Origin of the sequence: Leifsonia sp. LS1, assembly GCF_020521355.1 — a bacterium.
Classification (GTDB): Bacteria; Actinomycetota; Actinomycetes; order Actinomycetales; family Microbacteriaceae; genus Leifsonia.
In genome coordinates, this window is record NZ_BPER01000007.1 from 115,344 (window position 1) to 226,097 (window position 110,754).

Below are 110,754 nucleotides of genomic sequence, written 5' to 3' on the forward strand. Positions count from 1 at the left end.
GGAGAGGGGGCTCGCCATGAGTGACTGGGTGGGAATCCTCTGGCTGGTGATCCTGCTGCTGGTCAACGCCTTCTTCGTCGGCGCCGAGTTCGCCGTCATCTCCGCGCGCCGCTCGCAGATCGAGCCGCTGGCCGAGCGCGGAAAGCGCAGTGCCAAGACCGCGCTCTACGCCATGGAGCACGCGACGCTCATGCTCGCGACCACACAGCTCGGCATCACGGTCTGCTCGCTGCTCATCCTGAACGTGTCCGAGCCGGCCATCCACCACCTACTGGAGGTGCCCCTCCACGCGACCGGATGGTCGGAGGAGGTCATCGGCACGGTCGCGTTCATCGTGACGCTGGTGCTGGTGTCGTTCCTGCACGTGGTGTTCGGCGAGATGGTGCCGAAGAACATCTCGTTCTCGATGCCCGATCGCGCCGCGCTGCTCCTCGCCCCTCCGCTGGTCGCCGTCGGCCGGGCCGTGCGCCCGATCATCGTCGCCCTGAACGCGACCGCGAACGGCGTGCTGCGCCTCTTCCGCGTGGAGCCCAAGGACGAGGCGGCGAGCACGTTCACGCTGGACGAGGTCGCGACGATCGTGAGCCAGTCGACGCGCGAGGGCGTCCTGATGGACCGCACAGGCGCGCTCACCGCGGCGTTCGAGTTCACCGAGAAGAAGGTGCGCGACGTCATGGTCCTGCCGGAGACGCTGGTCTCCCTGCCCGCGTCGCCCACGCCGGCGGACGTCGAGCGCGCTGTGACCAAGCACGGCTTCTCGCGCTACGTGGTCCCGGACGCCGACGGCGAGCCCACCGGCTACCTGCACCTCAAGGATGTGCTCGACCTCGAGGAGACCGGCTTCGAGCTCCCCGTGCCCGCCAAGCGGGTACGCCGGCTCGTCACGGTCTTCGTGGACAGCGACCTGGAGGACGCCCTCGCGACGATGCGCCGCTCGGGCAGCCACCTGGCCCGCGTCGTCGACGCCGAGGGCGAGACGGCCGGCGTGCTGTTCCTCGAGGACATCATCGAGGAGCTCGTCGGCGAGGTGCAGGACGCGACCCGGCGGTCGTAGTCCTCAGCGCCGCCACTGCGCGCGCAGGTACTGCGCGGGCCAGTAGTCCACCTCGACACCCAGTTCGTGCGCGGCCCGCAGGGGGAAGTGCGGGTCGCGCAGGATCTCGCGGGCGAGCATCACGGCGTCCGCGGCGCCGCTCTCGACGATGTCGGCCGCCTCCTGCGGCGTCGTGATGAGGCCGACCGCGCTCACGTCGACCTCGGCGGAGGCACGGACGTGCTCGGCGAACGGGACCTGGTAGCCCGGGCCGAGGGGGATGCGGATGCCGGTCTGGATGCCGCCGGAGGAGATGTCGAAGAAGTCGGCCCCGGCCTCCTGCGCCCAGCCGGCGACGGTCGCGGTCTGCTGTTCGTCCCAGCCTCCCGGCGTCCAGTCGCTGCCGGAGAAACGGACGAACAGGGGGACGCCGGCGCCGGCCTCCTCGCGCACCGCGGCGACGATGCGCAGCAGCAGGCGAGCGCGGTTCTCCAGTGAGCCGCCGTATTCGTCCTCCCGGTGGTTGGCGAGCGGGGAGAGGAACTGGTGGAGGAGGTAGCCGTGCGCCGCGTGCAGCTCCAGGATGCGGAAGCCGGCGTCGACGGCGCGGCGCGCTCCGGCGCGGAAGTCGTCCACGATCTTCTCGATGCCGGCGAGATCGAGGGCGCCCGGCACGTCCAGGTCGCCGAAGGCCTCGGCGGAGGGGGCCACCGTCTGCCAGCCGCCCTCGGCGACGGGGACGGACCCCGTGCGGTCCTCGAAGCCCCACGCGGGCCAGCTCGACGCCTTGCGGCCGGCGTGGGCGAGCTGGATGCCGGGCACCGCGCCCTGCGATGCGATGAAGTCGACGATCGGACGCCAGGCGTCCGCCTGCTCGTCGGTCCAGATGCCGGTGTCCCGGGGTGAGATGCGGCCCTCGGGACTGACGGAGGTCGCCTCCGTGAAGACGATGCCGCTGCCGCCGGCGGCGATCGAGCCGAGGTGCACGAGGTGCCACTGCTGCGGGACGCCCGAGTGGTCGAGCACCGAGTACTGGCACATCGGGGACGTCCACAGGCGGTTGCGGACGGTCACGCCGCGCACGGTGAAGGGATCGAAGAGAGTAGTCATCGTGTGCTCTCAGCCGCCAGTGTCTCGAGATATGCCCGGAGATCCGCTGCCGTCGTGAAGACGTGGCCGGCGATGCCGACCGCCTCCGCGCCGCGCACATTCTCCTCCTTGTTGTCGATGAAGACCGCCTGCTCGGCCGTCACGTCGAGGGCCTCCAGCACGTGCCGGAAGATCGCCGCGTCGGGCTTGATCGTCCCGAGCTCGCCGCTGACGAACACCTGCTCGAACAGGTCGCCGAGCGTCCCGTGGCGGAAGTAGGAGCCGAAGTCGCGCCCCGCGTTCGAGAGAAGCGCCAGTCGCGTGCCGCCCGCCCGGAGGTCGAGCAGCACCTCGAGCGTGCCGGGGTCGATGGTGAGCCAGCTGCGGAAATCGGCCAGCCACAGCCGGTGGACGCGCTCGTCCTCCCACTGCTCGCCGAGCTCGCGTTCGATGCCGCGCCAGTACTGCTGGATTCCGAGGGTGCCCTGGTCGAGATCGTGCCGGTGCCGCCAGTACGCGGGCCAGAAGACCTCGCCGTCGCCGCCGGCCAGCTCCACCAGGGCGGCGCGGTCCTCCTCCGACGGTGTGACCGAGATGACCTCGCCGTAGTCGAAGACGACGACCCTGCCGGGGATGTGGATGCCCATGACTTCAACCTATCGCGGGAGGAGAACCTATCGTTGAGGGGTGGAGGTGCGATGAACGAGGTGCGCGGGACGCAGGTTCGGCAGTGGGGCGAGGCGGACTCCGCTGGATGGATCGCCGTCCCGGGGGAGGACAGCGACAAGTACTCCCGCGGGGTGCTCGGGGTCGTCACCGGCTCCGACCGCTACCCGGGCGCGGCCGTGCTGGGCGTCGAGGCCGCCGCTCGCACGGGGGTGGGGATGGTCCGCTACCTCGGCGCGCCGCGGCCGGCGGAGGAGGTGCTGCGGCGCCGCCCGGAGACGGTGTCGGCGGGCGGACGCGTACAGGCCTGGCTGATCGGCTCGGGGATGGACGCGAGCGCGCGTCCCTCCGACGACCTCCTGCGGCTGCGCGCGGCGCTCGCCGACGGCACGCCCGTCGTCGTGGACGCGGGGGCGCTCGACCTGGTGCGCTCCGCCTCCGCGCCGGTCGTCGTCACACCGCACTACCGGGAACTGGCCGGAATGCTCGCGGCCCGTGCCGACGACGACTCCGATGCGGTCACCGCCGCCGAGATCGCCGCAGACCCGGCCGCCTGGGCGGAGCGCGCCGCCCGCAGCCTGGGGGTCACTGTGCTCCTCAAGGGGCACACCACGCACATCGCCGTGCCGTCCGGCTCCCGTTATACGGTGAGCGCCGGACCGGCCTGGCTCGCGACCGCGGGCAGTGGGGATGTGCTGGGCGGCATCCTCGGTGCGCTGCTCGCCACCCACGCCGACGAGATCGGATCGGGCGGCCACGAGGCCCTCGCCGCGCTCGCCGCCACCGCCGCGTGGGTGCACGGGCGCGCGGGGGAGCGTGCCTCCGACGGCGGCCCCATCGCCGCCCTCGACATCGCCGAGGCCGTCCCCGCCGTGATCCGCGATCTTCTCAGGGAGCGCGGCCGTGCTCCCAGGGGCGGGGCCTGAGGCATCCCCTAGGATGAGCGGCATGGGGATGGACGCGCCGCCGATATCGGCGTCGACGACTCCGGAATCCGCCCCCGGCGGCCTCCGCCGGGCGCTCTCCCATCCGCTGGCGCTCTGGATCGGGTTCCTGCTCGTCCACCTCGTCATCGGGGCGCTCGCCCTGCACCAGGGCAAGGGCCTCGGCGACGTGTACTTCGTCTACAAGCCGTGGGCGCTGATGGCCGCCCAGGGGACCGAGATCGTCGGGGTGAACGCCGATTGGGTGTACCCCTTCGGGGCGCTGGTGCCCATCATGCTGCCGCTGCTGCTCGGGGCGGACAACTACGTGGGCGGCTGGCTCACCCTCGTCCTGCTGCTCGACGCGGCCGCCTTCGCAGCGCTCGTCGTCGGCCGCGACCGGCGCCGCATCGTCGCCGCGTGGTGGTGGCTGGGCTTCCTGCTTCTTCTCGGCCCGGTGGCCCTCGGCCGGCTCGACTCGGTCGCCGCCGCGCTCGCCATCGTCGGACTGCTGTGGCTCGCCGTGCACGAGCGCGCTGCGGTCGTCGTGCTGACGGTCGCCACGTGGATCAAGGTGTGGCCCGCCGCCGTGCTCGTCGCCGCGGTCGTCGCGCTCAAGAGCCGCTGGCACATCGTCGTGGTCGCCCTCGTGACCACCGCCGTCATCGTCGCCGTCCCGCTGATCTTCGGAGCCGGGATGCACCTGGCGAGCTTCATCACGATGCAGACCGGTCGTGGCATCCAGATCGAGGCGCCGGTCAGCACCTTCTGGATGTGGCAGGCCGCCTTCCACGTGCCAGGTGCCGCCGTGTACTACGACCGAGAGCTCGTCACGTTCCAGGTGAGCGGAGCCGGCACAGAGCTCGCGGGCTCCCTGATGAACCCGCTGCTCGCGATCACCGGCGTGGTGGTCGCCCTGCTCGGCGTGCGCGCGCTCCACCGCGGGACGCCGTACACGCGGATCCTGCCCGAGCTGTCGCTCGCCATCGTCACGGCACTGATCGCGTTCAACAAGGTCGGGTCGCCGCAGTACGTCACGTGGCTGGCCGCCCCGATCGTGATCGGGCTGGTCTACCAGGGCAAGGGCTTCCGCACCCCCGCGATCCTCGTCCTGATCACGGCCGGGCTGACCCAGGTCTTCTACCCTTTCCTGTACGACTGGCTGCTCATCCCCGATCCGGGCCTCGTCGCCGTGCTGACGGTGCGCAACCTGATGTACTTCGTGATCCTGGGCTGGGCGATCGCAGCGCTGTGGCGGACGCGTCACGCCGCCGAGGCCGTGTACGACACCGTCCCGACCCGCGTCTGGCCGTTCCGCGCTCCCGTCGCCCCGGTGGCAGGAGCGGCACTACGAGAGGAGACACCATGATCGTCGCGTTCTCCGTCGCACCGAGCGGCGGCCCGGGCGGTTCCGATTCCGTGCACGACGCCGTCGCCGCCGCCGTCCGCGTCGTCCGCGAATCGGGCCTCCCCAACCGCACCTCGTCGATGTTCACCGAGATCGAGGGGGAGTGGGACGAGGTGATGGATGTCGTCAAGCGCGCCACCGAGGCCGTCGGCGCCTACGGCTCCCGCGTCTCCCTCGTGCTGAAGGCCGACATCCGCCCCGGCCACACCGGCGAGCTCGACGGCAAGCTCGAGCGCCTCGAGGCCGCGCTCGACGCCCAGTAGGGCTCCCGTCCGCCGAGGTTCACCTTATTGCGCCTATCCCGGCGTCGTGAGCGCAACCACGTGAACCTCGAGGTGTGTACGTCCGGTCGAAACGATTCGATATATGCTGTCGGAGTGAATCCCGGAATCGACGGGCCGACGCAGCTGTCGTCGGCCCGTACCCGTCTTGCGCTGCTGGCCCTCGCCCTCGGCGGGTTCGGCATCGGCTCCACCGAGTTCGTCGCGATGGGGCTGCTGCCCAATATCGCGCACGACCTCCTGCCGCAGCTGTACGCCGCGTCGTCCACCGACGCGATCGCGCAAGCGGGATGGATCATCTCGGCGTACGCGCTGGGCGTCGTCGTCGGCGCGCCCACCATCGCGGCCGTCGCGGCGCGGCTGCCGCGCAAGAGGCTGCTCCTCTGGCTGCTGGTCGCGTTCACGCTCGGCACGATCGCCTCCGCACTCGCTCCGACGTTCGGGACGGTGCTGGTCGCCCGATTCGTCTCCGCCTTACCCCACGGCGCCTACTTCGGCATCGCGTCGCTCGTCGCGGCCTCGCTCATGGGGCCGGGCAAACGCGGGCAGGGCGTGGCCTTCGTGCTCTCCGGGCTCACGATCGCCAATGTGATCGGCGTCCCGTTCATCACGTGGGTGGGCCAGACGACGAACTGGCGCATCGCCTACCTCGTGGTCGCTGCGATCTTCGCGCTGACGTTCGCCGCCGTCGCCTTCCTGGTGCCATGGCAGGCCGGCGACCCGAAGGCGACCCTGCGCAACGAGCTCCGCGCGTTCGGGCGCCTGCAGGTCTGGCTCGCCCTGCTGATCGGTGCGATCGGATTCGGCGGATTCTTCGCGGTCTACACGTACATCTCCCCGATGGTGACGACAGTCACCGGGCTGTCCGAGTCCGCGGTGCCGCTCGTGCTCATCCTGATCGGCATCGGCATGACCGTCGGCAACATCCTGGGCGGTCGGATGGCGGACCACAGCGTCGAGCGCAGCATGATGCTGTTCTTCGCCGTGCTGCTGGTCGGACTGGCGGCATTGTTCTTCTCGGCGGCGACGCTCGCCGGGCTGCTGATCTCGGTGTTCGTGATCGCGGCGGCGGCCTCGGCGCTGTCGCCGACCATCCAGACCCGTCTGATGGACGTCGCGCACGACAGCCAGTCGATCGCGGCGGCGCTCAACCACTCGGCGCTCAACATCGCCAACGCGTCGGGCGCGGCCCTCGGCGGCCTGACGATCGCCGCCGGTCTCGGCTACCTGTCGCCGGTCGCCGTGGGCGCGGTGCTCGCCGTCGCGGGCATCGTCCTCGCAGTGATCTCGTTCGGCATCGATCGCTCCCGCGTCCACCGCGGGGTGGACACCGGCGTCGTGCACGCGCAGCGTCCCACGGTCCCGATCGACTGAGCGCCGTGACGGCGGAACGCGGCGCCCGGTCCGAGGGTCAGTCGTTCTGGAGCAGGATGCCGTCCTGGATGGCGCGCTTGCGCAGGGCGACCTTGGTGCCGACGTCGTAGCCGGCCACACGGTACTTCTCGCGGATGCGCTTGAGGTAGCTCTTGGCGGTCTCGTCCGAGATGCCGAGCTGGAACGCGACCGCCTTCACGGGTTCGCCCGCGCCGTAGAGAGCCATGACCCGACGCTCCTGGGCGCTCAGCTTGGGCGCGCCCCCGACCTCGCCGGCGTTGAGCGCCAGGTCGAGCTCGGCCGAGATGAACGACTCGCCAGTGCTGGCGGCGCGGATCGCCTCGACGATCATCTCGGCATCCTCGCTCTTCACGAGGTAGCCGAGCGCACCGGCGGCGAGGGCCTCGCGCACCACGGCGGGCTCCGAGTACGTGCTCATGAGCACGGTGCGCACGCCGGTCGTCTTGAGGGTCGACAGTTTGAGCGAGACGGGGATGTTGTCTTTGAGATCGAGGTCGAGCAGCACCACGTCGACCGGGAACTCCGGGTGGGTCAGCAGCTCGGGCCAGCTGGCGACGGCCGCGACCATGTTGATGTCGTCCGCGGCGTTGCGGATCCATTCTGTCAGAGCACCGAGCAGCATCTTGTGATCGTCCACGATGGCGATTCTGATGGGGGGAGCCTCGCTCACGAGCAGCCTCTCTTCGGTTCTGATGCGGTCGGCCGGTCAGGTCGGGTCGGCCGTGGCGTCGCTGACGGTCGTGATGTCGATCCGGAGCGTCGAGCCCGAGAACGACTCGACGAATCGACCCACTTTACGGATAGCTTGCCACGCTGCGGGGTCTACCCCGTTTCGCGGCACACCGGTAGTCGCGATCGAGATCGTCATCCTCGTGCCGGACGTGGGAGCGCCCGGCTGCTCGACCGCGGGGCGGGAGAGGTCGAGCGACAGGCTGCGCGCCTGGCCAGCGCCCGCCCGGACCGGGTCGCTGATGAGCAGCCAGACGGCGGTGAGGAGGCCGTCGCGCTGGTCGCGGGTCAGACCGGCCGCGAGGCCCTCCGGATCGCTGAGCATCACGGTCGGGCCGAGCAGGGCGGACTCCGTGACGGCGTGGTAGAGCCAGGTCTCCTTTCGGCCCTGGATGAGGTGGAGGCGCAGCTCGGTCGCGATGGTGGCCGCGGTGTCGGCGGTCGCCTCATCGAGCGGAAGCGGGGTGCGGCCCGTCGCGACCCCGTCGAGGAGGCGCTCGGCGGCGAGGTCGAGACGGGCGAGCTCCTCGGAGGCCATCATCCCGACCGCGTAGCCGGGGGACGACACGGTGCTCTGCACCTGCACGAGGTCGAGCTCCAGCTGCACGAGCGTGCGCAGGGAGCGGATGATCTGCACGCTGATCAGGGGAGGGCCGACGGCGATCGCTATCGTCACGGCGCCCGGACCGAGCATCCGGATGTCGCCCTCGGAGCGCACGGCCAGTACGGCGGCGAGCACCAGCCCGAGTGCTGCGGAGGCGATCACGATGTCACGGGGCGGGCGCACCGGCACGCAGAGCAGGAGCGACGGTCCCACCGCGGCCGCGGCGGTCAGCGGCACCCAGGCGGGCGAGGAGGTGCCGGCGATGTCGAGGGCGACGGCGGCCGCCCACAGCACCAGCGCGCTGACGAAGAGCCACAGTGGGAGCTCCTCCGGGAGCCGGAAGCGGAGCACGAGCGCGGCGACGAGCGTCGCCGCGATGAGCGCCCACGCCGAGATCCCCAGCGGCAGCACCGGATACGCGCTCAAGTTCAGCACGAACAGGACGAGCAGGAACGCGATGAGCGCCAGCGATGCGATGTTGAAGCCGAGATCGAGCCGCGCGCGGCCGAGGGCGTCGCGCTCGTCGCCGCCCGGCCGCCCGAGCGGCGAGCGCGACATGGTGGCCTCGTCGACGCGTCTCACTTCGGGACCTCCAGCACCACGGTCGTCCCGCTGCCGGGGGAGGAGAAGAGCCGGGCGTTGCCCCCCACGTCGCGCAGTCGCGCGACGATCGACTCCGTGTAGCCCAGCCGGCCCTCCTCGATGGTCGCGACGTCGAAGCCCTTGCCCGCGTCGGTGACCATGGCGCGCACGGTCGTCTCGTCATCCGTGATGGTCACGTGGGCCTCGTTGACGCCGGAGTGACGGCGCACGTTCTCGAGGCACTCCCCCAGGGCGAGCAGGAACGAGTCGAGCACATCGCTGGGCAGCAGCACCTGCCCCGAGCCGTGCCAGTTGACCTCCAGGCCCATGCGGCGGAAACGCTGCTTCACGGACTCCAGCGTGTTGCCCAGGGTCGACTCCTCCACCGGTTTCAGCCGGTAGTCGCCGGAGCGCGTGGGGTCGGGTGTGAAGCCGAGGCGCAGCTGGCGCAGCAGGGCGGCGTCCTCCGCCGCCTGCTCGCGCAGGGCGGCGACGCTGACGCCGACACCCGAGTGGGCGAGCAACGTGAGAGTCGCGAGCACCGTGTCGTGCAGCAGCCGGGCTCCCTGGCGGCGGCGCGCCTCCGTCTCGCTGGCCTGGCGTTCGACGCGGTACGCGCGGCTCATCGTCGAGATGCGCTTGAGAGTGCGGGGGACGGTGCGTGACAGCCACACGCCGGTCGCGGTGAGGGCGACCCAGCCGGCGCCGATCAGCAGCAGCGGCTCGGCGAGCCGGGACCCGGTCACGAGCAGGGTCGTGACCGCAGCGGCGACGGTGACGGCGGCGGCCGCGATCAGGAGCGCCAGGCCGGAGCGGGAGGTCACCGACTGCACCGACAAGCAGGCGATGCCGACGGCGCCCACGACGCCCACCGTGCTCAGCGCGGACGGGCCGAGCGGGGTCATCGGCAGGAGGTTCAGCAGGATGATGGCGGTGCCGGCCACCACGATGACGCACATCCAGAGCGCGGAGCGCGCGAGCCCGGCGAGCTGGAACTGCGCGTATGCCAGGCACGCGAGGAGCACCAGGGAGGCGAGGTAGAGGGGCAGAGGCAGGGTCCCCGGGATGCTGAGGCAGACGAGGGCGGTCGCGCTCGCGGTCAGTCCGACGGTGCGGGCCGTCGCGGCGAGGAGCCGATCACGCTCCTTCTGGATGCGCGACATCCTCCTCCGTTCCGCTCAGGACGCGAACAGGCGCCTCAGGTGCTCGCTGACGGCGTCGTCTTCGATCAGGAACCCGTCGTGACCGAAGTCCGACCGGATCACCACAGGAACTCTACCGTCGATCGTGTCGGGCAGGTGGGAGGCGATGACCTCCTGCCCCTCGACCGGGAACAGGCGATCGCTGTCGATCCCGAGCACGAGCGTGCGCGCGGTCACCCGTGCCAGGGCGGCGGCGACGCCTCCCCGGTCGCGGCCGATGTCGTGCGAGTTCATCGCCTGCACCAGGGTTATGTAGCTGTTCGCGTCGAATCGCCGGGTGAACTTGTTGCCGTGGAAGTCGAGGTAGGACTCGACGGCGAAGCGGCCGCCGCCGCCGAGGGGGCTGATGCCGCTCTGCCACGTGCGCTCGAAGCGCGCGTTGAGCTCGGACGGGCTGCGGTAGTTGAGGAGGGCCATGCGGCGCGCGAGGGCCAGCCCCTGCGAGGGGCCGTCGCCGTCGCCGGCGTCGTAGTAGAGGCCGCCCCGGAACAGCGGGTCGGTTCGCACGGCCTCGATCTGCACCGAGTTGAGCGCGATCTGGTCGGCCGTCGAGAACGGGGGAGCGGCGAGCACCGCCAGGCGCTCGACCCGCTCCGGGAACGACACCGCCCACTCCAGAGCCTGCATGCCGCCCATCGAGCCGCCGACGACGGCCGCCCAACGGTCGATGCCGAGCGCGTCGGCGAACGCGGCCTGCGCGTTCACCTGGTCCCGGATGGTGGTGAACGGGAAGCGCGGGCCCCACTCGGCGCCGTCGGGGGCGATGGAGGCCGGTCCGGTGGTGCCCTGGCAGCCGCCGAGCATGTTCGGGACGACGACGAACCAGCGGTCCGTGTCGATCGCCTTGCCGGGGCCGACGATCCCGGACCACCAGCCCGCGGTCTGCTGCCCGGGTCCGGCCGGCCCGACCGCGTGGCTGTCGCCCGTCAGCGCGTGCAGCACCAGTACGGCGTTGTCGCCGGCGGGAGAGAGCTCGCCCCAGGTCTCGTAGGCGATCCGCACGTAGGGGAGGGATTCGCCGCTCTCGAACGCGAACGCCCCGATCCCGGCGAACCGCCTGCCCGCCGGCGGGTCGGTCTCCTTCCACGCGCCGCTGGCCGGAGGCTTGCCGAGCAGCGAGCGCGCCTGGGCCTCCGTGATGAAACTCGACGGGGCCGTGTCGGCGGATGTCTGCCACTCCATAGGTTCATTCTCGCGGAGCGGGAGGGGCGTCCGCGCTCTGTTACGTCGCCAGCGGTGCTGTAGGCTTCCTGGGACTCGGCTTTCAAAACGATGAAAGTCTTTACACGTGTTGCGGGGTGGGCGGATCATGATCGTCTTCTTGATCATCGGCGGCGTGGGGCTGGCCCTGCTGCTGATCTCGATGCTCTTCGGGGAGCTGCTCGACCTGCTCGACGGCGCGCTCTCCGGCACCGGGCTCGGCGCCGGCCTCACGATCTTCGGCGCGTCCGGGCTGCTGGTGCTGGCCAACGACTGGCCGGTCGGCTTCGCGTACCTGATCGCTGCGGCAGCCGGCGTCGTGACGCTCATCGGCGTGCAGTTGCTGGTGCGCCGTTTCCAGAGCAGCGAGGACGGCACCCCATCCGATCCCTCCGACCTCACCGGCGTGACGCGTACGCGCGTGACGCCGAACGGAGGCGAGGTCAGCCTCGACGGGCCCCACGAGCTCGAGGCGCGGCTGGCCTACTCCGATGAGGAGATCCCGGCCGGCACCGTCATCCGGGTGGTGGAATCCCACGGCGCCCGGGTGAAGGTCGCACGGCTCGCGTCCGCCTCCATCCCCGCATCCACCGACCCTGAGAAGGACTGAGACATGAACACTCCCTCCTCCATCGCCGGCATCATCGCGGTCGTCGGCATCATCGTCGCCGTCCTCGCGGTCTTCCTCTTCATCGCCAGCCGGATCCGGCGCGTGGCCCCCAACGAGGCGCTCGTCATCGTCGGCCGCGGCGCCGGGCGCGCGTCGGCCGCAGCGGTGGCATCCGGCGAGCACGAGGGCGGCCAGCGTGTCGTCATCGGCGGCCGCGTGTTCATCTGGCCGATCCTGCAGCAGGGCTTCGCGATCTCGCTCGAACAGCGCCAGATCGGCATCGTGGTCGAGGGCGTCGACGCGAACTTCATCAAGCTGGCCATCCAGGCCAGCGTCAACTTCAAGGTCTCGGGGACGCCGGAGGGCGTCCGCCGCGCCGCGCAGCGCTTCCTCTCGCAGCAGAACTCGCTGACCGAGATCATCCAGCAGTCCCTCGAGGGCTCCCTGCGCTCGATCATCGGCAACATGCCCGTCAAAGACATCATCTCGAACCGCAACGCGCTGTCGGAGGCGGTCGTCGAGGCGACCAAGGTCGACCTCGCCGAGCAGGGCCTCCAGGTCGACCTGCTCAACATCTCCGACATCTCCACCCCGGGCACCAACTACCTCGCCGACCTGGGCCGCGCGGAGGCCGCGCTCGCCAAGCAGAACGCCGAGATCCGCGAGGTCGAGACCGCGCGCGCCAGCGAGTTCGCCCGCATCGACGCCGCCGAGCAGATCGCCGAGCGCCAGAAGGCGCTGAGCCTCAAGCAGGCCACGATCAAGGCCGAGACCGATCGTGCCAACGCCGAGGCGGAGGCGGCGGGGCAGCTCGCGCAGGCCGAGCAGCAGAAGCTGGTCGCGACGCAGGAGCGCGACGCCCTCGCCGAGAAGGCGAAGGTGGAGCAGGAGCGTCTCGACATCGAGGTGCGCAAGCCCGCCGAGGCCGACGCGTACGCGACGGTCCAGCGCGCCCAGGCCGAGCGCGACGCGGCCAACGCCGCCACCGAGGCCGACGCCTACAAGCGCCGCACGATCGCCGAGGCCAACAAGGTCGCCGCCGTGCAGGACGCCCAGGCTGCCGCGGAGTCCGTCCGCCTCGCCGGTGAGGCGGAGCGCGACCGGCAGATCGCGCTCGCCGCCGGTGTGCGTGCGGACGGCGAGGCGCGGGCTTCGGCGATCGAGGCCGAGGGTCTCGCGGAGGCACGGGCCACCGACGCCAAGGCCGAGGCGTTGCGGAAGTTCGGGGAGGCGGGCCTGGCGTCCGAGATCATCGACCGCCTGCCCGAGATCACGCGGGCCGTCGCGGAGCCGCTGGGCAATATCGACAACCTCACGGTCATCAGCACCGAGGGCGCGTCCGCGGTCACCAAGACGATCGGCCAGGTGACGAGCGAGGTGCCGAAGGTCGTCAAAGACCTGACCGGTCTCGACCTGGGGGCGATCCTCGGCTCCCTCGCGGGAGGGGCGCTCGGCGCGACCGCGCTCGGCGCTGCAGCTCCGGGCACCGCGACGCGCGTCGAGCGACCGACGTCCCCGGCGACGACGGCCGGCGAGTAGCCTCCAGCGACGACGGCCGGGCGGCCGGCGGGACTACCTGTCGGCGTCCGGCCGTGTCGCATCCCGGGAATCCTCCTCACCCGGGTCTCCGGGCAGCGGCAGCTCGCGGCCGAGTTCGCGCGGGCTCGAGTGGTCGTGGCTGAGGTACTGCGTCCGCTCGTTGAGGAAGGAGACGACCGTGGCGCTCGCGGTGCCGACGATGGCGATGCCGCCGATCATCAAGACCACGGCGAGGACACGGCCGGTGATCGTCACCGGGTAGTAGTCGCCGTAGCCGACGGTCGCCATCGTGACGCACGCCCACCAGACGGCATCGCCGAAGCTGTGGATGTTGCCGCCCGGCGCGTAGCGTTCGGCGCGGTACACGGCGAGGGAGATCGTGTAGATGAACATCACGACGAAGGCTCCCGCGATCACCAGCACCCGTCGTCGCACGTGGGCGGGGGAGTCGCCGCGGAAGCCGTGGATACGGCTCAGCCCGGTCAGCAGCCGGAACGGCCGCGCCATCGGCAGAAACACCGAGAGCAGATCGACCTTGTTGCGGCGCACGAAGCGCGCCTTGTCGTCGGCGAGCGCGAACCGGATCACGTAGTCGACCAGGAAGAACAGCCAGACAGCCAGGAGAACCCCCACGAGCAGCGCGTGCAACCACCGTGCCGGGCGCGCGTCGAGGATCTCCCAGCTGTAGGCGATCAGGAAGACGACGCTGGCGACCACGGCGGGCCAGGCGGTCGCCCGCTCCCAGCGCTCGCGCCCGGCGTCGTCGCCCACGCCTCAGCCCTCCCTGACCTGCAGCGGGCCCTTGTGGAAGCGGTACGGGGCGGCCTGGGCGACGGGCTTCACCACGATGAGGTCGAGGTCGACGTGCCGCGGCAGCTCCAGGGCGTGCACGATGGTCTCGGCGATGTCCTCCGCGCTGAGCGGCTCGGGAACGTCCTCATAGACCGCGTCGCGCTTCTCCTTGTCGCCGCCGAAGCGCACCAGGGAGAACTCCTCGGTCGCGACCATTCCGGGCGCGACCTCGACGACCCGGATGGGCTCGCCGTTGAGCTCGAGCCGCAGCACCTCCGTCAGCGCGTGCTGTGCGAACTTCGCGGCGTTGTAGCCTCCGCCGCCGACGTACGCCTGATGGCCGGCGATGGAGGTGAGGTTGAGGATGTCGGCATGGCCGGTCTCGGCCGCGCCCGCGCGCAGCAGCGGCAGCAGCGCGCTGATCACGCGCTTGGTGCCGAGCACGTTGATCTCGTACATCCAGGCCCAGTCGTCGACGCTCGAGCCCTCGACCGAGTCGAGCCCCTTCGCCCCGCCGGCGTTGTTGACGAGGGCGTGCACGCTCCCCGTGGCCGCGAGATGGTCGCGGAGCGCGTCGACGTCGTTCTGCTTCGTGAGGTCGGCGGCGAACACGTCGGCCCCGGTCTGGTCCGCCAGCGCGCGCAGCCGGTCCGCGCGGCGGGCGACGCCCACGACATCCCAGCCCCGTTCGCGGAACAGGCGGACCGCCGCCGCCCCGATGCCCGAACTCGCTCCCGTCACGACCACACGTCTGCTCATGGATCCCATTCTCACGGGTTACGGCGTGTTTCGGGCGCGTTGCCGCCCTGCGAGGCGCCCTCTACCCTGGCAGGGAGGCGGTGGCAGGGCCGCTCGACGATTTTCACCCGAAGGAGCTACGCCATGACCGACGCCGCCGACTGGCAGTTCGAGACCAAGCAGATCCACACCGGCGCTGCGCCCGACCCCGTGACGAACGCCCGGGCCACGCCGATCTACCAGACCACCTCCTACGTCTTCAACAACGCGGAGCACGCCAAGAACCTGTTCGCCCTCGCGGAGTTCGGCAACATCTACACCCGCATCCAGAACCCGACCCAGGCCGTCGTCGAGGAGCGCGTCGCCGCGCTCGAAGGGGGCACCGGCGCCCTCCTCGTCGCCTCGGGCCAGGCCGCGGAGACGTTCGCGGTGCTGAACATCGCCCAGGCCGGCGACCACATCGTCTCGTCGAGCTCGATCTACGGCGGCACGTACAACCTCTTCAAGTACACGCTGGCCAAGCTCGGCATCGAGACCACGTTCGTCGAGAACCAGGACGACGCCGAGGAATGGCGCCGCGCGGTCCGCCCGAACACCAAGCTCTTCTTCGCCGAGACCATCGGAAACCCCAAGATCAACATCCTCGACATCGCGCTCGTCGCCGACGTCGCGCACGAGGCCGGTGTGCCGCTCATCGTGGACAACACGATCGCGACCCCGTACCTGATCCGCCCGTTCGAGCACGGCGCCGACATCGTCGTGCACTCGGCCACGAAGTTCCTGGGCGGCCACGGCACCGTCATCGGCGGCATCGTCGTCGACGGCGGCCGCTTCGAGTGGTCGAAGAACGTCGAGAAGTTCCCGGGCCTCACCGAGCCGGACCCGTCGTACCACGGCGCCAGCTACACCGCCGCGGTCGGCGACGGGATCGCCTACATCATCAAGGCGCGCGTGCAGCTGCTCCGCGACCTGGGCTCGGCGATCGCCCCTGCCAGCGCCTGGCAGCTCATCCAGGGCATCGAGACGCTCTCGCTGCGCGTCGAGCGCCACACCCAGAACGCGCAGGAGATCGCGGAGTTCCTGGAGGCGCATCCCGACGTCGCCACGGTCAACTACTCGGGCCTGCCCACCAGCCCCTGGTACGCCGCCGCCAACAAGTACGCCCCCAAGGGCGTCGGCGCGGTGCTCTCGTTCGAGCTCAAGGGCGGGGTGGACGCGGGCCGCGCGCTCGTCGACAACCTCGCGCTGTTCAGCCACCTCGCCAACATCGGCGACGTGCGCAGCCTCGTCATCCACCCGGCATCGACCACGCACTCGCAGCTGACCCCCGAGCAGCAGCTCACCGCGGGCGTCACGCCCGGCCTGGTGCGCCTCTCGGTCGGCCTGGAGAACATCGACGACCTGAAGGCCGACCTCTCGGCCGGCCTCGCCGCCGCCCGGTCGGTCGCCGAGGCCGCGCGCGCGTAACCTCCGAGCAGTTCCCGAGACGTGAGTCGTTGCGGGTCCCGGACACTCCGGTCCCGCGACGACTCACGTCTCGTTCGTCAGACGACGGGGTCCGCGAGCATCGGCTCCGCGTCCGCGAACGCCAGCTTGGGCACGAAGAAGAGGAGCACGGCGGCGGCGATCGCGCCGAGGCCGCAGATGGCCCAGACGAGCATGTAGCCGAACAGGCTCGCGGCCGTCGCGGTGACGGTCGCGGCGCCCGCCAGAAGGACGACGCCGAAGACCGCTGAGGCGAAGGAGCCCCCGATCGTCTTCGTCGTGTTGGTCATGGCCGTGGCGACACCGGTCTGGCCGCGCGGGGCAGCTGCGGCCGCCGCGGCGGGGAGGGCGCCGACGAGCGCGCCCGAGCCGATGCCCGCGATCGCCATGTTGGTGAACACCTCCCACGTCTCCAGGTGGAACGGCAGGAACATCAGGTAGCCGATCCCGACCAGGAACGCGGCGATGATGAGCGTGATCCGCGGGCTCAGCCACGACGAAACGAGCGGGAAGAGCACCGCGCCGACGATCATGGAGATCAGGTAGGCGCCGATCAGGATGCTGCGCTGGCCGGCCGTGAGACCGAGGCCGTAGCCGTTCACCGGGTCGGTTCCCGCATACGTGCTGAGCGGTGCCTGCGCGCCCAGGAGGCTGATGCCCACGAGACCGGCGGTGAGCTGGATGGGCCACATGTTCGGGCGGCGCAGCACCCGGAGGTCGATCGCCGGGTCGGACTGCCTGAGCTCCCACCGGCCGAAGGGCACGAAGGCGAGCACGCCGACCACGATGAGCGCCCACACCCACCACGTGCCGACCCCGTTGATGCGCAGGAAGGTGAGTCCCGAGGTGATGAGCAGGAGCGCGAGGGTGAGGAGGACGAATCCGACGCCGTCGAGCCTGCGGCCGGGCGTCGGCTCCGACTCCGGCACGCCGAAGAGGATGGCGAAGAAGACGAGGGTGACCGCGATCGCCGGCACCATCAGCGTGACGCTGAGGTTCTCGCCGACCGCCTCGAAGAGCAGCCCGGCACCGACCGCGCCGAGGATGGCCCCGAGCTCGAGGGCGACGACGAGCAGCCCCGCCGCGCGCCGCGTCTGCGACGCCCCGGTGCCGGAGCGGCGTCCGCGGTCGAAGATGAGCGCCACCTCCAACGGCAGCCAGACCACATAGAACCCTTGCAGCGCGAACGCGATGAGGAAGGTGACGAAGTTGCCGGAGAACGCGAGGGCCCACGTGGACAGCGCGGTGATCACGGTCGCGATGAGCAGGACGCGCTTGTGCCCGAACATGTCGCCGAGCTTCGCGAGCGGCGGCACGACGAGGGCGGAGAGCAGCAGCTGCGCGGCCTCGAACCAGTTGTAGTCGGCGTCGTGGATGCCCAGGTGCTTGACCGTGTCGGAGATCAGCGGAACGTAGTACCCCTGCAGGATCCCGCTGGTGAGCTCCACCAGCGCGAGCCACCCGATGAGCCCGGCGGTCACGCCGATCGCGACGGTCGCCCGACGGGACGAGACGGTCTTCTCTGAGGTCATGCTGGATGCTAGCACCGCTCGCGGGCGGGTAACGTAGGGGGGTGGCCAGCGAACTCGACGACTCAGGTGCAGGTGTTCTCGCAGAGACCGAACGGGAAGTGCTGGGCTGGTTGGAGTTCGGCGACGCCGCCCGCCACCTCGCTGGCGAGGTGCTCGAATCCGGGTTCGAGCCCGACATGGTCATCGCGATCGCGCGCGGCGGACTGCTGCTCGCCGGGGCGATCTCGTACGCGCTCGGCATCAAGGCGTGCGGAGCGCTCAACGTCGAGTTCTACACGGGGGTCGACGAACGTCTGCCGGAGCCGGTCGTGCTCCCGCCGATGCTCGACTCGTCCGCTCTGGAGTCCAAGCGCGTGCTGCTCGTCGACGACGTCTCCGACTCGGGCCGCACCCTCGCCATGGTGGTGGACCTGATCGCCGCCTCGGGCGCCGAAGTGCGCACGGTCTGCCTGTATTCGAAACCGCGCACCGCGCTCGAGCCCGACTTCGTCTGGCGCCGAACCGACCGCTGGATCACGTTCCCGTGGTCGGCGCTGCCGCCGGTCACCGCGGCGCACTGACCACGACGATGGCGAAGACGCTCGCCGAGCTGGCCGCCGACGGTTCGATGGATCCGGGCTGGGCGAGCGCGCTCGAGCCCGTCGCCGATCGCATCGCGGCGATGGGGGACTTCCTCCGCGCCGAGGTCGCGGCCGGCCGCCCGTACCTCCCGGCCGGAGCGGATGTGCTGCGCGCGTTCCGTGCCCCGCTGGCGGATGTGCGGGTGCTCATCGTCGGCCAGGATCCGTATCCCACGCCCGGGCATCCCATCGGGCTCTCGTTCGCCGTCGAGCGGCACGTACGCCCGGTGCCGCGCAGCCTGCAGAACATCTACCGCGAACTGCGGGACGACCTGGGCGTCGTCCCTCCGGCGCACGGCGATCTCAGCGCCTGGGCGGACAACGGCGTGATGCTGCTCAACAGGGTGCTCACCGTGCGCCCCGGAGCACCCGCGTCGCACCGCGGGGCCGGCTGGGAGGCCGTCACCGAGCACGCCATCCGCAGCCTCGTCGCGCGGGGCCGCCCGTTCGTCTCCATCCTGTGGGGGAGGGACGCGGCCACGCTGAAGCCGCTGCTGGGCGGCAACCCGGTGATCGAATCCCCGCACCCCAGCCCCCTGTCGGCCTCGCGCGGGTTCTTCGGCTCGCGTCCGTTCTCGAAAGCCAACGCGCTGCTCGAGCAGCGCGGGGAGAAGCCGGTGGACTGGACGCTCGGACCGTAACGCGCCCGCAACGTGTGCGACGTAGGCTTGTCGTCGTGCTGGAAGAGGAATACGAGACGCGTCGCGAGCTGCCGCGCCACCTGCGCAAGCGGGAGGCGCCGGAGCCCGTGTTCGAGTACACCATCCGCGAGGCCCGCCCGGAGGACATGCCCGACGTGCGTGCGATCTACAACCATTACGTCGCCAACAGCACCGTCACCTTCGACGAGGACGCGATGACGCTCCGCGAGTGGCGCAGCAAGTATGCCTACCTGCAGAAGCTCGGGATGCCGTTCATCGTCGCCGAGTCGCCCAGCGGCCAGATCCTCGGATACGCCCTCGTCTCGCCGTGGAAGCAGAAGCGCGCCTACCGGTTCACCGTGGAGAACTCGATCTACCTCGGTGCGGCCTCCACGGGCAAGGGTCTCGGCCCGGTGCTGATGCAGGAGCTGATCGACCGGTCCAAGGCCGCCGGCCTCAAAGAGATGATCGCCGTCATCGCCGACAAAGGTGCGGAGGCGTCGATCAAGATGCACGAGAACTTCGGTTTCGAGGAGATCGGCAGGATGGGCCGCGTCGGCTTCAAGTTCGATCGCTGGCTCGGCACCGTGCTGCTGCAGAAGTCGCTGAAGTAACGGTTCCGCATCGTCGCGGAATCGGGGCTCCGGCCTGCGATATCCTCCGATGACCAGCACGGTTCGTGCTGCATGCCTTCGGGGGGAATAAATGTCTGTTCGTCGCGCCCGCATCGTGGTCGTCACTGTCGCCGCGCTCGGCACTCTGGCCTTTCTGAGCGGCTGCTCGGCGGCGGCGCCGGCGAGCACACCGACGCGGACCCCGGTCGTGACATCGCCGACGGCGACGCCGGCCGTGGCGGCGGCGCCCACCGTTCGCGTTCCCACCACGTGCGATCAGTTGGTGCCGACCGAGGTCGTCGCGGGTGCCTTCCGGATCGCGGTCCAGCCTGTCGAATTCGAGGCGTCACGCGTCCCCGCTGCGTACGCGGATGCCAGGGCCGGCGTGCTCACCTGCGCATGGTCGAGTGTTCCGGCCGACAGGATCGCATCCGACAGGGCCTTGTACGGCTGGGTGACCGTCGTTCCCGGCGCGACGCGCGCCGATGTCGACGTCGAGCTCAGCGGGAGCATGTTCGGTGGCAGTCTTCCCGTCGCGGGTCTCTCCGAGACCGTCGAGTCCTGCAGTGAGTCCGGGTACCAGTGGTGTGGCTTCGTCTCCTATCCCGGGGACTACGCCGTGATCGGCGGTGTGTGGGATTACGGAGATCCGACCTACGAATCCCAATCGAAGACGATTGCCGCTCTGGCGACGTCGTCCGTCCCGGTCGTGCGCGCACTCGCCGCACCCGCACCCCTCTGGCAGCCTCGGGGGGCCTCACTGAGCGGCGCCGCCGACTGCGATGCGATGCTGACCGGGGACCAGATCCAGAGCGCTACGGGGCTGACCGGCATCCACGTCGTCAAAGCGGATGGCGGCGAGAACGCGCTGTCGACGCTGCGCACGAACGCGCGGGTCGGCTCGTACTCCTGCACGTGGATCGCGGATCAGGACGGCAGCGTCTCCGCCTCCGTCCTCCCGGGTGGGGCGACGTACGCGACGTCGACCCGGCCGGCCGATGCCGTCGACGTCAGCGGCCTCGGCGACTCCGCCTTCCGGTCCGGCGACACGCTCGACGTGATTGCCGCCGGAGGGTGGGTGCAGGTCACGTTCACGGGAGCCGCGGTGAACCCGGACGTGCTCCTCCAGCTCGCGAAGCACGAACTCGCCAACGTCGGATACCCGGGCTGATCCGGACGGCGGGTCTAGGCTCGCGCTGTGAGCACACCGACCCCCGGCACGGACCAGGTCGCCTCCGCGGCTGCCGCGACGCCGGCGAACCTGCCGCTGCGCAGACGCCCGATCGACATCTTCTTCCTGGTGATGTTCTCGCTGTTCGTCGTCACCTGCATCATCAGCGACGCCATCCCGACGCTCGGCATCCCGCAGACGGCGACGACGACGAACATCCTGGCGCAGTGGAACTACACGTATTCATCGCAATACGACCCGCTCTACCAGGCGGAGCCGTTGTGGCTGCGCTTCATCACGGGGACCAGCGCGTTCGTCTACCTGCCGTTCTACGTGCTGCTGATCGTGTGCCTGGTCAAGGGCTACAACTGGATCCAGCTGTTCGCCGTCATCTACGCGACCATGATCATCAGCCTGACCGCGATCCCGATCTTCGGCGTCGAGTTCTTCGGCCCGGTGGGGGAGCGGACCCCGAACCCGGTCGTGTTCCTGCTCTACAACGGCCCGTACGTGCTCGTGCCGTTGCTGCTGCTCATCCGGATGCGCAAACCGCTCCCGTTCACGAGGAGGTTCTGAGATGCCCCTGCTGGAAGATCTGACCGTCTACGAGGACGGCGACGTGTACACCGTCTACGACCACTCCTTCCTCCCCGAGGGGGAGGCGGGGAGAGGGCGCGCGCTCGGCCGGATCTCGCGCGCGGCCGACGGCACCTATGAGCCGTCCGGAGTCGGCGCGGTGTTCGAGTACATCGCTCCGGCGACCACTCTCGATGAGGCGCTGGAGGCGTTCGTCGGGTCCGCCTGACCCGGGGTGTTCCTCGGTGTTCCCTTTGTGTCCACGAGGGATGTGCCGAGCGTTCCGTCCGGCGTCGCCCCGCCTCTCTATGGTGAAGAGGACGACATCGTCGGGCGGCGCACGACACGGCGCCGGCCGAGTGAGGCCGATGAACAATCGTGGCCCGGGCGTCCCGTTGTGCGAGGCGGGAGACCCGGGCCACGTCCATGTCCGCTCCGTGGTGGAGGCGGCGTCAGCTCTTCGGGGTCGCCCGCCTCAGCACGGCGTACCCGGCGAGGCCGGCCAGAAGGGTCGGGAGCAGCAGCCACGCCGTCACGCCCAGGACCCCGTTGTCGTCGAACCACGCTCCCACGGCCGGCCAGCCGTCGGTGAGAGCGATGAGGGCGAGAGCGCCGATGACGAGAAGGGTCAGCGCGGCGCCCGCTGCGATGATCCCGTACATCCGCCAGCGCATGAACAGCGAAGCGGAGAACGCGCCGACGAAGAAGAAGAACAGCATCCCGACGAATGCGATGAACAGGCGCCCGCCGTACCCCTGGCCCTGGAAGTAGACCGAGGTGAAGATGTGCCCGCCGAGGCCCCAGCCGTTCGTCCACTCCTCGATCGAGGCGAGGGTTGCGAAGCCGATCGCGTAGCCGGCTCCGAGGATCAGGAAGGTGAGCGCAGACCCCAGGGCGAAGTGACGTCGGGTGACGCTGAGACCGAGCGCGAACGGGAAGGTCGCGGCGATGACCTGGATGCCGACGACGCACATGTACACGAAGATGTAGAACGCGCCGCCGCTCCATTCCGTGCCGTCGAGGGCCGTCGCGCGACCGGCTGGCGGGGTGGCCGCCCAGATGATCCACCAGATCAGCCAGTTCACCAGCCAGATGAAGAACATGATGATGATGGGCAGCCAGATGACGGTCCACTTGTTCACGAGGTTCAGGCGCACGACGCGCCAGATCCGCTGGCCGGACGTCGGTGCCGCCCCGAGGGCCGCTGAAGGTGCGATGGTCATGCGCTCTGCTCGAATTCTGTCTCTCGGACGTTGGTCTTGCGGACGATGAGCTGCTGGAGGGAGACCGGCGCGAGCTCGAGGCCGGCGGAGACGGCGGCGGCCCGGTCGGAGGGGCTGAGGCCCGAGACGGTCACCGAGGCGAGGCCGCCGATCCCGTCGCGATGGAGCACGTCGTGGCGGGCGACGAACGCATCCACCGCCGTGCGCGGGCCGACGACGGTGCTCGCGGAGCTGCGGAGCGCTTCGGCGTCCTCGTCCATCAGGATGCGGCCCTGGTCGATGACGATCACGTGTTCGAGCAGGTTGGCGACCTCGTCGATCAGGTGTGTCGAGAGGACGATGGTGCGGGGATGCTCGGCGAAGTCCTCGAGCAGGCGGTCGTAGAAGATCTGCCGCGCCACGGCGTCGAGGCCCAGGTACGGCTCGTCGAAGAACGTCAGGGGCGCCCGGGAGGCGAGACCGACGATCACGCCGACGGCCGAGAGCTGACCGCGGGAGAGCTTCTTGATCCGGCGGTTCAGCGGGAGCCGGAAATCGTCGACGAGGCGCTCCGCGAGGTCGGCGTCCCAGTTCTCGAAGAACCAGGGGGCGCTCCGGAACACGTGCTTCGGTCGGAAGTCCTCCGGGTAGCGCTGGCTCTCCTTGATGAAGCAGACGTGGGAGAGCACGTTCGCGTTCTCGGCCGGCGGCTCGCCGAAGACGCGGATCTCGCCCGAGGTGGCGAAGTCCTGGCCGGTGAGGAGCTGCATCAGCGTGGTCTTGCCCGCGCCGTTGCGGCCGAGCAGACCATGGATCAGCCCGGGCTTGATGGTGACGGAGATGTCGTCGATCGCGGTGAACGACCCGAATCTCTTGGTGAGTCCCGAGACCTGCACCGCCGGGGCGATGGAGGTCGGGGCGGGCACGACGCTCATGCGCGCACTCCTTCCGTTTCGATCATCTGGGCGAGCTGGGACGGGTCGATGCCGAGCTTGGCGGCCTCGGCGAGCAGCGGGCGGAGGTATTCGTCGCGGAACGCCTCGCGCCGTTTGGCGACGAGCCGTTCCCGAGCCCCCGTGGAGACGAACATTCCGATGCCTCGTTTCTTGTAGAGGATCCCCTCGTCGACGAGGAGGTTGACGCCTTTGCCGGCCGTGGCCGGGTTGATGCGGTAGAAGGACGCGAACTCGTTGGTGGACGGCACCTGGCCCTCGGCGGGGTAGACCCCGTCGATGATGTCGTCCTCGATCTGCTCGGCGATCTGCAGGAAGATCGGCTTGCCTTCTTCGATCATGTGAACCTCTTTGGTTCGTTACTCATGTAACTAACCAATCAGGTGGGGTTTTGTTTGTCAAGAGCGGGATGGCGGGAGCGGGATAGCCTGAGCCGTATGGCGGACCTCCACGAGCTCACGGCGCTCGCCCTCTGGCAGGAACTGCAGAGCGGACGCATCTCCCCCCGCGAGCTGGCCTCGCACTACCTGGACCGCATCGAGCGGCTGAACCCGGAGCTGGGCGCCTTCGTCACGGTCACGCGCGACCTCGCGCTGGCCCGCGCCGACGAGGTCGCCGAGCGCGTGCCGAAGTCGGCACCTCTGTGGGGTCTGCCCTCCGGCGACAAGGACCTCTGGCTCCGGGCGGGGGTGCCCGCCGGCTTCGGGTCGCGGGCCTTCGCCGGCTACGTCCCCGACACCACCGACGAGATCGTCGAGACGCTCGACGCGGCGGGCGCCGTGAGCCTCGGCAAGACCAACGCGCCGGAGTTCGGGCTCCCGGCGTACACCGAGTCGCTCGCCGCGCCTCCCGCCCGCAACCCGTGGGACCCCGCGCTCGGCGCAGGCGGATCCAGCGGAGGTGCGGCGGTCGCCGTCGCCGCCGGGATGCTTCCGTTCGCGCCCGGCTCCGACGGCGGCGGCTCCGTCCGCATCCCGGCCGCGGCGTGCGGCCTCGTCGGCCTCAAGCCGACCCGCGGGCTGGTCCCCGCGGGCAGCGGCATCCCCTCGCTCGGCGGGCTGGTCGTCGACGGCCCGCTCGCCCGCACCACTGCGGACGCCGCGCTCCTCCTCGACGGCATGATCGCCCGGGTCGGCGGCCGCATCGACCACCACTACACGCTCCGCGCCCCGTACGACGACGACGGCCCCTTCCTCGGCACCGCCGTCCGCGGCGAGGGCCGCTTCCAGCTCGGCGTGATGACCACGTCCGCCTGGGACGACGCGTACGACATCGTCGTCTCGCCGGAGGCCCGCGCCGCCCTCGACGCAGCCGTCGGGGCTTTCAGCGACATGGGGCACGGTATGGAGGAGACCGCCCTCCGCCCCGACCCGACCTATGCGCCCGCCTTCCGCACCATCTGGCAGGCAGGCGCCGCCCGGGTCCCCCTGGAAGGGGAGGCGCTCGACCTGCTGGAGCCGCTCACCTCCTGGCTCGTCCGCCGCGGGCGCGAGCTCGGCGCCCGCGAGCTGAGCGAAGCGCTGTCGGCCCTGACCGCCTACGAGCGCTCGTTCATCGCCCAGCTGTCGTCGTTCGACGCCGTGCTGACCCCCGCCCTCGCGATGACCCCGCGCCCGGTCGGGTGGTACGACGCCGAGGACGGCGAGCACAACTTCGAGCAGCAGGTGCAGTACACGCCCTTCACCTCGATGGTGAACGTCACCGGCCTTCCCGCGATCGTGCTGCCGATCGCGCAGACCGACACCGGCCTCCCGATGGGCGTGCAGCTGATCGGCCGCCCCGGCGGAGAGCGCACGCTGCTGTCGCTCGCCGCACAGCTCGAGCGCCGCGTCGGGTGGGAGAGGCGGCGCCCGGCTGGCTGGTGACCCCAGACGGTTAGAAGGACTCGGCCCCTGCGAGCATCAGGTCGCCGGTCGGCGGCGCCGCGGCGTCAGTTGACGGGTCCGGTGTACTTCTCGCCCGGGCCCTTGCCGATCTCGTCGGGGATGGGGGAGGCCTCGCGGAAGGCCAGCTGGAGCGAGCGGAGACCGTCGCGCAGGCTGCGTGCGTGCTGGTCGCCGAGGTGCGCGGCGCTGGCGGTGACCAGGCCGGCGAGGGCGTCGATGAGCTTGCGCGCCTCGTCGAGATCGGTCTGCGCGTCGGGGTCGTCGGCGAGCCCGCACTTGACCGCGGCGGCGCTCATGAGGTGCACCGCCGTGGTAGTGATGACCTCGACCGCCGGTACGTCCGCGATGTCGCGGGTGGCGTCGGCGATGGCCTCGTCGTGGTGCTGGCTGTCGGCCTCCTGGTAGGAGAAGGACCCGGAAGTGTCGCTCACTGCATTCCTCTGTTAGAATCGTTAGGGCTCCGGGGCATCTGTCCCGGTACGAAAGTGGAGATTCCTCCCACCCGCGCTTGACCGCTTACAGGTTACCGGGTTGTTGCACTCCGCCGACGCGCTTCGGCGCGGAGGTAGTCAGGGTGCTGTACCAGGCCTGCGATTCCGTCGCAGGCCGTGCTGGTGCGTGGAACCTCCTCTTTCGCCGGATCGTCTCCCGACGGTTCGCGGCTCTGTGAAGCATCGCTCGATCAGAGGAGACAAACATCAGCGATCCCCGTACGAATGACCGTATCCGCGTCCCCGAAGTTCGACTCGTCGGCCCCAGCGGAGAGCAGGTCGGTGTCGTCAAGATCGAGGTCGCCATCCGGCTCGCGCAGGAGGCGGACCTCGACCTCGTCGAGGTTGCACCGAACTCCAAGCCGCCGGTCGCGAAGATCATGGACTACGGCAAGTTCAAGTACGAGGCTGCGCAGAAGGCCAAGGAGGCCCGGCGCAACCAGGCGAACACCATCCTCAAAGAGGTGCGTTTCCGCCTCAAGATCGACAAGCACGACTACGAGACCAAGCGCAAGCGCGCCGAAGGCTTCCTGAAGGCCGGCGACAAGGTCAAGGCCATGATCCTCTTCCGCGGTCGCGAGCAGTCGCGCCCGGAGCAGGGTGTCCGCCTCCTGCAGCGCTTCGCGGAGGATGTCGCCGAGTTCGGCCAGGTCGAGTCCAACCCGACCATCGACGGCCGCAACATGGTGATGATCATCAGCCCGCTCAAGAACAAGTCCGAGGCCAAGGCTGAGGCCAACGCACAACGTGCCGCATCGAAGGCTCGCGCCCAGGGGCGCGACACCGATGAGGTTGCTGCCGCAGACGACTCTGCGCAGTCCGACGAGAGTTCGCCCGCCCAGGCGACCAACGAGGAGAAGTAATGCCCAAGCAGAAGACCCACTCCGGCGCCAAGAAGCGCTTCAAGATCACCGGCACCGGCAAGGTCATGAAGCAGCAGGCCGGCATGCGCCACAACCTCGAGGTGAAGAGCAGCGACCGCAAGCGCCGCCTCAACGCCGACCAGGTCGTGCCCGAGGTGGACGCGAAGGTCGTCCGCCGGATGCTCGGCAAGTAACCCACCCGACGTACTTTAAGGAAGTCTGACAAATGGCAAGAGTGAAGAGGGCTGTCAACGCCCACAAGAAGCGTCGGGTCATCCTCGAGCGCGCCGAGGGCTACCGCGGTCAGCGGTCGCGCCTCTACCGCAAGGCGAAGGAGCAGGTCACCCACTCCCTCGTCTACTCGTACCGTGACCGCCGCCAGCGCAAGGGCGACTTCCGCCGCCTCTGGATCCAGCGCATCAACGCGGCGAGCCGCGCCAACGGCCTGACCTACAACCGCTTCATCCAGGGCCTCGGCCTCGCGGGCATCGAGGTCGACCGTCGCATCCTCGCCGAGCTGGCCGTGACGGAGCCCGCCACCTTCGCGGCCCTCGTCGAGAGCGCCAAGAAGGCCCTCCCCGCCGACACCTCGGCGCCGAAGGCCGCGTAAGGCGCGCACTGCACCACCGGGAACGGCCCGGTCGACTCCGGTCGGCCGGGCCGTTCTGCGCGTGCGCCCGCGACCGTGGTCGATCCGGAGATCTTCCGCGGCGCGCCGCTCAGCTCGCCGTTGCTCCGGCGTTCTCCGCCTCGGCCGGGCAGATCTCCGGATCCAGCCGGGAGGGGAGAGGGGCGTGGCCCTAAGCTGGTCGCATGCTTGACAATCCGCGCTCCCCGCGCGTCCGGGCCGTGGCGAAGCTGGCGAAGCGCGCCGCGCGGTCCGAGACCGGTCTCTTCCTCCTCGAGGGCCCCCAGGCGGTCGCCGAAGCGCTCGGGTTCCGTCCGGAGCTCGTCGTCGAGCTGTATGCGACGCCCACGGCCCTCGAGCGCTACACCGACATCGCGCAGACCGCCGTGGAGGCCGGAGTCGACGTCGAGTTCGTGACGGAGCAGGTGCTCGACACCATGGCGGACACGGTCACCCCTCAGGGCTTCGTCGCCGTCTGCCGCCAGTTCCCGACGTCGGTGAAGGACATCTTCGCCGACTCCCCGACGCTCGTCGCCGTGCTGGAGGAGGTGCGCGACCCGGGCAACGCCGGCACCATCATCCGCGCTGCCGACTCCGCGGGGGCCGACGCGGTCGTCCTCACCGGGCGCACGGTCGATCTCTACAACCCGAAGGTCGTCCGCTCCACGACCGGCTCCCTGTTCCACGTGCCGGTCGCGGTGGGAGCCGACCTCGCCGACGTGGTGGGCCGTGCCCGCACTGCGGGCCTCACGGTGCTCGCCGCGGACATCAAGGGCGAGGACCTCCTCACCGCCCGCACCGACGGCCTCCTCGCCCGCCCGACGGCGTGGGTGTTCGGCAACGAAGCGCACGGTCTCGCCGACGAGCACCTCGACCTCGTCGACCGCGCGGTGACGGTCCCGATCTACGGCAAGGCCGAGTCGATGAACCTCGCGACCGCGGCCTCCGTCTGCCTCTACGAATCGGCGTTCGCGCAGCGGTCCTGACCCCCGCTCCGCGGCCTGTGCGCGCGGTGCCCGGCGGCTAGACTTGGGAACCGTGTCTGAAACCACCGAAATCACCGAAGGATCGGTCGAAGCGGCGGTCGAGGCGGCGCTCGCTGCCATCGACGCCGCGGGCGACTCGGCCGCGCTCAAGGCCGTGCGGCACGAGCACACCGCGGAGGGCTCGCCGCTCGCCCGCCTGAACGCGAGCATCCGCTCCCTGCCGGGCGACCAGAAGGCCGCCGCGGGCAAGCTCGTCGGCGGCGCGCGCGGCCGCGTCAGCCAGGCGTTCGCCGCCAAGGAGCAGCAGATCGCCGCCCAGGAGGAGGCCGCCGCGCTGGCCGCCGAGACGGTCGACGTCACCGCGCTCGCCTCGCGCTGGACCCCCGGCGCGCGCCACCCGCTCGCACTGCTTCAGGAACGCATCGGCGACATCTTCGTCGGCATGGGCTGGGAGGTCGCGGAGGGCCCCGAGCTGGAGAGCGAGTGGTACAACTTCGACGCGCTGAACTTCGACGCCGACCACCCGGCGCGGGCGATGCAGGACACCTTCTTCGTCGAGCCGACCGATGCGCACCTCGTGCTGCGCACCCACACCTCTCCCGTGCAGCTGCGCGCGCTCCTCGGCGACGAGCTGCCGGTCTACCGCATCGCGCCCGGGCGCGTGTTCCGCACGGACGAGTTCGACGCGACGCACCTGCCGGTCTTCACCCAGATCGAGGGCATCGCCGTCGACAAGGGCCTGACGATGGCGCACCTGCGGGGAACACTCGACCACTTCGTGAAGACCCTGTTCGGCGAGGGCGCGAAGGTGCGTCTGCGGCCGAACTACTTCCCCTTCACCGAGCCGAGCGCCGAGCTCGACCTGTGGCACCCGACCTTCAAGGGCGGCGCCCGCTGGATCGAGTGGGGCGGCTGCGGCATGGTCAACCCGAACGTCCTGCGCTCGGCCGGCATCGACCCCGACGTCTACTCGGGCTTCGCCTTCGGCGTGGGCGTGGAGCGGGCACTGATGTTCCGCAACGACGTCAAAGACATGCGCGACATGGCCGAGGGCGATGTCCGGTTCTCCCAGCAGTTCGGAATGGTGGTCTGATGCGCGTCCCCCTGAGTTGGCTCGGCGAGTACGTCGACCTCGAACCCGGAACCACCGCCGACGAGGTGCACGCCGCGCTCGTGGCGGTCGGGCTGGAGGAGGAGGACGTCCACACGTTCGAGATCTCCGGCCCGGTCGTCGTCGGCGAGGTGCTCGACTTCGTCGAGGAACCGCAGAGCAACGGCAAGACCATCCGCTGGTGCCAGGTGCGCGTCGCCCCCGAGGGGCGGAGCGCGGCCGACGGCGGCGAGGACGTGCGCGGCATCGTCTGCGGCGCGAGCAACTTCCTGCGCGGGGACAAGGTCGTGGTGACCCTTCCCGGCTCGGTGCTCCCCGGTCCGTTCCCCATCGCGGCGCGCAAGACGTACGGCCACGTGTCGGACGGCATGATCGCCTCCACGCGCGAGCTGGGCCTCGGCGACGACCATGCGGGCATCCTGCGCCTGGTCACCCTCGGGCTCGACCCCGAGGTCGGCACCGACGCGATCTCACTCCTCGGGCTGGACGACACCGCGGTGGAGGTCAACGTCACGCCGGACCGCGGCTACGCGTTCTCGATCCGCGGCATCGCCCGCGAGTACTCGCACGCCACGGGCGCCGCGTTCCGCGACCCGGCCGAGGCCGTCGCCGTCGCGCCGGCCGGCGCGCACGCGCACGGGTTCTCCGTCGCGATCGACGACCGCGCCCCGATCCGCGGGCGCGTCGGCGCCAGCGTCTTCGTCACGCGCGTCGTGCGCGACGTAGACGGCAGCCGCCCGACGCCGCCGTGGATGGTGTCGCGGCTCACGCTCGCCGGCATCCGCTCGATCTCGCTCATCGTCGACATCACGAACTACGTGATGCTGGAGCTCGGCCAGCCGATCCACGCCTACGACCTCGACAGGATCGCCGGCGGTCTCGTCGTGCGCCGCGCGCACCCGGGCGAGACCCTCGTCACGCTGGACGAGCAGGCGCGCGCACTGCACGTCGAAGACCTCCTCATCACAGACGACTCCGGGGCCATCGGCCTCGCGGGTGTGATGGGCGGCGCCTCCACCGAGATCGCCGAGGGAACGACCAACGTGCTCATCGAGGCCGCGAATTTCGACCCCGTGTCGATCGCCCGCACCGCGCGCCGGCACAAGCTGCCGAGCGAGGCGTCCAAGCGCTTCGAGCGCGGCGTCGACCCGCGCGTGGCCGTTGCCGCCGCGGCGCGCGTGGTGCAGCTGCTCGAGCAGCTCGCCGGCGGTCACGCGGACGAACTGGGCTCGCTCTACGACGAGGCCGCCGACGCCCAGGCGATCACCCTTCCCGATGGTTACATCGCCTCCCTCATCGGCGTCGACTTCACCGACGACGAGGTGCGCGGAGCGCTCGCCGAGATCGGCGGCTCCGTCTCCGAGGGCGCCGGCGCACTGCTCGTCGTGCCGCCGAGCTGGCGCCCCGACCTGCTCGACAAGTCGGACCTCGCGGAGGAGGTCGCACGCATCGTCGGCTACGACCGCATCCCGTCGGTGCTGCCGGTCGCCCCTCCCGGGCGCGGGCTCAGCCGCGAGCAGAAGCTCCGCCGGGCGGTCGCCCAGACCCTTGCCGACAACGGCTCGACCGAGGTCCTCGCCTTCCCGTTCGTGAGTGCGGCGCAGAACGACCTGTTCGGCGCCCCGGAGGCGGGCGGAGTGCGGGCGGTCAAGCTCGCGAACGCCCTCGATGCCACCGCGCCGTTCCTGCGCACGTCCCTGCTCCCCGGTCTGATCGATGTCGCCAAGCGCAACATCGCCCGCGGGCTCGTCGATCTCTCCGTCTACGAGATCGGGACGGTCTTCCTCCCGGGGGACGCGCCGCTCGGCAGTGTGTCCCTCCCTGTCGGCGCGGCTCTGCCCGACGAGGGGACGCTGGCCGCTCTGAACGCGGGCATCCCGGCCCAGCCGCGCCACCTCGCGGGGCTGGTCGTCGGCAACCGGGTCGAGAAGCAGCCGGGACAGGACGCCGTTGCGGCGGGTCTGGCGGATGCGCTGGCGATGGTGCGGCAGGCGGCGGTCGCGGCCGGGGTGGAGGTCCGCGTCGAGCAGGCGCGCCACCAGGCGCTCCACCCGGGACGGACGGCACGCGTGGTCGCACGGGCCGGCGACGGCACGGAGACGGCCGTCGGCTACGCGGGCGAACTGCTCCCGGCCCTGTCGGCCGAGCTCGACCTGCCGCGCGTGGTCGCGGTCTTCGAGCTCGACCTCGACGCGCTGATCGCCGTCGCCCCGGCCGATGTCGTCGCGCGTGTGATCGCCGGCTTCCCCGCGGCGACGCAGGATCTGTCCCTCGTCGTCCCCGCCGAGGTCCCGGCCGCCGAGGTCCTCGCCGCCGTGCAGACCGGTGCCGGAGCCCTCCTCGAGGACATCCGCCTGGTCGACGACTACCGCGGAGCGGGGCTGCCGGAGGGGGCGAAGAGCCTCACCTTCGCGCTGCGCTTCCGCGCGGAGGACCGCACCCTCACCGCCGCCGAGGCCAGCGAGGCCAAGCTCGCGGGAGCGGCGCTGGCCGCCGAGCGGTTCGGCGCGACCGTCCGCGAATGACACCGTGCGGCGCCCGCCGAGTGGCGGCGGGCGCCGCACGCCCGCTAGGGTGGACGCATGCTTTCCGTCCGGTGCACCGCGAGCTCGCGTGCGGCCCTCGCCGCCCGTGCCCTGCGCCGACGCCTGCGCGACCGCCGAATCTAGGCGGCGCTCGGGCGACCCTTCGTGGGTCGACGTGGGCGTCGCCGTCGCCGAGGCCCCTGTCGTCCACTCACTAAGGAAGTAGCATGACCTTCTCGGTCGCCGTCGCCGGCGCCTCCGGATACGCGGGTGGGGAGCTCCTCCGCATCCTCGCCGACCACCCGGACTTCGAGATCCGCACCGTGACCGCCCACCAGAACGCCGGTCACCCCCTCATCGCGCACCAGCCGCACCTGCGGTCGCTGGCGCACCTCACCCTCGTGGAGTCCACGGCGGAGAACCTCGCGGGCCACGACATCGTGTTTCTCGCGCTGCCGCACGGTAAGTCCGGCGAGATCGCGGCGCAGCTGCCCGCCGAGACGCTCGTCGTCGACTGCGGCGCGGACCACCGCCTGGAGGACCCGGCCGACTGGGCGGCGTTCTACGGCGGCGAGCACTTCGGCTCCTGGGCATACGGCGTCCCCGAACTGCCCGTCGGCGCGGGCCGCCAGCGCGACCACATCATCGGCGCGAAGCGGATCGCGGCTCCCGGCTGCAACGCGTCCGCCGTCTCGCTCGCGCTCGCTCCGGGCATCCAGGCGGGGCTGATCGACGACCAGGACATCGTCGCCGTCCTCGCCGTCGGGCCGTCCGGTGCGGGCAAGAGCCTCAAGACGATGTACCTCGCGAGCGAGATCCTCGGCTCGGCCAACCCGTACGCGGTCGGTGGGACGCACCGCCACATCCCGGAGATCCAGCAGAACCTCCGGAAGGCCGGCGCCGCCGAGCCGACGGTGTCGTTCACGCCGGTGCTCGTGCCGATGTCGCGTGGCATTCTCGCCACCTCGACCGCCCGGGTGAAACCCGGCGTCACCGCCGAGCAGGTGCAGGAGGCCTGGGCGAACACCTACGCCGACGAGCCGTTCGTGCACGTGCTGCCCACCGGAACGGTCCCGCGCACGGCCGATGTGCTCGGGTCGAACACCGTCGTGATCGGCGTGGCGCTCGACGAGGCCGCCGGCCGGGTCGTGACGGTGCTCGCGATCGACAATCTCTACAAGGGGACTGCGGGCGCCGCCATCCAGTCCGCGAACATCGCCCTCGGTCTCGACGAGACCACCGGGCTCAGCGTGAATGGAGTAGCACCCTGATGAGCATCTGTGTCACTGCGGGCATCGTCGAGGTCGGAGCCACATCATGAGCGTCACCGCAGCATCGGGATTCAGCGCGGCAGGCGTCGTCGCCGGGCTCAAGTCCAGCGGCAAGCGCGACCTCGCGCTGGTGCGCAACCTCGGCCCGCTCACCGCGGCCGCCGCCGTCTTCACCACCAACCGCTGCAAGGCCAACCCGGTGCTGTGGAGCGAGCAGGTCATCGCTGACGGCGTCGTCTCGGCCATCGTGCTCAACTCCGGCGGCGCGAACTGCTACACCGGTGCGCAGGGCTTCCAGACCACCCACTCGACCGCGGAGGCCGTGGCCGAGCGGCTCGGCGTCTCGGCGGGCGATGTGCTCGTCTGCTCGACCGGACTGATCGGCGACCAGCTCGATCTCGCGAAGCTCGTCGCCGGCGTGGAGTCCGCCTCGGCCGCTCTCGCGACGGATGCCGGTCTGGGCGCGGCCGAGGCGATCATGACCACGGACACCCGCCCCAAGGAGGCCGAGCACCGCGCACCCGAGGGATGGACGGTCGGCGGCATGGCGAAGGGCGCGGGGATGCTCGCCCCCGGCCTCGCCACGATGCTGGTCGTGCTCACCACCGACGCCGTGCTCGACTCCGGCCAGCTGGACCGCGCGCTGCGCGCCGCGACCCGGGTCACCTTCGACCGCCTCGACTCCGACGGCTGCATGTCGACCAACGACACCGTGGCCCTGTTGGGCTCCGGCGCCAGCGGCGTCGTCCCGGACGAGGCCGCCTTCGCGCTCGCACTCACCGAAGTCTGCCGCAGTCTGGCCGAGCAGCTCCAGGCGGACGCGGAGGGCGCCTCGCACGACATCGCCATCCAGGTCGTCAACGCGCACTCGGAGGACGACGCCGTCACGGTCGGCCGCGCCGTCTCCCGCAGCAATCTGTTCAAGGCCGCGATCTTCGGCAACGACCCCAACTGGGGCCGGGTGCTCGCCGCCGTCGGCACGACCGACGCGGAGTTCGACCCGTACGGAATCGACGTCGCCATCAACGGCGTCCAGGTGTGCACGGCGGGGGAGCCGGACCAGCCTCGCGACCTCGTCGACCTGCACCCGCGCGCGGTCCACGTGCTCATCGACCTCCACGCCGGCGACGAGACCGCGACCATCCTGACCAACGACCTCACGCATGACTACGTGCACGAGAACAGCGCCTACGCGAGCTGACATGACGACGAACGCAGACACCGACACCGAGGCCGTCGACGACGGGGCGGAGCAGTCCGCCGCCGCGGCGAAGGCCGCCACCCTCATCGAGTCGCTGCCGTGGCTCAAGCGGTTCCACGACCAGATCATCGTGATCAAGTTCGGCGGGAACGCCATGGTCAGCGAGGAGCTCCAGCGCACCTTCGCCGAGGACATGGTGTACCTCCGCTACGCCGGCATCCGCCCGGTGGTGGTGCACGGCGGCGGCCCGCAGATCTCGGCGATGCTCGACCGGCTCGGAATCCACTCCGAGTTCCGCGGCGGGTACCGCGTGACGACCCCGGAGGCGATGGACGTGGTCCGCATGGTGCTCACCGGGCAGATCAGCCGCGACATCGTGAGCAACATCAACAAGCACGGGCCGCTCGCCGCCGGCCTCTCGGGGGAGGACGCCGGCCTGTTCCAGGGCCGTCGCCGCGGCGCGATCGTGGACGGCGAGGAGGTCGACCTCGGCCTCGTGGGCGATGTGATCGGTGTGAACCCGGAGGCGGTGCACGCGCAGATCGCGGCCGGCCGCATCCCGGTCGTCTCGTCGATCGCGCCCGACGTGGACGACCCCGGTCAGGCCCTCAATGTGAACGCCGACGCGGCGGCCGCCGCCCTCGCCGTCGCGCTCGGAGCCGCCAAGCTCGTCATCCTGACGGACGTCGCCGGCCTCTACAGCGACTGGCCGGACCGCGACTCGCTGCTGTCGAAGATCGACGCGGACGACCTGCGGGCGCTGCTGCCGTCGCTCGAGTCGGGCATGATCCCGAAGATGGCGGCCTGCCTCGACGCGGTCGACGGCGGAGTGCCGAAGGCGGCGATCATCGACGGGCGCGTGCCGCACTCGATCCTGCTCGAGGTGTTCACGCAGTCCGGAATCGGAACGGAGGTGGTGCCCGCGTGAGCGAGCTGACTCAGGGGCAGTGGAAAGGCCGGTACGGCGATGCGATGATGCGCACGCTGGCGACGCCGAAACTCATGCTGGAGCGCGGCGCGGGCTGCCGCGTCTGGGACATCGACGGGAACGAGTATCTCGACTTCCTCGCCGGGATCGCGGTCAACTCCCTCGGTCACGGCCACCCGGCCCTGGTGGAGGCCGTGAGCAGCCAGATCGGCTCGCTCGCCCACGTCTCCAACTACTTCTCGACACCGCCGCAACTGGAGCTCGCCGAGCGCCTCCGCACCATCACCGGCGCCGGCGATCAGGGTCGCGTGCTGTTCGGCAACTCGGGCGCCGAGGCGAACGAGGCCGCGTTCAAGCTGGCCCGCCTGAACCGCGGCCCGCACGGCAAGCGCACCCGCGTGCTCGCACTGAACAACGCGTTCCACGGGCGCACGATGGGCTCGCTCGCCCTGACCGGCAAACCGCCGATGCGCGAGGCCTTCGAGCCGCTGCCCGGGGGCGTCGAGCACATCGACTCCACCGTCGAAGCGCTGGAGGCGGCGATCGACGACCGCGTGGCCGCACTCTTCGTCGAGCCGATCAAGGGCGAGGCCGGCGTGCTCGAGCTGCCGGACGGCTACCTGGCCCGGGCGCGCGAACTGACCGAGCAGCACGGGGCGCTGCTGATCCTCGACGAGATCCAGACCGGCGTCGGCCGCACGGGACGCTGGTTCGCGTACCAGCACGCGGACATCCTGCCCGACGCGGTCACCGTCGCGAAGGGCATCGCCGGAGGGGTGCCCATCGGCGCGCTCGTGACCTTCGGCTGGGCATCCGAGCTGTACAGCCAGGGCCAGCACGGGTCCACCTTCGGCGGCAACCCGCTGGCGACCGCCGCGGGCAACGCCGTGCTCGGCGAGATCGAGCGCGCGGGGCTCGTGGAGAACGCAGCCCGCCGCGGGGAGGAGCTGCGCGCGATCATCCGCTCGTACGACTCCCCCCTCATCGACGCCGTGCGCGGGTCGGGCCTGCTGATCGGCATCGGCCTGACCGACGGGGAGGCGCACCGCCTCTCCGACGCCGCGCTCGCCGAAGGGCTCATCATCAACGCGCCGAACGAGTCGAGCATCCGGCTCGCGCCGCCGCTGATCGTGGGCGACGCCGAGCTCGCCGAGTTCCGCGAGCGCTTCGGCCGCGCGCTCGCGGCCCTCTGACCTCCCGAGACGAACCGCCCCCTGTGGGACGAAAGGCACCGATGACCAGGCACTTCCTTCGCGACGACGACATCAGCCCTGCCGAGCAGGCCGAGATCCTGGCCCTGGCGGCCGAGCTCAAGCGCGACCGGTTCGCGCGCAAGCCGCTCGACGGCCCGCAGACCGTCGCCGTGGTCTTCGACAAGACGTCGACGCGCACACGCGTCTCGTTCGCGGTCGGCATCGCCGACCTGGGCGGCAGCCCGCTCATCATCTCGAGCGCCGACAGCCAGCTCGGCGGCAAGGAGTCGATCGCCGACACCGCCCGCGTGCTGGAGCGCATGGTCGCCGCGATCGTCTGGCGCACGTTCGCCCAGGCCGGACTGGAGGAGATGGCCGCGGGGACGCGCGTCCCGGTCGTCAACGCGCTGTCGGACGAGTTCCACCCCTGCCAGATCCTCGCCGACCTCCAGACGGTGCAGGAGCACAAAGGCTCGCTCGCCGGACTGACGATGAGCTACTTCGGCGACGGCGCCAACAACATGGCCCACTCGTACCTGCTCGGCGGCGCGACCGCCGGCATGCACGTGCGCATCGCCGCCCCCGCGGAGTACGCGCCGGATGCGGCCATCCTCGCCGACGCCGCCCGCATCGCGGAAACGACCGGAGGCTCCGTGCGGGTGCTCACGGACGCCGCAGCGGCCGCCGAGGGCGCCGACGTCGTCGTGACCGACACCTGGGTATCGATGGGTCAGGAGGCCGAGAAGGCGCAGCGCCTCGCCACGTTCGGCGACTACCAGGTCGACGAGGCGATCATGGCGAAGGCCGCGCCCGACGCGGTCTTCCTGCACTGCCTGCCCGCCTACCGCGGCTACGAGGTGGCGGCGGAGGTCATCGACGGCCCGCAGTCCGTGATCTGGGACGAAGCCGAGAACCGCCTCCACGCGCAGAAGGCCCTGCTGACGTGGCTGCTTCAGAAGAACCAGGAGGAGGCCGCATGAGCCAGGACGACAACGGCACCGGCGTCGGCAAGACCGGAGAGGGCTCCCTCTGGGGCGCCCGGTTCGCCGGAGGGCCGTCGCCCGAGCTCGCACTGCTGAGCAAGTCCACCCACTTCGACTGGGCGCTCGCGGCCTACGACATCGCAGGCTCGCGTGCCCACGCCCGTGCCCTCGCGGCGGCGGGCTACCTCGACGACGCCGAGCTGGCGGGCATGCTCGACGCGCTCGACCGACTCGACGCGGACGTCGTCTCGGGAGCCTTCGCCGCGCTCGAATCGGACGAGGACGTGCACGGCGCGCTGGAGCGCGGACTGATCGAGCGTGCAGGCGCCGATCTCGGCGGCAAGCTGCGCGCCGGTCGCAGCCGCAACGACCAGATCGCCACCCTCGTCCGCCTCTACCTGCGCGACCACGCCGGGGTCATCGCGGAGCGCATCATCGGTCTGATCGACGCCATCGCAGCGCAGGCGGACGCGCATCCCACGGCGATCCTGCCGGGTCGCACCCATCTCCAGCACGCGCAGCCCGTGCTGCTCGCCCACCACCTGCTCGCGCACTGCTGGCCGCTGGTCCGCGACCTCGAGCGCCTGGCCGACTGGGACAAGCGCGCGGACGTCTCGCCGTACGGAGCCGGCGCGCTGGCCGGCTCGACCCTCGGCCTGGACCCGCTCCTGGTCGCGCGCGAGCTGGGGTTCGCCGCCAGCTCCGAGAACTCGATCGACGGCACGGCGGCGCGGGATGTCGTGGCCGAGTTCGCGTTCGTCGCCGCCCAGATCGGCGTCGACCTGTCGCGCTTCGCCGAGGAGATCATCCTCTGGAACACCCGCGAGTTCGGTTTCGTCACCCTCGATGATGCCTACTCGACAGGGTCGTCGATCATGCCGCAGAAGAAGAACCCGGACATCGCGGAGCTCGCCCGTGGCAAGTCCGGCCGCCTGATCGGCAACCTGACGGGGCTGCTGACCACGCTCAAGGGCCTCCCGCTCGCCTACAACCGCGACCTGCAGGAGGACAAGGAGCCGGTGTTCGACTCGGTCCGGACCCTCGAGGTCGTGCTCCCCGCCTTCGCCGGCATGGTCGCGACCCTGCGCTTCCACACCGACCGCATGGCCGAGCTCGCGCCGCAGGGCTTCTCGCTCGCGACGGACGTCGCCGAGTGGCTGGTGAAGCAGCACGTGCCGTTCCGCACCGCGCACGAGATCACCGGGAGCCTGGTGAAGTTCGCCGAGGAGAACGGACTGGAGCTGCACGAGGTGGCCGACGATCAGCTCGCCGCGGTCTCGCCCCTGCTCACCCCGGAGGTGCGGTCGGTGCTCACGGTCGAGGGCTCGGTCGCCAGCCGCGCCGGCGCGGGCGGAACCGCGCCGGACCGCGTCGCCGAACAACTCGCGACTCTCACCGAGCGCGTCCGCACCCTCACCGGTGCGTTCGCCGCGAGCCGACGGGACCTCGTCTGATGGCCGGCCCCGACAAGACCCCGGCCAAGCGTCCCTGGCTCATCCCGCTCATCGTGGTGGTGGCGGCGGCGGTCATCGTCGTCGGTCTGATCGTCGCAGTCGCCGCGGGCGGCCGGATCTTCTGACGGCCGCCGCACCGTGATGCCGCTGCACCACCCCCGACGCGAGGCCTTCGCGGCGTCGTCGCTGGAGGTGGCGCCGCGGCTCCTCGGCGCGGTGCTCCGTCACACCACCGCGCAGGGCACCGTGGGCCTCCGCATCACCGAGGTGGAGGCGTACATCGGCGATGGGCTCGACCCCGGGTCCCACGCGTTCCGCGGACGCACCAAGCGCAACGCCGTGATGTACGGGCCACCCGGCCATCTCTACGCGTACTTCACCTACGGGATGCACGTGTGCGCGAACGTCGTCTGCTCGCCCGAGGGCGAGGCCACGGCCGTACTCCTGCGCGCTGCGGAGGTGATCGAGGGGGAGTCGCTGGCGGAGGAGCGCCGCATCGGCGCCTCCCGCCGGGCCATCCCGCACCGGGACCTCGCCCGCGGTCCGGCGCGCCTGGTCGTGGCGGCCGGCATCGCGCTCGCCGACGACGGGGCCGACTTGTTCGGCGGTCGCTTCGAACTGCTGCTGCCGGACGAGCAGGCCGAGTACGCGTCCGGGCCGCGGACGGGCGTCTCCGGCCCGGGTGGAGGAGCGGCGTTCCCCTGGCGGTACTGGTTGCCGGGAGACCCGACGGTGTCGCCCTACAAGCGGCACCCGAAAGCGGACGACTGAGGTCAGGGCTCGTACCGCTCCGCGCGCACGAGCGCTGCGCTACGGGACGACCGCTGCGCGGCGCGCAGCCGCGCTCGTCCCCGCCGGTGGCAGCCGGGCGAGCTCAGGCCGCCACGAACCGGAACAGACCGGCACACACGCAGGCCCACACGATGCTCACGAGGGTGCCGATGATGAACCGTTCGCGCGCCTCCGCGGCGTCCAGCTCGGTGAAGCGGCCGACGCCCTTGATCGCGACGATGATGCCCAGCGCCTCCGGGAATCCGGCCATGATCGCGCCGGTGGTGGCGAAGCGTTCGAGGAAGCCGATGGTCGTGCCGCCGCGCAGCACCTCCCTGGTCGCGTCGGCTCCGGTGGTGCGGTCGTGGACGACGATGCCGCCGTGGTCGCCCGAGACGGTCGTGCTGCGCGTCGCCAGGGTGAGGACGAGCTGCGAGGCGGGGCCGCCGCCCGCGACGCTCAGGGCCAGCGTCGCGATGCCGATGAGCACGCGGAACTCGATCGGCGCCTCCTGCTGCGGAAAGGTCGCGAGGAGGAACGCGAGCGCGAGGAGGCCGGTGCCCGTGTAGACCAGCGGGCGACGCGGCGTGCGCAGCGTCGCGACCATGCAACCGAGGGCGCCGATCGTCAGCAGCAGGATGAGCACCCACAGCACGTGCGGGAACCAGAACGCGAGGAAGGCCGGCGGCAGTGTCGTCATTCGTCCTCCGAGTCGGCGGCGGTGGGGGAGGCGCCTGCGCGCGAGGCGTCGGCGCTCGCCAACAGCCTAGTCAGGGCGGGCACGGCCGCCAGTTCGACACGGAGGCCGGCGGCACGGGCGCGGTCGCTCACCGACTGCGGGGTGATGCCGAGGCGCGCGCCGGCCTGAGCCTGTGTGAGACCGGCCGTCACGAGGTCGTACAATTCCCAGCCCGCGGCGGAGCGGCCGTCGCGGAGGGTGAGCAGCAGATCGGTGAGGGCCTCGACATCGGCGGCGGCCTCGGGAGCCGTGAGGGAGTCCACCGCGAGGCGGGTCGGGGATCTCTTCGCCCGGCCCACGGCCGTGCGCGCGGCGACGAACGCGTCCCCGCTCGCCGCGCGCGTCTGAGCGGGCAGCGGGCTGCGCACGGCGCCGATGCCGACCCCGACGCTCCAGAGGCCGTCGCGGGTCAGCTCGAGCACGAGTGCGAGCGCAGTGGCCGGGTCCGCCGTCAGCGCCTGGAGCTCGTCGCCGGCGTTCCGGTCGACCGGCAGGGCGAGGCGCTCGCCGTGGCGTTCCTGCACGACGGTCATCGTCTCGGCGGCCAGATCGGGACCGGTGCGGCTGCCGACCTGGTCGGCGGTGATGACGAACATGCTGCCTCCTCGATCAGGATTCCAGGCCTGATGGCAATGATATCAGGCTTGGGGACCTGATGGCAACCAGGTCAGGCCTTCAGGCCTGTCGTCACGAAAGAAGGAGAGCATCCTCCCGCTGATAATCTGAGCAGATGTCCGACTCCGTGACCCTCGAATCGCAGACCATCGACCCGTCCTTCGACACCGTGTGGGACGAGCTCGTCTGGCGCGGCCTCGTCCACGTCTCCACCGACGAGGCCGCACTGAGAGAGCTCCTGGCGGGCGGACCGGTCACGTATTACTGCGGTTTCGACCCGACGGCGGCGAGTCTCCACCTCGGCCACCTCGTGCAGCTGCTCACTATGCGCCGGCTGCAGCTGGCCGGGCACAAGCCGCTCGGGCTGGTCGGCGGCTCGACCGGTCTGATCGGCGACCCGCGGCCGACCGCGGAGCGCACGCTCAACACGCGCGAGACGGTCGCCGAGTGGGTCCGCTCCCTGCAGGCGCAGGTGTCGAAGTACCTGAGCTTCGAGGGCGACAACGCCGCCCGCCTCGTCAACAACCTCGACTGGACGGCTCCGCTGTCGGCCATCGACTTCCTGCGCGAGATCGGCAAGCACTTCCGCGTCGGCACCATGCTGAAGAAGGACGCGGTCGCCGCGCGCCTGAACTCCGACGAGGGCATCTCCTACACCGAGTTCAGCTACCAGATCCTCCAGGGACTCGACTTCCTCGAGCTGTACCGCCAGTACGGCTGCGTGCTGCAGACCGGCGGCAGCGACCAGTGGGGCAACCTGACCAGCGGGACGGAGCTGATCCGCAAGGTCGAGGGCGTGCACGTCCACGCCATCGGCACGCCGCTCATCACCAACAGCGACGGCACCAAGTTCGGCAAGAGCGAGGGCAACGCGATCTGGATCGACGCGGCTCTCACCAGCCCGTACGCGTTCTACCAGTTCTGGGTCAACACCGACGACGCCGATGTGATCGCGCGTCTCAAGGTCTTCACCTTCCTCACCCGCGACGAGATCGCCGAGTACGAGCGCGCCGTGGCGGACGAGCCGTTCCGCCGCGCGGCCCAGCTGCGGCTGGCGCGCGACGTCACCGCGCTCGTGCACGGGGTCGAGCAGACCGAGGCGGTCATCGCGGCGACCGGGGCCCTGTTCGGCCAGGGCGACCTCGCGTCGCTCGACCGCGGCACCCTGGAGTCGGCCCTGCGCGAGCTGCCGAACACCACGACGGCGCCGAGCACCACGATCGCCCAGGCGCTCGTCGACACCGGCCTCACGAAGAGCCTCGGGGAGGCGCGTCGTGCCGTCGACCAGGGTGGCGTCTACACCAACAACGCGAAGGCGGAGGACGCCGAGGCGCCGATCGGCGGGGCTGCCCTCGACGGCGGGATGGTCGTGCTGCGCCGCGGCAAGAAGACGCTCGCCGGGGTCTTCGTCGAGTAGGCGGGCCCGGACGGAGGGGTAGCCTGAACGCATGCCCGAACAGGACCGCGACCACGGAGACGACGCGCTGGTGGAGCGCCTCGAGGTGATCGAGGAGCAGCCGCTCGCCGCGCGCGCCGACGCCTACGCCCAGCTGCACGCCGAGCTCTCCGACCGGCTCGAGGGAGCCGACGTCCGCCGCGATGGCTGACCGGCTCGACGTCGCTCTGGCCGCGCGCGGGCTGGCTCGTTCGCGCACCCACGCCGCGACGCTCGTCGCGCAGGGCCTCGTGACGGTGGACGGTGTCCCCGTCGTGCGTGCGTCCGCCAAGGTCGGCGAGTCCCAGGCAATCGAGGTCGCGGGCGCCGATCACTACGTGAGCCGTGGCGCCCACAAGCTGATCGCCGCGCTCGACGCCTTCGCGGTGCCGGTGGAAGGGCGGCACGCACTCGATGCGGGCGCCTCGACCGGCGGCTTCAGCCAGGTGCTCCTGGAGCGCGGCGCCGCGCGGGTGATCGCCGTCGACGTCGGCCACGGCCAGCTCGCCCCCGAGCTGCGGCAGGAGCAGCGGCTGTCGTCGTTCGAGGGCGTCAACGTGCGCTCGCTGACGGCGGGCCAGCTCGCCGGGCTGACCGGGAGCGAGGTTCGTCCCGACCTGGTCGTCGCCGATCTCTCCTTCATCTCCCTCGGGCAGGTGCTGCCCGCGCTCCGCGAGACGGCGGTCCGGGAGGCCGATTTCGTGCTCCTGGTCAAACCGCAGTTCGAGGTCGGTCGCACGGGAGTGCGCGAGGGGATCGTGCACGACGCCGGGCTGCGGGCGGACGCCCTCACCGGCGTGCTCTGGGCGGGCTTCGACCTCGGTCTCGGCACGGCCGGCGTCATCGCGTCGCCGATCGCCGGATCGCACGGCAACCGGGAGTTCCTCGTGCATCTCACGCAGCGCGGCACGAACCCGACCGAGTGGCTCGACCGGGCGCAGGAGCTTGCCCGCTGAGCCCGGAGCGCACGCGGCGCAGGGCCGGCGGAACATCCCGTGAATTCTCCACAGGTGACGCCGATCCGACCGGATCGCGCCGATTCTCCGACAGAATGGGATGACGACCACACGAGCAAGAGGAGTGACGGGTATGGGAGCAGCGACGCGATACATCCTCGTCGTCGCGCACACCGGTCGTCAGGACTCGCTCGAGGCGGGCGTGCGCGTGTGCACCCAGCTGCTGGAGGCGGGCGTGATCCCGGTGCTGAGCGCCGACGAGCGCCGCGACCTGCTGGCGGCCGAGCCCGGTCTCGACCGGATCGCCCTGCTCGGCGACGAGGTGAAGCCGAGCGAGCTCGAGCTCGTGATCGTGCTCGGCGGCGACGGGACCATCCTGCGCGCGGCCGAGCTGGTCAGAGGCTGTGCGGCTCCGCTGCTCGGGGTGAACCTGGGCCATGTCGGCTTCCTCGCCGAGAGCGAGCGCGACGACCTCGAGATCGCCGTCGCCCGGGGCCTCGCCAAGGACTACGAGGTCGAGGAGCGCATGACGCTGTCGGCCCGGGTCAAGGTGGGCGACGAGGTCGTCTACGAGAGCTGGGCGCTCAACGAGGCCACGGTCGAGAAGGCCAGCCGCGAGCGGATGCTCGAGGTGGTCATCGAGGTCGACGGCCGCCCGATGTCGAGCTTCGGCTGCGACGGCGTCGTGATGTCGACGCCGACCGGCTCCACCGCCTATTCGTTCTCCGCGGGCGGCCCCGTCGTCTGGCCCGGCGTCGCCGCCCTGCTGCTCGTGCCGCTCAGTGCGCACGCGCTCTTTTCGCGGCCGTTGGTGGTCGACGCGGAATCGTCGCTGGCGGTCGAGCTGCTCGACCGCGCTGGCGGCGCCGGGATCCTCTGGTGCGACGGGCGACGGGCGTTCGACCTCCCGAGCGGTGCGCGCGTCGTCGTCCGGCGCTCGCCCATCCCGGTACGCCTCGCCCGGCTGCATCCCGGGCCGTTCACCGACCGGCTCGTGCACAAGTTCGATCTTCCCGTCACGGGATGGAGGGGACCAGCGGGCCGTGACTGACGTGCGTGGAGCGATCGAGGAGATCTCGATCAAAGACCTGGGCGTTATCGCGGACGCCTCCCTGCCCCTGGGGCCGGGATTCACGGCCATCACCGGCGAGACCGGTGCGGGCAAGACGATGGTGGTCTCGGCGCTCGGGCTGCTGCTCGGCTCGCGGGCCGACACGGGCGCGGTGCGGCTGGGCAGTGGTCAGGCCTGGGTCGAAGGCCGCTGGCGCGTCGCCGACGCGGGCGACGTCGTCGAGCGCGTCCGCGATGCGGGCGGCGATGTCGACGCCCTGGGCGGGGGAGAGGCGGAGCTGGTGCTGAGCCGGGCCGTCTCTGCGGAGGGCCGGTCGCGCGCCGTCGTGGGCGGCCGCAGTGCGCCGGTAAGCGTGCTGACCGAGCTGGGCGAGCAGCTGGTCGTCGTGCACGGCCAGTCCGATCAGATCCGCCTGCGCTCCGCGGTCGCGCAGCGTGAGGCCGTCGACCGCTTCGCGGGGCCGGACTTCGCCGCCGCCGTCGAGGCGTATGCGCAGGTCTTCCATCGCTGGCGCGACGACCGCGCCGAGCTCGACGAGCTGATCACCGACCGCGACCGCCGCGCGCGCGAAGCGGAAGACCTGCGCGTCGCCATGTCCGAGATCGAGACCCTCGCCCCGCAGCCCGGCGAGGACGACGAGCTGGCGGAGCGCTCCGAGCGGCTGACCAATCTGGAGGAGCTGCGGCTCGCCGCGGCCGGCGCACGCGAGCTGCTCTCGGCGGAGGAGTCGGAGGGCGCCGACGCGCTCGGGCTGCTCGACAATGCCCGCCGCCAGCTGGAGCGCATGGCGCCCCACGACACCGCGCTGGGGCCGCTGGCGGAGGCGGTGGCCAACGCGAACTACCTCGTCTCCGACATCGCTGCCCAGCTGTCGACCTACCTCGACGGGCTCGACACCGACGGCGCCCGCGAGCTGGAGATCGTGCAGGAGCGGCGGTCGGAGCTCGCCGCCCTCGTGCGCAAGTACGGTCCCACCCTCGACGACGTCATCCGCACGCTCGAGACCGGCAGCCTGCGCCTGCTGGAGCTCGACGGCGACGCCGACCGCATCGAGGCGCTGAGCCGGGAGGTCGAGGCCGACGAGGCACTCGTGGCCGAGCTCGCCGCCGACCTGGGCGCGCGCCGGCGCGAGGCCGCCGAGCGTCTCTCCGCCGCGGTCTCCGACGAGCTCTCCGCCCTCGCCATGCCCGACGCCCGAGTGGTCGTCGAGGTGACCGAGCGCGAGGAGTACTCCTCCACCGGGCGCGACCAGGTGTCCATCCTGCTGCAGCCGCATCCCGGCGCGGAACCTCGACCGCTCGGCAAGGGCGCCTCCGGGGGCGAGCTCTCACGCGTCATGCTCGCGATCGAAGTGGTCATCGCCGGGGCGGACCCGGTGCCGACGTTCGTCTTCGACGAGATCGACGCCGGCGTGGGCGGCGCCTCCGCGATCGAGATCGGCCGGCGGCTGGCGCGGCTCGCCGAGCGCGCGCAGGTGATCGTCGTGACGCACCTGGCCCAGGTGGCGGCCTTCGCGACCAACCACCTCACGGTCGTGAAGGGCAACGACGGATCGGTCACGGCCTCCAGCGTGCGCCGCCTCGACGGCGACGAGCGCATCGCCGAGATGGCCCGTCTGCTGTCCGGTCTCCCGGACTCCGAGAGCGGCCTCGCGCACGCCAGGGAGCTCGTCGAGATGGCGGCCGCCGCGCGCTGATCCGTCGGGCGAGCGCGGCATCCCGTGCGGCGGGGACCGAGCCGATGGTGATAAGCTGCAAGCCCGTGGTGGATAAATCTGAAGCGGGCATCTCGAACGGCACTACCAAGCACATCTTCGTGACCGGTGGTGTCGTTTCTTCGTTGGGGAAGGGCCTCACGGCGGCCTCCCTGGGCAACCTTCTGACCGCGCGCGGGCTCCGCGTCGTGATGCAGAAGCTCGACCCCTATCTGAACGTCGATCCGGGGACGATGAACCCGTTCCAGCACGGCGAGGTCTTCGTGACCGACGATGGAGCCGAGACCGATCTCGACATCGGGCACTACGAGCGATTCCTCGACATCAACCTCGGCCAGTCGGCCAACGTGACCACCGGCCAGATCTATTCGAACGTGATCGCCAAGGAGCGCCGCGGCGAGTACCTCGGCGACACGGTCCAGGTCATCCCGCACATCACGGACGAGATCAAGCGCCGTATGCGCCTGCAGGCCCAGCCCGGCCCGGACGGCGAGCCCGCCCCCGACGTGATCATCACGGAGATCGGCGGCACGGTCGGCGACATCGAGTCGCAGCCGTTCATCGAGTCGGCCCGCCAGGTGCGCCACGAGCTGGGCCGCAAGAACTGCTTCTTCGTGCACGTGTCGCTCGTCCCGTTCATGAACGCGTCGGGCGAGCAGAAGACCAAGCCGACCCAGCACTCGGTCGCGGCGCTGCGCTCCATCGGCATCCAGCCCGACGCGCTCGTTCTCCGCAGCGACCGCCCGGTCTCCGAGAGCAACAAGCGCAAGATCGCGCTCATGTGCGACGTCGACGAGGGCGCCGTCGTGAACGCCGTGGACGTGCCGAGCATCTACGACATCCCCACGATGCTCCACGACCAGGGCCTCGACGCCTACATCATCGACCAGCTCGGCCTCGACAAGGCGAACGACGTCGACTGGGACGGCTGGGCGCGCCTGCTCGAGGCTGTGCACGACCCGAAGCACGAGGTCGTCATCGGCCTCGTCGGCAAGTACATCGACCTCCCCGACGCCTACCTGTCGGTCACCGAGGCGCTTCGCGCGGGAGGCTTCGCGCATCAGACGAAGGTGAAGCTCAAGTGGATCCCGTCGGACGAGTGCCAGACGGCGGAGGGGGCGGCCGCGCAGCTGAGCGACGTCGACGCGATCTGCGTGCCCGGCGGTTTCGGCGTGCGCGGCATCGAGGGCAAGGTCGGGGCGCTGCGCTTCGCCCGCGAGAACGGCCTCCCCGCGCTCGGCCTCTGCCTCGGCCTGCAGTGCATGGTCATCGAGTACGCACGACACGAGGCCGGCCTGGGCGGCGCGTCGTCGTCGGAGTTCGACCCCGAGACCGAGTTCCCCGTCATCGCGACGATGGCGGAGCAGGTGGAGATCATCGCCGGCGGCGACCTGGGCGGCACCATGCGCCTCGGCCTCTACCCGGCCGCTCTCGCCGAGGGCTCCCTCGCCGCCGAGCTGTACGGCGCCACCGAGGCCAGCGAGCGCCACCGCCACCGCTACGAGGTCAACAACAACTACCGCGAGCAGATCGCCGACGCGGGCCTGTGGTTCTCGGGCACGTCGCCCGACGGCCACCTGGTCGAGTACGTCGAGCTGCCGCGCGACGTGCACCCGTTCTACATCGGCACGCAGGCCCACCCGGAGCTGCGCTCGCGACCCAATCGCGCGCACCCGCTCTTCGCCGGCCTGGTCGGCGCGGCGCTCGAGCGTCAGAAGGCCAGCCTCCTCTTCGACGTCGCCGCGGAGGGCTGATGGGGGACCGCCTGCTGTCGGACGAGCCGCTCCACCCCGAGGTCGTCTCCTCCGAGAGGGTCTTCGAGGGCAAGGTCTGGGACCTGCGTCGCGACGTGTTCCGCTACAACGGCGAGGACATCACGCGCGAGTATGTGGACCACACGGGCGCTGTCGCGGTGCTCGCGCTGGACGAGCAGGACCGAGTGCTGCTGATCAGCCAGTACCGGCATCCGGTGCGTCATCGCGACTGGGAGATCCCGGCCGGCCTGCTCGACATCCGTGGCGAGGACCCGCTGGTCGCAGCGCAGCGCGAGCTGGCGGAGGAGGCCGACCTCGTCGCCGACGAGTGGAACGTGCTGAACGACATCTTCACGAGCCCCGGCGGCAGCGACGAGGCCATCCGCATCTACCTGGCGCGCGGCGTGCGCCCGGCGGTGGAGGCCTTCGCCCGCGAGGAGGAGGAGGCGGACATCGAGACGCGGTGGCTGCCGCTGGACGAGGCGGTCGACGCCGTGCTCGCCCGCACCGTGCACAACGCCCCGCTGATCATCGCGCTGCTCGCGGCGCGCACGGCCCGCGAGAAGGGCTGGGCGACACTCGGCCCGGCGGACGCGCCCTGGCCGACCCACCCGAAGCTCGGCAGGGGATGACCGCTGCGGCGGAGGTGGACGCCTACCTGCGGCACGTGACGATCGAGCGCGGGCTCTCGGCGAACACCGTCGCCGCCTACCGGCGTGACCTCGCCGTCTACACCGGCTGGCTCGACGAGCGCGCGGTGACCGACCTGCGAGAGGTCACCGCGCCGATGGTCGCGGAGTTCGTCGGCCACCTCGGAACGCGCCCGGAGTCGCCGCTCACCGCCTCCTCTCTCGCCCGCGTGCTCTCGACGGTGCGCGGCTTCCACCGCTTCCTCCTGGAGGAGGGCCGACTGGAGCAGGACGTCGCGCACGAGGTGCGTCCCCCGAAGCTGCCGAGCCGCCTGCCGAAGGCGATCACGATCGACCAGGTGGCGGCCCTGCTGGCGGCGACGGACGGGGAGGAGGTCGCGAACCTCCGCGACAAGGCCCTCCTCGAGCTGATGTACGCGACGGGCGCACGCGTCAGCGAGGCGGTCGGCCTCAACGTGGACGACGTGATCGACGCCGACATCGTGCGCTTGACGGGCAAGGGGAGCAAGCAGCGCATCGTCCCCCTCGGCAGCTACGCGCGCGCGGCCATCGACGCGTACCTCGTGCGCGCCCGCCCGCTGCTCTCGGCGAAGGGCCGGGCGACGCCCGCGCTGTTCCTCGGGATGCGCGGGGCCCGCCTGTCGCGGCAGAACGCCTGGCTGATCATCCGGGCCGCCGCGGAGCGCGCGCAGCTGCCGGTCGAGATCTCGCCCCACACCCTCCGGCACTCCTTCGCCACCCACCTGCTGGCGGGCGGCGCCGACGTGCGCGTGGTGCAGGAGCTGCTCGGGCACTCGTCGGTGGCCACGACCCAGATCTACACGCTCGTGACGGCGGACACGCTGCGTGACGTCTACACGTCGGCGCACCCGCGGGCGCGCTGAGCCGCCCGGCCGCGCGCCCTCCCGCGAACCGCCGCCCGGCCGCCCCGCGGCACCGGTGCGCCGCGGATAGACTGTCCCCTTGAACAGACCGCCTAGGAGAGGGACGAGGAACACCCCGGTGACGCGCAACGACGAGGTCAGGACAGAGCTTCCCGGCATGGACGAGGCCTCCCTCGCCACGAAGCTCGGACCGACCGGGCGACCCGTGCGCGCGTTCCCCCAGCCGTCTCCGCTCGCCCAGCACGGGCCGGCCCGCATCGTGGCGCTCTGCAACCAGAAGGGCGGCGTCGGCAAGACGACGACCTCCATCAACCTCGGTGCCACCCTCGCGGACTACGGCCGGCGCGTGCTGGCCATCGACTTCGACCCCCAGGGCGCCCTCTCGGCCGGTCTCGGCGCGCAGACGCACGACGTGACGACCATCTACGACCTGCTCCTCAACCGCAACGCCGACGTGCAGGGCGCGATCCAGACCACGAGCGTCCCCGGGCTCGACATCATCCCGGCCAACATCGACCTCTCCGCCGCCGAGGTGCACCTCGTCAACGAGGTCGCCCGCGAGCAGATCCTGGCCTCGGTGCTCCGCAAGGTCAGCGCCGACTACGACGTCATCCTCATCGACTGCCAGCCCTCGCTCGGCATCCTGACGGTCAACGCCCTCACGGCGAGCCACGGCGTGCTCATCCCGCTCGAATGCGAGTACTTCGCGCTGCGCGGAGTGGCCCTGCTCATCGAGACGATCGACAAGGTGCGCGAGCGCCTCAACCCGGCGATCGAGCTCGACGGCATCCTGGCGACCATGTACGACTCGCGCACCCTCCACTCGCGCGAGGTGCTGGAGCGCGTCGTCGACGCCTTCGGCGACCGCGTGCTGGAGACCGTCATCTCGCGCACGGTGAAGTTCCCGGACGCGTCCGTCGCCGGCACCCCGATCACCCAGTTCGCGCCCGAGCACGCCGCCGCCGAGGCCTACCGCCAGCTCGCGCGGGAACTGATCTTCCGTGGCGCCGTCGCCTGACGGCGCGCCGCCGGGTGAGCCCGCGGTCGACGCCGTGGTCGTCGAGGAGACGCCGGGCACCGGCTTCCGCGTCGCCGTCGGCACCTTCGAGGGCCCGTTCGACCTGTTGCTGTCCCTGATCACCAAGCACGAGCTCGACATCACCGAGATCTCGCTGAGCCGGGTGACGGACGAGTTCATCGCCTACCTGCGCGCGCTCGAGACGGAGGACAGCCTCGACGAGGCGAGCGAGTTCCTGCTCGTGGCCGCGACCCTGCTCGACCTCAAGGTCGCCGGACTCCTCCCGCAGGGCGAGCTCGTCGACGCGGAGGACGTCGCGCTGCTCGAGGCGCGCGACCTCCTCTTCGCCCGCCTGCTGCAGTACCGCGCGTTCAAGGAGGCCTCGGCCTGGTTCGGCCGTGCGCTGGAGACCGAGAGCGCCCGCCACACCCGCACCGTGCGGCTGGAGGACAAGTTCCGCCAGCGTGACCCGGAGCTGGTCTGGACCCTCGGCCTCGACGACTTCGCGGCACTCGCGGCGCTGGCGATGACCCCGCGGGAGATCCCCGTCGTGGGGCTGGACCACCTCCACGCGCCGCTCGTGAGCATCCGGGAGCAGGCGGCGATCGTCGTCGGCCTGCTGCGCGGCGGGGACCAGCTGTCGTTCCGGCAGCTGGTCGCGGGCGCCGATCAGAAAGGCGTGGTGATCGCGCGCTTCCTGGCCGTGCTGGAGCTGTACCGGCACGCGGCCATCGCCTTCGAACAGCTGGAGCCGCTCGGCGAGCTGACCCTGCGCTGGACCGCGGAGCACTGGTCCGAGGAGAACCTGACCAACCTGGGAGCGGATTATGACGGTTGAGGATGTGACCGAGGCGACGGACACGACGGAGGTGCCGGCGCCCGTCGACGACACCGAGATCGAGCGCGCGCTGGAAGCGATCCTCATGGTCGCCGACGAGCCGATGAGCGTCGTGACGCTTGCCACGGCTGTCGGGGCGCCGGTGAAGCGCGTGCGGCAGGCGATCGACGTGCTTATCGAGGACTTCGACGGCGCGGCACCGGGCGGCAGCATCCGGCGCGGCTTCGAACTGCGCGAGGTCGGCGGCGGCTGGCGCGTCTACGTGCGCGCGGAGTACGACACGGTCGTCTCCGGCTACGTGCTGCAGCAGAACCCGACGAAGCTTTCGCAGGCGGCGCTCGAGACACTCGCCGTCATCGCGTACAAGCAGCCGATCAGCCGCGGCGCGATCGCCTCCATCCGTGCGGTCAACGTCGACTCGGTCGTGCGCACCCTCCTCGGCCGCGGGCTCATCACCGAGCTCTTCACCGACAGCGAGACCGGAGCCATCAACTACGGCACGACCGATCTGCTGCTCGCCCAGCTCGGCATCAACTCACTGGACGAGCTGCCCAAGATCTCCCCGCTGCTGGCGGACGGAGCGGAAGGATTCGACGCCGATGTCCGCTGAGGACGCCCCGCAGGGCGAACGCCTGCAGAAGGTCATGGCCGCGGCCGGAGTCGCCTCCCGCCGCGTCTCCGAACAGCTGATCGTCGAGGGCCGCGTGACGGTCAACGGCCAGGTCGTGACCGAGCTCGGCCGCCGCATCGATCCGGAGCAGGACCGCGTCGCCGTCGACGGTACGGCCGTGCAGCTCGACACCAGCCGCCGCTACATCATGCTGAACAAGCCCGTCGGCGTGGTCAGCTCGATGCGCGACGAGCAGGGCCGTCCCGACCTCTCCCGATTCGCGGCGGAGTTCGACGAGCGCCTCTTCAACGTCGGCCGGCTCGACGCGGAGACCTCCGGCCTCCTCATCCTGACCAACGACGGAGAACTCGCCCACGTGCTCGCGCACCCGTCGTTCGGTGTCACCAAGACGTACATCGCGCGCGTGCGCGGCCTGGTCACCCCGCAGACGATCGCACGGCTGACCCGCGGCGTGGAACTCGAGGACGGCCCCATCTCCGCCGACCGCGCCCGCCTGCTCCAGTCCAGCGGCGGGGGCAAGGACAGCCTCGTCGAGGTGACCCTGCACTCGGGCCGCAACCGCATCGTGCGCCGCATGATGGCGGAGGTCGGGCATCCCGTGATCGAGCTGGTGCGCCGGCAGTTCGGCCCGCTGCACCTCGGCACCCTGAAGGTGGGGGCCATGCGTGACCTCACCAAGGAGGAGCTCGGCAAGCTCCTCACCATCTCCCGCGAGGGCTGAGCCTCCGCGCGGCCCCCGTGCCGATTTGGACCGAATGTCGCCTTCGGCGCCGCCGGAGTCGACATTTGGTCCAAATGTGCGGAGGGAGGAGGAGCGACGGTGCGCGGTGTCGCCGCTGACTAAGGTGGATCCGTGAACGAAACCGCCTCCCGGCTCGCCGGTCCCGTCCGCGTCGTCGGTGCAGGGCTCCTCGGTGCCTCCGTCGGCCTCGGGCTGCGCGCCCGCGGGGTCGACGTGCTGCTCGCCGACGCCTCGCCCGCCCACCTGCGGCTGGCAGCCGACTACGGTGCCGGCCGCGCGGACGACGGGGGAGCGGAGCCGGCTCTGATCGTCGTCGCGGTGCCGCCGGACCTCGTCGCACGCGTCGTGGCGGAGGAGCTCGCCGCGCATCCCGACGCCGTCGTCACCGACGTCGCCAGCGTGAAGGTCGCTCCGCTCTCCGAACTGGAGGAGACGGGAGCCGACCTCACGCGCTACGTCGGCTCACATCCGCTCGCCGGCCGTGAGCGCGGCGGCCCCAGCGCGGCGCGCGCCGACCTCTTCATCGGCCGCCCCTGGGTCGTCGCCGCCCGGCCGGAGAACCCGCGCGACGCGGTGAGCCTGGTGGAGGCGCTCATCCTCGACCTCGGCGCGAACCCGGTCGAGATGCCCGCCGCCGAGCACGATGCCGCCGTCGCGCTCGTCTCGCACGCGCCGCAGATCGTCTCGAGCCTGATGGCCAAGCGGCTCGCGGGCTCCACGGACGCCGCGCTCGGCCTCGCCGGCCAGGGCGTGCGCGACGTGACCCGCATCGCCGCGAGCGAGCCGGAGCTGTGGGTGCAGATCCTCGGGGCCAACGCTCCCGCGCTCGTCGAGATCCTGCGCGCCTACCGCGACGACCTCGACCGGGTGCTCGCCGCGCTCGGCGACGTGGACGCCATCGGCTCGCGCCGCACGATCGCCGAGGAGATCGCCGGCGGCAACCTCGGCGTCGCCCGTCTGCCCGGCAAGCACGGCCAGGACAAGCGCTACAGCTCGCTCATCGTGATGGTGGAGGACCGCCCGGGCGAGCTCGCGCGCCTCCTCAACGAGCTCGGCGAGCTGGACGTGAACCTGGAGGACCTGAGGCTCGAACACTCGCCGGGGGCCGCGTTCGGCCTGGCGGAGATCGCCGTGCTGCCCGAGGTGCTGACCCGCACCGTCACCGACTTGACCGAACGCGGCTGGAGGATCGCCGGATGACCGAGCTCGCACAGACCCCGATCGTCGTGGCGGTCGACGGCCCCGCGGGGAGCGGCAAGTCCTCCGTCTCGAAGGCCACCGCCCGCCGGCTCGGCTGGGCGTACCTCGACACGGGAGCCGCCTACCGCGCGCTCAGCTGGTACGTGGTCCACCGCCAGGTCGACCCGACCGACGCGGACGCCGTGATCGACGCGCTGCCCGACTTCGACTACCGCATCGGCACCGACCCCGACGGTTACCATGTGTTCGTCGGCGACCACGACGTGACCGACGCCATCCGCGAGCCCGACGTCACCGCCGTCGTGAGCGCGATCGCGCGGGTGCCGGAGGTGCGCGCGTTCCTCACCGCCCTGTTCCGCGACATCGTGCGCCGCACCGACCGGCCCGGCATCGTCGTCGAGGGCCGGGACATCACCACGGTGGTCTGCCCGGACGCCCCCGTGCGCATCCTGCTCACCGCCGACGAATCCGTTAGAATTGCCAGACGTTCTGCTGAGCTGACCGGCCATTCCGCCACTCATGTCGGCGAGGCGCTGCTCCGGAGGGACGCGGCCGACTCCCGGGTCGTCGACTTCATGAACGCCGCGGACGGTGTGACCACCGTCGACTCCACCGACCTCGACTTCGACCAGACCGTGGATGCGGTCATCCAGGTCGTACAGAAAGAGACCCATGTCTGACATCGATAACGAGCCGACCGGCGCCGACGACCTCGTCGACCGGATGGCGGACCTGGACGACGGTCTCGCCGTCCAGCGCGCCGCCGCCCTGCGCAGCGGCCTCGACGACTACGAGCTCGACGAGAGCGACCTCGACATCCTCCAGACCGTCAGCGAGGACCCGGACGCGATCACGTACCTCCCGGCCCTGCCGGTGCTCGCGATCGTCGGCCGCCCGAACGTCGGCAAGTCCGCCCTCGTCAACCGCATCCTCGGCCGTCGCGAGGCCGTCGTGGAGGACACCCCCGGTGTGACCCGTGACCGTGTCTCCTATCAGGCGGAGTGGAACGGCCGCCGCTTCACGGTCGTCGACACCGGCGGCTGGGAGCCGGACGCCCGTGGCATCGACGCCTCCGTCGCCGCACAGGCCGAGGTCGCGATCGACCTGGCCGACGCGGTGCTGTTCGTCGTCGACGCCACCGTCGGCGCGACCGCGACGGACGAGCACGTCGTGCGGCTGCTGCGCAAGAGCGACAAGCCGGTCTTCCTCGGCGCGAACAAGGTCGACGACGCCCGCCAGGAGCCGTACGCGACCGAGCTGTGGTCCCTCGGCCTCGGCGAGCCGCGCCCGGTGTCGGCCCTGCACGGCCGCGGCGTCGCCGACCTGCTCGACGACATCCTGAAGGTGCTGCCGGAGGTCTCCGCGGTCGCCAAGCAGGAGGTCGGCGGCCCGCGCCGTGTCGCGATCGTCGGCCGCCCCAACGTCGGCAAGTCCTCCCTCCTGAACAAGGCGGCGGGGGAGGAGCGCGTGGTCGTCAACGAGCTCGCCGGCACCACCCGCGACCCGGTCGACGAGCAGGTCGAACTGGCCGGCAAAGTGTGGCGCTTCGTCGACACCGCCGGCATCCGACGCCGCGTGCACCTGCAGCAGGGCGCCGACTTCTACGCCTCGCTGCGCACCTCCACCGCGCTGGAGAAGGCCGAGGTCGCCGTCGTCGTCCTGGACGTCAGCGAGCCGATCAGCGAGCAGGACGTGCGCATCATCGACCTCGTGCTCGAGTCGGGCCGCGCGCTGGTGCTCGCCTTCAACAAGTGGGACCTGCTCGACGACGAGCGCCGCCGCTACCTGGAGCGCGAGATCGAGCAGGACCTCGCCCACGTCTCGTGGGCCCCGCGCGTCAACATCTCGGCCCGCACCGGCCGCCACCTGGAGAAGCTCGTCCCGGCGCTGGAGCAGGCGCTCGAGTCGTGGGACACCCGCATCCCGACCGGCAAGTTCAACGCCTTCCTCGCCGAGCTCACCGCGGCGCACCCGCACCCCGTGCGCGGAGGAAAGCAGCCCCGCATCCTGTTCGGCACGCAGGCCTCCAGCCGCCCGCCGACATTCGTGGTCTTCACCACCGGGTTCCTCGATCCGGGCTACCGGCGGTACATCATCCGCCGGCTGCGGGAGGTGTACGGCTTCGAGGGCACACCCATCGTGCTCAACATGCGCGTGCGCGAGAAGCGCCAGCGCTAGCGCCGCGCACAGTCTCGGGCGTCGAGGTCCGCGTCGTTGTCGTCATTCCGCCGGAATGGTCGCAACGACGTGAACCTCGGCGCCCTTTCGCGTGCGTCAAGCGACACGCGGGGGCGGATCCTGAGAAAAATGGTGACGAGTCACCCCCAAAGCAGGGGCGACCCTGTTGGGGGTATTTGTCCCCCATCGTGTCCTCACTAATGTGGACATCCGAGAGCTAACCCGACCGCGCCGACCCGACGGTGCGGGCTCTCGTCTCAAAGGACGCATACCCGAACATGAGTTCTCCAACTTCATACACCCCTGCCCGAAAGCGCCAACTCGGCTCCGAGAAGCGCACATCCCCGCTCCCGACGGTCCACCCGAAGCCGTCGGATCGCAAGATCACCTGGAGCCGCGTCGCCATCGTGCTGACGATCGTCTTCTGGGCGATCTACATGGTGACCACGATCATCCGGCAGTTCCTCGTGCTCGGCACGCAGGACTTCCGCTTCACCATGGAGGCGATCGGCTACGCGGTCGTCGTCACCTTCCTGACCTTCTCCGCGCTGATGTACCTCGTCGCCCGGCAGGGCGCGCTCCAGCGCTTCCAGAAGCACGTGCGCGTTCCCCGCGCCGAGCTCGACCGCCACTTCTCCGAGAACCAGCCGACCATCACCGTGCTCGTGCCCTCCTACGCGGAGGAGCCGGAGGTCGTGCGGATGACGCTGCTCTCCGCCGCGCTGCAGGAGTTCCCCTCCAAGCGGGTCGTGCTGCTGCTCGACGACAACCCCACCCCGACCGACCCGGCCGTGATCGACCGCCTCGAGGCCACGCGCGACCTCGCCCGCAGCATCAGCGACCAGCTGTCGGAGCCGCGCTTCCGCTTCACCGACGCGCTCCTGCGCTTCGAGCTGGCGGACGGCCGCGCGTTCGCCACCCAGGACGACGCGCGTGAGCTCGCCGACCACTACACCTGGGCCGCTGAGTGGCTGTTCGCCCAGGCCGACGCCCACACCATCGACGACCACGTCGACGTCTTCTTCTCCGACCAGGTGCTCCGCGCCCTCGGCGACGACCTCGCCCTCACCGGCGAGGCCGTGCGCGCGGCGATCGACGAGGGCGCTGCTCTCGCGACGGAGCGCGTCGCCCAGCTCTACCGCCGCCTCACCTGGACGTTCGACGCCGAGCTCGCGGTCTTCGAGCGCAAGCAGTGGGCCTCCCTCTCGCACGAGGCCAATAAGGCGATGAACCTCAACGCGTACATCGGCCTCATGGGCGGCGTGTACCGCGCCGAGCAGACGCCGGACGGCCCCATCCTGAGCCCGGTCGCCGCCGGTCAGCGCCGCGCGGGCGACATCGAGATCCCGGACAGCGACTTCCTGCTCACCCTCGACGCCGACTCCATCCTGCTGCGCGAGTACTGCCTGCGGCTGACGTACTTCCTGCAGCAGCCGGACAACGCCCGTGTGGCCGTCACGCAGACCCCGTACTCGTCGTTCCGCGGCGCAGGCACCCGCATCGAGCGCCTCGCCGGGGCGACCACCGACATCCAGCACATCCTCCACCAGGGCAAGTCGTACTACGGCGCGACCTTCTGGGTGGGCGCGAACGCGGTCATCCGCAAGCGCGCGCTGGAGGACATCGTCGAGACCGAGTTCGTCGGCGGTTTCGAGGTGCGCCGGTACATCCAGGACCGCACCGTCATCGAGGACACCGAGTCGAGCATCGACCTCGGCACCCACGGCTGGACCCTGCAGAACTACCCCGAGCGCCTGAGCTACTCCGCGACCCCGCCGGACTTCGGTTCGCTGATCGTGCAGCGCCGCCGCTGGGCCAACGGAGGGCTGCTGATCCTTCCGAAGCTGTGGCGCCAGGTCAAGGAGCGCCGCCGCCGCGGTGAGAACGTCTCCCGCATCGAGCTGCTGCTGCGCGTCAACTACATGGCCTCCATCTGCTGGGCGAGCTTCGGTCTCGTGTTCCTCCTGGCCTACCCGTACGACGGCCGCCTGCTGAGCCCCGTGGTGCTGCTGGCCGCACTGCCGTACTTCATCAGCCAGGCCTCCGACCTGCGCTACTCCGGCTACAAGGCCACCGACATCTTCCGCATCTACGGCTTCAACCTGATTCTGCTGCCGGTCAACCTGGCCGGGGTGCTCAAGTCGATCCAGCAGTCGCTGACCGGCAAGAAGATCCCGTTCGCCCGCACGCCGAAGGTCAAGAATCGGACCGCGTCGCCGCTGCTGTATGTGATCGCGCCGCTCGCGATGGTCGCCTTCTCGCTGTTCACCCTGTGGCGCGACTGGAACGCGCAGAACTGGGGCAACGCCGCGTTCGCCGCGTTCAACGCCACCCTCGCGATCTGGGCGATCATCTCCTACATCGGCATCGGCGCGACCATCGTCGACATCTGGCTCGGCCTGACCAAGCCGCTGTACGTCGAGAAGGGCGCGAAGCGCGCCGTGGAGGCTCCCGCTCCCACGACCGAGTCGATCGACTGGCGCTCGGTGCTCTACCACGGCCACTCCGGCGGACAGGTGCCGCACGTGGAGCGTGCCGCGGTCGCGACGACCAGCGCCGGCTCCGCCATCGGCGACACCGTGCTCGACGACACCGAGCGGCAGGCCGCCTGATGGCGCGCGACACGCAGGCCGCCGAGGCGGCCCAGATCGAGCGCGCCCAGGCTCCGGAGTCGACCTCCGGCCGTCGCCTCGGGTTCTGGCGGGTCGTCGGCGCGACGCTCGTCGCCGCGTTGGTCGTCACCGGCGGTGTCGTCGGCTTCCAGTGGTGGAGCGCGCGCGCCGCCGTGGACTCCAAGCCCTGGTTCGCCTCCTACGTCGACGTGACCGCCACCCCGCGGTTCGCGTTCGAGAACATGGGCGCCACGGACTCGAAGGATGCCGTGCTCTCGTTCATCGTCTCGTCGAAGCAGGACGCGTGCACTCCCTCCTGGGGCGCCGCCTACACCCTCGACGAGGCCCGTTCCTCGCTCGACCTGGACCGCCGGATCGCGCGCCTCCAACAGCAGGGCGGCACCATCGCGGTCTCCTTCGGCGGTCTGAACAACGACGAGCTCGCCGTGAACTGCGCCGATGAGGCGGCGCTCAAGAAGGCGTACGCCTCCGTCGTCGACCGCTACAAGATCGGCACCATCGACCTCGACCTCGAGGGCGACGGCCTGACCGATTCCGCGGCGACCGACCGTCGCGCGTCCGCCATCGCCGACCTGCAGAAGGAGCGTCGCGCCGCCGGCAAGAGCCTCGCCGTGTGGCTGACCCTCCCCGTCTCGCCCAGTGGCATGACCTCCGACGGCACCAACGCCATCGCCGCCATGCTCAAGGCCAAGGTCGACATCGCCGGTGTCAACGTCATGACCATGGACTTCGGCACGTCGAAGGACGCCAAGAAGTCCATGGCGCAGAACGCGGAGGCCGCCGTCACCGCCGCCCAGCGTCAGCTCGGCGTGCTGTACGACCGGGCCGACCTGCACCAGAGCGACCCCAGCCTGTGGGCGAAGATCGGCGCCACCCCCATGATCGGCCAGAACGACGTCGAGGACGAGGTGTTCAGCCTCAAGGACGCCACCGCCTTCAACGCGTGGGCCGTCTCCGAGGGCGTCGGCCGCATGTCCATGTGGTCCGCCAACCGCGACAAGACCTGCGGCTCCAACTACGTCGACACCTCCGTCGTCTCGGACGCCTGCTCCGGTGTGGACCAGGGCAAGCAGACCTTCGCCGGCCTCCTCTCGAAGGGCTTCGACGGTCACATCTCCCTCGGCGAGTCGTCCGTCACCACCGCGGAGCCCACCAGCACCGCCGTCGCCGACGACCCAGCGACCTCCCCGTACCCCATCTGGACCCAGACCAACTCGTACCTCAAGGGCACCAAGGTCGTCTGGCACCGCAACGTGTACGTCGCCAAGTGGTGGACCAAGGGCGACGTGCCCGACAACCCCGTCCTGAACCAGTGGGAGACCCCGTGGGAGCTCGTCGGCCCCGTGCTCCCCGGTGAGACGCCCATCCCGCAGCCGACGCTGCCGGCCGGCACCTACCCGGCCTGGTCGGGCACCACCCCGTACGACAAGGGTCAGCGCGTCCTCTTCGACGGCGTCCCCTTCGAGGCCAAGTGGTGGACCCAGGGCGACAGCCCCGAGGCCGCCAGCTCGGACCCCGACTCGTCCCCCTGGACCCCGCTCACCCAGGACGAGATCGACCAGATCCTCGGCGGGACCACCGCCGGATGAGACTCGGCGGCGGGATGCAGACCCCCTGCTCGCATCCCGTCGTCGACCAGACTGGACACATCCGCTGCGGGGCGGAGGTTCCAGGTGCCCGGACGCGCCGGCTTCGTCGGGAAGCCGTTCAGCGCGCGTCCGGCACCGTGTCGGCGGGGCCGTCGAGGCGCCTTCGGGTTGGTGCACGACGCACCCCCGCCGACACGCTAAGATAGTGGAGTTGCCTCGCTCGGAGCCTCGCGCCCGGGTGGGGGAGCAACGGGCTGTGGCGCAGCTTGGTAGCGCACTTGACTGGGGGTCAAGGGGTCGCAGGTTCAAATCCTGTCAGCCCGACGTCACGACAATAAGAGGAGGGCCGCGGTTCGCATTGCGAACCGCGGCCCTCCTCTTATTGTCGTGACTCGCTGCTGTCTTCCCGGGTCCCCGCCGCGAGGGGCCCCGGGCGCCGTCAAACGCGAAGCGTGCAGGCGGCGTTTGGGGGAGCGGTGGGGTGCAGCCCGTGGCGACGTGCGTTGTAGCCGGAGCGCGAAGCGGTTCGGCGACGTGCGAGGACTCAGGGGCGGTTTCGTCGCAGGCGGCGGCAGACCCGCGTGCGCGCAATCGCGACCGTGAGGATGAGCAGGGTCGGCACAATGAGCCCCCAGATCGCGCCGGCCGCGACCTCATGAAGATAGTGCACTCCCTCGAGCAGGCGTCCGGACGCAACCGCGAGCGCAAGTGCCCCCGCGGTGGTCGCCCACAGTAGCCGCCCGCCCACGATGGCGATGGCACATGTCGCGGCGAATGCCAGCGTCGCATGGTTGGAAGGGAAGGAATAGTCTGCGGTGTCGCATGCCCCCGCGGAAGGCTATCGCGTGCACGGTCGCTCCTGCGCGAACAGAGACTTGCCCGCCTCGCTGCCGAGGTACGCGAGCACCACTGCCGTGCCTCCCGCAATCACGAGGGCACGGCGCTCCGGCGTCCGCCACCACGCGTGCAGCAGCACTGCCGCCGCGAACGCCGCGAGGACGACGAGGAGTCCGTCTGCGAGGAACTCCACTCCGGGGACTGCGAAGCCGGCGGATGCGGCCGCCCGCGTGACGGCGACGCTCAGGCTTTGGCTCGGGAACGGAGCGACGAGCGCGACGACTGCGGCCAGCGCGACGACGACGAGGGGAGCGATGGCTCGCAAGGACGGGACGGGGCTGGCCGTCGCTGAAGAGGGTTCGCTATATGTCACCTCTGCGACGCTATTGGGCGCACGGTCGGGGGAAATCGGCGCAGCGGACGACGCGCGTCATTCGCGAGAGGGATCCTCCTGCGCCCCCGTCCTCGACGCGGCTCGGCGAGCGCCGCCGACACAAAGAGACGCATGTCTGTGATGCCCGCTCACGTCATTCTGGTGGATGAGGACGCGCTCGAAGAGCGTCTGCTGATCTCGCGGAGCTTGGCCCGGACCTTCTCTGGGAAGGCGTTCCGTCAACCGCGAGGCCGAGCGGGTTGGGCTCCGTGAAGGCGTGCCCGCCGAGCCGGATGTCGAGCTGCACGTCGAGGGAGCACTGCGCTGCCTGCTGCACCGAGAGGGCGCCGCCGAGGGGGCCCGCAGCCGCAGCAGACCACCCGAACGGCGCCCAACTCCGCACGCCCCTCAGCGGATCCCGGAGACGATGTAGTCGTCGAGGTACTGCCATGCGGTTCCGGCCTCGGTGAAGCCGGCGCAGCGGAGTGCCTCGATGTGGAAGCCGAGGGTGACCTTGGGCGGTGGGGTGTCCAGAGAGCCGCCCCAGGCGATTTCGCGCGCCCGCATCGCGTCCGCGTAGTCGGGGTCGGCGCCGACGGCGGCCCACCATTGGTCCCAGGTCTCCGTGCCGGAGGAGAAGGCGGCCTGCTGCTGCAGTTCGTCGTCGCGCGAGGAGAGGGCGTGCAGCGTCGGCGCGGAGACTGCGTCGAATGCGAGGTGGTCGCCGTTGAGGAAGACGCCCTGCGGGCGGAGCATTCCGGCGAGCTCGAAGTACACGCGAATGAGCGTCTCCGGTCGCAGCCAGTGCAGCGCGGTGGTGCTGACGATCGCGTCGAAAGGCTCGGCCAGAACGGGAGCTGCCGTCCAGCCGGGGTCGTCCAGATCCGTTTCGAGGATCTCCACGCGGTCGTCCCCGGCGTGCGCGTTGGCTGCGATCGCGAGGAGGGCGGGATCCTTGTCGGCCATCACCACTCGCGCGTGCGGGATCTCGTCGAGCAGGGCTCGTCCGAGCGAGCCGGGTCCGGACGCGAGATCCAGGATGCGTGGGCGGGCGGTGTCGCCGGAGAGATCGGAGACGATGCGGGCCATGGCGGCGAACCGGAGGTCGCGGTGGCGAATGTAGGCGGTCTGCTGCGCGTCCCAGCGCTTCAGGTAGTCGGTCGCGGTCGTGGTGGTCGAGGTGGATGTCATGGTGAGGTTCTCCTTCATGAGAGCGATGGGTCGGAGGGGGCCGGGTGCTCCGGCAGGCGGAAGGTGAGGTGCGCCCGGTCCGCGGCGTCGGTGTGCACTGCGGACCGGACCCGGTAGACCGGGTCGAGCAGCTCGGGCACCAGCACGGTGCGCGGGGATCCCGAGGCGACGACCTCGCCCTCGGAGAGCAGCACCAGGCGGTCGCAGGTGCGCGCGGCGAGTTCGAGGTCGTGCAGCACGATCACCACGGTCGGAGCGATCCTGCGCAGCAGCGCCATCAGCTCGAGCTGGTGTCGGATGTCGAGGTGGTTGGTCGGCTCGTCGAGCAAGGCATGGGGTGCTCCGTGGACGATGGCGCGGGCGATCTGCACGCGCTGTCGCTCCCCTCCGGACAGCCTCGCGACCGGGTCATGGGCCCGGTCGTGGAGGCCGACGATGTCGAGGGCGCGCTCGATCTGGGGCTCGAAGGCGCGGCTTTGCGCGCGCCACGAGCCGTGGTGTGCGATCCCGCCCAGCGACACTTCGTCGCTGACCCGGAGGGCGGGATCCGACTCCAGCAGCTGCCCGACGAACACCGTGCGCCGAGCGATCCAGCGCCGGGAGGCCGTCGCGATGTCGACGCCGTCGATGAGAACGGAGCCGGCGTGGGGACGATGCGCGCCGATCAGGGACCGGAGCAGCGTGGACTTGCCACTGCCGTTCGGGCCGACCACGCCGACCACCTCGCCGTCCTCCACCGTGAGATCGACGTCGCGGAGTACGGATCTCCCTGCTCGCCGGACGGCGAGACCATGGGCCGTGATCAATCCAGCGTCTTCAGCTGCTCGACGAGCACGGACGGCCCCTTGGTGCTCAGCACCGTCGGCGGATCCGTGTACGGGAACGGGAGGGTGAGGACCCGATGCTCCTTCACCGCCGTGAGGCCCTGCACACCGGGCACCGATTGGAACGCGGTGACGGCCGCCGCGGCGTCGTCGCCGCTGTAAAGCAGGACGATCGTCTTCGGATCCTTCGCGATGATGTCTTCCAGACTCGCGTCGAACACGCGCTCGGTCGATGCGGCGTAGACGTTGGTGAGCCCTGCGGCCTCGAAGACGGGGGTGACCATGCTCGGTCCGCCGTACGGGGAGACGACGCCGCCGGACGAGACGTAGAGGGCGGCGGCGGTCCCCGCCTCGGACGCCGGGGCTTTCAGCTGCGCCTGGGAGCCGGCGATGGCCTGATCGGCGAGATCGCTTGCGCCGAGCGCCGTGCCGAGGGCCTTCAGCTCGCTCCAGACGCGATCGAACGACGCGCGCTGGGTGTACTCGGCGGGTGGGTCGTCGCAGTACGCCGTGGGGGAGAAGACCGGGATGCCGAGGCTCGCGAGAGACGCGCGGTCGACGGCGTTCTCCGGCGCGATCACCAGGTCGGGCTTGGCCCCGATGATGCTTTCCTGCGACACGATCGAGCCTCCCGTGGGGCCCGTCTCGGTGCTGAGCGGAGTGATCGCGTCGATCGCGTCGATCGTGCTCTTCTCGTAGAGGCCGCGCGCCGGCACGGCGGTCACGGCGACGATGCGGTCGACGGCCTGGAGCGCCTCGAGGTTCGCGAGCTCGTCATTGTTGATCATCACGATGCGTTTCGGCTTCGCCGGGATCGTGACCTCGGTGCCGCAGTTCTCGATCGTGACGGGGAAGCCCCCGGAGGTGGGGGAGGCATCGGAGTTCGGCGTCTGGGCGGCGCAGCCGAGGAGCGCGCCGCCCAGACCGGCGCCGAGCAGTGCTCCGGCGGCCAGACGGGTGACGAGGGGACGGTGGGTTTTCATGCGGGCCTTTCTGCGGGTGAGTGGGGGCGGGACGTGGCAGCGGAACGCGGTCGGTCGTTTCCGCCGCGTGCGAGGAGAGCGAGCAGAACGGGGGCGCCGATCACGCCCGTGATCACGCCGACGGGGATCTCGTGCGGGGCGAGGAGCGTGCGCGCACCCGTGTCGGCGGCGACGAGGAGGATCGCGCCGATGAGCGCCGACGCCGGGAGGAGCCGGCGATGCCGGGCCCCCACCAGGGCGCGGCCCAGGTGCGGCACGACCAGGCCGATGAATCCGACGCCGCCGACGCCCGCGACGATGACGCCGACCACGGCGGAGGTGCCGGCGAGGATCGCGAAGCGGGAGCGCTCCGGGTCGAGCCCCGCCGCGATCGCGGAGTCGTCGCCCGAGGCGAGGGCGTCGATCCGGCCGCTGATCAGGACGAGACCGGCCAGCCCGAGGGCCACCGCGATGGCGACGGCGACGATCATCGTCGGCTGCACGGCGGCGAGCGAGCCCAGCAGCCAGAACATCACGGATCGCGCGGCCTCGGGCGAATCGGACAGGAAGAGGAGCAGGCTCGTGACAGCGCTGAGGGCGTAGCCTACGGCGAGCCCCGCGAGCACGATCCGATGAGGACCCCGCGCACGTCCGGCGCCGGCGAGCGCGAGCACGAGGGCGACGGTCAGCACTGCGCCGACCAGTGCGGCTCCGGAGACGGCGAGGGCCGTTCCCGAGCCGACGACGAGCACGACGATGGCGACCCCCGTCGAGGCGCCGGAGTTCAGCCCCAGCAGGTAGGGGTCGGCGAGCGAGTTGCGCACGAGCGCTTGCAGCACGGCGCCCGCGAATGCCAGCCCGGCGCCGGCCACCGCCGCCATGAGGATCCGGGGCAGCCGCGCGGACCAGACGACCTGCGCCGCGACGTCGCCGCTCGTGTCGCCGCCGAGGAGGCCGCGGGCGATGGCGGACAGCACCGCTCCCGGGGACAGCGGCACCGCTCCCGTCCCGAGCGAGAGAACGAGTGTCACCAGGAGGGCGGCGGACAGGGAGAGGAAGACAACGAGTGCTCTTCGCGGGATGGGGACCAAGGGCACCTCTTTCAACGCCCTCAGCCTAGATGAGAATAGTTCTCAATAACAAATGCGTCGGGCGCGCACGTCGAGTGCCGCACGGTCGTGTACCTCGCGGCCGGGACTGCTCGGGTGGAGACGGCGGCGCCCGATACCCTGGGAGGAGAGCGCACCCGTGGGAGGACTCGGAATGGCGACACCGATGCAGACGCGACCCGTGCCCACGGTCGCCGTCGTGGGGCCCGGCGCGATCGGTACGACGGTCGCCGCAGCGCTGTACGAACGCGGCATCACGCCCGGTCTGTATGGCCGGACCGCGCGGACGGGTCTCGAACTCGTCGCGCCGGACGCGCGTATCGCCGTGCCGGGGCCGGTGGTCACGGACGCGGCCGTTGTGCGCGGCCCCGCCGACATCGTGTTCCTCGCGGTCAAGGCCACGCAGATCGAGTCGGCGGCGCCGTGGTTGCGGGCGCTGTGCGGGCCGGAGACCGTGATCTGCGTCCTGCAGAACGGGGTGGAGCAGATCGCGATGGTCTCCCCGCACGTGCCTCAGGGGGCGGCCATCGTGCCCGCCGTGGTGTGGTTCCCCGCGCAGGCGCACCCCGATGGCACGGTGGTTCTGCGCGGCGACGCCCGGTTGACCCTCCCGCGCTCGACTGCGGCCGAGCGGGTCGTCGGCGTGCTGCACGGCTCGCGCTGCAGCACGGAGATCGCGGACGACTTCCTCTCCATCGCCTGGCGCAAGCTGCTCCAGAACGCGGCCGCCGGACTGATGGCGCTGACGGGGCGACGAGCCGGGATGTACACCCGGCCCGATATCGCCGACCTGACCCTCGCCTACCTCCGCGAATGCCTGTCCGTTGCTCGCGCTGAGGGTGCACGACTCGATGACGGCGTGCCCGCCGAGATCCTCGCCGGCTTCCGATCGTTCCCCGCCGACATGAGCACCTCGATCCTCACCGATCGCGAGGCGTCCCGCCCGCTCGAATGGGAGATCCGCAACGGGGTCGTCTCCCGCCTGGGGCGTGCCCACGACATCCCGACACCGATCGGCGATGTGATCACCGCTCTCCTCGCTGCGACCAGCGACGGCCCGGGCTGACCCGTCCCCACCGGACGAGCGACGATAGGACCGGCGACGCATGCGCGCTCGCTGAGGCGTGCGGTCAGGGGCGCACGGGGTGGGAGAGCGGCCCTCAGTCTCCGACCAAGGCGGTGAGCGTCGTGGCGAGGATGGCGCGCTCCGGCTCGTCCAGTGGGGCGAACAGGGTCTCGAGCACGCGGGCGGCGATGCGGTGCCCTTCTTCGAGGGCGGTTCGGCCGGCGTCCGTGAGGGTGTAGTCGAGGCGGCGTCCGTGCCCAGGGGCGCGCTCGATCAATCCGCGAGCCTCCATCCTGCCGGCGAGTGTGCCGAAGGCCTGGTCGCTCTGAAAGGTCGCCATCGCCAGCGCGTGCCCGGAGGCTCCGGGCAGTCGTTCGATCGCGCGGAGCGCATCCCACTGCACGAGCGTCACCCCCGCGTCGCGGAGGGCGCTGTCCATGGTCCGGTGGTTGCGGTACTGCGCCTGCTTGATCGCCCGGCCGAGCAGTTCGAGATCCGTCGTCATCGTGCTATCTTATCAACACGCGTATATAAACATATTTAGATAGGAGCAGCTGATGGTCGCTTCCGAGCCCACGACCCGCACCGCACTCGTCCTCCACGGTGGGGGCGGACCCCGGACGATCGCCCCGATCGCCGAGCATCTCTCTGGGACGATGCGCGTCATCGCCCCGACGCACCCGGGCTGGGAGGGTACGCCCCGACCTGGGCGGATCGACTCCGTCTCCGAGCTGGCGACGCACTACCTGGGCCAGCTGCGCGAGCGGGGCGAACACGATGTCGTGCTCGTCGGATCCTCCCTCGGCGGGTGGATCGCGCTGGAGATGGCCCTGCGCGCCGCCGCGGACGCGCGCTACGCGGGTGTCGTGGGGGCGGTGGTCGACATCGACGGCGTCGGTGCGGTCGTCGACGGCGAGCCGATCGCCGACTTCTTCGCGCTCGACGCCCGGGGTCTCGCCCAGGCGGCATGGCATGACCCCGACCGCGGCTTCATCGACCCTGCCACCCTCACCGAGGAGCAGCGCGCCCTGCAGCGGTCGAACGGGCAGGCCATGGCCGCCGTCGCCGGCACCGCGATGAGCGACCCGACGCTCCTCGCGCGGCTGGGGGCGATCGCGGTCCCGACCCTCGTCGTCCACGGCGCCAGCGACCGGATCGTCACCCCGGCCTACGGTCAGGCCGTCGCGGATGCCATCCCGGGCGCCGCGTTCGCCGAGGTCGCGGCGGCCGGCCACCTGCCCCACCTCGAGGCTCCCCAGGCGACGTGGTCCGTCATCGACCCGTTCCTCGCGGCCATCTGATCACGATCGCGTCGCGGGGCAGGGCGCGACGGGCGCGCGGGGCTGCGGGGGAGAGCGCATCACTCGGCCGGGATATCGCGGCGTTCCACCCCGTACATCACCTCCGCCAGCGCGAGCCGGAGCCGCCGGGCTGGTTCGAACGAGGTGGGGATGTCATCGAGAGCAGCGAGCCCGGCCGCCATGCCGTCGAGGCGCGCGGTCACCGCGGCGAGCGAGACGCGCGCGCCAAGCGTGGGAGACACCTCCACAAGTGCCGCCGTCAATGCTCGGACCGCCGACCAATCGGTCTCCACGCCGAAGTACCGCGCAACATGCGCAGACTGGATCGCGGCTTCGAGCTGGAAGCGGCGGCCGGCCAGCGGCGCCGCCTGCGCTAGCTCATGCGCACGCCTCAGATACGCCTCACCCTCCGCAATCAGGCCCGCATCCCACAGCCCCGGATCCTGCGCATCGAGCGGGACGAACATCCCCGCCGCCGCTGCGGGGGCCGGTGGAGGTGTAGGGCACCGCCCGAGTGGCGGGGTATCTCGGCCAATGTCTCCAGTCCGGCTGTAGCGAAGTCCGTCTCCGTTGAGTACAGTGTGACTGTAATCACAAGGAGACTGAATGTCCGAGGCGAGCTCGCGCTACCCGAAGCGGTCAGCACACGCCGCGAAGACGCGGGCGGCGATCATCTCCGCTGCCACCGAATCGTTCGCCGAGGCCGGGTACTCCGCGACGACGATGAAAGCCATCGCGGCCCGTGCAGGGGTGTCTGTCGAGTCGGTGTACCTGACGGGATCCAAGTCGGCGCTGCTGGCCACGGCGATGACCGTGGCCTTCGCCGGCGCGGAGGGGGAGCGGCCGCTTTCAGAAGAGCCGGAGTACGCGGCCGTCTTCGCGGTCGAGGATGTCGGCGAAGCGCTGGAGAAGTACGTCGAGCTTGTGGGCGCGTCGATCGCACGGTCGGATGCGCTGTGGCGCACGGCCCGGGCGGCCGCGGATGTCGAGCCAGACATCCGGCGTCTGCTGGACGACGCTCTCGCGCGTCGTCGGTCAGATCTGGCGATGGCAGGGCCCTGGCTGGTGTCCCGCGGGGCGATCGCGCCGGCCGATGTCGACGACGTCAACGCGACCATGTCCGTGCTGGTGTCGCACGAGGTGTATGAGCACCTGGTGGACGAGTTCGGCTGGTCACTCGACCGCTACGCGGCCTGGTTGAAGGACGCCATCCGCACACTGATCCTCGAACGTCCGGTTCGCCTGCCCGATCGGAGTGAATCGTGAGAACCGTCCTGCTGTGCGCGAATCCGCTCTACGGCCACGTCAATCCCATGCTGGCGATCGGACGGGATCTCGCGGCGCACGGGGATCGGGTGATCGTGCTCACCGGCTCCCGGTACGCATCGGCAGCGGTGTCGAGCGGGTTGGAGGTCCGAAGTTTTCACGGAGTCGCGGATTTCGACGAGCACGACCCACGGACGTTCGTCCCGCACGCGCACCGCTACTCGGGCCTCGCGCTGTCGCAGTATCAGATCGAGTCGACGTTCATCCGCCCCATCCCCGACCAGTGGCGCGCCATGTCGGCGGTGCTGGCGGAGGAGGAGGTCGACGCGGTGTTGGTCGACAGCCTCTTCCTGGGCGCCCTGCCCCTGATGCAGCGACCTTCCGTCGAGCGCGTCCCCGTGCTTGTGATCGGGATCGGTCCGCTCGCGCAGCTGAGCGTGGACACGCCCCCGGCCAACTCTCGGATCCCCATGGCGTCCGGGCCTCTAGCGAGGGCGCGCAATCGCATCCTGAACGAGATGGCGCGGCGCGTGTTCTTCGCTCACGCCCAGAAGCTCGCCGGTCGATTGCTGGTCGAGGCCGGAGGGCGGAAGCCGGACGGATTCGTCATCGAGATCTCGCGCATGCCCGAGCGCTACCTGCAGCTCGGCCCGCGCGAGTTCGAGTATGAGCGACGTGACCTGTCCGAGAACATCCGCTTCGTCGGTCCGCTTCCGGCCGCCGTCACCTCCGCGTCCGCGGGACTGCTCCCGGACTGGTGGTCCGATATCTCGGACGACCGCCCCCTGGTGCACGTCACCCAGGGCACTCTCGACAACAACGACCCCACGACGGTGATCAGGCCGACCATCGACGCCCTCGCAGATCTCGACGTGCAGGTCGTCGTCTCCACGGGGCGGGCGCCGATCGAGTCGGTCGGGCCCGTGCCTGCGAATGCACGGATCGCGGAGTTCCTGCCCTACGACCAGCTGCTTCCGCGGTGCGACGTGATGGTCACCAACGGCGGCTACGGCGGTGTGATGGCGGGGCTGACCGCCGGAGTCCCGCTCGTGGTTGCCGGAGCGGCGGAAGACAAGCCCGAGGTCGCGGCCCGGGTCGAGTACTTCGGCGCCGGTCTCGACCTGCGCACCGGGCGCCCCACCCCGGATCGAGTGCGTTCGGCGGTGCAGACCATCCTGGCGGACGGTGCGTTCCGTCAGCGCGCCGCCGACCTGAGCTCTGCGATCGCCGGCTACGACCCGTTCACGAGCATCCGAACAGAGCTCGATGGGGTCCTCGGCGTGAGACACGGATGACGGACGCACTTCGCGACGAGGCTCCACGGACCCCGGTGCGAAAGGACAACTCGAACGACACCATGCTCCCGATCGAGATCGACACCGTCCAGAACTACATCGCGGCGATCAAGCCGTAGGCGACCGGACGACGGAAGGACGCCGGAGCCCCCCCTGCTGACCGAAACAGCAGGGGCGGGGCCTCCTGCATGATAGGGCGCTACAGGCTGTCCGGGTCCAGGTTCAGCTGCGTGCCCGCCAGCACGTACTTCTGGTCCGTGCCCGAGGGCAGGTCCGGGTTGAGCCAGTAGAGGTCGGTCAGCTGGATGCCGAAGCGGGCCGCGATGCCGGCGGGGGCGTCGCCGCTGTCGACGAGGTAGGTGCGCGGAGCGCCGGAGGCGGTCGTGGCGGTCACCGTGCCGTTCGCGCCGGGGGTCGCTCCACCGTCGACCGGGTGCACGTTCGACGCACGCACGGGCACCGACCAGTGCACCGAGTTCACCGCGAGCACCTTGTTCGGACCGAGTTCGACGGGCACGCCGTCGAACGACGGGGCGGATGAATACGTGACGAGGGCCGCGAGGTACGACGGCTTGCCGCCGATCACGGTGGAGGCGGCGGCGGCCGTGCCGGTGGTCGGTCCGCCCAGCTGGAAGTCGCCGACGCCGTGGTAGGTGAGGCCGTCGCCGACCTGCGGCGCGGTCTCCAGGAAGGTCACCGACACCGGGACCGGCACCGTGGAGGTGAAGCCGGAGTACTGCGCGTCGTAGGTGTTGTCGCCGTTCGACACGACCCGGTAGTGGTAGTGGATGCTGCCCTTGGGGGAGGCGACATCGCCCTCGGCTACCACCGTCCCGGAGGGGACAGGCGTCAAGACGGGCGCGATGATCGGTGAGGGCGCGGGCGAAGAGCCGATCCCGGAGCGCACCGGTGTGCCCGTGGGAGTCGGTGTCGGACTGGCCGTGCGCGTGTGCGTGGGTGTGGAGTGCGGCTTCTGAGCGAAGAGGGCGCAACCCGAGAGCAGCAGGAGCGCCGCCGCGGCTCCCGCGATCGTCGCGACCGAACGGCGCATGATTCCCTCGGTGGACATGTTCCCCCTTGCTCGGCCGCCCCCGCGGCCCTGTCGTCTCCGTGAAGCCTAGACGATCACACTGCGCCGGTGCGGACCCGCTCGTGCATCCGCCGGGCCGCCGCCCCCAGGGCCGCCTCGGCGGCCGGTTGGGCGGACGCGGGGACCTCAGAGGTGCTCAGTGCGACGATGGCGAAGCGTGAGCCGTCGGTGTGCTCGGCGACACCCGCCTCGTGCCGCAGGTTGAGCAGGGTTCCCGTCTTCGACGACCAGGCGGTGTCGTCGGTGACGATGTCGGGGGCGAGGCGGTGGCGAACGAGGTTGGCGCCCAGGTGTTCGCGCAGGCGGGCGGCGGCCTCCGCATGCACCCCGCGTTCGAGCCAGATCATCGTGAGGAGGTCGGCGAACGCGCGAGCCGTCCCCGTGTTGGTGCGCGCGATGTCCAGCTGGCGGATGGGGTGGCCGCGGGCGGGAGTGCTCCCGCGGATGGCGAGGGTGTGCGCGAGATGCGCCTCCTCCGGGGCGAACCGCTCGAGCGGGGTGTCGGAGAGGTCGGCGAAGGGGTGCCGCACCTCGATGCCGTGGACACCCAGCCGGTTCAGGTCGGCCATCACCTCGTCCGGCGAGACGAGGGCGAGGAGGGCGTCGGCGGCACCGTTGTCGCTGATGGTGAGGGCGAGCGAGACGAGGTCGTCGATGGCGATGCGGGAGGGATGCCGGAAGCGGGTCGTCCCCGGCAGCCCGGCGGAAGGATCGCCCGCCGGCACAGGGATGGGCGTCGCGCCGTCGAGGCGGCCGTCGGCGACGCGGGTGAGCACGGCGAGGGCGATCGGAAGCTTGGCGAGGGAGGCGGCCGGGGTCGCCACGTCGCCGTCGAGGTCGAGTTCGCGGCCGGAGTCCAGGTCGCGCACGACGATGGAGGCCCGCAGGCCGGCCTCCGCCAGGTCGGTGCGGACCGCATCGAGGAAGCGGGCGTCACGCACCGCGGGCCTCCCCCGGGGAGGGGGTGCTCGCCGTGAGTGTCGCCGCGGCAGGCTCCCTGTCGGCGCGGGCACGGGCGCCCAGGGCGGAGACGAGCTCGTCCGCCACCGCGTGCAACACCGTGGCGACGTCGTTCTCGCTGTCGCCGACGAGCGTGTATCCGCGGGCGACCCGGAGGCCGGAGAACGAGCGCCAGTGCAGGTCCAGCTCGCGCGACTCCGCCTCCGTGCACAGGAGCAGGTCGCCGTCGGCGAGCACCGATGCGAGGGACGAGGTGGTCGAGGCGTCGACGGGAAGCTGCGCGGGCAGCAGCCCGACGGCGAACGCGGCCCGGAGGAGAGCGTCCCGGATGTGGGGCACGTCGTCCTCCGGGCCGAAGCGGAGGCGTGCGCCGGCGTCGTCGTCGCGCCGCCGCCCGGTGCGGCCGGGGCGGAGCTCGTCCAGTCGCAGCCGCGTCCCCGAGGAACGGCGCCCGGCGACGCCGAGCTCGGCGACCCAGGACGCGGTGTCCGCGGCAACGCTCGCGATCGCCAGGCGGACCCCGCGCGTCGCCGCGAGCTCGGTGCGACGTGCGGGGGTCTCGGCGCGGAACTCGAGGCGCAGCCCGGCAGCGCGCCCCGCGGCTTCGGCGACGGCGAGCTCCCGGATCGCGCAACCGACGGGCACGGCGACGGTCACCGGGCGCAACCGGGCGCGATCGGCGTCGAGCTCCAGCTCGTCCGCAAGCAGGACCAGGCGTCGTGCGGAGGGGAGGAGGTCACGGGCGAACGGCGTGAGCGCCGCACTACGGGCCGTCCGCTCGAGCAGTGCGCCGCCGAGGTGCGACTCGAGGGCGAGGATGCGCCGGCTGGCGACCGACTGCGCCACCTCGAGGGCGGCGGCGGCGCGGGTCACGCTCCCGCGGTCGCCGATCTCGACGAGCACGCGGCACGCGGCGATGAGGTCCATCCGTCCACCCTAGGCTCATGCCGATCCGGCATCGATCGGAGCGATCCGGTCTTCGACAGGATCGACAGGCCGGGAAAGGCTGCCGTCATGGACATTCGCAAACGAATTCTCACCGTCACGGGCGGCGTCGCCGTCACCCTGGCCGTCGCCGTCTCGGGATGCGCGGCCTCCTCCCTTGCTCCGGCGCCGTCGGCAGCAGCGGCGCAGACCGCATCCGCGTTCTCCGGTGCCGCGACGCAGCGGGCCTTCGCCGATCTCGAACGCACGCACGACGCGACACTCGGCGTCACCGCGATCGATACGGGGAACGGCCGCACGGTCGCCTACCGCGGCGGGGAGCGCTTCCCGTTCGCATCGTCGAACAAGACCTTCATCGCAGCGGCGACCCTCCAGCACGCCACGGACGCCGACCTCGACACGGTCGTCCACTACACGAGCGCCGACCTGCTCGCCTACGCGCCGATCACCAGCCGATTCGTCGACACGGGGATGACCGTCCGCGAGCTGATCGACGCCATGCTGCGGTTCAGCGACAACACGGCGGCCAACCTCCTCGTCGCGCGTCTCGGCGGACCGGACGCCGTCGAGGACTGGCTGCGCGGCATCGGCGATCGCACGACCACCGTCGACCGTGTCGAGCCCGACCTCAACGAGGCCCTGCCGGGCGACGCCCGCGACACGACGACCCCCGCGCAGTTCGCGGCGAACCTGCGGGCCGTGATCCTGGGCTCGACCCTCGAGACGAAGGACCGCACCCTCCTGCGCAACACGATGCTCGACTGCACGACGGGTGACGGCACCATCCGCGCAGGTGTCGATCCCGCGTGGCCGGTGGCCGACAAAACGGGAACGGGGGAGTACGGCGTGCGCGACGACATCGCCGTCGTCTACCCGGCAGGGCGTGCGCCGATCATCGTGGTCACGCTGACGCGCAAAGCGACCGCGGATGCGACGCCCGACGACACGCTGCTGGCCGCCGCGACGAAGACGGCCCTCGCAGCGCTCCGCTGAGCGAGCCGGACGCCGATCGAGCCCGGTCACCGGGGTCGAGCAGCGGCCGCGGGCAGAGGTCAGCCGGCCGCGCCGACCTCGTCCGTCAGCACCCAGTCCGGGCGTACGTAATGGCAGGTGTAGCCGCCGGGATGCTTGCGGAGGTAGTCCTGGTGCTCCTCCTCGGCGTCCCAGAACGTGCCGGCGGGCTCGACCTCGGTGACGACCGTGCCCGGCCAACGGCCCGAGGCGTCGACCTCGGCGATGGTCTCGTGGGCGACCCGCTCCTGCTCCGGGGTCAGGTACAGGATGACGGAGCGATAGCTGCGGCCGATGTCGTTGCCCTGGCGGTCGCGGGTCGTCGGGTCGTGCACCTGGAAGAAGAACTCGAGGAGGTCGCGGTAGGTGATGACCGACGGGTCGAACTCGATCTCGACCGCCTCGGCGTGGTCGCCGTGGTTGCGGTAGGTCGCGTTCGGGGTGTCGCCTCCGGCGTAGCCGACCCGGGTGGTGAGCACTCCGGGCATGTCGCGGATGAGCTCCTGCAGCCCCCAGAAGCAGCCACCTGCGAGGATCGCGCGCTCCGTGGCCATCAGGCACCGGCCTTCTCGAACAGGGAGACGTACTGGCCGTAGCCGTCCTTCTCCAGGTCGGCCAGCGGCACGAAGCGCAACGCGGCCGAGTTGATGCAGTAGCGCAGACCGCCCTCGTCGGCGGGTCCGTCGTCGAAGACGTGCCCGAGGTGGCTGTCGCCGTGGGTCGAGCGCACCTCGGTGCGGACCATCCCGAGCGAGGTGTCGCTGTTCTCGACGATGTTCTCGGCCGAGAGCGGCTTGGTGAAGCTCGGCCAGCCGCACCCGCTGTCGTACTTCGTGGTGGAGGCGAAGAGCGGCTCGCCGGAGACGACGTCGACGTACAGGCCGGCATCCTCCTTGTCCCAGAACTCGTTGTCGAACGGCCGCTCGGTTGCGGCCTCCTGGGTCACCGCGAACTGCTCCGGCGTGAGCCGGGCGATCGCGTCCGCATCCTTCGTGTACTCGGGCACCTCGTGCGTCCTCTCTGCATCGTTCCGCGCACCCGCAACGGTACTGCGCGCGGCTGTGCGGGGCCAGGGGACCCGTGACGGAGCGTCACTCGACGAATGTCGAGTCTCAGCCTGCTCCGCTGCAGTCGTACACCGTGACGCCCCAGCCGTCCGGCGTGCTGAACGTCTCGTAGCGGTACGCCCATTCATGATCCAGCGAGATGATCTGGAAACCGTGGTTCGCCGCCTGCAGCGTGTACGACGGTACTCCGACACATCCCGGGAGATAGTAGCCGTTGGCATAGACCTGAGGATTGTGCGCGATCAAGGTGAAGTCGGGAGGCGGTGGGAGAGGATGCGATCCCGCGCCGTTCGGACCACCAGATCCACTGCCGCCTGACGCGCCTGAGTCGTGCGAGCCGGGAGCCTGCGACCGGGATGCCTCTTCGGCAGCTCGTGCGGCGGCTTCCGCAGCGGCTCGGTCGGCGGCTTCCTGCGAATCGCGAACGGCTTGAGCGCGTGCGACGAATGTCACCAGCTCACTCGCCACCGAGGCACCGGCGTTCGCGGCGATGGCGGCGGCCTGTGCGGTCGCCGCAAGCGCAGACCGGCTCTGTTCGTCGGCGCGCGGATATGTCTCCAAGAACGACGCGGAGTAGGTGGAGATGCCCGAGACGGCGGCGCGATCGCCGTCAGCCGGGGCGCCTGCGACCAGTGTCTGCAGGAGAGTCGAAGCGAGGGCGCGCTCCGTCTTCGCTGCAGACAGCGCGGACATCGTCGTGGCGAGCCAACGGCTCTCCCGCGCCGCCTGCCGTCGGAGTGTGTGCTCGACATCCAGGACATCCGCGGTGCTCATGCTCGGCAACGCGGTCGTCTCCGGAGCCGTCGGGCGCTCTCCTTGCGGTAGTCGCAGGGCAGTCGACAGTGCGGTGGAGGCGGCGTCGAGAAGCGAGTGGTGTTCGGCGGGAAGCACGCCCTCCGGGCTGTTCCGCAGGGTGTCCACGACCTCGCGCAGAGCGGTGACCCGATCGCGGGAGTCGTCGAGTTCCCGGCTGGCCTCGTCGAGCTGCAGACCGAGGGCGTCGAGCCGATGAACGGTCGCGCGGTACTGGTCCATCGCCGCGTCGTGGGCGGTTGCCGCTGCCGCGAGCGGGACGGCGATGCCGGAGGCTGCTACGACGAGCACGGCAGCGGCAGCGGCAGCGCTCAACGCGGGATGTGTAGTCGCACTGCGGATCGTCTTCGTGAAGAAGGCGGAGAGGTCGCGAGGTCGCATTCGTCGTCTCTCCCCTCGACCAGATCGTCGCGACGAGCGTGGCAGCTCTGGGGGATGCGCGGCAAGTCCCTGAGAGAGGGGCAGAGCTCCTGAATCGCCGCAGCGCGCGAGCGCGCCGGCCGACTGAACGAGTGGGTGGGTCGCCTTTTCGCCACATTCGGTCAAGTCGGGCGCGGAGTTCGGCGGTGTCGGCCGTGCACGCACAGCCGACTACTGTCGCCAGATAACAGACGCTGGCCGGGGCGATCAGGATCAGGCTCACGGTCTGGACGGTGAGGATCGCCGTCACGACGAAGAGGACGACGGCAGCGCCGCACCCGATCGCGATCCTCGCGCGGTCCCGCGCGACAGGGACGAGCGGCGGGAGGAGGAAGAGCACGCAGATCGCGCCGACAGACCACAGGCTCCGCTCCTCCGCGGGCAGCAACGACAGCCCCGCCCAGAACGCCCACCCGGGGACGGCGGCGTACGCGATCCACCCGAGCACGATGCTCGCCCGGCGGGAGCGGACGTCATCCCATCCCGGGGCGAGCCAGAGGAGGAAGGGGGTGAGCAGGAGCACCGCGCCGTGCACGACGGCCGTGCCGATCACGAGCGGCTCGCCCCGATCGTCGAGCAGGGCCCGGTCGGGGCGGGCGAGCCACAGCGCGAACGGGAGCCACAGCACACGGTCGCGGATGCGACCGCAGCGCACAGCGCGAGCTGTCGGCGCGGGGTGGATCGAGCGCGCATCGCTCATCCTCCCTTCGTCTCGGTTCGGTTCGCCGCGGGCGACGGCGACGAGGTCGCCGGCCGCATCGACGATCCCACGACGGAGTGGGGGGTGCGCGTCCGCCGTGAGGAGGACATCGCGCCGGCCACCGTCCCTCCGCCACATTTGGACCGAATGCGGGGTTACGTCGCTTCTTTCGCCACATGTGGTCCAAATCGATGCCAGCGGGAGGGGCGGATTCACAGGGAGTGGGCAGGTCACGGCACGACTGAACGATATATCGTTGAGTATCGTTACCGATTCTTCGGAGGTGGCACCATGAGTGGTTCGTTCCCCGCCGGCGGCTTCGGCCCCGGCATGACGGCAGACGGCATCTGGCAGGCGATGGAGCAGCTGCGCTCCACGTTCGAGAAACGCGTCGGCACCCGGATGGGCCGTGGCGACGTGCGTGCCGCGGTGCTCGCGCTGCTCGCCGAGAAGCCCATGCACGGGTACCAGATCATCCGCGAGATCGAGGAGCGCAGCGGCGGCAGCTGGAAGCCCAGCGCCGGCTCGGTCTACCCGACCCTCCAGCTGCTGGCCGACGAGGGCCTGCTGACAGCGGAGGAGTCCAACGGCCGCAAGACCTACGCGCTGACCGAGGCCGGGCGCGCCGAGGCCGAGGAGGCCGGAGCGGCGCCATGGGAGGCCGCGGGTCCCGGTTCGGGAGGCTCCGGCGACGCGTTCGGCGCGCTGCCGAAGGCCGGGATCGAGCTGGCCCAGGCTGCGGCACAGGTGCGCCGGACGGGCACGCCGGAGCAGATCCAGCAGGCGACGACGGTGCTCGACGAGGCACGCCGTCGGCTCTACTCGATCCTCGCTCAGGACTGACGGGGTGACGTCCGTCCCTCCCGCGGCCGAGGGAGCTGCGGAGGCGGCAGGTGCGGCCTCCGCCGCGGGGCAGGGCGTGGCGCCGACGGCGGCGGGTGCCACCCGGCGCCGCTACCGCCGCATCCTGCGCTTCGCCGGCTGGAACCTGGCGGTCACCTGGTGGTACGAACTGTTCCTGCCGCGCATCGGCCTGGTGCGGGTCGCAGAGCGCACCCGCTCGAAACGCATGCGCCGGTTCGCGCAGCGGTTCCACGTGCTGGCCGTCGAACTCGGCGGCTTGATGATCAAGGTCGGCCAGTTCATGTCCTCTCGCTTGGACGTGCTGCCGCCCGAGATCACGGCCGAGCTCGAGGGGCTGCAGGACGAGGTGCCCCCGGTACCGTTCGCGGAGATCCGCGCCCTCGCGGAGGCCGAGCTGGGCGTCCCGCTCGCGCGCGCCTTCGCGGCGGTCGACGAGACCCCCGTCGCCGCCGCCTCGCTCGGGCAGGCCCACCGCGCCCGCCTGTCGGCGGCGGATGCGGAGGAGACCGGACTCGAGGCGGTCGTCATCAAGGTGCAGCGGCCGGGGATCGGAGCGATCGTCGACATCGACCTCGCCGCCCTGCGTCGGGTCGGACGCTGGCTCAGCCACGTGCGGCTCGTCTCCGACCGGGTCGACGCCCCTGAGCTGGTCGAGGAGTTCGCCCGCACCAGCCTGGAGGAGATCGACTACCTGCACGAAGCCGCGAGCGCGGAACGGTTCGCGGAGGACTTCGCCGGCGACGACCGCGTCACCGCACCCTCCGTGGTCTGGGAGCGGACCACGCGCCGGGTCCTGACACTTCAGGACGTGACGGCGATCAAGATCACCGACGCGGCCGCGCTGCGCGGAGCCGGTATCGACCCGGTCGAGGTCGCCCCGGTGTTCGCGGCCGTGATGTTCGATCAGCTGTTCGCCAACGGGTTCTTCCACGCCGATCCGCACCCGGGCAACATCTTCGTCACGCCGGGGGAGGGAGACGCATCGACAGGCGGCCGCCCATGGCGCCTGACCTTCATCGACTTCGGGATGATGGGAGAGGTGCCGACCACGCTGCGCACCGGCCTCCGCAAGCTCCTCATCGCCGCGGCCTCGCGTGACGGCAAGGGGCTCGTGGACGCCATGCGCGACATCGGCGTGCTGCTCCCGTCCGCCGACACGGCCCAGCTCGAGCAGGCCATGACCCAGCTGTTCGCGCGCTTCGGCGGCATGGGCTTCGCCGAGCTGCGGGAGGTGGACCCGCGCGAATTCCGCGACTTCGCCCGCCAGTTCGGCGACGTCGTGCGCTCGCTTCCGTTCCAGTTGCCGGAGAACTTCCTGCTGATCGTGCGTGCCATGTCGCTCACCTCCGGCGTCTGCAGCGCCCTCGACCCCGGCTTCAACCTGTGGGACTCGGTCGAACCGTACGCCGGTCAGCTGCTCCGCGACGAGCAGGGCAACGTCGTCCAGGACTTCGCCACAGAAGCGCTCAGCATCGCCGGCGTCGCCTGGCGCCTCCCGAAACGCATCGACGCCGTGCTCGACCGGGTGGAGGAGGGCAGCATCGCCGTCACCTCCCCGCGGCTCGAACGCCACGTCGAACGGCTGGAACGCACCATCCGCCGCCTGGTCGGCGCCGTCGTCTTCGCGGGCGTGCTCGCATCGGGCGCACTCGTGCGGTCGCAGGACGAAGTGCTCAGCACCGTGCTGATGATCGGCTCCGTGGTGCCGCTGGCGTTCGCGGTGTTCGCGGGCCGGCGGCGGTAGGGGGTCCGCGCCTCCACGCATCCCGGAACCGGTGCGCACCCCATCCCCATCCCGCCTCCCCGGTGCTTGACTGTGGCCGCCATCAGAAGGACACACCCACGCAAGGAGGCGGACGATGGACGAGACAGCACACACGGCGATCGGGATGACCGAGGGGATGCGGGCGGCGAGAGCCGAGACACGGCGGATCATCGAGGGCAACAAGGGCGACTTCGTGGCCGAGCAGCGGGAGGTGCTGCTGCGGTTGCACGAGGCGGATCTGATCACGGCCGACGAGGTCGACACCCTCGTGCAGCTGTACCGGCACGTCATCGAGGCGAGCCACGACAAAGGGGATGTGGCGCGCTCGTACTTCGACGCGCGCGGCGTCCACGACCGGATGGCGGCGAACGTCGGGACCTCGCCGGTCGCGCTCGTCGTCGCGGGCGCGACCCTGGGCGCCTTCGATGTCGAACCCGACCCGGATGGCGGAGCGCCGACCGTGGTGGTCTACAAGGTGAGCTACGGGGGAGCGCTCGCCGGGATCGGGGCCGGCCTCGGCGCCCTGCTCGGCGGACCGGCGGGCGGCGTGCTCGGCGGCCAGATCGGCGGCTTCATCGGCGGGATCATCGACGACAAGAAGGGCGACAAGAAGAAGTAGGGTCCCGGAGACGGACGGCGCGGCACGACGCCGGACCCCGCATCCGCTGGGCCGACGCGTGCCCGCTATCGTGTGTGGCATGGAGCCGGACACCGCCCCCACCCCTGCAACACCGCCCCGCGCCCTGCGCGTCGCCCTGGCCGTCGTCGCCTGGTTCAACCTCGTCTCCGCCCTCATCGGCATGATCGGCCTCACCGCGTTCGGCGGCATGGGCATTCCGCTCGAATGGATCGAGGGCACCGTTTTCGACTCCTACTTCTGGCCCGGCATCATCCTGGGCGTGGTGGTCGGGGGCTCGCAGGCGCTCGCACTCGTAGCCACTCACCTCCGGTACCGGCTGGCCTGGGGCCTCCACGCCGCGGCCGGGCTCGTCATGCTCAGCTGGATCTTCATCGAGATCGCCCTCATGCTCGTCTGGTCGCCGCTGCACGGTGTGTACTTCGCCACGGGGCTGGTGCAGACGGTGCTGGCGGTGCTCGCGCTGGGCGCGTGGCCGCGGCCGTTCCTGGGGAGGGCGGGCGTTTAGCCGACGAGCGCTCGCCCGTCTAAGCTCCACGTGTGGAACGCAGATAAATTTGCGGTTTATGCCCTGAAGACTCTGTCTACTTGCATTTTAGTTTTGGTATGGTGTGATCAGAACGGAGACAACGAAGTCCCCGTCGAGAGGATCACCATGAAACTCAGAACAATGTCGACCGGAATTGTCGGCTTGGTAGCCTCATTGGCACTTGCCGCACTACCTGTAGTTCCGTCTCAGGCGAGTGAGGACCCGACGATCGCGTCGTCGAGAGCATTCTTGGCGAGCTATGGAGTCGACGCGCGTACGCAGAACACCCTGATCGAGACGTATCTGAGCGGTGGCACGTGGGACTCGATGTCAAGTGCCGCGCAGCCACGCTCTGTCGTCGGCTACTCGGCCGCCGACGGCGACTACACGGTCAATACCTACACGACGGATCGATCGCCGTGAGCCGGATAGAGAGCGTGTCCGAAAGGTCGCTCGGTCGCGGTATTTCAGTCTGTACGGCAAGCGGCACGACTCGGAGTAATTGCAAGATCGACATGTGGGTCGGGTTGGTCTCGCTGTCGTTCTACGCGTCGTACAACCTCGGCAACAACACCGTCACGAATGTCTACGGCGCAGGCTGGTCGATCGGCGGTGCCTGCGGTGCCAACCTGGTGTACTTGGGCCGACCTGCCACGAACATCGGCAGGATGGACGTCAGCGCGCAGATGTGCGGAATTCCGTACAGCACGACATTCTGGCTCCAGCTGACGGTCAGGAGCGGTTCGGCTTCAGTGAGTTGGTCACCGTGATGATTCGGCACTTGATCAAGAAGGGAACAAGACAATGGGACCTGTCTTCTGGTGGAACGTCTGGAACGGCGTCGGGATCCTCGCTCTGGTCGGTGTCGTCGCAGCGGTGACGGTCTGGGTGCAGCGGCGGAATCGTCGGACGTAGCGCGCCGCGATCAAGCGAAACGGTGCCTGGCGACGAATTGGGCCCCGCATCGCACGGAGCATCGCGCACGTGTCCGTCCTCGGTAGGGTGGCCGGATGGCAGTGACGAGTGACCGGATCCGGTGGACCAAAGCCCCGCCCGAGCTGACGTCTGCGGTCGGACGGGTGCTCGGTGCAGCGGTGACCGAGGCCGTGGACCAGTCGGGCGGGTTCTCGGGAGGTCTGGCTGCGCGGGTCGGCACAGCGGAGGGGCGACGGGCGTTCGTCAAGGCGGCGCCGGCGGCCTTGGGAGGAACCGTCGATCTCTACCGTCGCGAAGCGGAGGTGCTGCGCAGACTTCCGGACAGTGTTCCCGCTCCCGCGCTCCTCGACACGATCGAGGCCGGAGACTGGTTCGGGATCGTGACCGCGGAGATCGACGGGCGCCACCCGACTTCGCCTCCCGCGGACGCCGATCTGCGGTCCGTGCTCGACGCACTCGATCGCTTCCCGGACGTGCGCGGGCTCGGGCTGCCGCGCCTCGACGACGAGCTCCGCTTCGGAGCGTGGCCCGTGCTGCTCAGGGAGCACGCCGACGCGCTCACCGCGATCGAGCAGCGTTGTGGTGAGCGCCTGGCGGCGCTCGCGTCGGACGCAGGCCCGCACTTCGCCGGCGACCGGCTCGTGCACCTCGATGGCAGGGCGGACAATGTGCTGCTCGACCATGCCGACCGGGTCTGGTTCGTCGACTGGGCGTGGGCGTGCAGCGGGGCGCCCTGGGTGGACGGGCTGGCGATTCTGCTCGACGCTCGACTGAACGGAGCGACCGGTGCCGATGAACTGTTGCGCCATCGGGTCTTCGACGGTGTGCCGGAGGCTGCGATCGACGCGACGCTCGCCGGGCTCGCCGGCGAGTTCCGGCTGAGTTCGCTGCAGGCGCCGCCGCCGCGGATGCCCGCGTTGCGCGGGTTCCAGGCCGCAGAGTCGCGTGCAGCGCTCGCGTGGTTGGTCGAGCGCGGCGTCGTCGACTGAGAACAGGGCGGCGGATGCTCGACCGCCACACGGTCGCGGCCGCTACGATCGGGGCGGCGCCTCCATCGACGCACGCCCGAACCGAAGGAGCATCATGACCGACGAGCAGCTTCCCGCCCCGATCGCGGAGTTCGTCCGCGCGACCAACGCCGGCGACTCCGACGCCTTCGTCGCCGCGTTCACGGACGACGCCGAGCTGAACGACTGGGGGCGCACCTTCCACGGGCGGGATGGTGTGCGGTCATGGGACCGGACCGACAACATCGGCGTCCACAGCCGCTTCGAGGTGGTCGGCTGGCGATGGGAGTCGCCGGACACCGTGATCGTCGACCTGACCGTGACGGGCGACGGCTACAACGGCACCGGGCCGATGACGTTCGAGCTCCGCGACGGATTGATCGGGAGCCTCGTGATCGCGCCGACCGACTGACGGTCGCCGGCCGGCCACCCCCTGTGGCCGGCCGGCATGGATGCCGGTCCCGCCGATCGACGAGGCGGGGAATCCGGCACCGGCACCTGCTGTCTCCTCTGACGACCGCATGATGCACCCGTCGGGATGCGGTCGGCAAGCGGCAACTGCCTAGTTAATGCATATAAAAGGTCACTCGACTCACGGCAGTCACGCGACGCATCATCCCGGTATGAGCGACGCAGACATCACGGCCGCCACGACGCTCGGTCCGGGGCATTCGCCAGGCGGCATCCCCCTCAAAGTCCACCTCGGCGAGGCGGAGTACGCGGCGCTGGTGCGCATCGCGCAGCATCGTCACGCGACAGCCGCACAGTTGGTCGAGCAGCTCGTCCTCCACGCCCTCACCCGCACCGCCGTCCCGCCTCCGGCCGACTCGCAGCCGAAGCGCAAGCACACCACCTACGAGGAGGCGACCAGCGGGTATCGGCCGGACGCCGTGTAGGGCCGGCGCGCCGCGCTCTGCGCCGCCGCGCCCGCGAGCGCCGCGAGGCTCGCCGTCAGCACGGACCGATCGCGGCCCGCGGCCCAACGGGTGCCGGAAGCGTCGCGGTACTCGATCAGGGTGAGGGCCTGGCTGTCGGCGCCGGAACCGATGCTCGTCTGGTGCAGGCCCAGCACCTCGACCGGCAGGCCGTGCGCGGAGAGCGCGGCGGTCAGTGCTTCGACGGGGCCGACCTGTTCGGCCGAATGGGTGTGGTCGCGGCCGTCGATGCGCACGGTGACCGTGGTGCGGGTCGCGCCGTCCGCTTCGGAGGTCGTGTAGTCGACGAGGCGCACGGGCGTGTCGCCGCCGGGCAGGTAGGCCTCCTCGAACAGCGTCCACAAGCGCTCGGCCGTGGCTTCGTCCCCGGTCGCGTCGGTGTGGCGCTGCACGTGGCGGGCGAAGTCGATCTGCAGTCGGCGGGGGAGTTCGACGCCGTAGACGGACTCGAGCAGGTAGGCGATGCCGCCCTTGCCGGACTGGGAGTTGACGCGGATGACGGCGTCGTAGCCGCGGCCGAGATCGGCCGGGTCGACGGGCAGATAGGGGACCCGCCACTCGAGCTCGGACTCGGGACGGCCCTCCGCGGCCGCGCGTGCCCGATGCTCGGCGAAGCCCTTGCGGATCGCATCCTGATGCGTGCCGCTGAAGGCGGTGTGCACGAGGTCGCCGACGTACGGGTGGCGGGGGTGCACCTCGATGCGGTTGGCGTGCTCCACCGTGCGGCGGATCTCGTCGATGTCGGAGAAGTCGATCATCGGGTCGACGCCCTGCGCATGGAGGTTGAGGGCCAGCGTGGCGAGGTCGACGTTGCCCGTGCGCTCGCCGTTGCCGAACAGGCAGCCCTCGACGCGCTGGGCGCCCGCGAGCACGGCGAGCTCGGCGCACGCGATGCCGGTGCCGCGATCGTTGTGCGGATGCACCGAGAGGATGACCCCGTCGCGCCGGGCGAGGTTCTTGTGCATGTACTCGATCTGGTCCGCATACACGTTGGGGGTCGCGATCTCGACGGTCGCCGGGAGGTTGAGGATGACAGGCCGGTCGGGCGACGCCTCCCACAGGGCGGTCATCGCGTCGCAGACCTCGAGGGCGAAGTCGGGCTCGGTCAGGTTGAAGACCTCGGGGGAGAACTCGAAGCGCACGTCCGGGAGGCCGGTGGAGAGTTCGAGGACGTCACGGCCACCGGCGAGGATCAGCTCGGTGAGCGCCGCTCGGTCGTGCCCGAGCACCACCTCCCGCCACGTGGGCGCGGTGGCCGTGTAGAGGTGGATGACGACGGGGTTGCGCAGCCCGCGCACCGACTCGACGGTGCGCTCGATCAGGTCGCGGCGTGCGGCGGTGAAGACGACGATCGTCACGTCCTCCGGCGCCAGGTCCGTCTCGGCGAGCAGCCGGACGAAGTCGAAGTCGGTCTGGGAGGCGGACGGGTATCCGACCTCGATCTCCTTGTAGCCCATCGCGAGCATGAGCTCGAAGAAGCGGCGTTTGCGCGCCGGGTCCATCGGCTCCGCGAGCGCCTGGTTGCCATCCCGCAGGTCGACAGGCACCCACAGCGGCGCACGCGTGATGCGGTTGGCCGGCCAGTCGCGCTCGGCGAGCGGCACCTCCACCCGGGAGAAGACGTCGCGGTATCGGTGCGAGGGCATCTGCGAGCCGCGCTGGCGGTTCCAGGCGGGCGCGTCGGCCGGGACGGGCCCGGCGGGAGGGGACAGGCGGGGGAAGGCGGTGCTGGTCACGCTGCCGACGCTACCACACTCCTCAGACAAGCAGACAAGCCACCCCAACGGCGAGGTTCACGTCGTTGCTGCTATTCCGGAGGAATGAGCGCAACGACGTGAACCTCGGCGGGCTAGAGACCCCGGACGGTGGCCTCGTCGACGAACGACCAGGCACTGCTGGCCGGTGTCACCGTGAAGCGCACGTAGCGGCCCGACCCCGACAACCCGTAGGCGGCGTAGGTGTACCGCTGGTCCGCGTCGCTGACGTTCGGCGCCGGGAGGGTGGTCAGCGGTGTGAAGGTCGATCCCGTCGTCGAGACCGACACCTGGATGCTCGACGGCAGGAAGATGTACAGCGACTTCGTCTGCAGCCACGAGGTGCCCACCTGGGTGATGGTCTTCGTCGCGCCGAGATCGATCGTGAAGCTGTAGGGGCTCCCGGTGTTGCGACCCTGCCACGCGGCGTCGGCGTAGCTCGTGGAGGCGGTCACGCCGTTCGTGAGCTCCGTCCCGCCGGTGTCGGGGTAGCTCGCGTCGGCGGCGACGGAGGCGGTGTAGGCCTTGCCGGACGACACGAGCGGGTTGGCGGCGGGTGCGGCGGACGTGGTGGCACTCGCCGCCGAGCTCTGAGCCGACGTGTTGCCGGCGGCGTCGAAGGCGGCGAGCGTGTAGCTGTAGGTCGTCGATGGTGCGAGTCCCGCGTCGGTGAAGGTAGTCCCTGCACCCTGGATCACCTTGACCAGCGCGCCGCCGCGGTACAGCCGGTAGCCGGCGATGCCGATGTTGTCGGTGGAGGCCGACCAGCTCAGGTTCACCGAGGTCACTCCTCCGGCGCTCGCGGCGAGCGAGCTCGGGACCGTGGGCGCCGACGTCTCGACCGAGCCGGTCGACAGGTAGTTGCGGTACGTGGTGTCGTACACCGCGGGGACCACGAGCGGGCTCTGGTAGTGGTCGTAGGAGAACGACAGCGTCTTGCTCACGTAGGGCGCCACGGCGTTGAGGTCGGCGACGAGCTGGCTGATCGACATCGGCGTGAAGTCCGGGTTGAACGTCTCGCTGTCTGCCCACAGCTGCGTGGCCGGGCGCGCGCTCGTGATCGCGCTCTTCGTTGCGGCGAACCACGTCGCCAGCTGCGCGGTGGTGGCGTGACCGGCTCCGACGCCGTCCTGCAGGGCGATCACGTCGATCGGGGCCGAGGCGAGGATGCTCGACCACATCGTCGTCCACTGGCTGCTGGTCTGGCCTCCCGCAGTGTTGAAGAACGGGCTGATGATGACGGGCTTGCCCGGGGTGAGCGCGTGGAGGTGGTTGGCGATCGTCGTGTAGAACGTCGACATGGCGCTCCAGGACGCGCTCGAGGTGAAGTTCCAGTTGTCGACCTCGAACGGCAGGTACCACCCGGCGAAGGACGTGTGCGTCCCGTATTTCGCGTACAGGTCGTCGGCGAGCGCGTTGGCCTTGGTCGCCTCGGTGTTCAGCCAGGTCGTGGAGTTGGCGTAGGTGTTCCACCAGTCGTCGTTCGTCTGGAGCCCGAGGTACTCCGAGACTCCGGCGCTGTCGGCGGCGGTGAGCACGCGCGAGACCACGTCCGTCGACGTGTTCTGCGTGTATCCGCTGAGGCCGCTCGGGTAGATGGTCGTCGACGCCTTGGTGTCGGCGGTCCACTGGATGACCTGGCTGGTGATGCAGGCGTTGGTGAGGGTGGTGAACTCGGACGCGAGCTGGGTCGACGTCCAGCCGTCCACCAGGGCCGGCTGGATGAAGCTGCCGTCGATGCGTGGGGTGGTGGTGCAGGTGGGTGCGGCGGACGCCGCGGTCGCGGGGACGGCCAGCGCGGCGGCGAGGGCCGCTCCGGCGATCAGGGCGGCGAGGCGGTGCGAGGTGCGATGACTCATGCCTACTCCTTCGATGGGTGGTGCGATGCCGGCGACGGTGCCGATCGCGTTAATGGTGTACACCACTTGCGAAGGTTAAAGCAATGAAATCCCTTAAAGCACGGGAGCGAGTGCGGAATGGATCAGACCATTACCGCGCATTCACCTCCACGCCGATCTCGAAGCTCCTGTGCCACGGGAGCGTCACCGCGTCGAGGCTCCACGACTCGTCCGCGGGCAGGATGCGTTCGAGGTAGGCGCGCAGCTCGCGTGTGATGCGGGCGATGGCGGCCGCCTCCGCGGCCGGCTCGACGGGGCCGATGCTGCCGCCGAACTCGGCGCCGTGCATCGCGAGCCGGGTGCCGCTCTGGTAGGCGCGGTCGTCCAGGATGCGCGTGAGCAGCGCGGCGCGCAGCGCGGCCTCGTCGGCGGTGCCGAGGGCGCGTCCGGCCCAGAGCGCGGCCGCCTGGGCCACGGCGCCCCCGATCGAGTTGCCCGCAGTGTTCCAGCCGCCGTAGGAGGCCAGCCGCAGGAGCAGGCCCTCATCCGCGAGCCGGTCGACCAGCTCGGGATCGCCGCCGTTGCTGAAGCGCACATCGGCGAGGGCGACGATCGCACCCGTGTCGAGGGCGGCGCGCACGGCCTCGACCGTCGCCTCGGTCGCAACGGCGTCGGAGGCGGGCCGGCTGCCGAAGAAGTCGCCGCGGGCCGGGTCGGGGGCGTGCGCGACCACGACCATGTCGGCGTGCTCGCCGTCCTCGGCGACGCGTCCGCCGGATGCGACGATCTGCCGTGTCAGGCTGTCGACCAGCGGGGCGTTCTCGAAGTTCGGGACCCGGGCCAGGCCGTCGGCCTCGCCGCACGCGATCCGCCAGACCGGCACGCCGACGCCGGAGGCGAGGGCCCGTGCCACCAGCACCGCCCCGACCTCGTCGGCTCCGGGGTACATGAGCACGTCGCGGCCGTGGGGGAGGGCGCGCGCCCAGTGGCGCAGCCACACCTGCTCCGCCGAGCCCGCCGAGTACGGCGCGGTGTCGTCCGCCGTCAGCGTCAGCGTCTCCACGATGCCCTCCTCGTGCAGGGCCAGTGCGGCGAGGTTGATGGTGTGGTTGCGCAGGCGACGGCGCTCGAAGTCGCTGCGGACGTCGTCGGGGACGGCGGTGGCCGGTGTCCCGGCGGCGGCCTCCCCTCCGGTGACGTCCGCCTCCAGCTCGTGGTGGAGCGCGGCGCCGAGAGCGTGCAGCTCGCGGCCGTACCGGCTCCAGTACTCCGGCTCCTCGACGGCGGAGTACGAGTCGCTGGCGCGCATGATCAGCGACGCCGCCGTGATCCGCAGCCCCGGGGCGATGGTCGCGATCTCGCGCAGGAGGTCCAGCCGTTGCAGGGCGGCCGTCGTCGAGTCGGTCGTGATGCGGGCGGGGATGATGCCGCCGTGCACGAGCGTGTCGACGCACACCACCAGGCGGTCGGCCTGCTCGGGGCCGGAGGCTGCGGCGAGGTCGCGCAGCCAGCCGTGGAGCGCGCGCACGTCGGCGGGCGTGCGGAAGTCGGGCATCGCCTCCGCGGGCGGGAGCAGCAGCTCGGCCCCGGCGATCGCCGCGACCTGGCGCGGGAGGTCGACGTTGACCGGACGTTCGTCGAGGGGGACGAGGGCGATGCGCATGGGACTCCTCTGATCGGCGCAGGCGAGGGCGGCGGCTGGCGGGGTGGGCGACAGTCAGCGTGAGCGGTGGATCTGGAGCTCGTAGTGGTACCGATCCCCCCGGTACGTCGACTCGGCGTACTCGACTGCGCGGTCCTGCGCGTCGAAAGAGATACGGGACACATAGAACGCGGGAGAGAATGCGGGCGCGTTCAGGAGCGCGGCCTCCTCGGGCTCGAGCACGCTCGCGCGGATGCTCTGCTCGGCCCACTCGATCCGCATCCCGTACTCGGTCTCGAGGATGCGGTACAGCGACTCGCCGCCGACGTTGTCGATCAGCCCGGGGAAGAGCTTCGGATTGAGGTAGGAGTCCTCCAGCGCCATCGGCTCGCCGTCGGCGGTGCGCGCACGGCGGATGTGGAAGACGTCGTCCGAGGGGCTCACCCGCAGCTTGGCGCCCAGCCGTGCGCCTGCGGCGATGGTCTCCGTGACGAGCACCGACGATCCGGGCTCCAGTCCGCGGGCCCGCATGTCCTCGCTGAAGGAGGTCAGCTCGACCGACTTGGTGATGCGCGGCGCGGCCACGAAGGTGCCCGCCCCCTGCACGCGGTAGACGAGGCCCTCGTGCTCGAGCCGGTCGAGGGCGCGGCGGACCGTCAGCCGGCTGACGTCGAACTCGGTCGCGAGGTCGCGCTCGGTCGGCAGCTTCGAGTGCGGCTCCAGTCCCTGGTCGATGACGTCGACGAGGTGCTGGCGCAGACGCTCGGACTTGGTGTGCTGCTCCGCCATGGTTCTCCTCCGCGGATCGGGTGTGGGACGGTGGGGACGATTGGTGACAACCATTTTATGGAGAAGTGCACCACAGAGTGCAAGTATGCCGCGATTCTTGAGATTTTGTTGACACTGCTCGGCGAAATGGAGTACACCAATTGACAAGCACCTCCATTCCGCAACCCTCACACCCGTAAGGACCCCCATGGAATCCAGGAAGATCGGACGGCGCACCGTACTGCGCACCGTCGCGCTGGCCAGTGTCGCCGCCGCCGCCGTCGCCCTCACCGGCTGCTCCGGAGCCTCCCCCTCCGGCCCCACCACCATCACGTTCTCGTACCTCTGGGGCGGCGAGGAGGCGAAAGCCCTCGAGAAGGTCATCGCCGACTTCAACGCGAGCCAGTCCGAGATCAAGGTCGTCGGAGTCTCCAGCCCCGACGCGCAGAAGCAGCTCACGTCGATGTCGTCGAGCAACGGCAGCTTCGACATCTCCGACAACTTCGGCAACACCGTCGGCTCGTGGGCGTCGAAGGGAATCCTCGCCCCGCTCGACGACTACCTCAAGACCGAGAAGGTCGACCTCGGCGACTTCGCCCCGGCCTCCCTCGACCAGATGAAGTACGAGGGAAAGACCTACGCGCTCCCGATCGCGGTGCACACGCAGCAGCTCATGTACAACAAGGATCTGCTCGACAAGGCCGGCGTGCAGCCGCCGACCACGATGGACGAGCTGGCTGCGGCGGTCAAGAAACTGACGGTGACCGACTCCAGCGGGGCCATCACGCAGATCGGCCTCGGCAACCCGTCGGCGTCGACGCTCTTCACCACCCTCGGCTACGCGTTCGGCGGCACCTGGGACGGCACGGACAACAAGACCCCGTCGCCCGACGACCCGAAGAACGTCGAGGCGCTCGACTGGTACACGAAGACCCTCACCGACACCTACGGCGCGGACAAGATCGCGACCTTCACCTCGGGGCTCGGCCAGTACATGTCGGCCCAGGACCCGTTCTACACGGGCAAGGAGGCCATGGTCATCGACGGCGAATGGCAGGCCGTCAACATCCCGAAGGTCGCGCCGAACCTCAACTGGGGCGTCGTCGACATCCCTGCCGTGAGCGACGACCTCGCCGGCTCGACCCAGGTGACGACGAGCACGCTGTTCATCCCGAGCAACTCGAAGCACAAGGCGGAGGCCGCGAAGTTCCTCGCCTACATGGTCGGCGACAAGCCGATGACCGACTTCACGCTGGCTCTCGGCAACCTCCCGTCGAAGACGTCCCTGCTGACGGACACGGCGTACAGCACGATCCCGCACTTCGACGCGTGGCTGAACGCCCTGAAGAGCCCGAACGCGAAGTCGCTCGCGAGCCAGCCGTACAGCGCCCAGTACTCGACCGACCTGGCGACCGCCTTCGACGACGTGGTGCGCGGGGTCGCGACCCCCGAGAAGGCCCTGCAGTCGGTGGCGGACAAGGCGAAGTCGTACTGATGACGGCCACGACCGCCAAGCGCGGTGCGCGACGCCAGACCCTCCTGGGTCTGGCGTTCGCGTCGCCGTTCATCGTGGGCGCGGCGGTGTTCATCGTGTGGCCGGTGCTCGCCTCCGCCGGGTACAGCTTCACCGACTTCAACCTGTTCCAGGCGCCGTCCTGGGTCGGGCTCGACAACTACGCCCACATGCTGAACGACTCCACGTTCTGGAAGGCCCTCTGGAACACGCTGTTCCTCACGGTGACGGGCGTGCCGCTGACGATCATCATCTCCATCGTCGGGGCGCACTTCCTCAACCTGCCCGTGCGCGGGCAGCCGCTGTACCGCGCGCTGATCTACCTGCCCACCATCGTACCCGTCGTCGTGGGCGGCTATCTGTGGCGCTGGCTGCTCAACACCCAGTACGGCTTCGTGAACTACTTCCTGGGCGTGCTGCACCTGCCGCAGCCGGAGTGGCTGGAGCAGCCGGACTGGGGCAAGCCCGCCATCCTCCTCATGTGCCTCTGGACCATCGGCGGCACGATGATCATCTACCTCGCGGCGATCAAGGACGTGCCCGCCGAGCTGTACGAGGCCGCGGAGCTCGACGGTGCGGGATGGTGGGGGCGGTTCCGCTTCATCACCTGGCCGACGATCTCGCCGGTCACCCTGTTCCAGGTGATCGTGACCGTGATCGCCTACCTGCAGATCTTCACGCAGCCCTACCTGCTGACGCAGACGCGCCTCAACGAGGCCAGCGGCGGCCCGGGGCAGTCGATGATCAGCTACGCGATGTACCTGTACCAGAACGCGTTCGTCTTCCTGAAGATGGGCTACGCCTCGGCGATGGCCTGGGTGCTCTTCCTGATCACCCTGATCATCACACTGCTGCTGCTCTGGTCGTCGAAGAAATGGGTCCACTATGGTTCTGAACGCGACTGAGACGCGGCCCCCCGCCGTGCCCGCGCCACGCCCTGCCGGCCCGCGCGCCTCCCGCCTGCGACGGCGGCGCCCCGGACGCACGGTCGGCCGCTACGTGCTGATCTGGGGGATGACGCTGCTGTTCGTCTTCCCGTTCCTCTCGATGCTGAGCACGGCGTTCAAGCTGCCGGCGGACATCTTCAGCGCGCCGCCGACGCTGTGGCCGAAGGAGTGGACGCTCGACAACTTCGCGGCGGTGTTCGAGGAGATCCCGTTCTGGCAGTACCTGTGGAACACGATCGTCATCGCGGCGCTCTCGGTGCTCGGGATGCTGATCGCGTCGCCGCTGGTGGCGTACTCGCTGTCGAAGATCGGCTGGCGCGGGCAGCGCCCGCTGCTCGTCATCGTCATGGCGACGATGATGCTCCCACCGCAGGTCACCATGATCCCGCTGTTCCTGATGTGGAACGGGCTGGGCGCGACGAACTCGATCATCCCGCTCGTCGCCCCCGCGTTCTTCGGCACGCCGTTCCTCATCTTCATGCTGCGGCAGTTCCTGATGTCGGTGCCCAACGAGCTGCTCCAGGCGGCGCGGATCGACGGGGCCTCCGAGTTCCGCATCTACTGGTCGATCGTCCTCCCGCAGGCACGTCCCGCGCTCATCACGGCGGTCATCTTCCAGTTCGTGTGGGCCTGGACCGACTTCCTCAACCCGTTGATCTACCTCAACGACTCCTCCAAGTACACCCTCTCGATCGGCCTGTACTCGTTCTTCGGCGAGCACAACGTCGAGTGGGGGCCGCTGATGGCCGCTTCCGTCCTGTTCACCGTTCCCGCGCTCGCACTCTTCGTCGTGTTCCAGCGCTACTTCATAGGGGGTATCAGTGCTGGCGCACTCAAGTGACGACGCAGGGGAGCGCGAGCTCACGGTCGACCGGCAGGTCACGCTGCTGGCGGCGATCCAGGGCGGCCTGATCGTGTCGTGCCAGGCGTCCGCGGGCTCGCCGATGCGCGACACCCCGACGATCGCGCGTCTCGCGGTCAGCGCTCTGCAGGGCGGCGCGGTCGCGTTGCGGGTGAACGGGGTCGACGACATCGCCGCCGTGCGAGCCCTGACGGATGTGCCGATCATCGGGCTCGACAAGCGGATGGGCGCCCGGCGCAACATCATCACCCACACGGACGAGCAGGTCGTCGCCTTGGCCTCCGCCGGGGCCGACGTGATCGCAGTGGACGCGACCCAGGAGGTCGCGGGCGATGTCGCCGCGCGCGTCCGCAGCGCCGTGGCGGCCGTTCCGCTGCCGATCATGGCGGACGTCTCGACGCTCGACGAGGGGCTTCGGTCGTGGGAGGCCGGAGCGGCGTTCGTCGGAACGACCCTCTCCGGCTACACGCCGTACTCGCGCGCCGAGCCGTCGCCGGACGTGGCCCTGGTCGAGCAGCTCGCCGGCCGCGGCATCCGGGTGCTCGCCGAGGGCCGGTTCCAGACGCCGGGCGATGTCGCGCGCGCATTCGACGCGGGCGCCTTCGCGGTGGTGGTGGGCGGTGCGATCACCGATCCCGTCGCGATCACGCGGCGGTTCGCGGCGGCGACGCCGCGGTCGCGATGAGCGCGCACCCACGGCCGGGTGCGGGAGCGGCCTCCTCGGTCGACGGGCGCGCGGGGGTCGTCGTGGGCATCGACATCGGCGGCACCAAGACGGCGGCGGCGCTCGTGCGGCCCGACGGCCGGCTCGCCCACCGGGTCGAGGCGCCCACACCGGCGAGCCAGGGCGCCGAGGCCATCCTGGACACCGTGGCGGCGCTCGCCGCTGAGACCGCACGACGGGCAGGCGGAGTCCCCGCCGCCTACGGAGTGGGCAGCGCCGGCGGGTTCGACGAGCACGGCACCGTCGTCCACTCGACCGACCACCTGGCGGGCTGGAGCGGCACCGACGTCGCCGGCGGCCTGCGCGCGCGCCTCGGCGCCCCGGTCGCCGTCGTCAACGACGTGCACGCCGCCGCGCTCGGCGAGCAGTGGGCGGGCGCACCCGACGGCTTCCTCTTCGTGGCGGTCGGCACGGGCATCGGCGGGGCGGTGGTCAGCGACGGGAGGCTGCTGCGCGGCGCGTCCGGGATGGCCGGCTCGGTCGGCCACGTGCGGATCCCGTCGTCGCGCCGCCGCATCTGTTCGTGCGGCGGCGTCGACCACGTGGAGGCATTCGCCAGCGGGCCGGGCATCGAGCTGACCTACGCCGAGTTCAGCGCCCGGTCGCTGGGGCTGCGCGAGATCGGCCGGTTGGCGCGCGGCGGTGACGTGGTCGCCGCGCAGGTCATCCGGCTCGCCGCGGAGGAGCTGGGGGAGTCGCTCGCCGCCTCCGTCGTCGCCGTCGATCCCGGCACCGTGCTGATCGGCGGCGGCGTCTCGGGGCTGGGGGAGCTGTTCGTCGGCCCGCTCGCCGAGCGACTGCGCGCCTCCCTGCGACCGCCGTTCTCCGCGGTGCAGGTCACGGTCGCGCACGCGGGCCCGGACGCCGCCCTCGTGGGCGCAGGCCGTCTCGCGCTCGCGGCGTCCCGGTCCGCCGAGGTTCACGACGTAGCGCCTTCGAGGGCGGAATGACCGCCACGACGTGAACCTCGTCGGTGGGCGCCTCTACGATGGCGGGATGGAGCAGCCGCAGCCGTTCGTCGTCGCCGATGCCAGCGCCTGGCGCAGCTGGCTGAACCGCCACGAGGACGACTCCGACGGGGTCTGGCTCGTTCTCGCCAAGAAGGGCACCACAGAGCCGACCTCCCTCACCTACGCGCAAGCCCTCGATGAGGCGCTGTGCAGCGGCTGGATCGACGGCCAGAAACGGAGCCTCGACGCCGCGACCTTCCTGCAGCGGTTCACGCCACGGCGCACGGCCTCCCTGTGGTCGGAGCGCAACATCGGCCTCGTCGCCGCGCTGACAGCGGAGGGCAGGATGCGTCCCCGCGGACAGGCGGAGATCGACCGCGCGAAAGCCGACGGCCGCTGGGAACGCGCCTACGCGGGGGCTGCCACCGCGCAGGTGCCGGACGACCTGGCGGCGGCCCTCTCGGTGTCGCCCGCCGCGGCCGCCCTGTTCGAGACGCTCAACGGCACCAACCGCTACGCGGTCCTCCACCGCATCCTGACCGCCTCCACCGCCACCACGCGCGCCAACCGGCTCGAGAAGCTGGTCGCGATGCTGGAGCGCGGGGAGACGCCCTACCCGCAGTAGGACGGTTCCGCGGTCGGCCGTCTCCTGACAGGGCCGTACCCTGTCCGTCCATCCCGTGGAACGGTGCCACGCTCTGTACGACGGATCGCATACGGTGTCGTCCCGACGTCGAGCGAGGTGTTCAACGGCCGTGCCGCAGCGGTCACGCGACGGGCCTGCCGTCGACGAGTTGCAGCATGCGCCCGTGCACGGCACGATGGGCGCGGAGGTGATGACGATGTCGCGCCGTAGACCCGCGGTGGCCGTGCGTCTCATCGCCGTCCCCGCCGCTGCCGCCCTGCTGGGCGCCGCCGCGCCCGCGCCCGGGACGCAGCCCTGGCTCGTCGTCGGTCTCGTGTTCTTCGGCGTCGCCGCGGTGGGGCTGCTCGCCGCCGTCGGGGTGAAGATGCGGCGGACCCCCGGGCCGCCGTCCGCGCACCGGCCCGGCGAGGAGGCGCGACGGCCTGAGGCAGGGAGTGCGGCGGACGCGGAGGCGGAGGCGGATGCGGACGACGGCGACCAGGGGTCGGGGCCGCGCGACTAGTTGTCGTTCCCGGGTTGCGCTGCAGAGGGCTTATCAGCGTTGCCTGCTGTGGGTGGCCACGCTCTGGACCGATGTCGATCCGTCGGGGAGACCTGGGTCATGGCGAGTCAGCGGAACGCTGGGTGTTGCGGCATGTCAAGGCGGAGGAGCTGACCGAGGACCACGCATCCTCGCGCATTGACTGAAGGGCGGAATCGCAATGAAGTTCTGGAGCAGAGTGTGGGGTCGCTTCAGGGCACTGGGTCGCTTCGTCTCCACAGTCCTCGAACGCCTGAGCACCGTGCTAGTGATTGTGCTCAGTGGCATGAACGGTGGTCATGGCGCCGATCCCGCTGCGCGATCGATGTACATGCCGCCGCGGGATGAATACCGGCCCTGACGAAAGGGCGCGACGAGGAGGAGCACGGGACGGCTTCCCTTCGCCGTGTGTACGTCTGGGATGCTGCACCTTGGCCTGAGGTCGCGGATTGGCCGTTGTCGACCGTCACGGTTGACGGATAGAACTCGGCCTCTGCTGCGTTGCCCGTCGTTGATACGGTCGAGCTGCCATGCCAAGCCCCATTATGGCTCTGCCCGCTGTAGTAGCTGACGGAGGCCGCAAGTGCTTCGCTTGGCGCGGTGAAAGGTAGGCAACGAGTCTGCTTCACTTTGCATCTCCGCGAAACGGGGCGAAATCGCCGATGTCGCTGTCGGATCATCTCCGGCAGATGCGATCGCGGCAGGCTGAGTCGAGAAGCGGCGAAGGTCGTGAGTTCGTCGAGGGACCACTCGGCGAGGTGCTCGTCGAGTGCTGCTCGCACGCTCCCGGCGGCGCGCCCGAGAGAGGCGCGGCCGCGGTCGGTGGCGACGAGGACGTGGCCGCGGTCGGTGTCGGGGTCCGTCGTCGCGATTAGCCCGAACTCGGCGAGGGCGCCGAGCTGGCGGGAGACCGTGGAGCGATTCAGCTGGAAGTGCGCGGCGATGTCGACGGCCCGGCAGCCCGGGTTGGCGCGGATGTGCGAGAGCAGGGACTGGTCGACGAAGGAGAGGGTCTCGTCCTCGCGGCGGACGCGCGCGGTCCCGTGGCGGGCGATGGTCGTGAGCTCGGACTGGACGCTGGCTCGACGCCGCCCGCGCCCTCACGTACTTCCCCGGGCCGACGTTCGGCTTCGACGGCCTGTGCCTGGCGCTCTGGGCCGCCGCGGGTGTGCTTCTCATCGTCGTCACCCACGCCGTAAGTCGCCGCCGTCGCCATCTCGCCGACGAAGCGCGTGTGGTCACGGCGGAAGAAGAGGAGGCGTCGTCGCGGCGTGAGGGTCAGCGAAGGTTGCGCAGACCCGCTGTCGTCGACCCCAGGTCGATATGGATGTGCGTGCAATAGTCGGTGAACCGAGAGATGTTCGCCAACCCCGGCATACTGTAGACACCGCAATTGTCACCTCCGGATGCCTGGCCGGCGCGCGAGCCGTTCGGGAGGAACGAGTCGAGGAATCGGAGCAGAATGCTCGATGCCGAGTCGTTACCGCGGGTCCGTGCGCCGCCGATGTAGGTGATGTCCATCGCGTTCGGTCCCGAGCTGGGAACGCAATGTCGTGAGGTCGGATTGCTCGCGCATGTCGCGACACCATCGTTGGCACAGTGCCGATTGAGGTCGCTCACCTGGACCGAACCGTAGTTGCGGATGATGATGACCAGCGTCTGCAGCGTGCGCGTGTCGATGTTGCATTGCGGGGTCTTCCCGATCGTGCCGTTCGCGATCGGTTGGAGCTCGGCGGGGATGATGTCCCGTTCCGCCCATTCGATGATGAGGGTGCCGCTGTTGTATGAACTCAGGAGGCTCTGTGCGGCTGCCTGCCCCGTGGACGGCACACCCGTGCAGGACTGGACGCATGTCGATTCGGCGGGTTGCGCCAGCGCGGCACGGGCTTCCTGCATCGGCGAGGCGAGCGATAGCCCGGCGATGAGTGCGCCGGTGACGATGGTGAGGAGGACCGTTCGTGCGATCGACCAGCGGCTCCTGCGATTCCTCGCCATCTCAGTCCTGACTCACCTGCACGCCGGCACGGGAGAAGCATTCCTCTGCGACCGCGGACGCGTCGTCGACGGTCTTCTGCGAGCCCGCGCCGGTCTCGGGATCGATCGGATTGCTTCGGATGAACTCGAGATCCTCTGCAAGGGACGTCCAGACGGGATCGTGTGACGCCGCCTCGGCGGCCAGCGGCGCTGCTGCGGCCACGCCGGCGGCGGAAAAGCCGTTCGCCACCGCCTGACAGGCGTTCACCGCAGAAGCGAGCCCCGCCACCGGATCCGCCGAACCCGCAGGAGGTGCCGAGGGAGTGGGATCTTCGGAGACGGGCGGCGCCGACATCGCCGGTGTGCTCGTCGGCGTGCCCGTCGACGACGGCGGCGCGGACGACGTCGAGCGCAGCGCTTCGGGCGCCGACTGCGCGCACCCGGCGAGAGCGAGCGCAATCGACAGAATGACGAGCGCCCCCCGAGTGGAGCGAGATGAGACCATGATCCGCTGTTCCCCTGACTGGTTCTCCCGGCACCATAGCCGATCGCCGCGTCAGCTCCCGGTCGCCGCGCTGGTGCGGGGCAGAGGCCGCCCGTCGAGAGGCCCCGGCGCTCAGCTCCTCTGCGGCCGCCGCCTGCTGACAGCGGCGCACCCGTGCCGTACCCTCGGTGGCATGACGGAGACGCCGACCGCCGGCCTCCGCACCTTCGCCCAGGTGCTGGTGAACACGGCCGTGGCCAACGTGACCACGTCGTACCTGTGGTTCGCGCTGACCTTCTGGGTGTACCTCGAGACGCGCTCGGTGCTCGCGACCGGGATCGTCGGAGGCTCCTACATGCTGCTGGTGGCGGTGTTCTCCATCGTGTTCGGGACGATCGTCGACCGGCATCGCAAGCACCAGGTGATGCTCTTCGCCGCGACCGTGACCCTGGTCGCATTCGGCGTGGCGGGTCTGCTGTACCTCGTCTTCCCGGAGTCCGCGCTGCTCGACCTGGGCGGGCCGATGTTCTGGGTGTTCGCGGGCGTCATCCTGTTCGGCTCCGTCGTCGAGAACATGCGCAACATCGCACTGTCGACGACGGTCACCCTCCTCGTCCCCGTCGAACGGCACGCGAACGCGAACGGGCTCGTGGGGACGGTGCAGGGGGTGGCCTTCATCGTCACCAGCGTGTTCAGCGGGCTCTCCGTCGGACTGCTCGGGATGGGCTGGACACTGGTCATCGCCATTCTGCTGACCGCAGCCGCTCTGGCTCATCTGCTGTTCCTCCGCATCCCGGAGGACCGCCCGGAAGCGGAGGAGGGCGCTCCGCCCGCAGTGGATCTGCGGGGCAGCATCGCCGCGATCCGCAGCGCCCCCGGTTTGTTCGCCCTGATCGTCTTCTCGTGCTTCAACAACCTGATTGGCGGCGTCTACATGGCGCTGATGGACCCGTACGGCCTCGAGCTGTTCGCGGTCGAATGGTGGGGAGTCGTGCTCGGGATCTCGTCCACCGGCTTCATCGTCGGCGGCCTGCTGGTGGCGAAGTTCGGGCTGGGTCGCAACCCGATCCGCACCATGCTGCTCCTCGTCGCGCTGATGGGCGTGCTCGGTGCGCTCTTCACGATCCGCGAGTGGTGGCCGCTCTACGTGGTGGGGATCTGGCTCTACATGACGCTGATCCCCGCGGTCGAGGCGTCGGAGCAGACGGTCATCCAGAAGGTCGTGCCGTTCACCCGGCAGGGTCGCGTGTTCGGCTTCGCGCAGGCGTTCGAGTCTGCCGCCGCCCCGATCACCGCCTTCCTGATCGCGCCGCTCGCGCAGTTCCTCATCATCCCGTACATGGAGTCGGGGGCGGGGGAGACGACGTGGGGCTGGCTTCTCGGCGACGGCGACGCCCGCGGGATCGCGCTCGTCTTCCTCTTCTCCGGCCTGGCGATGGTCGTGCTGGCGTTGCTCGCCTTCACGACGAGGTCGTACCGACTGCTCTCCGCGGAGTACCGCGGGGAACCCGAACCCGTACCGATGGAGTCCGCGTGACCACCAATCTCACCCTGATCCAGCGCTCGCCCGACCCCGAGCAGCAGGGAACCTCGCGCGACCGGCGACCGACACTCGCCGAGCGGTTCCGCGCGGCCGGGCGCAGCAGGATCGGTGCGGTGCTGCTGCTCGCCGCCACCGCGATCGCCATCGTCTGGGCGAACATCTCCTTCAGCGGCTACGAGGCGTTCTGGGACACCCACCTGACACTCGGGCTCGGCGACCTCCACCTGGACTTCACCCTCCACGCGCTCGTCAACGACGCCCTGATGGCGATCTTCTTCTTCACGGTCGGACTGGAGGTCCGGCGCGAGTTCGCCATCGGGGAGCTGACGAGCTGGTCGCGCGCGGTCGTGCCGGTGGTCGCAGCGCTCTTCGGGCTGGCCGTTCCCGCACTGATCTTCATCCTCTTCGCGGCGGGCACGGGCGACGCGCACGCGTGGGGGATCGTGATCTCCTCCGACACCGCGTTCCTCGTCGGCGCCCTCGCGCTCATCGGGCCGCACGCCACCGGGAGGCTGCGCGTCTTCCTGCTGGCGCTCGCCGTGGTCGACGACATCGGCGCGCTGAGCATCATCGCCTTCGTCTACACGAAGGACTTCACGCCGCTGCCCCTGATCGTCGCGGCCGTCGGACTCGCCGGGGTCTACCTGACGCGCTACCTCCCCGCCGGGCGCGGGCCTGTCTACGCGACGCTCGCCGTCGTCGTGTGGCTGGCGTTCCTCGCCTCCGGCGTGCACCCCACGCTCGCCGGGGTCGCCATCGCCCTCCTCATCCCCGTCTACCGCCCGGACCGCCGCGACGTGGAGCACGCCCTCGATCTGGCGCGCACCTTCCGCCAGTCGCCGAACACCGAGTACGCGCGCGCGGCGGCCAACAGCCTGCGCGAGTCCATCTCGATCAACGAGCGCCTGCAGTCGGCGTGGTCGCCGTACGTCGCGTACGTGGTGCTGCCGCTGTTCGCGCTCGCCAACGCGGGTGTGCGTCTGGACGGCGACATCCTGGCCGGGGCGCTCGTCTCCCCGCTGGCATGGGGTGTCGTCGCCGGCTTCGTCGTGGGCAAGTTCGTCGGCGTCTTCGGTTCGACGCTCATCATGCGCGCGCTGCGTATCGGCGACTTCGGCCCCGGACTGACACCCGACCGGCTCGCGGGCGGCGCGGCCCTGTGCGGCATCGGCTTCACGATCTCGCTCTTCATCGTCGACCTCGCCATCCCGGACGAGACGTCGCAGAACGCCGCGCGCGTCGGCGTCCTCGCCGCCACGGTCATCGCCTTCGCCGTCGCGACCGTGATCTTCCGCCTCTCCGACGCCCGCCGCCCCAAAGAGGAGGCCGGTCTCACCCTGGTGCGGCCGGTCGATCCCGCGCGCGACCACGTCTTCGGCGACCCGGACGCGCCGCTCACCCTCCTCGAGTACGGCGACTTCCAGTGCGGCTTCTGCCTCAAAGCGACCGGCTCGGTCGGCGAGGTGCGCGCCGTGCTCGGCGACCGCGTCCGCTACGTCTGGCGGCATGCGCCCCTCACCCGGTTCCACCCGAACGCGCTCGCCGCGGCGGAGGCCTCGGAGGCCGCCTCCCGCCAGGGCAGGTTCTTCGAGTTCGAGCGCAGCCTGTTCGCCGACCAGGAGCACCAGCTGCCCTCCGACATCATCCGCCGCGCCGAGGAGCTGGGCCTCGATCTGGACCGCTTCGAAGCCGACCTGGCCTCGCCGGAGGTCACTGCCCGCGTGCGTGACGACATGCTCGACGCGGAGGCCATGGACATCACCGCCGTCCCGACGTTCTACATCAACGGCAGACGGCACGTCGGCCCGTACGACGCGCAGTCGTTGATCAGGGCGCTGCAGGAGACGGCGCCGGTGCCTCCGGGGCGCCCGGGGTCGTGAGCACCCGTCGCAGGAACGTCCGGAGGTCGTCGACCTCCTGAGCGGAGATGCCGTGGCCGAGGCCCGGGTAGACGTGCTGTTCGAGCGTCGTGTGCGCGGGGAGCCACGCGGCCGTGCGATCGACGGCGGGGCCGGCGATGACACCGTCCGCGTCGCCGCGGCCCCAGAAGGCCGGAGGGCGGGAGGTGGCGAGCCAGGCGTCCGCCCGCTGCGGCGTGGCCTGCACGAATCCGGCGAGCACGACCGTGGCGGCGACACGTTCAGGACGGGTGCGGAGCAGTTGGCTCGCCATCAGGCCGCCCTGAGAGAAGCCGATCGGGAGGACGAGGGCGTCCGGCCCGAGCTGCGCGTCGACCCACGCCCAGATCGCGTCCGTCGCGGCCGCGACCGGCGCCGGGTCGGGGCTGCCGGGCGTGGAGATCGGGAACCAGGCCGCACCGCCGTTCGGCGTGCGCAGCGGGGCGCGCGGGGAGAACCAGGGGAGGCCGTCGGGCAGCGCCGCCGAGAGCCCGGCGAGATCGTGCTCGTTCGAGCCGTACCCGTGGAGCAGCACAGCCGTGACCGGAGCGTCCTCCTGATCGGCGGGCGCGACGGCGTGGGAGATCGCGACCTCCACGGCCGGGACGCTCATCGGGCGAGCACCTCGTCGACGCTGAGATCGGGCAGCACGACGCTGACCTGGGTGCCCCACGGATCCGCCACCACGACCGACCGGCCGTCGTCGGCGAAGGGGATGCCGCGCGCGCGGAGGCGGGCCGCGAGCGCATCCAGCTCGGCGCGATCGGGCACGGTGATCGCCACGTCGCCGAGACCGAGGCTGGCGGCGCGCGGGCCGGACCCTGCACTGTTCCAGACGTTCATCGCGATGTGGTGGTGATACCCGCCTGCGGAGGCGAAGAGCGCCCCGCGGTACTCGGACAGGGTGGACTCGAAGCCGAGGGCGTCGACGTAGAAGGCCTTCGCCGTCGGGATGTCGCCGACCTGCAGGTGCACGTGGCCGACGGTGCCGCTGAGCGCGGATCCCGCATCCAGCACCTCCTGGGCGAGATGCGCCTGCAGGTAGGCGTTGGGGTCGAGGTACGAGGTGTCCATCAGGATCTGGCCGCGCTCGCGGCGCCACGTCTCGCGCGGGCGATCCGTGTAGAGCTCGACGCCGTTGCCCTCCGGGTCGGTGAAGTAGAACGCCTCGGAGACGAGGTGGTCGCTGGAGCCGGCGAAGCGGCTGCGCGGGTCCTGCGCCGCCCGGTAGACGGTCGCCGCGAGGTTGGCGGCGTCGGGGAACAGGAAGGCGTTGTGGAAGAGTCCGGCCTGGCGCGGATCGACGGCGGGGAGGTCGGGGGTGTGGATGAGAGACACCATCGGTGCGCCGTCGCGACCGAGTACGCGGTGCACCTCGCGACCGCGTGCATCCGCCCGCTCGGCCAGCGGCTCGAACGCGAACGCGTTGGCGTAGTACGACGACATCAGCTCCAGGTCGCCGACGCGGAGGGTGGGGGCCGCCATGTGCGTGGCGGGGTCGAGCAGCTGATCGGTGGTCATCGTGAGTCCTCGGTCGAAATAAAAGGTTGTCGTATCAACAAAGTGTACCCCATTTTGTTGACGCTTCAACTAACCGCTTCGCTTACGGCACAGGGGTCGCATTCTGCCGGAATGTCGTGGGCGTAGCGGCGGAATGCGACCCCTGTGCGGTGCCGTGCGGCGGGAGGCTACATGTCGCGGTAGCGCTTCGCCGCGGCCAGGGCCTCGCGGAGGCCTGCGACGTCGTAGCGCGTGCCGTATCCGGGGGTGTCGCGCTGGATGCGCCATCCCTCGGAGAGCGGGCCGATGTCGAGGGCGTCGAAGCCGAACTCGTCGATCAGGGCGGCGACCCGGGCACGGGCCTCGGGGTCGTCGCCGGCGACGATGAGGGCGCGGCGATCCGCGGTCCCGGGCTCCTGACCCTCGGTGGTGAGCGCGGCGGCACCGATGTGGTTGAAGGCCTTCACGACCTTCGAGGTCGGAAGCGTGGCCTGCAGCCGTTCGGCGACCGTGGTCGACTCGTCGTCGAGCTCCGGGATGTTCCCATCGCGCTGCGGGTAGTAGTTGTTCGTGTCGATGACGATCTTGCCCGCGAGCTCCGCGACGGGGAGGGTCGCCTCGGCCGCGAGCGGGACGGTCACGACGACGAGGTCGCCGGCGCTCGCCGCCTCGGCGGGGGTCGCGGCGCGCGCGTGCGGGCCGAGCTCGGCGACGAGCCCGGCGAGCGACTCGGGGCCGCGCGAGTTGCTCAGCACGACGTCGTAGCCGCGCGCCACAGCGAGTCGCGCGAGCTGGGAGCCGATGTGTCCAGATCCGATGAGTCCGATGGTTGTCATACTCGGGCGAACCCGGTCGCGCCCCGGCGCATTCCCGCCCGCTTGCCCGCACAGGGGTCGCATTCCGCCGCTCCGGCCGGCTCATTCCGGCGATGTGCGACCCCTCGGTGGAGGAGGGGGAGGTTTAGGCGCAGAGGCCGACGCCGGGCGAGGTGAGCACGACGGTGCGGTTCTGCGCGGCGAGGGCGTCGGAGTAGGCGCCGCTCGCGTCCGTCTCGGCGCGCCAGCCGCACCAGTCGTGCCCGACGCCGGCGGTGGCCAGATCCTCGGCCGGGACGCCGAGAGCGACGAGCGCGGCCTTCACCGCCTCCGCCCGGCGCTGCGAGAGCGCGAGGTCGGCCGTGTTGCTCGTCGCCTGATCCTTGGAGGCCGTGCCGGTGACGGTGATCGTCCTGCCGTTCTGCTCGATGGCCGGCACGAGGGACGCGAGTACCTGCTGCGCCGACGTGGGGTCGGCGAAGGTCGCCGTGTCCTTGGTGAAGCGCAGCTCGCTGTCGCGGATCACGACCGGGTGCGACCAGTCGGTCTTGGTGGCGACCGCGTCCACCGCGACGGGGCTCACCTCGGGCAGGCCGGTCGTCGCGCCGCCCGACGCGGGCTCCGGAAGCAGCGAGAGCGTGCCGCCCGCGGCCTTCACGACGGCCGTCCAGATCGCCTCGAGGTTGCTGCGGGCGGGAATCGTGAGCGGCTGCTGCGCACCCGCGACGTCGCCCATCCCCGACCAGTAGACGGTGACGCCCTTCAGATCCGTCGGGAGGAGGCCGCGCGACGTGAGGTCGGCGACGACCTGCTGCGGGTCGGCGGAGAGCAGGCCGGTGCCGGCGAAGTCGAGCGGGTCGACGGTCTGCAGGCCGCTGCCGACGACGAGCACGCCCATCGGATCCGTGCCGAGGTTCCGCGCCGCCTGGTCGATCGCGCCGAGGAAGTCGACCTGCGGGTTCGCCGCCTTGAGCCCGTCGATGTACTGGGTGATCTGCGTGAGCTTGGTCCGCTGCTCGTTCTGGCAGACGATCGCGTCCTGCGCCGTCGAGCCGATGAGCGTGGTTCCCATGACCTGCGGTGTGCCGGACGGCACTACGACCGTGACGCTGCCGTTGCTCGCGCCGACCGCTTTCAGCTGGGCGGTGGCGGAGGCGGGCAGAGCAGTCGCCGGGGCGTTCGCGGTGCTGCCGGCGACGACGCCGAGGTTGCGCGGCGACGACTGGTCGCACGCCTGGCCGGCGGCGGTCGCCGACGTGCAGGCGGCGAGGCCCGCGGTGAGCGCGAGGGCGCCGGCGACGGCGAGGACGGTGCGGAGGCGGGGGTGGGACGGCACGGAGGGGCTCCTCGAGGTCAGGACTGGGCGGGCCACACGGGGTGCTCGGGCGGCGGGGTGGGGGCGGCGTGCGCTCCGGGCGCCGCCTCGACGGCGGCGGCGCTGCGGCGGGCTCGCAGCTCGCGGATGATCTGGCTCGTGCTCTCGGGGTCGCGCTCACGCTGGGCGAGGCGGACGCCGAGCTGGGCTCGTACCACGTCCACACGGGAGTGGAAGGTCACCCGGGCGCCGGTGTAGCGGACGGCGTCGTGGGCGTCGAGCTGGAACGCCAGGCGGGTCGCCTCGCCGGCGGCGACGGCCTCCCCGCGCAGCCGGTCGCGGTGTGCGCGCAGCCGCTCGGCGTGGGCGTGCGCCTTCTCGGCCGCGGTGAGCAACGGCTTCGTCGTCACCCAGGCGATGACGAAGCTGACGGCCCCGGATGTCGCCAGAACGCCCAGCATGAGGAACGCCATGATCGTGTCCGGCGCCGTCCACGAGAAGGTGGGCGCGGCGGGGGCGGTGTCGCCTCCGACGAGACCGGTGAGGCCGCCCGACGACGACGCGTCCATCCCCGCCTTGATCCGGGCGACCGTGATCGCGGCCAGCAGCGCCGCCCAGACGAGGGCCAGTGCAACCGCGGCGGGGATCCAGCCGCGCGCCATGACCCGGGCCTGCACCCGGCGCAGGATGATCGCGACCGCGTGCGGCAGCGTCACCACCGCGAGCGAGATGCCGAGGGTGATGACGTACATCTGCAGGCCGATCGAGCCGTACTGGCTGTCGTTGCGCAGCAGGAGGGTGAGCGCCTGCGCGAGCAGGATGTAGTCCACCGCGAGCATCGCGACGAGCAGCACGTACACGAACACGTGCGCGACGGGCGAGAGGTGCCCGACGGACGGGCGGATGCGGGGCGGGCGGGTGACGATGTCCCTGGCCATCGGCGTCCTTCCTGGGTCGGTCAGGCGTAGTTGTGGAGCGACGGGTCGCTGCCGTGGAGGCGGTCGTCGAGGCGGGCGGCGGCCTCGTCGGCGCGGAGGATGTCGGTCTCGATGCGTTCGAGCGCGCTGCGGATCAGCTCTTCGCGCTTCTGCGCCTCGGCGACGCGGGCGGAGCACACGGCGATGTTGCGGGTGCGCTGCCGCTCGAGCTCCGCGGCTCCCGCGCGTTCGAATGCGGCGAGCTCGTGCTCGAAGACCTCCAGCGTCTCCACGTCGACGGCGTCGCGCAGCCGCCGAAGGCGCCACAGCAGGCGTCGGCGCAGCCGGGAGACGTTGGGCACGCGGTACTCGGTCAGCCGGTCACGCTTGGCCATCGGCTCCTCCTTGCCAGTGTTCGAGCGCGTCGGTGCGCGCCGTGGTCAGCCAGTCGGCCCGGCGCAGCTCGGGGGCGCGCGCGACGGCGGCGTCCCCTCCCTCGCGTCCGGCCGTATCGCGGGTCAGCGCCCCCCGGTACATGCCCCAATAGACGGCGATCTTCTCGTCGGAGCGGTCGAAGTGCCGCGCGGCGCGCAGCCGGGCGGCCGTGAAATGGGCGTGGATGACCGCGGCGAGCTGCTCCGCGCGGCGGTGGCCGCGCGAGATCCGGCGCTCGAGCCGGCGCAGTTCGACGTAGACCGGTCCGTCGCCGACGGCGATGCGCGCATGGTCGCGCTCGGCGGGAGGCAGCGCGTCGATCCGTTCGTCGAAGGCGTCGAGATCGGTACGGAGGTCGGCCGCGAGCATGCGGTGCTCGCTCAGCTCGCGTCGCACGCGGCGGTGGAAGCGCTGCTCCTCGCGGCGGGCGTAGGCGTTGGCGCGGGCCTGGAGGGCGGCCACGGTCGGCGGGGCGGAGGCCTCGCTCGCGGGCGCGCCACGGAGCGCGGCGGCATCCTCGCGGGCGCGCCGCTCGAGTCGTCGCCGGGCCAGTGGGCCGACCCTCAGCGGCTGGGTGGTCATATCGGGGGAGCGTAAAGAGCGGTTCTGTACGGATTCCAGGGGAACCTCGAACATTTCCTGAAAGTGACCGGATCGTGACGTTGCGGTGTCAGCGCTGCCTGCCGCCCTGCGGCGTCGCATCGGCGCCGCGCACGGGGCCGCAACGCACCTGCGCGTCCACGCAGGCGGCGACGTCCGCCGCCATGCGCGGCTGCTGCCAGCCGTCGACGAAGTCGGCGTGTCCTGTCACCGGCGGCCCGTGGGTGTCCGGCCCGGTCGAGAGGGTGATTCCCGCCGCACTCGACGTCGGATAGGTGACGTGCAGCACGATCTGCGGGATCTGCACGGGATACGACGACGGGCATCCCGTCGCGGTGGCGTAGACCGCGCCGGAGCGGTCGCGGCCGTCCATCGTCCGCCCGTCCCAGCAGTTCGGGAACGTGATCACCAGGCGCAGCTGAGAGCCGCCCGCGCAGTCGTGCGGCAGGGAGTCGCGCGTGGGATGCGGGTCCCGCCGGGTGGTCGTGCAGGTCCAGTCGACGACCGAGGTGCTCTGCGGCGCGGTGGCGGACTCGTCTCCGGCGATCAGGCTGATCCCCTCGGGCATGGCGTGCGTCGCCGCGGCGATCGCGGCGGGATCGCGCCAGTAGAGCAGCGTCCGCGACGGCACGAGCGCGGTTCCCCTCTGGTAGACGACCGGCGTCCAGTAGGCCGACGCGTCTGCGGAGGTGGAGCACGTGGTCGGTCCGCCGCGGAGGGTCGACGCGGTCGAGGAGGCCACCACGGCCGGATTGCCGAAGAAGTCGTGCTGCATCGACATCCCGCTCATGCCGGGCATCATGATCGGATCGTTCGGCGCGGTGAGGCTGCGGGAGCAGGTGTCGGTGAAGATGCCCGGGTCGTGGCCGCCGGCGGGGAAGCCGGCCGTCGAGACGGGAGGCGCCGAGCTGCCGAACACGCCGGCGGCCGTCACCGCCGCCGTTGCCGCGGCGGTCCCGACGGCGAGGACGAGTGCGGTGGCGGCGGCGAGAGCGATGCCGACGCGGGAGGGGATGCGGAGTGCGGACATGACGCGAGTCCACGCGCTCCGCGTTCGGTCTGTGAGAGGGGAATGTAAAGAACCGGTAAGACCGCCCAGAGATCCGCCGCATCCGGCGCGCGCCGCCTCCCGTTGCGGGGAGGATGAGCGGGTGGAGGAGCGCGGGCTGGTGCTGATCGTCGAGGACGAGCCGACGATCAGCGAGCTCGAGCGGCTGTACCTCGGCGGCGCGGGCTTCGGTGTGCACGTCGAGACGGACGGCCGGAAGGCACTGGACGCCGTCGTGCGTCTGCGCCCGACGGCGATCGTGCTCGACATCGGCCTTCCCGGACTCGACGGCATCGAGGTGTGCCGCATCCTCCGCGGGCGCGGCGACTGGACGCCGGTCGTGTTCGTGACGGCGCGCGACGACGAGGTGGACAGGATCGTCGGGCTCGAGCTCGGCGCCGACGACTATGTCACCAAGCCGTTCTCGCCGAGGGAGCTCGTCGCACGGGTGCGTGGTCTCGTGCGCCGCGCCTCCGGGGCGATCGCGGGCGACGTCACGACCCTCGGCCCGGTCAGCGTCGACTCCGCCCGACGGCGCGTGGAGGTCGACGGACGCCGGATCGACCTCACGGCGACCGAGTTCGACCTCCTGGCGCACCTCGCGTCGCAGCCGGGCCGGGTGTTCACCCGCGAGCAGCTGCTGTCGAGCGTGTGGGGTGTCGCCGACTACAGCAGCAGCCGCACCGTCGACGTGCACGTCGCGCAGCTGCGGCTCAAGCTGGGGGAGGCGGCGGGCGCGATCCGCACTGTGCGCGGCGTCGGCTACAGTGCGGCGGACGATGGCTGAGCGCGCGGCGCCCGAGCGGCGCCCGCCGAAGCGCCGTCGCACGCCCGCGTCGTTGACCGGGCGCATCGTCCTGGTCACGTTCGCGGTGGCCCTGATCGCGGTGCTCGTGACCGCGGTGGTGTCGGTGGGTGTCGTGCAATCGGTCGCGGAGGGCCAGGCCCGCCAGCAGCTCAGGGCGCAGGCGACCGCGCTCGTCGCGGACGCGGCGACCAGTGCGACCCGACTCGACCGGCTGACGCAGCGGCTCACCGTGCTCGGCGACCGGTTCGCCGTCGTCGCGCCCGACGGGACGGTGAGCGGGCCGGCGCGCGCCTCCGTCGACGACGTCGTCGTGCGCGAGCTGCAGGACGGGCGGGCCGTCTCGACCACGACGACGATCGGTGGACGGGACGCGGTGCTGGTCGGCATCCCTGGCCCGGCGGGCGGCGGGGTGGTGGGCGTGCGCAAGGTCGCCGACATCGCGGCGGGCACCGCTGAGCTCCTCCGCTGGATCGCGGTCGCGCTCGTGGTCGGGCTGGTCGTGGCGACCGCCGCCGGCTGGCTGCTGGCGCGGTTGCTCGGCCGGCCGATGACCCGGCTCGCGGCGGGCGCCCGCGAGCTGGCGCAGGGACGGCGTGGCGTCGCGATCGCCGATCAGCCGGTCGCCGAGATCGAGGACGTCGCCGCCGCGCTCCGCACCCTCGACGAGGCGCTGTCGGCGAGCGAGGACCGCCAGCGTGAGTTCCTGCTCTCGGTCTCCCACGAGATCCGGACCCCGCTGACCGCGATCCGCGGCTACGCGGAGGCCCTCGCCGACGGGATGGTGCCCGCTGCGGAGACCGCCCGCATCGGGGCGACGCTGACCACG

At 70.8% G+C, this 110,754-nt stretch carries 116 protein-coding genes, 1 tRNA gene and 1 pseudogene (2 of these 118 running past the window's edge); 74 read left to right on the forward strand and 44 right to left on the reverse strand.

The features are described from left to right. Positions 1–24 carry the 3' end of a hemolysin family protein gene (locus tag LLS1_RS13805; protein ID WP_223360097.1) on the forward strand. 1,317 nt of this gene lie to the left of the window's left edge, so 24 of the gene's 1,341 nt are visible here — the last part of the coding sequence; the start codon falls outside the window, past its left edge; the stop codon is at positions 22–24. Further along, positions 17–1,054: a hemolysin family protein gene (locus LLS1_RS13810; protein ID WP_226656372.1), complete on the forward strand. Its 1,038-nt coding sequence runs from the start codon at positions 17–19 to the stop codon at positions 1,052–1,054. Before LLS1_RS13805 ends, LLS1_RS13810 begins: the two co-directional genes overlap by 8 nt. 3 nt (positions 1,055–1,057) lie before the next feature. Here the strand turns inward: LLS1_RS13810 and LLS1_RS13815 are convergent, their stop codons facing one another. After that, positions 1,058–2,143, reverse strand: a complete 1,086-nt coding sequence (locus LLS1_RS13815; protein ID WP_226656381.1) for an NADH:flavin oxidoreductase/NADH oxidase — start codon at positions 2,141–2,143, stop codon at positions 1,058–1,060. Beyond that, positions 2,140–2,769 carry an HAD family phosphatase gene (locus tag LLS1_RS13820; protein ID WP_226656383.1) on the reverse strand — a complete coding sequence of 210 codons (630 nt, stop codon included), beginning with the start codon at positions 2,767–2,769 and terminating at the stop codon, positions 2,140–2,142. Before LLS1_RS13820 ends, LLS1_RS13815 begins: the two co-directional genes overlap by 4 nt. Before the next feature lie 51 nt (positions 2,770–2,820). Here LLS1_RS13820 and LLS1_RS13825 point away from each other — a divergent pair, with 51 nt between their 5' ends. From LLS1_RS13825 to LLS1_RS13840, 4 genes are all read left to right on the forward strand, one after another. Further along, positions 2,821–3,714 carry an ADP/ATP-dependent (S)-NAD(P)H-hydrate dehydratase gene (locus LLS1_RS13825; RefSeq protein WP_226656385.1) on the forward strand — a complete coding sequence of 298 codons (894 nt, stop codon included), beginning with the start codon at positions 2,821–2,823 and terminating at the stop codon, positions 3,712–3,714. Positions 3,715–3,736: 22 nt separating this feature from the next. Next, positions 3,737–5,080, forward strand: coding sequence for a hypothetical protein (locus LLS1_RS13830; RefSeq protein ID WP_226656386.1), 1,344 nt, complete (start codon positions 3,737–3,739; stop codon positions 5,078–5,080). Further along, a complete protein-coding gene (locus tag LLS1_RS13835; RefSeq protein ID WP_223360103.1) occupies positions 5,077–5,382 on the forward strand; it encodes a thiamine-binding protein in 306 nt (101 codons plus the stop codon). The genes LLS1_RS13830 and LLS1_RS13835 overlap by 4 nt, the downstream gene beginning before the upstream one ends. A gap of 114 nt (positions 5,383–5,496) precedes the next feature. After that, on the forward strand, positions 5,497–6,774 hold the full coding sequence (locus LLS1_RS13840) for an MFS transporter (RefSeq protein WP_223360104.1): 1,278 nt from the start codon (positions 5,497–5,499) through the stop codon (positions 6,772–6,774). A gap of 37 nt (positions 6,775–6,811) precedes the next feature. Here the strand turns inward: LLS1_RS13840 and LLS1_RS13845 are convergent, their stop codons facing one another. The 4 genes from LLS1_RS13845 to LLS1_RS13860 are packed head-to-tail and all read right to left on the reverse strand — an operon-like array spanning position 6,812 to position 11,094. Then, positions 6,812–7,465 (reverse strand): response regulator transcription factor, encoded by a 654-nt coding sequence (locus tag LLS1_RS13845; RefSeq protein ID WP_223360105.1) that lies wholly within the window; start codon positions 7,463–7,465, stop codon positions 6,812–6,814. 36 nt (positions 7,466–7,501) lie between these two features. After that, complete coding sequence (locus LLS1_RS13850) at positions 7,502–8,710, reverse strand: hypothetical protein (protein WP_226656388.1); 1,209 nt, start codon at positions 8,708–8,710, stop codon at positions 7,502–7,504. Then, the gene (locus tag LLS1_RS13855; protein ID WP_226656390.1) at positions 8,707–9,873 is read right to left on the reverse strand and encodes a sensor histidine kinase; all 1,167 of its coding nucleotides are present in this window, start codon (positions 9,871–9,873) and stop codon (positions 8,707–8,709) included. The genes LLS1_RS13850 and LLS1_RS13855 overlap by 4 nt, the downstream gene beginning before the upstream one ends. Before the next feature lie 15 nt (positions 9,874–9,888). Further along, positions 9,889–11,094 (reverse strand): homoserine O-acetyltransferase, encoded by a 1,206-nt coding sequence (locus LLS1_RS13860; protein WP_226656392.1) that lies wholly within the window; start codon positions 11,092–11,094, stop codon positions 9,889–9,891. A gap of 127 nt (positions 11,095–11,221) precedes the next feature. Between LLS1_RS13860 and LLS1_RS13865 the strand changes: the two genes are divergently transcribed. Together LLS1_RS13865 and LLS1_RS13870 are read left to right on the forward strand one after the other, a co-directional pair. Further along, positions 11,222–11,722 carry an NfeD family protein gene (locus tag LLS1_RS13865; RefSeq protein ID WP_223360109.1) on the forward strand — a complete coding sequence of 167 codons (501 nt, stop codon included), beginning with the start codon at positions 11,222–11,224 and terminating at the stop codon, positions 11,720–11,722. Between the two features lie 3 nt (positions 11,723–11,725). Continuing rightward, positions 11,726–13,261, forward strand: a complete 1,536-nt coding sequence (locus LLS1_RS13870; RefSeq protein WP_223360110.1) for a flotillin family protein — start codon at positions 11,726–11,728, stop codon at positions 13,259–13,261. Between the two features lie 33 nt (positions 13,262–13,294). Here LLS1_RS13870 and LLS1_RS13875 read toward each other — a convergent pair whose 3' ends face one another. Beyond that, positions 13,295–14,032, reverse strand: coding sequence for a potassium channel family protein (locus tag LLS1_RS13875; protein ID WP_226656394.1), 738 nt, complete (start codon positions 14,030–14,032; stop codon positions 13,295–13,297). 3 nt (positions 14,033–14,035) lie between these two features. Next, entirely contained in the window at positions 14,036–14,812 is a 777-nt protein-coding gene (locus LLS1_RS13880) for an SDR family oxidoreductase (RefSeq protein WP_226656396.1), read from the reverse strand. A gap of 123 nt (positions 14,813–14,935) precedes the next feature. Between LLS1_RS13880 and LLS1_RS13885 the strand changes: the two genes are divergently transcribed. Further along, the gene (locus tag LLS1_RS13885) at positions 14,936–16,258 is read left to right on the forward strand and encodes a bifunctional o-acetylhomoserine/o-acetylserine sulfhydrylase (RefSeq protein WP_223360113.1); all 1,323 of its coding nucleotides are present in this window, start codon (positions 14,936–14,938) and stop codon (positions 16,256–16,258) included. A 77-nt stretch (positions 16,259–16,335) separates the two neighbouring features. Here LLS1_RS13885 and LLS1_RS13890 read toward each other — a convergent pair whose 3' ends face one another. Then, a complete protein-coding gene (locus tag LLS1_RS13890) occupies positions 16,336–17,808 on the reverse strand; it encodes an MFS transporter (RefSeq protein ID WP_226656398.1) in 1,473 nt (490 codons plus the stop codon). A 41-nt stretch (positions 17,809–17,849) separates the two neighbouring features. On the opposite strand from LLS1_RS13890, the gene LLS1_RS13895 reads away from it, so the two are divergent. From LLS1_RS13895 to LLS1_RS13920, 6 genes are all read left to right on the forward strand, one after another. Further along, complete coding sequence (locus LLS1_RS13895; RefSeq protein WP_226656400.1) at positions 17,850–18,368, forward strand: phosphoribosyltransferase; 519 nt, start codon at positions 17,850–17,852, stop codon at positions 18,366–18,368. Positions 18,369–18,376: 8 nt separating this feature from the next. Further along, entirely contained in the window at positions 18,377–19,069 is a 693-nt protein-coding gene (locus LLS1_RS13900) for a uracil-DNA glycosylase (RefSeq protein WP_226656570.1), read from the forward strand. 35 nt (positions 19,070–19,104) lie between these two features. Then, positions 19,105–19,683 (forward strand): GNAT family N-acetyltransferase, encoded by a 579-nt coding sequence (locus LLS1_RS13905; RefSeq protein ID WP_226656402.1) that lies wholly within the window; start codon positions 19,105–19,107, stop codon positions 19,681–19,683. Between the two features lie 91 nt (positions 19,684–19,774). Further along, on the forward strand, positions 19,775–20,854 hold the full coding sequence (locus LLS1_RS13910; RefSeq protein WP_226656404.1) for a hypothetical protein: 1,080 nt from the start codon (positions 19,775–19,777) through the stop codon (positions 20,852–20,854). 27 nt (positions 20,855–20,881) lie between these two features. Further along, complete coding sequence (locus tag LLS1_RS13915) at positions 20,882–21,430, forward strand: DUF2781 domain-containing protein (protein ID WP_226656405.1); 549 nt, start codon at positions 20,882–20,884, stop codon at positions 21,428–21,430. A 1-nt stretch (position 21,431) separates the two neighbouring features. Beyond that, the gene (locus LLS1_RS13920; RefSeq protein WP_223360118.1) at positions 21,432–21,659 is read left to right on the forward strand and encodes a hypothetical protein; all 228 of its coding nucleotides are present in this window, start codon (positions 21,432–21,434) and stop codon (positions 21,657–21,659) included. Positions 21,660–21,882: 223 nt separating this feature from the next. On the opposite strand, the gene LLS1_RS13925 is transcribed toward LLS1_RS13920, so the two are convergent. The 3 genes from LLS1_RS13925 to LLS1_RS13935 are packed head-to-tail and all read right to left on the reverse strand — an operon-like array spanning position 21,883 to position 23,926. After that, positions 21,883–22,653, reverse strand: coding sequence for a hypothetical protein (locus tag LLS1_RS13925; RefSeq protein WP_226656407.1), 771 nt, complete (start codon positions 22,651–22,653; stop codon positions 21,883–21,885). After that, positions 22,650–23,567 carry an ABC transporter ATP-binding protein gene (locus tag LLS1_RS13930; RefSeq protein WP_226656409.1) on the reverse strand — a complete coding sequence of 306 codons (918 nt, stop codon included), beginning with the start codon at positions 23,565–23,567 and terminating at the stop codon, positions 22,650–22,652. Before LLS1_RS13930 ends, LLS1_RS13925 begins: the two co-directional genes overlap by 4 nt. After that, the gene (locus tag LLS1_RS13935; RefSeq protein WP_223360121.1) at positions 23,564–23,926 is read right to left on the reverse strand and encodes a GntR family transcriptional regulator; all 363 of its coding nucleotides are present in this window, start codon (positions 23,924–23,926) and stop codon (positions 23,564–23,566) included. The genes LLS1_RS13930 and LLS1_RS13935 overlap by 4 nt, the downstream gene beginning before the upstream one ends. Before the next feature lie 96 nt (positions 23,927–24,022). On the opposite strand from LLS1_RS13935, the gene LLS1_RS13940 reads away from it, so the two are divergent. Beyond that, positions 24,023–25,450 carry an amidase gene (locus LLS1_RS13940; RefSeq protein WP_226656411.1) on the forward strand — a complete coding sequence of 476 codons (1,428 nt, stop codon included), beginning with the start codon at positions 24,023–24,025 and terminating at the stop codon, positions 25,448–25,450. Between the two features lie 65 nt (positions 25,451–25,515). Here the strand turns inward: LLS1_RS13940 and LLS1_RS13945 are convergent, their stop codons facing one another. After that, positions 25,516–25,902 carry a DUF1844 domain-containing protein gene (locus LLS1_RS13945; protein ID WP_223360124.1) on the reverse strand — a complete coding sequence of 129 codons (387 nt, stop codon included), beginning with the start codon at positions 25,900–25,902 and terminating at the stop codon, positions 25,516–25,518. A 266-nt stretch (positions 25,903–26,168) separates the two neighbouring features. Between LLS1_RS13945 and infC the strand changes: the two genes are divergently transcribed. From infC to LLS1_RS14010, 14 genes are all read left to right on the forward strand, one after another. Next, the gene (gene infC / locus LLS1_RS13950; RefSeq protein ID WP_223360910.1) at positions 26,169–26,825 is read left to right on the forward strand and encodes a translation initiation factor IF-3; all 657 of its coding nucleotides are present in this window, start codon (positions 26,169–26,171) and stop codon (positions 26,823–26,825) included. Beyond that, positions 26,825–27,019, forward strand: a complete 195-nt coding sequence (gene rpmI / locus LLS1_RS13955) for a 50S ribosomal protein L35 (protein ID WP_021765188.1) — start codon at positions 26,825–26,827, stop codon at positions 27,017–27,019. The genes infC and rpmI overlap by 1 nt, the downstream gene beginning before the upstream one ends. A 32-nt stretch (positions 27,020–27,051) precedes the next feature. Beyond that, positions 27,052–27,435, forward strand: a complete 384-nt coding sequence (gene rplT / locus LLS1_RS13960; RefSeq protein WP_226656413.1) for a 50S ribosomal protein L20 — start codon at positions 27,052–27,054, stop codon at positions 27,433–27,435. A 203-nt stretch (positions 27,436–27,638) separates the two neighbouring features. Beyond that, positions 27,639–28,439, forward strand: coding sequence for an RNA methyltransferase (locus LLS1_RS13965; protein WP_226656415.1), 801 nt, complete (start codon positions 27,639–27,641; stop codon positions 28,437–28,439). Between the two features lie 52 nt (positions 28,440–28,491). Next, complete coding sequence (gene pheS / locus LLS1_RS13970; protein ID WP_226656422.1) at positions 28,492–29,532, forward strand: phenylalanine--tRNA ligase subunit alpha; 1,041 nt, start codon at positions 28,492–28,494, stop codon at positions 29,530–29,532. After that, on the forward strand, positions 29,532–32,075 hold the full coding sequence (pheT, locus tag LLS1_RS13975) for a phenylalanine--tRNA ligase subunit beta (protein ID WP_226656424.1): 2,544 nt from the start codon (positions 29,532–29,534) through the stop codon (positions 32,073–32,075). The genes pheS and pheT overlap by 1 nt, the downstream gene beginning before the upstream one ends. 227 nt (positions 32,076–32,302) lie before the next feature. Beyond that, positions 32,303–33,346, forward strand: a complete 1,044-nt coding sequence (gene argC / locus LLS1_RS13980; RefSeq protein ID WP_226656426.1) for an N-acetyl-gamma-glutamyl-phosphate reductase — start codon at positions 32,303–32,305, stop codon at positions 33,344–33,346. 46 nt (positions 33,347–33,392) lie between these two features. After that, the gene (gene argJ / locus LLS1_RS13985) at positions 33,393–34,547 is read left to right on the forward strand and encodes a bifunctional glutamate N-acetyltransferase/amino-acid acetyltransferase ArgJ (protein WP_226656428.1); all 1,155 of its coding nucleotides are present in this window, start codon (positions 33,393–33,395) and stop codon (positions 34,545–34,547) included. 1 nt (position 34,548) lies between these two features. Continuing rightward, positions 34,549–35,475 (forward strand): acetylglutamate kinase, encoded by a 927-nt coding sequence (gene argB / locus LLS1_RS13990; RefSeq protein ID WP_223360131.1) that lies wholly within the window; start codon positions 34,549–34,551, stop codon positions 35,473–35,475. Then, the gene (locus tag LLS1_RS13995; protein WP_226656430.1) at positions 35,472–36,668 is read left to right on the forward strand and encodes an acetylornithine transaminase; all 1,197 of its coding nucleotides are present in this window, start codon (positions 35,472–35,474) and stop codon (positions 36,666–36,668) included. Before argB ends, LLS1_RS13995 begins: the two co-directional genes overlap by 4 nt. Positions 36,669–36,709: 41 nt before the next feature. Then, positions 36,710–37,648, forward strand: coding sequence for an ornithine carbamoyltransferase (argF, locus tag LLS1_RS14000; RefSeq protein WP_223360133.1), 939 nt, complete (start codon positions 36,710–36,712; stop codon positions 37,646–37,648). Further along, on the forward strand, positions 37,645–39,105 hold the full coding sequence (gene argH, locus LLS1_RS14005; protein ID WP_226656432.1) for an argininosuccinate lyase: 1,461 nt from the start codon (positions 37,645–37,647) through the stop codon (positions 39,103–39,105). Before argF ends, argH begins: the two co-directional genes overlap by 4 nt. Further along, the gene (locus tag LLS1_RS19485) at positions 39,105–39,230 is read left to right on the forward strand and encodes a hypothetical protein (protein ID WP_263282064.1); all 126 of its coding nucleotides are present in this window, start codon (positions 39,105–39,107) and stop codon (positions 39,228–39,230) included. Before argH ends, LLS1_RS19485 begins: the two co-directional genes overlap by 1 nt. A gap of 16 nt (positions 39,231–39,246) precedes the next feature. Continuing rightward, on the forward strand, positions 39,247–39,876 hold the full coding sequence (locus LLS1_RS14010; RefSeq protein WP_226656572.1) for a DNA-3-methyladenine glycosylase: 630 nt from the start codon (positions 39,247–39,249) through the stop codon (positions 39,874–39,876). A 103-nt stretch (positions 39,877–39,979) separates the two neighbouring features. Here the strand turns inward: LLS1_RS14010 and LLS1_RS14015 are convergent, their stop codons facing one another. Both LLS1_RS14015 and LLS1_RS14020 read right to left on the reverse strand, forming a co-directional pair. Continuing rightward, positions 39,980–40,576, reverse strand: a complete 597-nt coding sequence (locus LLS1_RS14015; RefSeq protein ID WP_226656434.1) for a hypothetical protein — start codon at positions 40,574–40,576, stop codon at positions 39,980–39,982. After that, positions 40,573–41,211: a DNA-binding protein gene (locus tag LLS1_RS14020; protein ID WP_223360137.1), complete on the reverse strand. Its 639-nt coding sequence runs from the start codon at positions 41,209–41,211 to the stop codon at positions 40,573–40,575. Before LLS1_RS14020 ends, LLS1_RS14015 begins: the two co-directional genes overlap by 4 nt. Positions 41,212–41,345: 134 nt before the next feature. Between LLS1_RS14020 and tyrS the strand changes: the two genes are divergently transcribed. From tyrS to LLS1_RS14110, 18 genes are all read left to right on the forward strand, one after another. After that, on the forward strand, positions 41,346–42,647 hold the full coding sequence (tyrS, locus tag LLS1_RS14025; RefSeq protein WP_223360138.1) for a tyrosine--tRNA ligase: 1,302 nt from the start codon (positions 41,346–41,348) through the stop codon (positions 42,645–42,647). A 31-nt stretch (positions 42,648–42,678) separates the two neighbouring features. After that, positions 42,679–42,837, forward strand: a complete 159-nt coding sequence (locus tag LLS1_RS14030; protein WP_223360139.1) for a hypothetical protein — start codon at positions 42,679–42,681, stop codon at positions 42,835–42,837. Continuing rightward, on the forward strand, positions 42,830–43,621 hold the full coding sequence (locus LLS1_RS14035) for a TlyA family RNA methyltransferase (RefSeq protein ID WP_226656436.1): 792 nt from the start codon (positions 42,830–42,832) through the stop codon (positions 43,619–43,621). The genes LLS1_RS14030 and LLS1_RS14035 overlap by 8 nt, the downstream gene beginning before the upstream one ends. Positions 43,622–43,754: 133 nt before the next feature. Then, positions 43,755–44,672: an NAD kinase gene (locus LLS1_RS14040; protein WP_223360141.1), complete on the forward strand. Its 918-nt coding sequence runs from the start codon at positions 43,755–43,757 to the stop codon at positions 44,670–44,672. Further along, positions 44,665–46,389, forward strand: coding sequence for a DNA repair protein RecN (gene recN, locus LLS1_RS14045; RefSeq protein WP_226656437.1), 1,725 nt, complete (start codon positions 44,665–44,667; stop codon positions 46,387–46,389). The genes LLS1_RS14040 and recN overlap by 8 nt, the downstream gene beginning before the upstream one ends. A 44-nt stretch (positions 46,390–46,433) precedes the next feature. Further along, positions 46,434–48,161, forward strand: a complete 1,728-nt coding sequence (locus LLS1_RS14050) for a CTP synthase (protein WP_223360143.1) — start codon at positions 46,434–46,436, stop codon at positions 48,159–48,161. Further along, on the forward strand, positions 48,161–48,793 hold the full coding sequence (locus LLS1_RS14055; protein WP_226656439.1) for an NUDIX hydrolase: 633 nt from the start codon (positions 48,161–48,163) through the stop codon (positions 48,791–48,793). The genes LLS1_RS14050 and LLS1_RS14055 overlap by 1 nt, the downstream gene beginning before the upstream one ends. Continuing rightward, on the forward strand, positions 48,790–49,695 hold the full coding sequence (gene xerD / locus LLS1_RS14060) for a site-specific tyrosine recombinase XerD (protein WP_226656440.1): 906 nt from the start codon (positions 48,790–48,792) through the stop codon (positions 49,693–49,695). Before LLS1_RS14055 ends, xerD begins: the two co-directional genes overlap by 4 nt. A 118-nt stretch (positions 49,696–49,813) precedes the next feature. After that, a complete protein-coding gene (locus LLS1_RS14065) occupies positions 49,814–50,713 on the forward strand; it encodes a ParA family protein (RefSeq protein ID WP_226656442.1) in 900 nt (299 codons plus the stop codon). Beyond that, positions 50,697–51,551 carry a ScpA family protein gene (locus LLS1_RS14070; protein WP_374758276.1) on the forward strand — a complete coding sequence of 285 codons (855 nt, stop codon included), beginning with the start codon at positions 50,697–50,699 and terminating at the stop codon, positions 51,549–51,551. Before LLS1_RS14065 ends, LLS1_RS14070 begins: the two co-directional genes overlap by 17 nt. Further along, positions 51,541–52,161 carry an SMC-Scp complex subunit ScpB gene (gene scpB, locus LLS1_RS14075; protein WP_226656444.1) on the forward strand — a complete coding sequence of 207 codons (621 nt, stop codon included), beginning with the start codon at positions 51,541–51,543 and terminating at the stop codon, positions 52,159–52,161. The genes LLS1_RS14070 and scpB overlap by 11 nt, the downstream gene beginning before the upstream one ends. Further along, on the forward strand, positions 52,151–52,903 hold the full coding sequence (locus tag LLS1_RS14080; protein ID WP_226656445.1) for a pseudouridine synthase: 753 nt from the start codon (positions 52,151–52,153) through the stop codon (positions 52,901–52,903). Before scpB ends, LLS1_RS14080 begins: the two co-directional genes overlap by 11 nt. A gap of 132 nt (positions 52,904–53,035) precedes the next feature. Further along, positions 53,036–54,124 carry a prephenate dehydrogenase gene (locus tag LLS1_RS14085; protein WP_223360150.1) on the forward strand — a complete coding sequence of 363 codons (1,089 nt, stop codon included), beginning with the start codon at positions 53,036–53,038 and terminating at the stop codon, positions 54,122–54,124. Continuing rightward, the gene (gene cmk / locus LLS1_RS14090; protein ID WP_223360151.1) at positions 54,121–54,804 is read left to right on the forward strand and encodes a (d)CMP kinase; all 684 of its coding nucleotides are present in this window, start codon (positions 54,121–54,123) and stop codon (positions 54,802–54,804) included. The genes LLS1_RS14085 and cmk overlap by 4 nt, the downstream gene beginning before the upstream one ends. Then, entirely contained in the window at positions 54,797–56,302 is a 1,506-nt protein-coding gene (gene der, locus LLS1_RS14095) for a ribosome biogenesis GTPase Der (RefSeq protein WP_223360152.1), read from the forward strand. The genes cmk and der overlap by 8 nt, the downstream gene beginning before the upstream one ends. A gap of 278 nt (positions 56,303–56,580) precedes the next feature. Next, positions 56,581–58,914, forward strand: a complete 2,334-nt coding sequence (locus LLS1_RS14100; RefSeq protein ID WP_226656453.1) for a glycosyltransferase family 2 protein — start codon at positions 56,581–56,583, stop codon at positions 58,912–58,914. Continuing rightward, the gene (locus tag LLS1_RS14105; RefSeq protein ID WP_226656460.1) at positions 58,914–60,524 is read left to right on the forward strand and encodes a chitinase; all 1,611 of its coding nucleotides are present in this window, start codon (positions 58,914–58,916) and stop codon (positions 60,522–60,524) included. Before LLS1_RS14100 ends, LLS1_RS14105 begins: the two co-directional genes overlap by 1 nt. Positions 60,525–60,774: 250 nt before the next feature. Then, positions 60,775–60,848, forward strand: a tRNA-Pro gene (locus LLS1_RS14110). A 220-nt stretch (positions 60,849–61,068) separates the two neighbouring features. On the opposite strand, the pseudogene LLS1_RS19550 reads toward LLS1_RS14110, so the two are convergent. The 6 genes and pseudogenes from LLS1_RS19550 to LLS1_RS14140 all read right to left on the reverse strand — a co-directional run. Then, positions 61,069–61,332: pseudogene (locus tag LLS1_RS19550) on the reverse strand (phosphatase PAP2 family protein); the annotation flags it as partial. A 30-nt stretch (positions 61,333–61,362) separates the two neighbouring features. Further along, complete coding sequence (locus LLS1_RS14120) at positions 61,363–61,686, reverse strand: hypothetical protein (RefSeq protein ID WP_226656462.1); 324 nt, start codon at positions 61,684–61,686, stop codon at positions 61,363–61,365. A gap of 456 nt (positions 61,687–62,142) precedes the next feature. After that, entirely contained in the window at positions 62,143–62,925 is a 783-nt protein-coding gene (locus tag LLS1_RS14125; RefSeq protein WP_226656465.1) for a trans-aconitate 2-methyltransferase, read from the reverse strand. A 14-nt stretch (positions 62,926–62,939) separates the two neighbouring features. Next, a complete protein-coding gene (locus LLS1_RS14130) occupies positions 62,940–63,731 on the reverse strand; it encodes an ABC transporter ATP-binding protein (RefSeq protein ID WP_226656467.1) in 792 nt (263 codons plus the stop codon). Continuing rightward, the gene (locus LLS1_RS14135; RefSeq protein ID WP_226656469.1) at positions 63,728–64,732 is read right to left on the reverse strand and encodes an ABC transporter substrate-binding protein; all 1,005 of its coding nucleotides are present in this window, start codon (positions 64,730–64,732) and stop codon (positions 63,728–63,730) included. Before LLS1_RS14135 ends, LLS1_RS14130 begins: the two co-directional genes overlap by 4 nt. Beyond that, the gene (locus LLS1_RS14140) at positions 64,729–65,808 is read right to left on the reverse strand and encodes an iron ABC transporter permease (protein WP_226656577.1); all 1,080 of its coding nucleotides are present in this window, start codon (positions 65,806–65,808) and stop codon (positions 64,729–64,731) included. The genes LLS1_RS14135 and LLS1_RS14140 overlap by 4 nt, the downstream gene beginning before the upstream one ends. A gap of 178 nt (positions 65,809–65,986) precedes the next feature. Here LLS1_RS14140 and LLS1_RS14145 point away from each other — a divergent pair, with 178 nt between their 5' ends. Then, the gene (locus LLS1_RS14145; RefSeq protein WP_226656471.1) at positions 65,987–66,886 is read left to right on the forward strand and encodes an oxidoreductase; all 900 of its coding nucleotides are present in this window, start codon (positions 65,987–65,989) and stop codon (positions 66,884–66,886) included. Positions 66,887–66,980: 94 nt separating this feature from the next. Here LLS1_RS14145 and LLS1_RS14150 read toward each other — a convergent pair whose 3' ends face one another. Next, positions 66,981–67,391, reverse strand: a complete 411-nt coding sequence (locus LLS1_RS14150) for a MarR family winged helix-turn-helix transcriptional regulator (protein ID WP_226656473.1) — start codon at positions 67,389–67,391, stop codon at positions 66,981–66,983. Between the two features lie 52 nt (positions 67,392–67,443). Here LLS1_RS14150 and LLS1_RS14155 point away from each other — a divergent pair, with 52 nt between their 5' ends. After that, entirely contained in the window at positions 67,444–68,187 is a 744-nt protein-coding gene (locus LLS1_RS14155; RefSeq protein WP_226656474.1) for an alpha/beta fold hydrolase, read from the forward strand. A 59-nt stretch (positions 68,188–68,246) separates the two neighbouring features. Here LLS1_RS14155 and LLS1_RS14160 read toward each other — a convergent pair whose 3' ends face one another. Continuing rightward, entirely contained in the window at positions 68,247–68,654 is a 408-nt protein-coding gene (locus LLS1_RS14160) for a hypothetical protein (protein WP_226656476.1), read from the reverse strand. A 139-nt stretch (positions 68,655–68,793) separates the two neighbouring features. On the opposite strand from LLS1_RS14160, the gene LLS1_RS14165 reads away from it, so the two are divergent. The 3 genes from LLS1_RS14165 to LLS1_RS19490 are packed head-to-tail and all read left to right on the forward strand — an operon-like array spanning position 68,794 to position 70,867. Beyond that, positions 68,794–69,453 (forward strand): TetR/AcrR family transcriptional regulator, encoded by a 660-nt coding sequence (locus LLS1_RS14165; RefSeq protein WP_226656478.1) that lies wholly within the window; start codon positions 68,794–68,796, stop codon positions 69,451–69,453. Further along, entirely contained in the window at positions 69,450–70,748 is a 1,299-nt protein-coding gene (locus tag LLS1_RS14170) for a glycosyltransferase (RefSeq protein WP_226656480.1), read from the forward strand. Before LLS1_RS14165 ends, LLS1_RS14170 begins: the two co-directional genes overlap by 4 nt. Beyond that, entirely contained in the window at positions 70,745–70,867 is a 123-nt protein-coding gene (locus tag LLS1_RS19490; RefSeq protein ID WP_264186928.1) for a hypothetical protein, read from the forward strand. Before LLS1_RS14170 ends, LLS1_RS19490 begins: the two co-directional genes overlap by 4 nt. 80 nt (positions 70,868–70,947) lie before the next feature. Here the strand turns inward: LLS1_RS19490 and LLS1_RS14175 are convergent, their stop codons facing one another. From LLS1_RS14175 to LLS1_RS14185, 3 genes are read right to left on the reverse strand one after another with little or no spacing between them, the layout of a single operon-like run. Beyond that, positions 70,948–71,817 (reverse strand): LysM domain-containing protein, encoded by an 870-nt coding sequence (locus LLS1_RS14175; RefSeq protein WP_226656482.1) that lies wholly within the window; start codon positions 71,815–71,817, stop codon positions 70,948–70,950. Positions 71,818–71,873: 56 nt separating this feature from the next. Further along, positions 71,874–72,779 carry a serine hydrolase gene (locus LLS1_RS14180; RefSeq protein ID WP_226656484.1) on the reverse strand — a complete coding sequence of 302 codons (906 nt, stop codon included), beginning with the start codon at positions 72,777–72,779 and terminating at the stop codon, positions 71,874–71,876. Beyond that, positions 72,772–73,725: a LysR family transcriptional regulator gene (locus LLS1_RS14185; protein WP_226656485.1), complete on the reverse strand. Its 954-nt coding sequence runs from the start codon at positions 73,723–73,725 to the stop codon at positions 72,772–72,774. The genes LLS1_RS14180 and LLS1_RS14185 overlap by 8 nt, the downstream gene beginning before the upstream one ends. An 87-nt stretch (positions 73,726–73,812) precedes the next feature. Between LLS1_RS14185 and bla the strand changes: the two genes are divergently transcribed. Further along, complete coding sequence (gene bla / locus LLS1_RS14190) at positions 73,813–74,736, forward strand: class A beta-lactamase (RefSeq protein ID WP_226656487.1); 924 nt, start codon at positions 73,813–73,815, stop codon at positions 74,734–74,736. 59 nt (positions 74,737–74,795) lie between these two features. Here the strand turns inward: bla and msrA are convergent, their stop codons facing one another. The 3 genes from msrA to LLS1_RS14205 form a co-directional block, all read right to left on the reverse strand. Further along, positions 74,796–75,308, reverse strand: a complete 513-nt coding sequence (msrA, locus tag LLS1_RS14195; protein ID WP_226656489.1) for a peptide-methionine (S)-S-oxide reductase MsrA — start codon at positions 75,306–75,308, stop codon at positions 74,796–74,798. After that, a complete protein-coding gene (msrB, locus tag LLS1_RS14200) occupies positions 75,308–75,760 on the reverse strand; it encodes a peptide-methionine (R)-S-oxide reductase MsrB (protein WP_226656491.1) in 453 nt (150 codons plus the stop codon). The genes msrA and msrB overlap by 1 nt, the downstream gene beginning before the upstream one ends. A 106-nt stretch (positions 75,761–75,866) precedes the next feature. Further along, positions 75,867–77,015, reverse strand: a complete 1,149-nt coding sequence (locus LLS1_RS14205) for a hypothetical protein (RefSeq protein WP_226656493.1) — start codon at positions 77,013–77,015, stop codon at positions 75,867–75,869. A 1,030-nt stretch (positions 77,016–78,045) separates the two neighbouring features. On the opposite strand from LLS1_RS14205, the gene LLS1_RS14210 reads away from it, so the two are divergent. From LLS1_RS14210 to LLS1_RS14250, 9 genes are all read left to right on the forward strand, one after another. Beyond that, positions 78,046–78,597, forward strand: a complete 552-nt coding sequence (locus LLS1_RS14210; RefSeq protein WP_223360213.1) for a PadR family transcriptional regulator — start codon at positions 78,046–78,048, stop codon at positions 78,595–78,597. A gap of 76 nt (positions 78,598–78,673) precedes the next feature. Beyond that, positions 78,674–80,362, forward strand: coding sequence for an AarF/ABC1/UbiB kinase family protein (locus LLS1_RS14215; protein WP_226656579.1), 1,689 nt, complete (start codon positions 78,674–78,676; stop codon positions 80,360–80,362). Between the two features lie 115 nt (positions 80,363–80,477). After that, a complete protein-coding gene (locus LLS1_RS14220; RefSeq protein WP_226656495.1) occupies positions 80,478–81,002 on the forward strand; it encodes a hypothetical protein in 525 nt (174 codons plus the stop codon). Between the two features lie 79 nt (positions 81,003–81,081). After that, complete coding sequence (locus tag LLS1_RS14225) at positions 81,082–81,528, forward strand: hypothetical protein (RefSeq protein ID WP_226656497.1); 447 nt, start codon at positions 81,082–81,084, stop codon at positions 81,526–81,528. Positions 81,529–81,798: 270 nt separating this feature from the next. Beyond that, positions 81,799–81,972, forward strand: a complete 174-nt coding sequence (locus LLS1_RS14230; RefSeq protein WP_226656499.1) for a hypothetical protein — start codon at positions 81,799–81,801, stop codon at positions 81,970–81,972. Between the two features lie 92 nt (positions 81,973–82,064). Then, a complete protein-coding gene (locus tag LLS1_RS14235; RefSeq protein ID WP_226656501.1) occupies positions 82,065–82,319 on the forward strand; it encodes a hypothetical protein in 255 nt (84 codons plus the stop codon). A gap of 240 nt (positions 82,320–82,559) precedes the next feature. Then, positions 82,560–83,474, forward strand: a complete 915-nt coding sequence (locus tag LLS1_RS14240; protein WP_226656503.1) for a phosphotransferase family protein — start codon at positions 82,560–82,562, stop codon at positions 83,472–83,474. A 94-nt stretch (positions 83,475–83,568) separates the two neighbouring features. Continuing rightward, positions 83,569–83,904: a nuclear transport factor 2 family protein gene (locus LLS1_RS14245; protein WP_226656505.1), complete on the forward strand. Its 336-nt coding sequence runs from the start codon at positions 83,569–83,571 to the stop codon at positions 83,902–83,904. Positions 83,905–84,115: 211 nt separating this feature from the next. After that, positions 84,116–84,388: a hypothetical protein gene (locus LLS1_RS14250; RefSeq protein ID WP_223360219.1), complete on the forward strand. Its 273-nt coding sequence runs from the start codon at positions 84,116–84,118 to the stop codon at positions 84,386–84,388. On the opposite strand, the gene LLS1_RS14255 is transcribed toward LLS1_RS14250, so the two are convergent. From LLS1_RS14255 to LLS1_RS14270, 4 genes are all read right to left on the reverse strand, one after another. Further along, entirely contained in the window at positions 84,346–86,073 is a 1,728-nt protein-coding gene (locus tag LLS1_RS14255) for a 2-isopropylmalate synthase (protein WP_264186934.1), read from the reverse strand. The two genes, LLS1_RS14250 and LLS1_RS14255, sit on opposite strands and share 43 nt — an antisense overlap. A gap of 203 nt (positions 86,074–86,276) precedes the next feature. After that, entirely contained in the window at positions 86,277–88,040 is a 1,764-nt protein-coding gene (locus tag LLS1_RS14260) for a DUF4434 domain-containing protein (protein ID WP_226656508.1), read from the reverse strand. A 130-nt stretch (positions 88,041–88,170) separates the two neighbouring features. Next, a complete protein-coding gene (locus LLS1_RS14265) occupies positions 88,171–89,682 on the reverse strand; it encodes a DUF4127 family protein (protein ID WP_226656510.1) in 1,512 nt (503 codons plus the stop codon). Positions 89,683–89,736: 54 nt separating this feature from the next. Beyond that, positions 89,737–90,450, reverse strand: a complete 714-nt coding sequence (locus LLS1_RS14270; RefSeq protein ID WP_223360221.1) for a GntR family transcriptional regulator — start codon at positions 90,448–90,450, stop codon at positions 89,737–89,739. 187 nt (positions 90,451–90,637) lie between these two features. Here LLS1_RS14270 and LLS1_RS14275 point away from each other — a divergent pair, with 187 nt between their 5' ends. From LLS1_RS14275 to LLS1_RS14305, 7 genes are all read left to right on the forward strand, one after another. Next, positions 90,638–91,924 (forward strand): ABC transporter substrate-binding protein, encoded by a 1,287-nt coding sequence (locus LLS1_RS14275; protein ID WP_223360222.1) that lies wholly within the window; start codon positions 90,638–90,640, stop codon positions 91,922–91,924. Beyond that, complete coding sequence (locus LLS1_RS14280) at positions 91,924–92,847, forward strand: carbohydrate ABC transporter permease (RefSeq protein ID WP_226656512.1); 924 nt, start codon at positions 91,924–91,926, stop codon at positions 92,845–92,847. The genes LLS1_RS14275 and LLS1_RS14280 overlap by 1 nt, the downstream gene beginning before the upstream one ends. After that, a complete protein-coding gene (locus LLS1_RS14285; protein WP_226656513.1) occupies positions 92,828–93,730 on the forward strand; it encodes a carbohydrate ABC transporter permease in 903 nt (300 codons plus the stop codon). Before LLS1_RS14280 ends, LLS1_RS14285 begins: the two co-directional genes overlap by 20 nt. Continuing rightward, positions 93,711–94,436: an N-acetylmannosamine-6-phosphate 2-epimerase gene (locus LLS1_RS14290; protein WP_226656515.1), complete on the forward strand. Its 726-nt coding sequence runs from the start codon at positions 93,711–93,713 to the stop codon at positions 94,434–94,436. Before LLS1_RS14285 ends, LLS1_RS14290 begins: the two co-directional genes overlap by 20 nt. Then, positions 94,433–95,425, forward strand: a complete 993-nt coding sequence (locus LLS1_RS14295) for an ROK family protein (protein WP_226656517.1) — start codon at positions 94,433–94,435, stop codon at positions 95,423–95,425. The genes LLS1_RS14290 and LLS1_RS14295 overlap by 4 nt, the downstream gene beginning before the upstream one ends. A 46-nt stretch (positions 95,426–95,471) precedes the next feature. After that, positions 95,472–96,050 (forward strand): YdeI family protein, encoded by a 579-nt coding sequence (locus LLS1_RS14300; protein ID WP_226656519.1) that lies wholly within the window; start codon positions 95,472–95,474, stop codon positions 96,048–96,050. A gap of 184 nt (positions 96,051–96,234) precedes the next feature. After that, positions 96,235–96,573 carry a hypothetical protein gene (locus LLS1_RS14305; RefSeq protein WP_226656520.1) on the forward strand — a complete coding sequence of 113 codons (339 nt, stop codon included), beginning with the start codon at positions 96,235–96,237 and terminating at the stop codon, positions 96,571–96,573. Positions 96,574–96,869: 296 nt separating this feature from the next. Here the strand turns inward: LLS1_RS14305 and LLS1_RS14310 are convergent, their stop codons facing one another. From LLS1_RS14310 to LLS1_RS14320, 3 genes are all read right to left on the reverse strand, one after another. Beyond that, positions 96,870–97,646 (reverse strand): MarR family winged helix-turn-helix transcriptional regulator, encoded by a 777-nt coding sequence (locus LLS1_RS14310; protein ID WP_226656581.1) that lies wholly within the window; start codon positions 97,644–97,646, stop codon positions 96,870–96,872. A 223-nt stretch (positions 97,647–97,869) separates the two neighbouring features. Continuing rightward, the gene (locus LLS1_RS14315; RefSeq protein ID WP_226656522.1) at positions 97,870–98,586 is read right to left on the reverse strand and encodes a hypothetical protein; all 717 of its coding nucleotides are present in this window, start codon (positions 98,584–98,586) and stop codon (positions 97,870–97,872) included. 1 nt (position 98,587) lies between these two features. Then, on the reverse strand, positions 98,588–99,070 hold the full coding sequence (locus tag LLS1_RS14320; protein ID WP_226656524.1) for a hypothetical protein: 483 nt from the start codon (positions 99,068–99,070) through the stop codon (positions 98,588–98,590). 172 nt (positions 99,071–99,242) lie between these two features. Here LLS1_RS14320 and LLS1_RS14325 point away from each other — a divergent pair, with 172 nt between their 5' ends. Continuing rightward, entirely contained in the window at positions 99,243–100,586 is a 1,344-nt protein-coding gene (locus LLS1_RS14325; protein ID WP_226656526.1) for an MFS transporter, read from the forward strand. Further along, positions 100,583–102,472 carry a Na+/H+ antiporter NhaA gene (gene nhaA, locus LLS1_RS14330; RefSeq protein ID WP_226656528.1) on the forward strand — a complete coding sequence of 630 codons (1,890 nt, stop codon included), beginning with the start codon at positions 100,583–100,585 and terminating at the stop codon, positions 102,470–102,472. The genes LLS1_RS14325 and nhaA overlap by 4 nt, the downstream gene beginning before the upstream one ends. Here the strand turns inward: nhaA and LLS1_RS14335 are convergent. The 8 genes from LLS1_RS14335 to LLS1_RS14370 form a co-directional block, all read right to left on the reverse strand. Continuing rightward, entirely contained in the window at positions 102,420–103,103 is a 684-nt protein-coding gene (locus tag LLS1_RS14335; protein WP_226656530.1) for an alpha/beta hydrolase, read from the reverse strand. The two genes, nhaA and LLS1_RS14335, sit on opposite strands and share 53 nt — an antisense overlap. Further along, entirely contained in the window at positions 103,100–104,011 is a 912-nt protein-coding gene (locus tag LLS1_RS14340; RefSeq protein WP_226656532.1) for a VOC family protein, read from the reverse strand. Before LLS1_RS14340 ends, LLS1_RS14335 begins: the two co-directional genes overlap by 4 nt. 167 nt (positions 104,012–104,178) lie before the next feature. After that, positions 104,179–104,826, reverse strand: coding sequence for an NADPH-dependent F420 reductase (locus LLS1_RS14345; protein WP_226656534.1), 648 nt, complete (start codon positions 104,824–104,826; stop codon positions 104,179–104,181). Positions 104,827–104,950: 124 nt separating this feature from the next. Beyond that, on the reverse strand, positions 104,951–106,141 hold the full coding sequence (locus tag LLS1_RS19495; protein ID WP_264186929.1) for an OmpA family protein: 1,191 nt from the start codon (positions 106,139–106,141) through the stop codon (positions 104,951–104,953). A gap of 17 nt (positions 106,142–106,158) precedes the next feature. Further along, positions 106,159–107,058, reverse strand: coding sequence for a hypothetical protein (locus LLS1_RS14355; protein ID WP_223360236.1), 900 nt, complete (start codon positions 107,056–107,058; stop codon positions 106,159–106,161). Between the two features lie 20 nt (positions 107,059–107,078). Further along, the gene (locus LLS1_RS14360; protein ID WP_223360237.1) at positions 107,079–107,432 is read right to left on the reverse strand and encodes a hypothetical protein; all 354 of its coding nucleotides are present in this window, start codon (positions 107,430–107,432) and stop codon (positions 107,079–107,081) included. Continuing rightward, entirely contained in the window at positions 107,419–108,054 is a 636-nt protein-coding gene (locus LLS1_RS14365) for a hypothetical protein (protein WP_226656536.1), read from the reverse strand. The genes LLS1_RS14360 and LLS1_RS14365 overlap by 14 nt, the downstream gene beginning before the upstream one ends. Positions 108,055–108,142: 88 nt before the next feature. Then, positions 108,143–109,102 carry a DUF1996 domain-containing protein gene (locus LLS1_RS14370; protein WP_226656538.1) on the reverse strand — a complete coding sequence of 320 codons (960 nt, stop codon included), beginning with the start codon at positions 109,100–109,102 and terminating at the stop codon, positions 108,143–108,145. A gap of 121 nt (positions 109,103–109,223) precedes the next feature. On the opposite strand from LLS1_RS14370, the gene LLS1_RS14375 reads away from it, so the two are divergent. Both LLS1_RS14375 and LLS1_RS14380 read left to right on the forward strand, forming a co-directional pair. Then, a complete protein-coding gene (locus LLS1_RS14375; protein ID WP_226656540.1) occupies positions 109,224–109,907 on the forward strand; it encodes a response regulator transcription factor in 684 nt (227 codons plus the stop codon). Continuing rightward, positions 109,900–110,754: the 5' portion of a sensor histidine kinase KdpD gene (locus tag LLS1_RS14380; protein ID WP_226656542.1), read on the forward strand. Its footprint extends 591 nt past the window's final position; 855 of the gene's 1,446 nt are visible here — the first part of the coding sequence; the start codon lies at positions 109,900–109,902; its stop codon lies off the right edge, out of view. Before LLS1_RS14375 ends, LLS1_RS14380 begins: the two co-directional genes overlap by 8 nt.

Bases quoted from the DNA above. Each gene is read 5' to 3' on its own strand.
- LLS1_RS14055 (WP_226656439.1), top strand. From the start codon at position 48,161: ATGGGGGACCGCCTGCTGTCGGACGAGCCGCTCCACCCCGAGGTCGTC.
- LLS1_RS14260 (WP_226656508.1), bottom strand. From the start codon at position 88,040: ATGAGTCATCGCACCTCGCACCGCCTCGCCGCCCTGATCGCCGGAGCG.
- LLS1_RS13965 (WP_226656415.1), top strand. From the start codon at position 27,639: ATGCTTGACAATCCGCGCTCCCCGCGCGTCCGGGCCGTGGCGAAGCTG.
- LLS1_RS14320 (WP_226656524.1), bottom strand. From the start codon at position 99,070: ATGGTCTCATCTCGCTCCACTCGGGGGGCGCTCGTCATTCTGTCGATT.
- LLS1_RS13810 (WP_226656372.1), top strand. From the start codon at position 17: ATGAGTGACTGGGTGGGAATCCTCTGGCTGGTGATCCTGCTGCTGGTC.
- msrA (WP_226656489.1), bottom strand. From the start codon at position 75,308: ATGGCCACGGAGCGCGCGATCCTCGCAGGTGGCTGCTTCTGGGGGCTG.
- LLS1_RS14255 (WP_264186934.1), bottom strand. From the start codon at position 86,073: ATGCCCTCGCACCGATACCGCGACGTCTTCTCCCGGGTGGAGGTGCCG.
- LLS1_RS13815 (WP_226656381.1), bottom strand. From the start codon at position 2,143: ATGACTACTCTCTTCGATCCCTTCACCGTGCGCGGCGTGACCGTCCGC.
- tyrS (WP_223360138.1), top strand. From the start codon at position 41,346: ATGTCCGACTCCGTGACCCTCGAATCGCAGACCATCGACCCGTCCTTC.
- LLS1_RS14360 (WP_223360237.1), bottom strand. From the start codon at position 107,432: ATGGCCAAGCGTGACCGGCTGACCGAGTACCGCGTGCCCAACGTCTCC.
- LLS1_RS13825 (WP_226656385.1), top strand. From the start codon at position 2,821: ATGAACGAGGTGCGCGGGACGCAGGTTCGGCAGTGGGGCGAGGCGGAC.
- LLS1_RS14015 (WP_226656434.1), bottom strand. From the start codon at position 40,576: ATGACGACACTGCCGCCGGCCTTCCTCGCGTTCTGGTTCCCGCACGTG.
- LLS1_RS14035 (WP_226656436.1), top strand. From the start codon at position 42,830: ATGGCTGACCGGCTCGACGTCGCTCTGGCCGCGCGCGGGCTGGCTCGT.
- LLS1_RS14125 (WP_226656465.1), bottom strand. From the start codon at position 62,925: ATGACATCCACCTCGACCACCACGACCGCGACCGACTACCTGAAGCGC.
- LLS1_RS14345 (WP_226656534.1), bottom strand. From the start codon at position 104,826: ATGACAACCATCGGACTCATCGGATCTGGACACATCGGCTCCCAGCTC.
- LLS1_RS14265 (WP_226656510.1), bottom strand. From the start codon at position 89,682: ATGCGCATCGCCCTCGTCCCCCTCGACGAACGTCCGGTCAACGTCGAC.
- LLS1_RS14185 (WP_226656485.1), bottom strand. From the start codon at position 73,725: ATGGACCTCATCGCCGCGTGCCGCGTGCTCGTCGAGATCGGCGACCGC.
- LLS1_RS14240 (WP_226656503.1), top strand. From the start codon at position 82,560: ATGGCAGTGACGAGTGACCGGATCCGGTGGACCAAAGCCCCGCCCGAG.
- LLS1_RS13855 (WP_226656390.1), bottom strand. From the start codon at position 9,873: ATGTCGCGCATCCAGAAGGAGCGTGATCGGCTCCTCGCCGCGACGGCC.
- LLS1_RS13835 (WP_223360103.1), top strand. From the start codon at position 5,077: ATGATCGTCGCGTTCTCCGTCGCACCGAGCGGCGGCCCGGGCGGTTCC.
- argH (WP_226656432.1), top strand. From the start codon at position 37,645: ATGAGCCAGGACGACAACGGCACCGGCGTCGGCAAGACCGGAGAGGGC.
- LLS1_RS14040 (WP_223360141.1), top strand. From the start codon at position 43,755: ATGGGAGCAGCGACGCGATACATCCTCGTCGTCGCGCACACCGGTCGT.
- LLS1_RS19485 (WP_263282064.1), top strand. From the start codon at position 39,105: ATGGCCGGCCCCGACAAGACCCCGGCCAAGCGTCCCTGGCTCATCCCG.
- LLS1_RS14205 (WP_226656493.1), bottom strand. From the start codon at position 77,015: ATGCGACCTCGCGACCTCTCCGCCTTCTTCACGAAGACGATCCGCAGT.
- LLS1_RS13870 (WP_223360110.1), top strand. From the start codon at position 11,726: ATGAACACTCCCTCCTCCATCGCCGGCATCATCGCGGTCGTCGGCATC.
- LLS1_RS14325 (WP_226656526.1), top strand. From the start codon at position 99,243: ATGACGGAGACGCCGACCGCCGGCCTCCGCACCTTCGCCCAGGTGCTG.
- LLS1_RS14340 (WP_226656532.1), bottom strand. From the start codon at position 104,011: ATGACCACCGATCAGCTGCTCGACCCCGCCACGCACATGGCGGCCCCC.
- LLS1_RS13900 (WP_226656570.1), top strand. From the start codon at position 18,377: ATGGCGAAGACGCTCGCCGAGCTGGCCGCCGACGGTTCGATGGATCCG.
- LLS1_RS14165 (WP_226656478.1), top strand. From the start codon at position 68,794: ATGTCCGAGGCGAGCTCGCGCTACCCGAAGCGGTCAGCACACGCCGCG.
- LLS1_RS14150 (WP_226656473.1), bottom strand. From the start codon at position 67,391: ATGACGACGGATCTCGAACTGCTCGGCCGGGCGATCAAGCAGGCGCAG.
- LLS1_RS14155 (WP_226656474.1), top strand. From the start codon at position 67,444: ATGGTCGCTTCCGAGCCCACGACCCGCACCGCACTCGTCCTCCACGGT.
- LLS1_RS14030 (WP_223360139.1), top strand. From the start codon at position 42,679: ATGCCCGAACAGGACCGCGACCACGGAGACGACGCGCTGGTGGAGCGC.
- argF (WP_223360133.1), top strand. From the start codon at position 36,710: ATGACCAGGCACTTCCTTCGCGACGACGACATCAGCCCTGCCGAGCAG.
- LLS1_RS13865 (WP_223360109.1), top strand. From the start codon at position 11,222: ATGATCGTCTTCTTGATCATCGGCGGCGTGGGGCTGGCCCTGCTGCTG.
- LLS1_RS14010 (WP_226656572.1), top strand. From the start codon at position 39,247: ATGCCGCTGCACCACCCCCGACGCGAGGCCTTCGCGGCGTCGTCGCTG.
- LLS1_RS13910 (WP_226656404.1), top strand. From the start codon at position 19,775: ATGTCTGTTCGTCGCGCCCGCATCGTGGTCGTCACTGTCGCCGCGCTC.
- LLS1_RS13930 (WP_226656409.1), bottom strand. From the start codon at position 23,567: ATGAGCGTCGTGCCCGCCCCGACCTCCATCGCCCCGGCGGTGCAGGTC.
- LLS1_RS14050 (WP_223360143.1), top strand. From the start codon at position 46,434: ATGGTGATAAGCTGCAAGCCCGTGGTGGATAAATCTGAAGCGGGCATC.
- LLS1_RS13885 (WP_223360113.1), top strand. From the start codon at position 14,936: ATGACCGACGCCGCCGACTGGCAGTTCGAGACCAAGCAGATCCACACC.
- LLS1_RS13820 (WP_226656383.1), bottom strand. From the start codon at position 2,769: ATGGGCATCCACATCCCCGGCAGGGTCGTCGTCTTCGACTACGGCGAG.
- argC (WP_226656426.1), top strand. From the start codon at position 32,303: ATGACCTTCTCGGTCGCCGTCGCCGGCGCCTCCGGATACGCGGGTGGG.
- LLS1_RS13920 (WP_223360118.1), top strand. From the start codon at position 21,432: ATGCCCCTGCTGGAAGATCTGACCGTCTACGAGGACGGCGACGTGTAC.
- pheT (WP_226656424.1), top strand. From the start codon at position 29,532: ATGCGCGTCCCCCTGAGTTGGCTCGGCGAGTACGTCGACCTCGAACCC.
- LLS1_RS14315 (WP_226656522.1), bottom strand. From the start codon at position 98,586: ATGGCGAGGAATCGCAGGAGCCGCTGGTCGATCGCACGAACGGTCCTC.
- bla (WP_226656487.1), top strand. From the start codon at position 73,813: ATGGACATTCGCAAACGAATTCTCACCGTCACGGGCGGCGTCGCCGTC.
- LLS1_RS14235 (WP_226656501.1), top strand. From the start codon at position 82,065: ATGTGGGTCGGGTTGGTCTCGCTGTCGTTCTACGCGTCGTACAACCTC.
- LLS1_RS14100 (WP_226656453.1), top strand. From the start codon at position 56,581: ATGAGTTCTCCAACTTCATACACCCCTGCCCGAAAGCGCCAACTCGGC.
- LLS1_RS19490 (WP_264186928.1), top strand. From the start codon at position 70,745: ATGACGGACGCACTTCGCGACGAGGCTCCACGGACCCCGGTGCGAAAG.
- cmk (WP_223360151.1), top strand. From the start codon at position 54,121: ATGACCGAGCTCGCACAGACCCCGATCGTCGTGGCGGTCGACGGCCCC.
- scpB (WP_226656444.1), top strand. From the start codon at position 51,541: ATGACGGTTGAGGATGTGACCGAGGCGACGGACACGACGGAGGTGCCG.
- LLS1_RS14250 (WP_223360219.1), top strand. From the start codon at position 84,116: ATGAGCGACGCAGACATCACGGCCGCCACGACGCTCGGTCCGGGGCAT.
- LLS1_RS13940 (WP_226656411.1), top strand. From the start codon at position 24,023: ATGGCGGACCTCCACGAGCTCACGGCGCTCGCCCTCTGGCAGGAACTG.
- LLS1_RS13880 (WP_226656396.1), bottom strand. From the start codon at position 14,812: ATGAGCAGACGTGTGGTCGTGACGGGAGCGAGTTCGGGCATCGGGGCG.
- LLS1_RS14020 (WP_223360137.1), bottom strand. From the start codon at position 41,211: ATGTTCGTCATCACCGCCGACCAGGTCGGCAGCCGCACCGGTCCCGAT.
- rpmI (WP_021765188.1), top strand. From the start codon at position 26,825: ATGCCCAAGCAGAAGACCCACTCCGGCGCCAAGAAGCGCTTCAAGATC.
- LLS1_RS14210 (WP_223360213.1), top strand. From the start codon at position 78,046: ATGAGTGGTTCGTTCCCCGCCGGCGGCTTCGGCCCCGGCATGACGGCA.
- der (WP_223360152.1), top strand. From the start codon at position 54,797: ATGTCTGACATCGATAACGAGCCGACCGGCGCCGACGACCTCGTCGAC.
- LLS1_RS14105 (WP_226656460.1), top strand. From the start codon at position 58,914: ATGGCGCGCGACACGCAGGCCGCCGAGGCGGCCCAGATCGAGCGCGCC.
- LLS1_RS14355 (WP_223360236.1), bottom strand. From the start codon at position 107,058: ATGGCCAGGGACATCGTCACCCGCCCGCCCCGCATCCGCCCGTCCGTC.
- argJ (WP_226656428.1), top strand. From the start codon at position 33,393: ATGAGCGTCACCGCAGCATCGGGATTCAGCGCGGCAGGCGTCGTCGCC.
- LLS1_RS13830 (WP_226656386.1), top strand. From the start codon at position 3,737: ATGGGGATGGACGCGCCGCCGATATCGGCGTCGACGACTCCGGAATCC.
- rplT (WP_226656413.1), top strand. From the start codon at position 27,052: ATGGCAAGAGTGAAGAGGGCTGTCAACGCCCACAAGAAGCGTCGGGTC.
- argB (WP_223360131.1), top strand. From the start codon at position 34,549: ATGACGACGAACGCAGACACCGACACCGAGGCCGTCGACGACGGGGCG.
- LLS1_RS14280 (WP_226656512.1), top strand. From the start codon at position 91,924: ATGACGGCCACGACCGCCAAGCGCGGTGCGCGACGCCAGACCCTCCTG.
- LLS1_RS14285 (WP_226656513.1), top strand. From the start codon at position 92,828: ATGGTTCTGAACGCGACTGAGACGCGGCCCCCCGCCGTGCCCGCGCCA.
- LLS1_RS14245 (WP_226656505.1), top strand. From the start codon at position 83,569: ATGACCGACGAGCAGCTTCCCGCCCCGATCGCGGAGTTCGTCCGCGCG.
- LLS1_RS14300 (WP_226656519.1), top strand. From the start codon at position 95,472: ATGGAGCAGCCGCAGCCGTTCGTCGTCGCCGATGCCAGCGCCTGGCGC.
- LLS1_RS14135 (WP_226656469.1), bottom strand. From the start codon at position 64,732: ATGAAAACCCACCGTCCCCTCGTCACCCGTCTGGCCGCCGGAGCACTG.
- LLS1_RS14270 (WP_223360221.1), bottom strand. From the start codon at position 90,450: ATGGCGGAGCAGCACACCAAGTCCGAGCGTCTGCGCCAGCACCTCGTC.
- LLS1_RS14225 (WP_226656497.1), top strand. From the start codon at position 81,082: ATGGAGCCGGACACCGCCCCCACCCCTGCAACACCGCCCCGCGCCCTG.
- LLS1_RS14160 (WP_226656476.1), bottom strand. From the start codon at position 68,654: ATGTTCGTCCCGCTCGATGCGCAGGATCCGGGGCTGTGGGATGCGGGC.
- LLS1_RS13890 (WP_226656398.1), bottom strand. From the start codon at position 17,808: ATGACCTCAGAGAAGACCGTCTCGTCCCGTCGGGCGACCGTCGCGATC.
- LLS1_RS14370 (WP_226656538.1), bottom strand. From the start codon at position 109,102: ATGTCCGCACTCCGCATCCCCTCCCGCGTCGGCATCGCTCTCGCCGCC.
- LLS1_RS13925 (WP_226656407.1), bottom strand. From the start codon at position 22,653: ATGACCATCGCACCTTCAGCGGCCCTCGGGGCGGCACCGACGTCCGGC.
- xerD (WP_226656440.1), top strand. From the start codon at position 48,790: ATGACCGCTGCGGCGGAGGTGGACGCCTACCTGCGGCACGTGACGATC.
- LLS1_RS14220 (WP_226656495.1), top strand. From the start codon at position 80,478: ATGGACGAGACAGCACACACGGCGATCGGGATGACCGAGGGGATGCGG.
- LLS1_RS13935 (WP_223360121.1), bottom strand. From the start codon at position 23,926: ATGATCGAAGAAGGCAAGCCGATCTTCCTGCAGATCGCCGAGCAGATC.
- LLS1_RS14080 (WP_226656445.1), top strand. From the start codon at position 52,151: ATGTCCGCTGAGGACGCCCCGCAGGGCGAACGCCTGCAGAAGGTCATG.
- LLS1_RS13860 (WP_226656392.1), bottom strand. From the start codon at position 11,094: ATGGAGTGGCAGACATCCGCCGACACGGCCCCGTCGAGTTTCATCACG.
- LLS1_RS14365 (WP_226656536.1), bottom strand. From the start codon at position 108,054: ATGACCACCCAGCCGCTGAGGGTCGGCCCACTGGCCCGGCGACGACTC.
- LLS1_RS14145 (WP_226656471.1), top strand. From the start codon at position 65,987: ATGCAGACGCGACCCGTGCCCACGGTCGCCGTCGTGGGGCCCGGCGCG.
- LLS1_RS14275 (WP_223360222.1), top strand. From the start codon at position 90,638: ATGGAATCCAGGAAGATCGGACGGCGCACCGTACTGCGCACCGTCGCG.
- LLS1_RS14175 (WP_226656482.1), bottom strand. From the start codon at position 71,817: ATGTCCACCGAGGGAATCATGCGCCGTTCGGTCGCGACGATCGCGGGA.
- LLS1_RS14295 (WP_226656517.1), top strand. From the start codon at position 94,433: ATGAGCGCGCACCCACGGCCGGGTGCGGGAGCGGCCTCCTCGGTCGAC.
- LLS1_RS14335 (WP_226656530.1), bottom strand. From the start codon at position 103,103: ATGAGCGTCCCGGCCGTGGAGGTCGCGATCTCCCACGCCGTCGCGCCC.